The organism is Streptomyces sp. NPDC002092, from assembly GCF_053593775.1.
In genome coordinates this window covers 78,760-194,102 of the sequence record NZ_JBSFDG010000010.1, presented here as the reverse complement: position 1 = coordinate 194,102, position 115,343 = coordinate 78,760, and the positions used below count along the sequence as shown (strand labels likewise).

93 protein-coding genes, 1 tRNA gene and 1 pseudogene (1 of these 95 running past the window's edge) are annotated in these 115,343 nt (G+C 70.6%); 59 read left to right on the top strand and 36 right to left on the bottom strand.

Annotation, left to right across the window (positions count from 1 at the left end):
- The 5 genes in view from ACWCRD_RS24060 to ACWCRD_RS24040 are tightly spaced (at most 54 nt apart) and all read left to right on the top strand, a layout consistent with a single transcriptional unit that may run on beyond the window.
- On the top strand, window positions 1-1,603 hold the 3' portion of the coding sequence (locus tag ACWCRD_RS24060) for a putative baseplate assembly protein (RefSeq protein ID WP_450967829.1). It extends 1,514 nt beyond the left edge of the window; 1,603 of the gene's 3,117 nt are visible here — the last part of the coding sequence; its start codon lies beyond the left edge, outside the window; it ends in the stop codon at window positions 1,601-1,603.
- On the top strand, window positions 1,600-5,358 hold the full coding sequence (locus ACWCRD_RS24055) for a putative baseplate assembly protein (RefSeq protein ID WP_450967828.1): 3,759 nt from the start codon (window positions 1,600-1,602) through the stop codon (window positions 5,356-5,358). The genes ACWCRD_RS24060 and ACWCRD_RS24055 overlap by 4 nt, the downstream gene beginning before the upstream one ends.
- Window positions 5,358-7,505 (top strand): hypothetical protein, encoded by a 2,148-nt coding sequence (locus ACWCRD_RS24050; RefSeq protein ID WP_450967827.1) that lies wholly within the window; start codon window positions 5,358-5,360, stop codon window positions 7,503-7,505. The genes ACWCRD_RS24055 and ACWCRD_RS24050 overlap by 1 nt, the downstream gene beginning before the upstream one ends.
- A 54-nt stretch (window positions 7,506-7,559) precedes the next feature.
- A complete protein-coding gene (locus tag ACWCRD_RS24045) occupies window positions 7,560-9,122 on the top strand; it encodes a DUF6519 domain-containing protein (RefSeq protein ID WP_450967826.1) in 1,563 nt (520 codons plus the stop codon).
- A complete protein-coding gene (locus ACWCRD_RS24040; RefSeq protein ID WP_450967825.1) occupies window positions 9,122-10,003 on the top strand; it encodes a peptidoglycan-binding protein in 882 nt (293 codons plus the stop codon). The genes ACWCRD_RS24045 and ACWCRD_RS24040 overlap by 1 nt, the downstream gene beginning before the upstream one ends.
- A gap of 21 nt (window positions 10,004-10,024) precedes the next feature.
- Here the strand turns inward: ACWCRD_RS24040 and ACWCRD_RS24035 are convergent, their stop codons facing one another.
- The 3 genes from ACWCRD_RS24035 to ACWCRD_RS24025 form a co-directional block, all read right to left on the bottom strand.
- Window positions 10,025-11,395, bottom strand: coding sequence for a M1 family metallopeptidase (locus ACWCRD_RS24035; RefSeq protein ID WP_450967824.1), 1,371 nt, complete (start codon window positions 11,393-11,395; stop codon window positions 10,025-10,027).
- A 77-nt stretch (window positions 11,396-11,472) separates the two neighbouring features.
- Window positions 11,473-15,339 (bottom strand): Pls/PosA family non-ribosomal peptide synthetase, encoded by a 3,867-nt coding sequence (locus ACWCRD_RS24030; protein ID WP_450967823.1) that lies wholly within the window; start codon window positions 15,337-15,339, stop codon window positions 11,473-11,475.
- Between the two features lie 299 nt (window positions 15,340-15,638).
- Window positions 15,639-15,726, bottom strand: a tRNA-Leu gene (locus ACWCRD_RS24025).
- A 186-nt stretch (window positions 15,727-15,912) separates the two neighbouring features.
- On the opposite strand from ACWCRD_RS24025, the gene ACWCRD_RS24020 reads away from it, so the two are divergent.
- The 3 genes from ACWCRD_RS24020 to ACWCRD_RS24010 all read left to right on the top strand — a co-directional run bounded on the left by ACWCRD_RS24020 (window position 15,913) and on the right by ACWCRD_RS24010 (window position 18,729).
- A complete protein-coding gene (locus ACWCRD_RS24020; protein ID WP_450967822.1) occupies window positions 15,913-17,238 on the top strand; it encodes a M20/M25/M40 family metallo-hydrolase in 1,326 nt (441 codons plus the stop codon).
- Between the two features lie 138 nt (window positions 17,239-17,376).
- On the top strand, window positions 17,377-17,610 hold the full coding sequence (gene chpH, locus ACWCRD_RS24015; protein WP_030947654.1) for a chaplin ChpH: 234 nt from the start codon (window positions 17,377-17,379) through the stop codon (window positions 17,608-17,610).
- Between the two features lie 141 nt (window positions 17,611-17,751).
- A complete protein-coding gene (locus ACWCRD_RS24010; protein WP_450967821.1) occupies window positions 17,752-18,729 on the top strand; it encodes a chaplin in 978 nt (325 codons plus the stop codon).
- A 114-nt stretch (window positions 18,730-18,843) separates the two neighbouring features.
- Here ACWCRD_RS24010 and ACWCRD_RS24005 read toward each other — a convergent pair whose 3' ends face one another.
- Window positions 18,844-19,032 carry a DUF5703 family protein gene (locus ACWCRD_RS24005; protein WP_005485166.1) on the bottom strand — a complete coding sequence of 63 codons (189 nt, stop codon included), beginning with the start codon at window positions 19,030-19,032 and terminating at the stop codon, window positions 18,844-18,846.
- Between the two features lie 47 nt (window positions 19,033-19,079).
- Between ACWCRD_RS24005 and ACWCRD_RS24000 the strand changes: the two genes are divergently transcribed.
- Window positions 19,080-19,790, top strand: a complete 711-nt coding sequence (locus ACWCRD_RS24000; protein ID WP_365840994.1) for a hypothetical protein — start codon at window positions 19,080-19,082, stop codon at window positions 19,788-19,790.
- A 196-nt stretch (window positions 19,791-19,986) separates the two neighbouring features.
- On the opposite strand, the gene ACWCRD_RS23995 is transcribed toward ACWCRD_RS24000, so the two are convergent.
- Window positions 19,987-22,395, bottom strand: a complete 2,409-nt coding sequence (locus tag ACWCRD_RS23995) for a helix-hairpin-helix domain-containing protein (RefSeq protein ID WP_450967820.1) — start codon at window positions 22,393-22,395, stop codon at window positions 19,987-19,989.
- The gene (locus tag ACWCRD_RS23990; RefSeq protein WP_450967819.1) at window positions 22,392-23,378 is read right to left on the bottom strand and encodes an aldo/keto reductase; all 987 of its coding nucleotides are present in this window, start codon (window positions 23,376-23,378) and stop codon (window positions 22,392-22,394) included. The genes ACWCRD_RS23995 and ACWCRD_RS23990 overlap by 4 nt, the downstream gene beginning before the upstream one ends.
- Window positions 23,379-23,490: 112 nt before the next feature.
- Here ACWCRD_RS23990 and ACWCRD_RS23985 point away from each other — a divergent pair, with 112 nt between their 5' ends.
- Entirely contained in the window at window positions 23,491-24,546 is a 1,056-nt protein-coding gene (locus tag ACWCRD_RS23985) for an LLM class F420-dependent oxidoreductase (protein ID WP_398959986.1), read from the top strand.
- Between the two features lie 223 nt (window positions 24,547-24,769).
- On the top strand, window positions 24,770-25,558 hold the full coding sequence (locus ACWCRD_RS23980) for a ferritin-like domain-containing protein (protein ID WP_450967818.1): 789 nt from the start codon (window positions 24,770-24,772) through the stop codon (window positions 25,556-25,558).
- A 1-nt stretch (window position 25,559) separates the two neighbouring features.
- Here the strand turns inward: ACWCRD_RS23980 and corA are convergent, their stop codons facing one another.
- Window positions 25,560-26,558: a magnesium/cobalt transporter CorA gene (corA, locus tag ACWCRD_RS23975; RefSeq protein ID WP_450967817.1), complete on the bottom strand. Its 999-nt coding sequence runs from the start codon at window positions 26,556-26,558 to the stop codon at window positions 25,560-25,562.
- 62 nt (window positions 26,559-26,620) lie between these two features.
- Here corA and ACWCRD_RS23970 point away from each other — a divergent pair, with 62 nt between their 5' ends.
- From ACWCRD_RS23970 to mshC, 4 genes are all read left to right on the top strand, one after another.
- Window positions 26,621-27,307: a histidine phosphatase family protein gene (locus ACWCRD_RS23970; RefSeq protein WP_450967816.1), complete on the top strand. Its 687-nt coding sequence runs from the start codon at window positions 26,621-26,623 to the stop codon at window positions 27,305-27,307.
- A 111-nt stretch (window positions 27,308-27,418) separates the two neighbouring features.
- Window positions 27,419-28,009, top strand: coding sequence for a DUF3090 domain-containing protein (locus ACWCRD_RS23965; RefSeq protein ID WP_123964039.1), 591 nt, complete (start codon window positions 27,419-27,421; stop codon window positions 28,007-28,009).
- A complete protein-coding gene (locus ACWCRD_RS23960) occupies window positions 27,973-28,803 on the top strand; it encodes an SCO1664 family protein (RefSeq protein ID WP_450967815.1) in 831 nt (276 codons plus the stop codon). Before ACWCRD_RS23965 ends, ACWCRD_RS23960 begins: the two co-directional genes overlap by 37 nt.
- Before the next feature lie 94 nt (window positions 28,804-28,897).
- The gene (gene mshC, locus ACWCRD_RS23955; RefSeq protein ID WP_450967814.1) at window positions 28,898-30,127 is read left to right on the top strand and encodes a cysteine--1-D-myo-inosityl 2-amino-2-deoxy-alpha-D-glucopyranoside ligase; all 1,230 of its coding nucleotides are present in this window, start codon (window positions 28,898-28,900) and stop codon (window positions 30,125-30,127) included.
- Window positions 30,128-30,231: 104 nt separating this feature from the next.
- Here the strand turns inward: mshC and ACWCRD_RS23950 are convergent, their stop codons facing one another.
- The 10 genes and pseudogenes from ACWCRD_RS23950 to ACWCRD_RS23905 all read right to left on the bottom strand — a co-directional run bounded on the left by ACWCRD_RS23950 (window position 30,232) and on the right by ACWCRD_RS23905 (window position 40,921).
- A complete protein-coding gene (locus tag ACWCRD_RS23950; protein WP_450967813.1) occupies window positions 30,232-30,780 on the bottom strand; it encodes a hypothetical protein in 549 nt (182 codons plus the stop codon).
- A gap of 34 nt (window positions 30,781-30,814) precedes the next feature.
- Complete coding sequence (locus ACWCRD_RS23945; RefSeq protein WP_450967812.1) at window positions 30,815-32,536, bottom strand: S8 family peptidase; 1,722 nt, start codon at window positions 32,534-32,536, stop codon at window positions 30,815-30,817.
- Between the two features lie 274 nt (window positions 32,537-32,810).
- The gene (locus tag ACWCRD_RS23940; RefSeq protein WP_450967811.1) at window positions 32,811-33,791 is read right to left on the bottom strand and encodes a PAC2 family protein; all 981 of its coding nucleotides are present in this window, start codon (window positions 33,789-33,791) and stop codon (window positions 32,811-32,813) included.
- A 162-nt stretch (window positions 33,792-33,953) separates the two neighbouring features.
- Entirely contained in the window at window positions 33,954-34,625 is a 672-nt protein-coding gene (locus ACWCRD_RS23935) for a FadR/GntR family transcriptional regulator (protein WP_344404324.1), read from the bottom strand.
- A gap of 93 nt (window positions 34,626-34,718) precedes the next feature.
- Window positions 34,719-34,924 (bottom strand): annotated as a pseudogene (locus ACWCRD_RS23930) (amidohydrolase); the annotation flags it as partial.
- Window positions 34,925-34,941: 17 nt separating this feature from the next.
- Window positions 34,942-35,511 (bottom strand): SMI1/KNR4 family protein, encoded by a 570-nt coding sequence (locus ACWCRD_RS23925; protein ID WP_450967810.1) that lies wholly within the window; start codon window positions 35,509-35,511, stop codon window positions 34,942-34,944.
- 158 nt (window positions 35,512-35,669) lie between these two features.
- Window positions 35,670-37,286, bottom strand: coding sequence for a glycerol-3-phosphate dehydrogenase/oxidase (locus tag ACWCRD_RS23920; protein WP_344404327.1), 1,617 nt, complete (start codon window positions 37,284-37,286; stop codon window positions 35,670-35,672).
- 52 nt (window positions 37,287-37,338) lie between these two features.
- The gene (gene glpK / locus ACWCRD_RS23915; RefSeq protein WP_450967809.1) at window positions 37,339-38,880 is read right to left on the bottom strand and encodes a glycerol kinase GlpK; all 1,542 of its coding nucleotides are present in this window, start codon (window positions 38,878-38,880) and stop codon (window positions 37,339-37,341) included.
- A gap of 78 nt (window positions 38,881-38,958) precedes the next feature.
- Window positions 38,959-39,759, bottom strand: a complete 801-nt coding sequence (locus ACWCRD_RS23910; protein WP_344404329.1) for an MIP/aquaporin family protein — start codon at window positions 39,757-39,759, stop codon at window positions 38,959-38,961.
- A gap of 388 nt (window positions 39,760-40,147) precedes the next feature.
- Window positions 40,148-40,921, bottom strand: coding sequence for an IclR family transcriptional regulator (locus ACWCRD_RS23905; RefSeq protein WP_450967808.1), 774 nt, complete (start codon window positions 40,919-40,921; stop codon window positions 40,148-40,150).
- Window positions 40,922-41,216: 295 nt separating this feature from the next.
- Here ACWCRD_RS23905 and metH point away from each other — a divergent pair, with 295 nt between their 5' ends.
- From metH to ACWCRD_RS23885, 4 genes are all read left to right on the top strand, one after another.
- The gene (metH, locus tag ACWCRD_RS23900) at window positions 41,217-44,738 is read left to right on the top strand and encodes a methionine synthase (protein WP_450967807.1); all 3,522 of its coding nucleotides are present in this window, start codon (window positions 41,217-41,219) and stop codon (window positions 44,736-44,738) included.
- Between the two features lie 209 nt (window positions 44,739-44,947).
- Window positions 44,948-45,643 carry an HAD family hydrolase gene (locus tag ACWCRD_RS23895; protein ID WP_450967806.1) on the top strand — a complete coding sequence of 232 codons (696 nt, stop codon included), beginning with the start codon at window positions 44,948-44,950 and terminating at the stop codon, window positions 45,641-45,643.
- Between the two features lie 463 nt (window positions 45,644-46,106).
- Window positions 46,107-47,711: an ABC transporter substrate-binding protein gene (locus ACWCRD_RS23890; RefSeq protein ID WP_450967805.1), complete on the top strand. Its 1,605-nt coding sequence runs from the start codon at window positions 46,107-46,109 to the stop codon at window positions 47,709-47,711.
- Window positions 47,712-47,779: 68 nt separating this feature from the next.
- Window positions 47,780-49,360, top strand: a complete 1,581-nt coding sequence (locus ACWCRD_RS23885; RefSeq protein ID WP_450967804.1) for an ABC transporter substrate-binding protein — start codon at window positions 47,780-47,782, stop codon at window positions 49,358-49,360.
- 94 nt (window positions 49,361-49,454) lie between these two features.
- Here the strand turns inward: ACWCRD_RS23885 and ACWCRD_RS23880 are convergent, their stop codons facing one another.
- Both ACWCRD_RS23880 and ACWCRD_RS23875 read right to left on the bottom strand, forming a co-directional pair.
- Window positions 49,455-50,126, bottom strand: a complete 672-nt coding sequence (locus ACWCRD_RS23880) for a response regulator (RefSeq protein ID WP_099927643.1) — start codon at window positions 50,124-50,126, stop codon at window positions 49,455-49,457.
- A gap of 140 nt (window positions 50,127-50,266) precedes the next feature.
- The gene (locus ACWCRD_RS23875) at window positions 50,267-51,202 is read right to left on the bottom strand and encodes a RecB family exonuclease (protein ID WP_450967803.1); all 936 of its coding nucleotides are present in this window, start codon (window positions 51,200-51,202) and stop codon (window positions 50,267-50,269) included.
- Window positions 51,203-51,377: 175 nt separating this feature from the next.
- Between ACWCRD_RS23875 and ACWCRD_RS23870 the strand changes: the two genes are divergently transcribed.
- The 3 genes from ACWCRD_RS23870 to ACWCRD_RS23860 all read left to right on the top strand — a co-directional run bounded on the left by ACWCRD_RS23870 (window position 51,378) and on the right by ACWCRD_RS23860 (window position 54,743).
- On the top strand, window positions 51,378-52,973 hold the full coding sequence (locus ACWCRD_RS23870; protein ID WP_450967802.1) for a site-2 protease family protein: 1,596 nt from the start codon (window positions 51,378-51,380) through the stop codon (window positions 52,971-52,973).
- A gap of 76 nt (window positions 52,974-53,049) precedes the next feature.
- Window positions 53,050-53,949, top strand: coding sequence for a tRNA (adenine-N1)-methyltransferase (locus ACWCRD_RS23865; protein WP_020939007.1), 900 nt, complete (start codon window positions 53,050-53,052; stop codon window positions 53,947-53,949).
- Between the two features lie 221 nt (window positions 53,950-54,170).
- Window positions 54,171-54,743 carry a hypothetical protein gene (locus tag ACWCRD_RS23860; protein WP_450967801.1) on the top strand — a complete coding sequence of 191 codons (573 nt, stop codon included), beginning with the start codon at window positions 54,171-54,173 and terminating at the stop codon, window positions 54,741-54,743.
- Between the two features lie 58 nt (window positions 54,744-54,801).
- Here ACWCRD_RS23860 and ACWCRD_RS23855 read toward each other — a convergent pair whose 3' ends face one another.
- A complete protein-coding gene (locus tag ACWCRD_RS23855) occupies window positions 54,802-55,107 on the bottom strand; it encodes a ferredoxin (protein WP_266953670.1) in 306 nt (101 codons plus the stop codon).
- A gap of 575 nt (window positions 55,108-55,682) precedes the next feature.
- Here ACWCRD_RS23855 and arc point away from each other — a divergent pair.
- From arc to prcA, 6 genes are all read left to right on the top strand, one after another.
- Entirely contained in the window at window positions 55,683-57,449 is a 1,767-nt protein-coding gene (arc, locus tag ACWCRD_RS23850; RefSeq protein WP_099927637.1) for a proteasome ATPase, read from the top strand.
- Window positions 57,450-57,694: 245 nt separating this feature from the next.
- Entirely contained in the window at window positions 57,695-59,206 is a 1,512-nt protein-coding gene (dop, locus tag ACWCRD_RS23845) for a depupylase/deamidase Dop (RefSeq protein ID WP_450967800.1), read from the top strand.
- Between the two features lie 157 nt (window positions 59,207-59,363).
- Window positions 59,364-59,582, top strand: coding sequence for a ubiquitin-like protein Pup (locus ACWCRD_RS23840; protein ID WP_011027899.1), 219 nt, complete (start codon window positions 59,364-59,366; stop codon window positions 59,580-59,582).
- A 14-nt stretch (window positions 59,583-59,596) separates the two neighbouring features.
- A complete protein-coding gene (locus ACWCRD_RS23835) occupies window positions 59,597-60,193 on the top strand; it encodes an endonuclease VII domain-containing protein (RefSeq protein ID WP_450967799.1) in 597 nt (198 codons plus the stop codon).
- Window positions 60,145-60,990, top strand: coding sequence for a proteasome subunit beta (prcB, locus tag ACWCRD_RS23830; RefSeq protein WP_450967798.1), 846 nt, complete (start codon window positions 60,145-60,147; stop codon window positions 60,988-60,990). Before ACWCRD_RS23835 ends, prcB begins: the two co-directional genes overlap by 49 nt.
- A 61-nt stretch (window positions 60,991-61,051) precedes the next feature.
- Window positions 61,052-61,804: a proteasome subunit alpha gene (gene prcA / locus ACWCRD_RS23825; protein ID WP_450967797.1), complete on the top strand. Its 753-nt coding sequence runs from the start codon at window positions 61,052-61,054 to the stop codon at window positions 61,802-61,804.
- Window positions 61,805-61,870: 66 nt separating this feature from the next.
- Here prcA and ACWCRD_RS23820 read toward each other — a convergent pair whose 3' ends face one another.
- Complete coding sequence (locus tag ACWCRD_RS23820; protein WP_450967796.1) at window positions 61,871-62,887, bottom strand: LacI family DNA-binding transcriptional regulator; 1,017 nt, start codon at window positions 62,885-62,887, stop codon at window positions 61,871-61,873.
- 159 nt (window positions 62,888-63,046) lie between these two features.
- Here ACWCRD_RS23820 and ACWCRD_RS23815 point away from each other — a divergent pair, with 159 nt between their 5' ends.
- The 7 genes from ACWCRD_RS23815 to ACWCRD_RS23785 all read left to right on the top strand — a co-directional run bounded on the left by ACWCRD_RS23815 (window position 63,047) and on the right by ACWCRD_RS23785 (window position 69,754).
- The gene (locus tag ACWCRD_RS23815; protein WP_450967795.1) at window positions 63,047-64,306 is read left to right on the top strand and encodes an MFS transporter; all 1,260 of its coding nucleotides are present in this window, start codon (window positions 63,047-63,049) and stop codon (window positions 64,304-64,306) included.
- A 9-nt stretch (window positions 64,307-64,315) separates the two neighbouring features.
- Entirely contained in the window at window positions 64,316-65,677 is a 1,362-nt protein-coding gene (gene pafA / locus ACWCRD_RS23810; protein ID WP_059196529.1) for a Pup--protein ligase, read from the top strand.
- Window positions 65,678-65,812: 135 nt separating this feature from the next.
- Window positions 65,813-66,814, top strand: a complete 1,002-nt coding sequence (locus ACWCRD_RS23805) for an FKBP-type peptidyl-prolyl cis-trans isomerase (RefSeq protein ID WP_450967794.1) — start codon at window positions 65,813-65,815, stop codon at window positions 66,812-66,814.
- 60 nt (window positions 66,815-66,874) lie between these two features.
- Window positions 66,875-67,246: an FKBP-type peptidyl-prolyl cis-trans isomerase gene (locus tag ACWCRD_RS23800; RefSeq protein WP_030945962.1), complete on the top strand. Its 372-nt coding sequence runs from the start codon at window positions 66,875-66,877 to the stop codon at window positions 67,244-67,246.
- A 130-nt stretch (window positions 67,247-67,376) separates the two neighbouring features.
- Window positions 67,377-68,330: a helix-turn-helix transcriptional regulator gene (locus ACWCRD_RS23795; RefSeq protein WP_123964014.1), complete on the top strand. Its 954-nt coding sequence runs from the start codon at window positions 67,377-67,379 to the stop codon at window positions 68,328-68,330.
- 19 nt (window positions 68,331-68,349) lie between these two features.
- Entirely contained in the window at window positions 68,350-69,375 is a 1,026-nt protein-coding gene (locus ACWCRD_RS23790; protein ID WP_450967793.1) for a helix-turn-helix transcriptional regulator, read from the top strand.
- 82 nt (window positions 69,376-69,457) lie between these two features.
- Window positions 69,458-69,754 carry a hypothetical protein gene (locus ACWCRD_RS23785; RefSeq protein ID WP_450967792.1) on the top strand — a complete coding sequence of 99 codons (297 nt, stop codon included), beginning with the start codon at window positions 69,458-69,460 and terminating at the stop codon, window positions 69,752-69,754.
- Between the two features lie 159 nt (window positions 69,755-69,913).
- On the opposite strand, the gene ACWCRD_RS23780 is transcribed toward ACWCRD_RS23785, so the two are convergent.
- Window positions 69,914-70,156 carry a hypothetical protein gene (locus ACWCRD_RS23780; RefSeq protein WP_450967791.1) on the bottom strand — a complete coding sequence of 81 codons (243 nt, stop codon included), beginning with the start codon at window positions 70,154-70,156 and terminating at the stop codon, window positions 69,914-69,916.
- Window positions 70,157-70,438: 282 nt separating this feature from the next.
- Here ACWCRD_RS23780 and ACWCRD_RS23775 point away from each other — a divergent pair, with 282 nt between their 5' ends.
- The 4 genes from ACWCRD_RS23775 (at window position 70,439) to ACWCRD_RS23760 (ending at window position 75,110) form a co-directional block, all read left to right on the top strand.
- Entirely contained in the window at window positions 70,439-70,633 is a 195-nt protein-coding gene (locus ACWCRD_RS23775; protein WP_115909189.1) for a hypothetical protein, read from the top strand.
- Window positions 70,634-70,894: 261 nt separating this feature from the next.
- Complete coding sequence (tatA, locus tag ACWCRD_RS23770) at window positions 70,895-71,182, top strand: Sec-independent protein translocase subunit TatA (protein ID WP_030945949.1); 288 nt, start codon at window positions 70,895-70,897, stop codon at window positions 71,180-71,182.
- A 93-nt stretch (window positions 71,183-71,275) separates the two neighbouring features.
- Window positions 71,276-72,157 carry a twin-arginine translocase subunit TatC gene (tatC, locus tag ACWCRD_RS23765; protein ID WP_450967980.1) on the top strand — a complete coding sequence of 294 codons (882 nt, stop codon included), beginning with the start codon at window positions 71,276-71,278 and terminating at the stop codon, window positions 72,155-72,157.
- A gap of 91 nt (window positions 72,158-72,248) precedes the next feature.
- Window positions 72,249-75,110, top strand: a complete 2,862-nt coding sequence (locus tag ACWCRD_RS23760) for a DEAD/DEAH box helicase (protein ID WP_450967790.1) — start codon at window positions 72,249-72,251, stop codon at window positions 75,108-75,110.
- A gap of 30 nt (window positions 75,111-75,140) precedes the next feature.
- Here ACWCRD_RS23760 and atzF read toward each other — a convergent pair whose 3' ends face one another.
- Genes atzF through ACWCRD_RS23740 form a run of 4 tightly spaced genes read right to left on the bottom strand, consistent with a single transcriptional unit; the run spans window position 75,141 to window position 81,761 of the window.
- Window positions 75,141-76,793, bottom strand: a complete 1,653-nt coding sequence (gene atzF, locus ACWCRD_RS23755) for an allophanate hydrolase (RefSeq protein ID WP_450967789.1) — start codon at window positions 76,791-76,793, stop codon at window positions 75,141-75,143.
- A gap of 20 nt (window positions 76,794-76,813) precedes the next feature.
- Window positions 76,814-80,326 (bottom strand): 5-oxoprolinase/urea amidolyase family protein, encoded by a 3,513-nt coding sequence (locus ACWCRD_RS23750; protein ID WP_450967788.1) that lies wholly within the window; start codon window positions 80,324-80,326, stop codon window positions 76,814-76,816.
- Complete coding sequence (locus ACWCRD_RS23745; protein WP_450967787.1) at window positions 80,323-80,940, bottom strand: urea amidolyase associated protein UAAP2; 618 nt, start codon at window positions 80,938-80,940, stop codon at window positions 80,323-80,325. Before ACWCRD_RS23745 ends, ACWCRD_RS23750 begins: the two co-directional genes overlap by 4 nt.
- Window positions 80,937-81,761, bottom strand: a complete 825-nt coding sequence (locus tag ACWCRD_RS23740) for an urea amidolyase associated protein UAAP1 (RefSeq protein WP_450967786.1) — start codon at window positions 81,759-81,761, stop codon at window positions 80,937-80,939. Before ACWCRD_RS23740 ends, ACWCRD_RS23745 begins: the two co-directional genes overlap by 4 nt.
- Before the next feature lie 918 nt (window positions 81,762-82,679).
- On the opposite strand from ACWCRD_RS23740, the gene ACWCRD_RS23735 reads away from it, so the two are divergent.
- The 6 genes from ACWCRD_RS23735 to ACWCRD_RS23710 all read left to right on the top strand — a co-directional run bounded on the left by ACWCRD_RS23735 (window position 82,680) and on the right by ACWCRD_RS23710 (window position 88,214).
- On the top strand, window positions 82,680-83,315 hold the full coding sequence (locus ACWCRD_RS23735) for a TetR/AcrR family transcriptional regulator (protein ID WP_450967785.1): 636 nt from the start codon (window positions 82,680-82,682) through the stop codon (window positions 83,313-83,315).
- Between the two features lie 316 nt (window positions 83,316-83,631).
- Window positions 83,632-85,224 (top strand): sensor histidine kinase, encoded by a 1,593-nt coding sequence (locus ACWCRD_RS23730; protein ID WP_450967784.1) that lies wholly within the window; start codon window positions 83,632-83,634, stop codon window positions 85,222-85,224.
- Complete coding sequence (locus ACWCRD_RS23725) at window positions 85,221-85,628, top strand: roadblock/LC7 domain-containing protein (protein ID WP_450967783.1); 408 nt, start codon at window positions 85,221-85,223, stop codon at window positions 85,626-85,628. The genes ACWCRD_RS23730 and ACWCRD_RS23725 overlap by 4 nt, the downstream gene beginning before the upstream one ends.
- The gene (locus ACWCRD_RS23720) at window positions 85,625-86,038 is read left to right on the top strand and encodes a DUF742 domain-containing protein (protein ID WP_450967782.1); all 414 of its coding nucleotides are present in this window, start codon (window positions 85,625-85,627) and stop codon (window positions 86,036-86,038) included. The genes ACWCRD_RS23725 and ACWCRD_RS23720 overlap by 4 nt, the downstream gene beginning before the upstream one ends.
- On the top strand, window positions 86,019-86,639 hold the full coding sequence (locus ACWCRD_RS23715) for a GTP-binding protein (protein WP_450967781.1): 621 nt from the start codon (window positions 86,019-86,021) through the stop codon (window positions 86,637-86,639). The genes ACWCRD_RS23720 and ACWCRD_RS23715 overlap by 20 nt, the downstream gene beginning before the upstream one ends.
- 90 nt (window positions 86,640-86,729) lie before the next feature.
- Window positions 86,730-88,214 carry a cytochrome P450 gene (locus ACWCRD_RS23710; protein ID WP_450967780.1) on the top strand — a complete coding sequence of 495 codons (1,485 nt, stop codon included), beginning with the start codon at window positions 86,730-86,732 and terminating at the stop codon, window positions 88,212-88,214.
- 49 nt (window positions 88,215-88,263) lie between these two features.
- On the opposite strand, the gene ACWCRD_RS23705 is transcribed toward ACWCRD_RS23710, so the two are convergent.
- Complete coding sequence (locus ACWCRD_RS23705; protein WP_450967779.1) at window positions 88,264-89,277, bottom strand: terpene synthase family protein; 1,014 nt, start codon at window positions 89,275-89,277, stop codon at window positions 88,264-88,266.
- A gap of 475 nt (window positions 89,278-89,752) precedes the next feature.
- On the bottom strand, window positions 89,753-90,703 hold the full coding sequence (locus ACWCRD_RS23700) for an RluA family pseudouridine synthase (protein WP_450967778.1): 951 nt from the start codon (window positions 90,701-90,703) through the stop codon (window positions 89,753-89,755).
- A gap of 67 nt (window positions 90,704-90,770) precedes the next feature.
- Between ACWCRD_RS23700 and ACWCRD_RS23695 the strand changes: the two genes are divergently transcribed.
- Window positions 90,771-91,352, top strand: a complete 582-nt coding sequence (locus ACWCRD_RS23695) for a GNAT family N-acetyltransferase (protein WP_450967777.1) — start codon at window positions 90,771-90,773, stop codon at window positions 91,350-91,352.
- Between the two features lies 1 nt (window position 91,353).
- On the opposite strand, the gene ACWCRD_RS23690 is transcribed toward ACWCRD_RS23695, so the two are convergent.
- The gene (locus tag ACWCRD_RS23690) at window positions 91,354-92,913 is read right to left on the bottom strand and encodes an amino acid permease (protein ID WP_450967776.1); all 1,560 of its coding nucleotides are present in this window, start codon (window positions 92,911-92,913) and stop codon (window positions 91,354-91,356) included.
- Window positions 92,914-93,143: 230 nt separating this feature from the next.
- Here ACWCRD_RS23690 and ACWCRD_RS23685 point away from each other — a divergent pair, with 230 nt between their 5' ends.
- The 3 genes from ACWCRD_RS23685 to ACWCRD_RS23675 all read left to right on the top strand — a co-directional run bounded on the left by ACWCRD_RS23685 (window position 93,144) and on the right by ACWCRD_RS23675 (window position 95,733).
- A complete protein-coding gene (locus ACWCRD_RS23685; protein WP_450967775.1) occupies window positions 93,144-93,764 on the top strand; it encodes a helix-turn-helix transcriptional regulator in 621 nt (206 codons plus the stop codon).
- A 179-nt stretch (window positions 93,765-93,943) separates the two neighbouring features.
- Complete coding sequence (locus ACWCRD_RS23680) at window positions 93,944-94,960, top strand: ATP-binding cassette domain-containing protein (protein ID WP_450967774.1); 1,017 nt, start codon at window positions 93,944-93,946, stop codon at window positions 94,958-94,960.
- On the top strand, window positions 94,957-95,733 hold the full coding sequence (locus ACWCRD_RS23675; RefSeq protein WP_450967773.1) for an ABC transporter permease: 777 nt from the start codon (window positions 94,957-94,959) through the stop codon (window positions 95,731-95,733). Before ACWCRD_RS23680 ends, ACWCRD_RS23675 begins: the two co-directional genes overlap by 4 nt.
- Window positions 95,734-95,803: 70 nt before the next feature.
- On the opposite strand, the gene ACWCRD_RS23670 is transcribed toward ACWCRD_RS23675, so the two are convergent.
- The 3 genes from ACWCRD_RS23670 to ACWCRD_RS23660 form a co-directional block, all read right to left on the bottom strand.
- Window positions 95,804-96,652, bottom strand: coding sequence for a siderophore-interacting protein (locus ACWCRD_RS23670; protein ID WP_450967772.1), 849 nt, complete (start codon window positions 96,650-96,652; stop codon window positions 95,804-95,806).
- Between the two features lie 102 nt (window positions 96,653-96,754).
- Complete coding sequence (locus ACWCRD_RS23665) at window positions 96,755-97,684, bottom strand: 5'-3' exonuclease (protein ID WP_450967979.1); 930 nt, start codon at window positions 97,682-97,684, stop codon at window positions 96,755-96,757.
- Window positions 97,685-97,705: 21 nt separating this feature from the next.
- Window positions 97,706-98,059 carry a hypothetical protein gene (locus ACWCRD_RS23660; protein WP_450967771.1) on the bottom strand — a complete coding sequence of 118 codons (354 nt, stop codon included), beginning with the start codon at window positions 98,057-98,059 and terminating at the stop codon, window positions 97,706-97,708.
- A 138-nt stretch (window positions 98,060-98,197) separates the two neighbouring features.
- Between ACWCRD_RS23660 and ACWCRD_RS23655 the strand changes: the two genes are divergently transcribed.
- The 4 genes from ACWCRD_RS23655 to ACWCRD_RS23640 all read left to right on the top strand — a co-directional run bounded on the left by ACWCRD_RS23655 (window position 98,198) and on the right by ACWCRD_RS23640 (window position 103,834).
- The gene (locus ACWCRD_RS23655; RefSeq protein WP_450967770.1) at window positions 98,198-99,247 is read left to right on the top strand and encodes a quaternary amine ABC transporter ATP-binding protein; all 1,050 of its coding nucleotides are present in this window, start codon (window positions 98,198-98,200) and stop codon (window positions 99,245-99,247) included.
- Complete coding sequence (locus tag ACWCRD_RS23650) at window positions 99,240-101,849, top strand: ABC transporter permease/substrate binding protein (protein ID WP_450967769.1); 2,610 nt, start codon at window positions 99,240-99,242, stop codon at window positions 101,847-101,849. The genes ACWCRD_RS23655 and ACWCRD_RS23650 overlap by 8 nt, the downstream gene beginning before the upstream one ends.
- 684 nt (window positions 101,850-102,533) lie before the next feature.
- Complete coding sequence (locus tag ACWCRD_RS23645; RefSeq protein ID WP_450967768.1) at window positions 102,534-103,109, top strand: helix-turn-helix domain-containing protein; 576 nt, start codon at window positions 102,534-102,536, stop codon at window positions 103,107-103,109.
- Window positions 103,110-103,114: 5 nt separating this feature from the next.
- Entirely contained in the window at window positions 103,115-103,834 is a 720-nt protein-coding gene (locus tag ACWCRD_RS23640) for a helical backbone metal receptor (RefSeq protein ID WP_450967767.1), read from the top strand.
- Here ACWCRD_RS23640 and ACWCRD_RS23635 read toward each other — a convergent pair.
- Window positions 103,746-104,918: a TDT family transporter gene (locus ACWCRD_RS23635; protein ID WP_450967766.1), complete on the bottom strand. Its 1,173-nt coding sequence runs from the start codon at window positions 104,916-104,918 to the stop codon at window positions 103,746-103,748. The two genes, ACWCRD_RS23640 and ACWCRD_RS23635, sit on opposite strands and share 89 nt — an antisense overlap.
- 69 nt (window positions 104,919-104,987) lie before the next feature.
- On the opposite strand from ACWCRD_RS23635, the gene ACWCRD_RS23630 reads away from it, so the two are divergent.
- Both ACWCRD_RS23630 and ACWCRD_RS23625 read left to right on the top strand, forming a co-directional pair.
- The gene (locus ACWCRD_RS23630; protein WP_450967765.1) at window positions 104,988-105,911 is read left to right on the top strand and encodes a LysR family transcriptional regulator; all 924 of its coding nucleotides are present in this window, start codon (window positions 104,988-104,990) and stop codon (window positions 105,909-105,911) included.
- Between the two features lie 68 nt (window positions 105,912-105,979).
- Window positions 105,980-106,945, top strand: a complete 966-nt coding sequence (locus tag ACWCRD_RS23625; protein ID WP_450967764.1) for an aminoglycoside phosphotransferase family protein — start codon at window positions 105,980-105,982, stop codon at window positions 106,943-106,945.
- On the opposite strand, the gene ACWCRD_RS23620 is transcribed toward ACWCRD_RS23625, so the two are convergent.
- Both ACWCRD_RS23620 and ACWCRD_RS23615 read right to left on the bottom strand, forming a co-directional pair.
- The gene (locus ACWCRD_RS23620) at window positions 106,920-107,633 is read right to left on the bottom strand and encodes a gamma-glutamyl-gamma-aminobutyrate hydrolase family protein (RefSeq protein ID WP_450967763.1); all 714 of its coding nucleotides are present in this window, start codon (window positions 107,631-107,633) and stop codon (window positions 106,920-106,922) included. The genes ACWCRD_RS23625 and ACWCRD_RS23620 overlap by 26 nt on opposite strands.
- A gap of 85 nt (window positions 107,634-107,718) precedes the next feature.
- The gene (locus ACWCRD_RS23615) at window positions 107,719-108,453 is read right to left on the bottom strand and encodes a FadR/GntR family transcriptional regulator (protein ID WP_450967762.1); all 735 of its coding nucleotides are present in this window, start codon (window positions 108,451-108,453) and stop codon (window positions 107,719-107,721) included.
- Between the two features lie 95 nt (window positions 108,454-108,548).
- On the opposite strand from ACWCRD_RS23615, the gene ACWCRD_RS23610 reads away from it, so the two are divergent.
- From ACWCRD_RS23610 to ACWCRD_RS23595, 4 genes are read left to right on the top strand one after another with little or no spacing between them, the layout of a single operon-like run.
- The gene (locus tag ACWCRD_RS23610; RefSeq protein WP_450967761.1) at window positions 108,549-109,907 is read left to right on the top strand and encodes a glutamine synthetase family protein; all 1,359 of its coding nucleotides are present in this window, start codon (window positions 108,549-108,551) and stop codon (window positions 109,905-109,907) included.
- Between the two features lie 8 nt (window positions 109,908-109,915).
- The gene (locus ACWCRD_RS23605; RefSeq protein WP_450967760.1) at window positions 109,916-111,280 is read left to right on the top strand and encodes an aldehyde dehydrogenase family protein; all 1,365 of its coding nucleotides are present in this window, start codon (window positions 109,916-109,918) and stop codon (window positions 111,278-111,280) included.
- A 6-nt stretch (window positions 111,281-111,286) separates the two neighbouring features.
- Window positions 111,287-112,069: a 3-oxoacyl-ACP reductase gene (locus ACWCRD_RS23600; protein ID WP_450967759.1), complete on the top strand. Its 783-nt coding sequence runs from the start codon at window positions 111,287-111,289 to the stop codon at window positions 112,067-112,069.
- A gap of 25 nt (window positions 112,070-112,094) precedes the next feature.
- Entirely contained in the window at window positions 112,095-113,333 is a 1,239-nt protein-coding gene (locus ACWCRD_RS23595) for a haloacid dehalogenase-like hydrolase (RefSeq protein ID WP_450967758.1), read from the top strand.
- A gap of 25 nt (window positions 113,334-113,358) precedes the next feature.
- Here ACWCRD_RS23595 and ACWCRD_RS23590 read toward each other — a convergent pair whose 3' ends face one another.
- The gene (locus ACWCRD_RS23590) at window positions 113,359-114,561 is read right to left on the bottom strand and encodes an amino acid deaminase/aldolase (RefSeq protein WP_450967757.1); all 1,203 of its coding nucleotides are present in this window, start codon (window positions 114,559-114,561) and stop codon (window positions 113,359-113,361) included.
- Window positions 114,562-115,343: the final 782 nt, after the last annotated feature.

The following is a 115,343-nucleotide window of genomic DNA, read 5'->3' as shown; positions in this document are numbered from 1 at the left end:
ACTCTTCGCGGTGGTCGGCGAGGCGGCGACCGTCCGTGCCGGCATCGGCCTTGAGCGCGCCGGTCAGCGGCACGAGCGAGTGGTGCCCGGCACGGCGTACGCCCAGGCGGCAGCCCTGCGCACCCTGCTCGCACAGTCCGTCTACCCGGGCATCCGGCCGCGGTTGCGGCCCGTCCTGACGCGTACACCCGTCGTGCAGGCGGTGGCCTTCCCCGACGCGCAGGCCGTGGCCGCCGGGCAGGCCGCGCGGATCGCCGCGATCCCGGGAGCGGTCCGGCAGCGGCTCGTCGAACTGTGGCGCAGCGCCCGCGACCGCGACGGACTCGGGGACGAGGAGATCGACGAACTCACCGTCATCTACGGCCTGAAGGTCATCGAGCGGTTCGAGCTGCGGGCGCATCCCGTGCGTGCCCTGCGGGAACTCCTGCACCGCAACGACGAGTTGCTCGACACGAAGCTGCGGCGCCTGGCCGTCCTCGCCTCCCGGGCCCGCGCGGGCACCGTCCTCGACGGGCACATCGCCTGGGAGATCGCCCACAGCTGGGGCCCGGCGTACGCGGCCGGACTGCACCCCGACGAGCCGGTGCTGCGCGGCTCCGCGGCCGCCGCGCTCGCCCAGGACCCGCGCCGCGCCCTGCCCGCCGTACGCGTCGAGGACGGCGACCTGACCTGGCTGCCCCGCCGCGACCTGCTGCACAGCGGACCCCGCGACCGGCACTTCGTCGGCGAGCTGGAGGACGACGGCCGTATCGCCCTGCGTTTCGGCGACGGGCGGCACGGCGCGAAGCCGAAGCCGGGCGCCCGCCTCGCCCTGCACTACCGGCTCGGCGGCGGCATCGCCGGCAACGTCGGCGCCGAGGCCATCAACCACCTGGTCATCCAGAGCGACTGCGCACAGCCGCCGGCCGCCGTGGTCCGCAACCCGCTGCCCGCCACCGGCGGCGTCGAGCCCGAACCGGTCGAGCAGGCACGCCAGTTGGCGCCGCTCGACCTGCGCCGCACCCGCCTGCGCGCGGTCACCGCCGAGGACTACGCGGCCCTCGCCGCCCAGCTCCCCGGAGTGCAGCGCGCCGCCGCCGAGATCCGCTGGACCGGCAGCGTCCAGGAGGCCCACATCGCGATCGACGCATACGGCAGCGCCGACCCGTCGGCCGTGCTGCTCGCGCAGGTCGAGCAGTCCCTGGAGGGGTACCGGCGTATCGGCCACGACCTCGTGGTCGGCCCCGCCCGCCTGGTACCGCTCGACATCGCGCTCACCGTGTGCGCCAAGCCGGGCCACCAGCACGGGCAGATCCTCGCCGAGCTGTACCGCGTGCTCGGCAGCGGCCGACTGGCCGACGGGTGGCTCGGGTTCTTCCACCCGGACGCGCTGACCTTCGGCGAACCCGTGCGGCTCAGCCGACTGGTCGCCGTCGCCGCGGCCGTACCGGGCGTGGAGAGCGTCCAGGTCACCCGGCTGCGGCGGCTGTTCGAACAGGACCGAGGAGAGAGGGAGGACGGCGTGCTGCGGCTCGGCCCGCTGGAGATCGCCACCTGCGACAACGACCCGGACCGGCCGGAGAACGGCCTGCTGGCGATATCCCTGGGAGGTGCGGCCCGATGACCGCCACCGATGAGTGCACCTGCGGCTGCGGCGGCCACGACGAGCGCCTCGCGCCCGCCCCGCCGCACAACCCGCCCGGGCGCACCGCCCTCGACTACCGCGTCGGCGAGTACGGCTCCTTCCTGGCCGCCCTGCTCGACCGGCTAGCCTCGCCCGCGTACCCGGCGCTGGAGGGGCTCACGGTCCGCACCCCGGACGACCCGGCGATCGGGCTGCTCGACGCCACCGCCGTCCTCGGTGACCTGCTCACCTTCCACTCGGAGCGGATCGCCGACGAGGCGTATCTCCGTACGGCCAACGAGCACCGGTCACTGGTGCTGCTGGGGCGGCTGGTGGGACACCGGCCGCGGCCCGGTGTCGCCGCCGCGACCCATCTCGCGTACACCCTCGAACGTGATCCGCGGGCGGAGACACTGCCCGTCGTGATCCCGCGCGGCGCGCGCGCCCACAGCGTGCCCGCCTCGGCCGACGAGGAGTCGCTGACCTTCGAGACCAGCCGGGACCTCAGCGCCCGCTGGGATTTCAACGAGCTGAAGGTGCGCAGGCGTCGGCCGTCCTTGGTGACGCCCGACGATCTCGAACGGCGGTCCGAGCTGTTCGTCGAGGGCACCGCGAACTCCCTGCAGACCGGCGATCAGTTGCTCTTCGTGTTCGGGGAGCAGGCCGGTGGGGAGCGGAAGTTGCTGCCGGTCGCTGGTGTGCGGGTTGATCGGGACGAGGACGTCACGGCCATCTCGCTGCCGGAGTCCGTGCCGCCGTCGTTGAGGGAGCTTGTCGACGAGGTGCGGCGGTGGGTTGCCGAGCCTGTGGCTCCGGGGGAGCCGGGGGATGAGCCGCCTACGCCGGAGGTGCCGAATCCGCGGCCTGTCAGCCGCTTGATCGAGGACTTCGAGGACCAGGTTCTGGCGCCCCTGCGGGTGGCTTTGGACGGGGTGAAGACGCCGGAGGGGCTTGCGGCTGTGCTGGTGGAGCCCGTTGCGCGGCTCGGCGAGGCGCAGGTGTTGGCGGGGCCGTGGGGGGATGTCTCTGCCTGGTTTGAGCAACTGCAGGCTGTTCTGCATGAACTTGGCCATCGGGCAATGGAGTCGGCCCCGGTCCAGACCGGTGAGAGTGCCACGAAGGGGGGTCTGGTGTCTGCGGGTGCGTCTGGGCTGGTCGCGCAGTTCCCCGCGCCCCTTAAAAGCGACACCCGCGCCGCTGCTTTTCATGCCCTGGCGGCTGTCCTTCCCGCTCTGCGAGCCCAGCCTCCTGCCTCGCCGACCGGTAACGGCGCCCAGCTCCCCGGAACCGACACCGCCCGTCTCCTCCGCGCCCTCAACCCCTCCCTCGGCAGCCTCTACCCCGCCTGGCGCAAGGCTGCCGCCCCCGGCTCGCCCCAGCTCCTGCGCGCCCTGCTCGCGATGCGCATCACCGCCGCCCCCTTCGGTTCCACCGCGCCCCTCAAGCCCGTCCAGGACGACAAGGGCCGGGTCATCCGGTCCGCCGACTGGCCGCTCACGGGGGCCGTGCTGACCGGGATGCGGGTCGTGTACGACACCGCGGGCAAGGAGCCGGTTCGGGCGGAGTTCCAGTATGTGGAGGGGAACAGCTCCGACCAGCGGGCCGTGACGCTGCCGCTCGCTCAGCAGGTCAACTTCGGGCTCGGTCCCGGGCATGTCGACCTCTCCAGCGGCTCCGGCCAGGAGCCCGCCGTCAGCATCCACCTCCGCGACGGCCTGCCCGAGCGCACCCTGACGGTGTCCCGTCCGGGCGACGACGGGCTGGTCCACGTCGGTGTCAACAACGGGACCGCGCAGGACGTGCCCCTGCGGCCCGGTGTCCCCGTGCAGTTCACCCACGGCGAGTACGAGGTGAGCCTGCGCTACACGGTGGGCAGCACCGAGCCGAACGTCGAGATCGTCATCGCCGGCAAGCCGGCGCCGGTCAACCGCCGGGTGCTGCAGCTCGACAGCGTGCACACGAGCATCACCGTCGGGAGCTGGGTTGCCATCCGGCGTCCGGCCAAGGGCGCCCAGGACGGCATACCCGGCGACCCGAAGCTCGCGTTCGTCACCACCCAGGTCGTGGCGGCGCGTACGGCGGCGTACTCCAACTACGGCATCACCGGCCGCGGCACCGAACTCACCCTCGCCGACCCTTGGCTGGACGAGTTCGACGTGCTGCTCTCGCACATCCGCGACACCACCGTGTATGCCGGAAGCGAGCCGCTGCGGCCGGCGGACGAGCCGCTCGGCGAGGACGTGCACGGCAACGAGATCGAACTCGACGAGCTGTACGACGGACTGCGTCCCGGGCGGCTGCTCGTCGTCGCGGGTGAGCGCAGCGACATCCCCGGGACGACCGGGGTGACCGCCGACGAGGTCGTCACGATCGCCGCCGCCGATGCCGCCGTGGACCCGCAGCTGCCCGATGACCGTGTCCACACCCGTCTGACCCTGACCGCGGATCTCGCCCACCGCTACCGCCGCGAGACGGTCCGCATCCTGGGCAATGTCGTCGAGGCCACCCATGGTGAGAGCCGGGAGGAGGCCATCGGCAGCGGTGACTTGGACCGCGCGGGCCAGACGTTCGCCCTCTGGCAGTCCCCGCTGACCTGGCTCGCCGACGACAATCCCCTCGGCGCCACTCCGGTGCTGGAGATCCGGGTCGACGGGGTGCTCTGGCACGAGGTGGACAGCCTCGCCGGATGCGGACCGCGCGAGCGCGTGTACATCGCCGGCACCGCCTCCGACGGCCGTACGACGGTCACCTTCGGCGACGGCATCCACGGCGCCCGACTGCCCAGCGGCCACGAGAACGTCCACGCCCGCTACCGCTTCGGCACCGGCAAGGCGGCCAACATCCCGGCCAACCGGATCACCCAGCCCCTCACCCGCCCGCTCGGCGTCACCGCGGTCACCAACCCGCGCCCGGCCACGGGCGGCGCGGACGCCGACGGTCCCGGCCTGACCCGCCGTACGATCCCCCTCGCCGTCTCCGCCCTGGACCGGCTCGTCTCGCCGGCCGACTACGAGGACTTCGCCCGTTCCCGCGCCGGCATCGGCCGGGCCGCCGCGCGCGAACTCTTCGACGGGCGGCGGCGCGTACTGCACGTGACCGTCGCGGGCACGGACGACGTGCCGCTCGACGGGGACAGTCAGGGATCAGACACCCTGCGCGCCCTGCGCGGGGCGCTCACCGAGTACGGCGACGGCGACCTGACCGTCCGCGTGGACGTGCGCGAGCTGGTCCTGCTGCTCGTCGCGGCCAAGGTGAAGGTGGCCCGGGACCACGCGTGGGAGTACGTCGAACCCCGGCTGCGGGCAGCACTGTTGCGGCGCCTCGGCTACGAGGGACGGGAGCTGGGGCAGCCCGCCCGGCTCTCCGACCTCCTCGCCACCGCCCACACCGTGCCCGGCGTCGACTACGTGGACGTGGACGTCTTCACCGGCGTCCCCGCCTCCGCCACCCCCGCGGAGCTGGCCGAGCTGCTCACCGACCCCGGCGAGCCCCGCTCCAGCGTGCCCGCGCACCCGGCTGCGTACGACGAGAAGATCCACATCGTCCGCGACGAGCACGGCGAGACCCTGTCGTCCGTCTGCGCCCGCTACGGCATCCCGCTCGCCGAACTCCTGCGCCTCAACCCCGACATCACCGACACCAGGCGCCTGGCGAAGGGCCGGTCGGTGTACGTCTTCCGCGGCATCCGCCCCGCCCAGCTGGCCCTGCTGTCCCCGCGGGCCGCGGACACCCTCATCCTCACGGAGGTCAAGTGATGGCCGCGCATTCGACGGATGTCCGGTTCGATACGGAAGCACCGGTGACTTCCCGGGAGCCCGACGGTCTCGCCGCCCTGCTGCCCCGCTGGCACCTCCTGCGCGACGCCGAGGAGGGCGAGCCGCTGCGCGCGCTCCTCGCGGTGATCGCCGAGCAGCTCGACCGGGTCCGCGACGGCGTGGAGCAGGGCTACGAGGACCTGTTCGTGGAGACGGCGGCACCCTGGGTGCTGCCCTACCTCGGCGACCTCGTCGGTTACCGCACCCTGCCCGGCTACGAGCGCGTTCTCACCACCGGTCTGCACGAGGGCGGGCGTGCCGCGCTCGCCGAGGCCGTCGCGCCGCGCGCGGACGTGGCGGCCACCGTCGCGAACCGCCGCCGCAAGGGCACGCTGCACCTGCTGGAGGAGCTGTCCGAGCAGGTCGCCGGGTATCCCGCCCGCGCCGTCGAGCTGTCGCGGCTCGTCGCCCACAACCAGTCGGTGAAGCTGTACCGGGGCACCGGCAGGGGCCGTCTCCTCGACCTCCGGGACGGCTCGGCGCTCGCCCTCCAGGGCGGCCCCTTCGACACCACGGCCCGCACGGTCGACGTCCGCCGCGCCAACTCGGCGCGCAGTCAAGGCGGTTGGAGTCCGGCCGGAGTCGCCCTCTTCGTCTGGCGGCTGAAGGCGTACTCGCTGACGTCCTCCCCGGCGTACTGCATCGACCGCGCCCGCAACCTGTACACCTTCTCGATCCTGGGCAACGACAGCCCCCTGGTCACCAAGCCCGTCCCGGAGCCCTCGCCCACACACATCGCCACCGTCGACAACGTCCCCGCGTTCATCACCCGCCGTCTGCTCCACGACCGGCTCCTTGACTACTACGGCCCCGGCAAGAGCTTCGTCATCCGGCGCGACGGCGAGGACAAGCCCGTACCGCCGTCCGACATCGTGGTCGCGGACCTGACCGACTGGCGCTACCGGCCCAAGCGCGGGCAGATCGCCGTCGACCCGGAACTCGGGCGGATCGCGTTCGGGTCGCGGTCCGCACCCCGGCAGGGCGTGTGGGTGGACCACCACTACGCGTACGGCGACGACATGGGCGGCGGCGAGTACCAGCGACCCGACCGAGTGGACCGGCCGGACGCGACCTTCTACCGCGTCGGCCCGGGACAGCCGTACCGCCAGATCATGGACGCCTACCGGGCCTGGCAGCACGACCGGCGGGCAGGCAGCATCGGCCCCGACGGCATCATCGAGATCACCCACAGCGGCGCCTACCAGGAGCAGCTGGACTTCGACCTCGACCCCGGCGACCGGCTGGAGCTGCGCGCGGCCGAGGGCACCCGGCCGGTGATCCGGCTGCTCGACTGGTACAGCAACCGGCCCGACGCCCTCAACGTCCGTGCCGTGCAGGACGATTGCGCGCCGCACGAGCGGCCGCGGATCGTCCTCGACGGGCTGCTGGTCGCCGGGCGCGGCATCAACGTCACCGGGCCGATGGGAGCCGTCGTCGTACGGCACAGCACCCTCGTACCCGGCTGGTCCCTGGAGCCCGAGTGTGAACCGCACTCGCCCGAGGAACCCAGCATCGTCCTGGACCGCACCACCGCCTGTCTGCAGATCGAGCACAGCATCCTCGGCACCATCGAGGTCATCGGCGACGAGGTGAGCGAGGACCCCCTCGACATCCACCTCCGCGACAGCATCCTGGACGCCACCGGACACGACCGCGAGGCCCTGTCCGCCCCGGACTGCCGCCACGCCCACGCCGTGCTCCACATGCACCGCACCACCGTCATCGGCGAAGTCCACACCCATGCGGTGGAGATCGCCGAGAACTCCGTCCTCACCGGCAGGCTGAACGTGGCCCGGCGCGGAATCGGCTGCCTGCGCTACTCGTACGTCCCGGCCGGCTCGCGCACGCCCCGACGGCATCGCTGCACCGCCGTACGGCCGTTGTTCGCGTCGGTGCGCTACGGGACGCCCTGGTACGGGCAGCTTGCCGACCGCGGTCCCGAGGAGATCAGGCGCGGCGCGGACGACGGTGCCGAGATGGGTGCCTTCCACGATCTGTACCGGCCGCAGCGCGAGGACGGTCTGCGGGCGCGGCTCGCGGAGTACACGCCCGCGGGCGCGGACGCCGGGATCTTCTTCGTGACCTGAGCAGTGCCGCCGTACGACCCACCCGCAGAATCCTGAACCAGGGGGACCCCCTTCATGCACGCTGATCTCTCCCGTCTCACCTTCCGGCCGGAGCGGCACTACTCCGCGGTCGTCGCCCAGCAGGGCCGTGTCCAGCTCGACGCCGACACCAACGAGCAGACCGCGATCCAGCTCCACCAGGCCCGCACCCTCGCCGCCGACCTGATCGGCCGCCACGGCGGGCCGCGCGACGCGGCGGGCCGCGACATCGCGGGCTTCCACATCGATTACGTGGGCGGCAAGCACGACATCGACACCCTCCACATCTCCCCCGGCCGCTACTACGTCGAGGGCGTCCTGCTCGACGCGACCAGGCCCGCGCCCGGAGTGCCCGTACCCGATGAGGACGCGCACGACGAGGACACGCCGACACCGCCTGACCGTTGGACGTACTGGGACCAGCCCGACGCCTACCGCGACCCGGAGAGGCCCGGCGACCGGCTGCCCTCGCCCGCCCAGACGCCGTTCGTGGTCTACCTGAACGTGTGGGAGCGGTCCGTGACCGCCGCCGAGGACCCCGCGCTGCGCGAGGTCGCCCTGGGGGCCGCGATGCCGGACACCGCGGCCCGGGTGAAGGTGGTCTGGCAGGTACTGCCGCTCTCCCTCGCCGAGCTGGCGATCGAGGACAGCGACCTGTCGAAGGACGTCGTCCGCGCGGCCTTCGACAACTGGGCGAAGAAGCAGTCCCTGTCCTCCGCTCGCCTGGCCGCCCGCAGCCGGCGGCCCGACCATGCCGACGAGGACCCGTGCCTGGTCAGGCCCGACGCCCGCTACCGCGGAACGGAGAACCAGCTCTACCGCGTCGAGGTGCACACGGGCGGCGAGGCGAAGGACGCCACCTTCAAGTGGTCCCGCGAGAACGGCTCGGTCGTCTTCCCGGTCGACGAACTCGACGGTACGTGGGTGCAGTTGGCGTCGCTCGGCCACGACGACAAGCTGAACCTGGACGTCGGCGACTTCGTCGAGTTCACGGACACGGCGTATTCCTCGCGTCTGGAGGCCCTGCCCCTGCTGCGGGTCGAGGAACTGGACCTGCCCGGCCGCCGGGTCCGGCTGTCCGCCGAGCCCGAGCCGGGCGTCGGACGCCGGCCCGACCTGAACCCGTTCCTGCGCCGCTGGGACCACCAGGAGGGGCCCCGCCGCCAGGGGCGTTCCACCTCCCTGAAGGGCGGCGCGGTGCCGGTGACCGAGGGGGAGTGGCTGCCCCTGGAGGACGGCGTCGAGGTGTACTTCGCCAAGGGCGGCGGCTACCGCACCGGCGACCACTGGCTGATCCCCGCGCGCACCGCCACCGGCAACGTCGAATGGCCGACCGACCCGGCGCGCCGCCCGCTGCTCCAGGGGCCCGCCGGCATCACCCGCCACCTCGCCCCGCTCGCCCTGGTCAAGGGCGAGGAGGGCGCCGTCGACCTGCGCTTCGGCTTCCGCCCGCTGGCCGGCAGCATGCCCGCCACGGACGAGGCGACCCTTGCGGCGGAGGCCCAGGCACGCCGTGAGGAGCTGGCGGCCGAGGACCCCTCGCACGGGAGGTCGCAGACCACCGCGGAAGCGGAGGCAGCAGTGGGAGAGGGCGTGTGATGGCCACCCCCATGAGCGCATCCCAGTTCCTGCAGATCCTGCGCGCGGAGGGCCTGACGGTCCACGAGGTGGGCAACTGGCGCACCCACAACCGCAATACGAAGGGCCCCTGGGGCCCGGTGAACGGAGTGGTCATCCACCACACCGCCACCTCCGGTACCGACAGCTCCGTGAATCTCTGCTACAACGGCTACACCGCCCTGCCCGGCCCCCTCTGCCACGGCGTCATCGACAAGCGGGGCGAGATCCACCTCGTCGGCTACGGCCGCGCCAACCACGCGGGCCTCGGCGACCACGACGTACTGCGTGCCGTCATCGACGAGACGACGCTGCCGCACGACAACGAGGCCGACACCGACGGCAACCGGCACTTCTACGGCTTCGAGTGCATCAACCTCGGCGACGGCCGGGACCCCTGGCCCGAGGCGCAGCTGGAGGCCGTCGAGAAGGTGTCCGCCGCCGTCTGCCGCCATCACGGCTGGAGCGAGCGGTCGGTCATCGGCCACAAGGAGTGGCAGCCCGGCAAGGTGGATCCGCGCGGGTTCACCATGGACGGCATGCGCAGGCGGATCGCCGAGCGGCTGGCCGGCAGGTCCCCGGCGCCCGAACCGGGCCCGACCCCGTCGAAGCCGTCGTACGCACCCTTCCCGGGCGCCGGTTTCTTCCACGACGGGCAGAAGTCCGCGGTCATCACGGCCATGGGCAGACGCCTGGTCGCCGAGGGCTGCGGTCACTACGAGGAGGGGCCGAGCCCGGAGTGGAGCGACGCCGACCGCGAGTCCTACAAGGCCTGGCAGCGCAAGCTGGGGTTCAAGGGCAGGGACGCGGACGGCATTCCGGGCAAGGTCAGCTGGGACAAGCTGAAGGTGCCCGCGATCTGAGAGCCCGCGTCACCCGCCCTCCTACGCCGACTCGGCGTTGGTGGGCGGGTGCGCCGGACGGGCCGGGATCTGCGCGGGCAGGGGCGGCAGCGCAGCGCCGTACACCCAGGCCTCGAACAGGTCGTCCAGCGGCTCGTCGGCGTACCGGTTGACGTGCGCGATGAGCGTCGCGGTCGTCACGGCTCCGTTCCGGTGCAGCCCCGTCCAGCCGCGCAGCATCCGGAAGAAGGCGTCGTCGCCCACGGCACAGCGCACCGCATGCACGGTCAGGCCGCCGCGCTCGTAGAGCCGGTCGTCGAACATCGACTTGCGGCCCGGGTCGGCCAGTCGGAGATCCTGCGGCTGCGAGGACAGCAACCGGTGGGCGGCGGCGGCGAGTTGCTGGGCGCTGCGGCCGCCCGAGCGCTCCGACCACAGCCACTCGGCGTACTTGGCGAAGCCCTCGTTCAGCCATATGTGCCGCCAGTCGGCTATGGACACGCTGTTGCCGAACCACTGGTGCGCCAGCTCGTGCGCCACCAGCCGCTCCGAACCCCGCGCCCCGTCCACGTGGTTGGCGCCGAACAGCGACAACCCCTGTGCCTCGACGGGGACATCGAGTTCCTCGTCGGTCACGACGACCGCGTACTCGTCGAAGGGGTAGGGCCCGAACAGCTCCTGGAACAGGTCCATCATCTGCGGCTGCCGCGCGAAGTCCCGTGAGAACTCCGGCAGCAGATGCGCCGGGATGTGCCCGTGCTGCGGTACTCCGCCCGGCCCCGGGTCGCCCAGCAGCACCGTCTGGTACTTGCCGATCGCGAGGCCCACCAGATAGCTCGACGTGGGCGCGGACTGCTCGTACACCCAGGTCGTCGTGGACGCCTTCGTGGTACGGGTCAGCAGCCGGCCGCCCGCCACCACCGCGTACGCGGACGGCGTGGTGATCGAGATCTGGTACGCGGCCTTGTCGGCGGGCCGGTCGTTGCACGGATACCAGGACGGCGCCCCGATCGGCTGGCTCGCCACCAGCGCCCCGTCCTCCAGCTCTTCCCAGCCGAGCCCGCCCCAGGGGCTGGGGACCGGCTTCGGGTTGCCCGACCAGTGCACCTCGACGGTGAAGGCGGCACCGGCACGGACCGGCTTGGCGGGGCGGATGCGCAGGCGGCCGCCGCGGTGCGTGTAGTGCGGCTGACGGCCGTCGACCCGGACCCGGCCGATCTTGAACTCGGAGAGGTTGAGGGTGAATTCGGTCAGCGGCGAGCGGCCCGCGATGGCGTTGATCCGGGCCGCGCCCGCCAGCCGGTTCGGGCCCGGGCGGTAGTCCAGCGTGAGCTCGTACCGGTGCACCCGGTAACGGGGGTCACCGTGTTCCGGGAAGTACGGGTCCGAGCCCGCCGTCTGCTGAACTGCCACTGCCGCTTCTGCTCCCTGCGCCGTCGTGCCACTCCGGTCCGCCGGTACACCGCTCACCGACTCCGTGTGGCCCGCGCTCAGGGACGCCATGCCTCGATCGGGTTGCCGAGCCAGCGGGTGTCGTCCGGGACGGACTCCGCGGCCATGACGAGCGACGCGGGACCCAGGGTGGTGCGGGCCCCGATCGTGCTGCCGGGCAGCACGATCCCGCCAGGGCCCAGCGTGGCGCCCTCACGGAGTACAACAGTATCCGTCCGCAAGATCCGGTCGTGGAAGAGGTGCGTCTGCAGCACGCACCCGCGGTTCACGGTGGCCGCGTCCTGAAGGGTCACCAGGTCGGTCTCGGGCAGCCAGTAGCTCTCCACCCACACGCCCTTGCCGATCTTGGCGCCGAGGCCGCGCAGCCACGCGGTCATCAGCGGCGTACCGGGCACCGAACCGGCCAGCCAGGGCACGGCCACGACCTCGACGAACGTGTCCGCCAGCTCGTTGCGCCACACGAAGCCGCTCCACAGCGGGTGCTCCCCGGTGCGGTGCCGCCCCACGAGCAGCCACTTGGCGACGAACGACACCACGGCGGCCGCGGCGCCCGTGGTGAGCAGCACCAGACCCGACAGCACAGGAGCCCAGGGCCCCAGCAGGCACAGAGCCGCCACCGTCAGCACGGCAAGGCCGGCCGAGCAGAACACCGGCACGATCCGGCACAGCTCCACCAGGCCGCGCGCCCACAGCAGCCGCGCCGGCGGGTCGTAGGTCCGGCTCTGGTCGCCCGTCTCGGCGTTCCGCGGCAGCTTCACCGGCGGCAGCCCCAGGTAGGAGCTGCCCTTCTTCGCCTTCTTCGGGGTGGCGGACAGTACGCCGACCAGCCCGCCGTCCGGCACGCTCCGCCCCGGCGCGGTCATCCCGGAGTTCCCGAGGAAGGCCCGCCGCCCGATCTCCGCGCGCCCGATCCGCATCCAGCCGCCACCGAGCTCGTACGGCGCGGTCAGTGTGTCGTCGGCCAGGAACGCGCCCTCACCGACGGTTGTGAGGCTGGGCAGCGCCAGCACCGTCGACACCTCCGCACCCCGCCCGATCTTCATCCCCAGCAGCCGCAGCCACACCGGGGTGGCGAGCCCCGCGTACAGCGGGAACAGCGTCTCCCGTGAGCGGTCCATCAGCTGCGTGACCGTCCAGGCCTGCCAGCCGATCCTGCTGTGCGTGGGGTGTGTGCCCTCGCGCAGGCCCAGGCTCAGCAGCCGCACGGCGACGAGGATCAGCAGGGCGTACGCCAGCCCGAAGGCCAGCGTGGCGGGGACGAGGGCGAGCGCGGCACCGCGCAGCGGCGCGTGGGCGTCGATGAAGACGTACGCCACGAGGAACGCGGCACCGCCCGCCAGCAGCGGCAGCGCGGACAGGGCGAGGCCGGTCAGGCCGTACATCACGCGCCAGTACGTGCCGCGCTGCGGGCGCTCCTTGGGCCAGTTCCGCTTGGCCTTGCCGAGCTTGACCGCGGGCGCACCTGCCCAGCGCTGGCCGGTGGGGATCTGGCCGGTGACGGCCGAGCCGGGGGCCACCTCGGCCCGCTTGCCGACGCGGGCGCCGGGGAAGAGGATGCTGCGGGTGCCGACGGTGGCGTGCGCCCCCACCTTGACCTGGCCGATCTCCAGGCGGTCGCCGTCCAGCCACCAGCCGGACAGGTCCACCTCGGACTCCACGGCCGCGCCCCGGCCCAGCTTCAGCAGGCCGGTGACCGGCGGCAGCGAGTGCAGGTCGACGTCCTGGCCGATCTTGGCGCCCAGCGCCCGCGCGTACCGTTCCAGCCAGGAGCCGGTCAGCGAGGTCGCCCCGCTGAACTCGGCCAGCCGCTCGGCGGTCCACAGGCGCAGATGGACACTGCCACCGCGCGGATAGCGGCCGGGCTGGACGCCCCGCAGCAGCAGTCGCGCGCCACCCGCGGCGATCGCGAGCCTGCCGGGCGGGCTGAACAGCAGCACCGCGCCGGTGGCGACCAGCCACCAGGGGGCGGTCGGCAGCCAGGAGTAGCCGGGCAGCAGGTTGCCGGCCGCGGCCAGGGCCACCGTCCAGCGCAGGCCGAGCAGCGTGAACAGCGGCACGAGGAGCAGCAGCTGGAGCACCTTGGCGCGGGTCGGCACCGGGGTGATGGTGCGCCGGCCGCCGTCGTCCTGCGCCGACTTCTCCAGGTGGCGGGCCAGCTTGCGCAGGGTGGGCTGCTGGTAGATGTCGAGGACGGCGGCGCTCGGGTAGCGGGTACGCAGCCGTGTGGTCAGCTGGGCGGCGGCCAGACTGCTGCCGCCGATCGCGAAGAAGTCGTCGCGGGCGCTGGTGACCGGGATGCCGAGGACCTCCGTCCACTGCTCGGCCAGCCACGCCTCGGTGCCGTAGAGCTGCTCGGCCGGACCGCCGGTCTCCAGGCCCTCCAGGGGCCAGGGCAGCGCGTTGCGGTCGACCTTGCCGGACGTACGGGTCGGCAGGTCCTCGACGGGGGCGATCAGCGGCACGAGCGCGGCAGGCAGTTCCGCGCGCAGCTTCTCCACGGCGGCCGCGTGGTCCCAGCCGTCCTGGGTGACGACATAGCCGACGAGGAGCTGGTTGCCGCTGCGCGCGGTGCGCACCGCGGCCGCGGCACCCGCGACACCCGGCAGCGCCTGCAGGGCCGCGTCCACCTCGCCCAGCTCGATGCGGCGCCCGCCGAGCTTGATCTGCTCGTCGGCCCGCCCGAGGAAGACCAGCCCCTCAGGCTCGGCCTTGACCAGGTCACCGCTGCGGTAGGCACGCTCCCAGCCCAGGGACTGAAGCGGCGCGTACTTCTCCGCGTCCTTCTCGGCGTCGAGATAGCGGGCGAGTCCGACCCCGCCGATCACCAGCTGCCCGCTGCCGCCCATCGGCACGGGCTCACCGGCCTCGTCCACGACGGCCAGCTCCCAGCCGTCCAGCGGCAGCCCGATACGGATCGGCTCCTCGCCGGACATGAGCGAGGCGCAGGCGACGACGGTGGCCTCGGTCGGCCCGTAGGTGTTCCAGACCTCACGGCCCTCCGTCACCAGCCGCTGCACCAGCTCGGGCGGGCAGGCCTCGCCGCCGAAGATCAGCAGACGGACGTCGTTCAGGGTCTCGGGCTCCCAGAGCGCGGCGAGCGTCGGGACCGTGGAGACGACGGTGATCTCCTGCTCGACCAGCCAGGGGCCCAGGTCGGCGCCGCTGCGGACCTGCGAGCGCGGCACCGGCACCAGACAGGCGCCGTAACGCCACGCCAGCCACATCTCCTCGCAGGACGCGTCGAAGGCCACCGACAGACCCGCCATGACCCTGTCACCAGGACCGATCGGGTCGTCGGTGAGGAACAGCGCGGCCTCGGCGTCCACGAACGCGGCGGCACTGCGGTGACTGACCGCGACGCCCTTGGGCTTCCCCGTGGAACCGGACGTGAAGATGATCCACGCGTCGTGCTCGACACCGGGCCGGGCGGCGGGGACCTCGCTGCGCCCGGTGACGGTCAGGTCGTGCCCGGCGCCGACGACCGCCCGGACGTCCGCCTCCCCGAACACCAGCTCGGCCCGCTCGTCGGGGTCCTCGGCGTCCACAGGGACATAGGCGGCACCGGCGGCGAGGACGGCCAGGATCGCGACGTACAGGCCATTGGTGCCGGAGGGAACCCGCACACCCACGCGGTCCCCGAGCCCGACCCCGGCCGCGGCGAGGCGCCGGCGCAGTTGCTCCACCTCGGCGGCCAGCGCCCGATAAGTGAGACGGTTAGTGCCGTCGTCCAGGGCGAGCTCGTCCGGGTAGGACCGCACGGATGCGTCGAAGATGTCGACGAGTGTGCGCGGTGAGGCCGCCTGACCTCCGGAGAAACGTGCGGTGTCGCCGAACTGCTGGTGGATCTCTGCGCTGAGCTCATCGTCGAGCAGGCCGAGAGCGCTGCTCTCGTCTATGGCTGCCATCCGGTCCTCGCGTCTCGATCCCGGAAGCCTCCGGGGCGCTGGCGGGCCCGCAGGTCTGCCTGGGGTTGTCCGGGTCCAGCTCCGTAACAAGCCGGAAATTTTAGTACGACGCTAGGTTCGGGACGGCTGATCGGCCATCCGGGAGGGCTGTTCGGGCGCTGACGGAAACCATTCGACCCTCGGTGACCTGGGGGTTTCACTCCCGAGAGACATGCCCCACACCGTAGGTGAGGAGTGGGTCCGCACAGCTGGCTTCTCATACGCGAAAGCCCCGGCCGCTGAGCGGCCGGGGCTTCGACTGGTGTCCGAGGGGGGACTTGAACCCCCACGCCCGATAAAGGGCACTAGCACCTCAAGCTAGCGCGTCTGCCATTCCGCCACCCGGACAAGGTGTCTGTCGTGCGGGGTTTCCCCCGCGGCGACGAAGGAAACATTACCAGGCTTTCGAGACGTCCCCGGTCACCCCCGTCCGGCGTGAACGGCGTGTGACGGGCAGGGTCCGGTCTTGGGGAGCGGCCGGGCGGAGAGGGAGGATGAGGGGAACCACCAGCAGTGACAGCGGGAGGAAGCAGCGTGAGCGAGACGGACACGGCCAGGGGCGTCACCGGCGAGGACGAGGTCGTGGACCTCTGCCGCGAGCTGATCCAGATCGACACCAGCAACTACGGCGACCATTCCGGGCCTGGTGAGCGGGAGGCGGCCGAGTACGTCGCGGAGAAGCTCGCCGAGGTGGGTCTCGAATCGAAGATCTTCGAGTCGTACCCGGGCCGGGCCTCCACGGTCGCCCGGATCGAGGGCGAGGACCCGTCACGGCCCGCGCTCCTCATCCACGGCCACCTCGACGTCGTACCGGCCAACGCCGACGACTGGACCCACCACCCCTTCTCCGGCGAGGTCACCGACGGCTGCGTGTGGGGCCGCGGGGCCGTCGACATGAAGGACATGGACGCGATGACCCTGGCGGTCGTGCGCGACCGGCTGCGCAGCGGGCGACGGCCCCCGCGCGACATCGTCCTCGCCTTCCTCGCCGACGAGGAGGCGGGCGGCACGTTCGGCGCCCGGCACCTCGTCGACAAGCACCCCGACCTGTTCGAGGGCGTCACCGAGGCGATCAGCGAGGTCGGCGGCTTCTCCTTCACGGTCAACGAGCAGCGCCGGCTCTATCTGATCCAGACGGCCGAGAAGGGCATGCACTGGATGAAGCTGACCGTGGCCGGCACCGCCGGGCACGGGTCGATGATCCACCGGGACAACGCCATCACCGAGCTGTCGGAGGCCGTCGCGCGGCTCGGACGGCACAAGTTCCCGGTACGGGTGACGAAGACCACCCGGGCCTTCCTCGACGAACTCGGCGACGCGCTCGGCACCGAGCTGGACCCGGAGGACATGGAGGGGACCCTGGCCAGGCTCGGCGGCATCGCCAAGCTCATCGGCGCGACCCTCAGCAACACCGCCAACCCCACGCAGCTGGGCGCCGGTTACAAGGTCAACGTCATCCCGGGCGAGGCCACGGCGCATGTCGACGGGCGCTTCCTGCCCGGGTTCGAGGAGGAGTTCCTCGCCGACCTGGACAAGATCCTCGGGCCCACGGTGCGCCGCGAGGACGTGCACGCCGACAAGGCTGTCGAGACCACCTTCGACGGGGCGCTGGTGGACGCCATGCAGTCCGCGCTGGTGGCCGAGGACCCGGCCGCCAAGGCGATCCCGTACATGCTCTCCGGCGGCACGGACGCCAAGTCCTTCGACGAGCTGGGCATCCGCGGCTTCGGCTTCGCGCCGCTCAAGCTGCCCCCGGAGCTGGACTTCGCCGGCATGTTCCACGGTGTCGACGAGCGGGTGCCGGTCGACGGCCTGAAGTTCGGCGTGCGCGTGCTGGACCGCTTCATCGACGCCTCGTGACCTTCGTAATCGGCCGTGCGTACGGAACGGGCCCGAGAAGGGTGAATGCGACCATCAGCTCGTAGCTCCATTACTTCCTCCTCGTTACAGGTAATGCGATCAGCAACACGAGATCGCTTTTGCCAACAAGGAGGAATAATGCTCAAGAAGGTCGTCGCTGCTGCGGCTGCCACTGGTGGTCTGGTTCTCGCGGGTGCGGGCCTGGCCGTCGCCGACGCCGGTGCTCAGGGTGCCGCGGTGCACTCCCCGGGTATCGCTTCCGGCAACGTCGTTCAGGTGCCCGTGCACGTCCCCGTGAACGTCTGCGGCAACACGATCTCCGTGATCGGGCTGCTGAACCCCGCCTTCGGCAACACCTGCATCAACAAGTGATGTCGACCCGCTGAGGGTCGTTCACGCCCGTCGGCTCCGGAGCGCGGCCATGCGCTCCGGAGCCGACAGGCCGTTTCGCGAATTTCCAGGCGGAATTTCGCGGGATTCCAGGTCAGGAATGAAGGCAGGGAGAATTCAGCAATGCGACAGGTCACCCGCAAGGGCCTGATGACCGTGATGGCGGCGACCGGCGTGCTCGCCGCGGCGGGCGGCTACGCCCACGCAGACTCGGGCGCGAACGGCTCCGCTTCGGACTCGCCCGGCGTACTGTCCGGCAACACGGTGCAGGCGCCGGTGCATGTGCCGGTGAACGTCTGCGGCAACACGGTCAACGTCGTCGGACTGCTCAACCCGGCGAGCGGCAACGAGTGCAGCAACGGGGGCGGCGGCAGCTCGTCCGGCGGGCACGGCGGTTCCGGCGGCGGAGCCCAGGCCAACGGACATTCCAGTCACTCGCCCGGCATCGGCTCGGGCAACACCGTCCAGGCGCCCGTCGACGCGCCGGTGAACGTCTGCGGCAACACCGTCGACATCGTCGGACTGCTCAACCCGGCGCGCGGCAACGAGTGCAGCAACGAGGGCGGCGGGCACGGCGGTTCCGGCGGCGGAGCCCACGCCGGCGGACATTCCAGCGACTCGCCCGGCATCGGCTCGGGCAACACCGTCCAGGCGCCGGTCGACGTACCGGTGAACGTCTGCGGCAACACCGTCGACCTCGTCGGCATCGGCAACTCCGCCGAGGAGAACGAGTGCACCAACGGCGGTTCGGGCGGCGGGCACACGACGCCTCCCGGTGGCGGCCACCAGACGCCGCCGCCCGGGAACCCGGGGCACCCCGGCAACCCCGGTAACCCGGGTCATCCCGGTCACCCGGGCAACCCCGGCCACCCGGGCACCCCTGGGCACCCGGGCAACCCGAACCACCCCGGCAACCCGAGCACGCCGGGCGGCTCCTCGCACACCAACCACCCGGGCACCCAGACGGTGACCCAGCCGCAGGGCGACGCACAGCTCGCGCACACCGGCAGTGACCTGCCGATCGGCCTCGTGCTCCCGGTGGGCGCCGGGGCGCTGCTTGCGGGCGCGGTCATGTACCGCAAGGCGCGCGCTTCGGTCTGAACCGGCGCATCTCCACGCCAAGCACCGCAAACTTCCCCTACGGTGCGCAGAACGGAGCGAGCCCTGTGCTGGCGGGGCCCGCTCCGTTTCCGTCGTCCTCGTCCTCGCCTCAGCTCACCACGTGGCCCGCACCTGGCGGATGATCCGCCGGCGCAACCGCACCCTGCGGCTGCCGTCGCGCAGCAGGCTCAGACGGTCCAACTCCCAGTGTCCGTACTCGGCATGGTCCGTCAGCAGGCGTGTGGCGTCCTTGCGGGACACCCCGCGCGGTACGTACACGTCGACAAATTCGTATTCCGGCATCGCATCTATTGTGCGGGCTGGGGCCCGGTACGGATAGCGTCTGCACTATGTCTGATGCTGCGCAGCCCACCGCTGCCGAGGTACGAGCCGCCGCCGAGGCGGTCAAGACCGCGCTCGACCGTCACCTGGCCGCGGTCGAACGCAGGTCCGGGGAGGACGACCAGGCCGTCTACGAGGCGTTCAACGAGCTCGCCGCGGCCGCCGAGACGTACGACGAGTTGCTCTACGACCGCTACGACGAGGTCACGCCCTTCGAGATCCCGGGGGCGGAGGACACGCTGCCGCCGTACACGGGCCCCGAGGAGCCGAACGCGCTGAGTGTGCTGATCCGCCGCGACTACGCCGTGGCGGACCAGCACCGGCTGCTGGCGCAGGCGCAGCGGGTGGAGGCGGCGGACGACGACGGACGGGGGGCGGAGACCTCCGCGACCGTGCACGGGGCGCTGGGCGTGCTGTTCGGGGAGTTCGAACCGGACGAGATCGCCTCGCGGCACAAGGAGTTCGGCCTCGAGGAGGGCGACTCCACGCTCTGGGTGACCGCCGCGGACGAACCGGCCGAGCCGGGCGACTGGCTGGAGGCGCCGTTCGAGCAGATCGATCCCCAGCGGGTGGTCTGCCGCTTCGACGTCAGCGCGGTCTTCGACGACGAGATCGACGACGGCCGCCTCGCCGGCGTGAACGACGACGACCTCGAGGACGAACTCGACACCGACCTGGACGGCGACGAGGACCTGGAGCCACTGGACGCGGACCGCTAGCGCGGGCCGCCGGCGCGGGGCCAGACCGTTCTACGGCGGCGTTCACGGATGATCTCCGTGAACGCCGCCGCCGTTTTGGTGCGTGATTGGTGCGGTTGGTGTCCGTCCGCGGGCCGACTGCGGCTGGTCACGCCCACGCGGCGGAGCCGCAAATCGACACAGCCCCGCGCCCCTAGGGGGCCGCCGTGCCCCTTGGTCAGTCCGTGGCCGGGATCTGTGTGCTGAGTAGTAGCGGCAGACGCGTCGTGCGAGGCTTTGCCGGAACCTCTGCCACCGCTCGGGGAAGGGCCTGGTCCACCCCGTGGACAACGGAGAGATGGCGGTCCGCCCTGCCGAACGCCGTGTAGACCCACGGCCGGCTGAGGGCCTGTGCCGCGTCCCCGGGCAGCACCACGACCACCGCGGGCCACCTGCTGCCCACCGCCTGGTGCGCGGTCAGCGCCCACCCGTGCCGCATGGACTGCTCCACCCGCTCCTTCGGTACGACGACGGAGGCGCCCGCACACGACAGATGCAGCCCGGCGGCGTCGGCCGTCACGACCTTGCCCGTTGTCGTACGGCCCGGTGCGGGGGAGTAGGCGATCCGGTCGCCGGGGTCGAAGCCGCCGAAGCGGCCGGGGCCGGGGTTGAGGCGCTCCTTCAGCGCCGCGTTGAGTGCTCGGGTGCCGGCCGCGCCGCCGTGGCCCGGAGTGATCACCACGGTCTGCTCGGGCGGCACGCCGAACGCTCGGGGCACCGAGTCGGCGACGAGCTGCACGGTCCGGTGGACCGCCTCGCCCGCGTCCCGCACCGGGACGATCACGACCTCCTTGCCGGGGGCCTCGACCTGGTTGAGCTCACCGACGCCGATGCCGGAGACCAGCTCGCCCAGCGGGCCGAGGTCCGGCCGCCGCGAGGCGATCCGGGGGCAGACCCGCGCCGCCAGCAGATCGGCGAACACCCGCCCGGGTCCGGCCGACCAGAGCACCCCCGGATCCCCGGCCAGCACCAGCCGGGCACCGTCGGGCAACGACTCGACGAGCAGGGCCCCCGTCTCGACGTCCAGTTGGGGCGCGTCGAGCACGACGAGAAGATCCAGATCCAACGCCCCGTCCACATCCCGCCCGGGCCCCTCGTCACCGGAGAGCAGCCCGGCGACGGTGGCGACACCGGGGGCGCCCCCGGGGCCGCCCGGCGCAGTCTCGTTCCCTGCGGGGCCTTTCGGTGTGCCGCTGCTGGTCAGGGCGGGGTCCGCTGCGGTGCGAGTCGCCGCGTTGCCGCCCGGCGCAGCCCCGATCCCCGCAGAGCCTCCGGGCACGGACCCGCTCGCCGTGCTGCCGCCGGCCGCAGGCTCGTTCCCCGCCGGGCCACTGGATGTGCCGCTGCTCGTCACGGTGGGCTCCGCGGGAGCGCCGCTCGCCGGGTTGCCGCCCGGCACCGAGCCGCTCCCTCCGTCGCCGCCCTGCACGGCCCCGACGGGGCGCCCCGCGCACAGCGCTGCGAAGCGGTCGCGGCCGGTCGGGCTGTGTGTGGCCGCCCAGGCGCGCAGGCCGAGGGCGGTGGCCGCCTGCAGCAGTGCTGCAGGTTCGGTCAGGGATGCTTCGCCGCCGGTGTGCAGGACCAGGCCGTGGTCCGCCACCGCGCGGACGAGTTCGGCGGCGGTGTCCGGTGCGGAGGCGGCGGCGTCTTCCCAGGCCGCGGCCGAACCGTCCTCCTTCGGGACCGAGTTGATCAGGCGGGCCAGTCCGTCGGCGAGGCTCTCCTCCGCGAGCGCGTACCGCTCCAGGCCGACCAGGATGCGTACCGGACGCTCCTCGGCCTCCTCGGTCGTCTCCGGTGCCGGAGCGGTCGGGTCGAGGGCGTCCTGGAAGACCAGGGCCTCGCCCTCCGCGACAGCGCTCTGCACGGCCGCGTCGGCGTCGGGCACGCCCCGCTGGGTCAGCGCCGCGGTGAGCGCAGGCATCTCCAGTGCCGTGTGCCCCGCGAGGGCCGCCTGCTCCAGCAGCCACCCCGTCAGCGCCCGGCCCCGCCGCTCGTCGTCCGGACCGCACTCCGCGCCGAGCAGCGCCCGCGCGAAGCCGTCGGCCTGCTCGGGCCGCACACCACCGACGCGCAACAGCAGCCAGGGGTCCTCCCGCAGAACGTCCTGTGCACCCTCGCCGAGAGCGGCGGAGACCTGCGGTGCGAGCGCGTCCGGTGCGCCGCCCTCGCTCAGCACGCGCCGTACCGCGTCGACGGTCTCCGCAGCGGGAGCAGCGGGAGCAGCGGTCGCGGGCGTCGGCTGCGGACGCCGTACCGGCTCGGGGGCGGGACGGCGCGGAGCGGCCTCGCTGAACACGGTGGCCACGGGCTTCGCTCCGCTCTCCACGGCACGGACGGCGGCCAGCAGATCGGCGGCCTTCCCGCTGAGCTTCGCGCCGCTCTCGACCGGCCCCGCCTTCTCGGCCCTGCGCCGCTCGATACGCTCCCGCTCCAGCCGCTGGGCCGCCAGCTCGGCCTCGGCCTCGGAGAGTTGGGCGGCGGACTCGCCGTCCCCGTCCGCCGCGGTCGTGCCCTCGCCGCCGTGCCCCGCGGTGCCCGGCTCGGCGTTCTCTGCGTCCTCGGTGGGCTCGGGCTCCGTGCTCACAGCGTGCTCCAGTCGTGATCGGGATAGCGGTGCACGGGCGCCGACACGTCGTCGAGCGCCCGGCAGATCTCGTCAGGAAGACTAAGGGCCTCCACTGACAATGCCGCCGTGAGCTGCTGGGAGTTGCGCGCACCGACGATGGGCGCGGCCACGCCGGGCCGGTCGCGGATCCACGCGAGAGCGACCTGGAGGGGAGTCACCGCGAGCCCGTCCGCCGCGGTCTGCACGGCGTCCACGATGCGGCTCGCGGTGTCGTCCAGGTACGGCGCGACGAAGGGCGCCAGGTGCTCGGAGGCGCCGCGCGAGTCGGACGGCACGGCCTCGCCCCGGTACTTGCCCGTCAGGACCCCGCGGCCCAGCGGCGAGGACGGCAGCAGGCCGATGCCCAGGTCCAGCGCGGCCGGCAGCACCTCGCGCTCGACGCCGCGCTGCAGCAGCGAGTACTCCATCTGCGTACCCGCCAGCCGGGTCCGCAGCCCGGGAGCCGCCAGCTGCCACGTCGCCGCCTTGGCGAGCTGCCAGCCGCAGAAGTTGGAGACGCCGGCATACCGCGCCCGGCCGCTGCTGACCGCAAGGTCGAGTGCCTGGAGAGTCTCCTCCAGCGGGGTGTGCGGGTCGAAGGCGTGGATGTGCCAGACGTCGACATAGTCGGTGCCGAGCCGGGTCAGCGAGGCGTCCAGCGCGGAGAGCAGATGCCCGCGCGAGCCGTCGACCCGGCGGTCCGGGTCCGGCACGCTGCCCGCCTTGGTCGAGATCACCAGGTCCCGGCGCGGAACCAGGCCTTCTATGAGGCGTCCGAGCAGGTATTCGGCCTCTCCGTCGCCGTACACGTCCGCCGTGTCGACCAGGCTCCCGCCGGCCTCCCAGAACGTCTTCAAGAGGTCCGCGGCGTCGTGCTCGTCGGTGTCCCTGCCCCAGGTGAGCGTGCCGAGTCCGATGCGGGACACGCGAAGGCCGGTCCGGCCGAGATACCTCTGCTCCATGAACGCCGAGATTACTGGCCCGGCCCTTCGGCGTGGGGGCCTGTGGACAACCAGTTTCCGCACGCTAGGGTCTGGCCGACAGGGACGTTACTGATCGGTAAGGGGTATCGGCATGCAGCTCGGGATCAACCTCGGCTACTGGGGTGCCGGAATGGACGCGGACAACCTGGAGGTCGCGAAGGAGGCCGACCGCCTCGGGTACGCGGTGTGCTGGGCCGCCGAGGCCTACGGGTCGGACGCGGCCACCGTGCTCAGCTGGGTCGCCGCCCAGACCGAGCGCATCGACGTCGGGTCGGCCATCTTCCAGATCCCGGCCCGCCAGCCCGCGATGACCGCGATGACCGCCGCCACCCTCGACTCGCTCTCCGGCGGCCGCTTCCGCCTCGGCCTCGGCGTCTCAGGACCGCAGGTCTCCGAGGGCTGGTACGGCGTCAAGTTCGACAAGCCGCTGGCACGCACGCGTGAGTACGTCGAGATCGTGCGCAAGGCGATGACGCGCGAGCGGCTGTCGTTCGAGGGCGAGCACTGGACGCTGCCGCTGCCCGGCGGCCCGGGCAAGCCGCTCAAGCTGACCGTGCACCCCGAGCGCGAGCACATCCCGCTGTACATCGCCGCGATCGGCCCGAAGAACCTCGAGCAGACCGGTGAGATCGCCGACGGCGCGCTGCTGATCTTCCCCTCGGCGGAGCACCTCGAGGAGACCACGATCAAATACCTGCGCGCCGGGCGGGAGAAGGCCGGCAAGACCCTCGACGGCTTCGACGTCTGCCCGACGCTCCCGCTCTCCGTGGGCGAGGACAAGGACGTGGCCACCCTCGCGGACGCGTTCCGGCCCTACACCGCCCTGTACGTCGGCGGCATGGGCAGCGCCAAGCAGAACTTCTACAACCAGCTGGCCCAGCGCATGGGGTTCGAGGCGGCAGCCGCCGAGGTGCAGGAGAAGTACCTGTCCGGCGACAAGCAGGGCGCCGCGGCCGCGATCCCGCACGACCTGATCGACAAGACGGCGCTGCTCGGTTCCGTGGACCGCATCGCGGACCGGATGAAGGAGTACGCGGCGGCCGGGGTCACCACCCTGAGCCTCAACCCGGCCGGCTTCACGCTTCAGGAGCGGGTCGCCTCGCTCCGCGCCGGCACCGAGGCCCTGGAGCGCGCCGGACTGGCGTAACGCACGCCCCGGGGCGCCGGGGAAAAGTTTCTGCGGCCGTGGTGGGGGCTCGGGGGTCTTCCCCGCCACGGCCGTCACGGGGAACAACGCGCCCGGCCGCGCGCGGTTACGCCTGCGATGTGACCCCTTGGGTCCTCCTTTTGGCCGAGTCGTCCGACACAGCTGTTGCAGCACCTCCAGCGCCGCACTTGACTCGTTCGAGACCGGCAGAGAGGTGCCCGCGATGCTTTCGGCCAGGAGTCTTTTCCAGGAGATCCTCGACGACGACGAGTCGTTCGCCCTGTTCTGCTCCATCGCGGCCAGCGGCGAGTCCCAGGGCGGCTGGGAGAACGGGCGGATCGCCGCGCTGGTCCCCGACAGCCAACGCGCCCTCGCCCCCAAGATCACCCGGCACGGCGCCGACGAGGACAAGCACGGGCGGATCTTCAACGCCCTGATGAAGAAGCGCGGTCTCGAACCCGTCCCCGTACCGCCCGAGACCGACTACACGATGCTCCTGGAGAAGAACGGCATCGGACTCCCCCACGACAAGCTCAAGAACGACGAACCGCTCACCGTGCAGGACATCGTCACCTACCTCTCCCACAGCCGGGTCACGGAGCAGCGCGCCTCCGAGCAGATGGAACTGCTGCGCAGGCACTTCGCGGACCACCCCGACATCGGCCGCGCGGTGCGGATGATCTCCGACGACGAGGACAACCACCTGGCCTACTGCCACGAGGAGTTGCTGCGCCTCGCATACGCCGGACACGGCCGCGCCATCCAGCGCACGCTGCGGGAGTGCGCGCTCGCGGAGATCCGGACCTACCGGGACGTCAGCCTCGCCGTCATGGACCACATGGGGCGCATCCTCGGCTGGCCGCGGGCCAAGTCGGCGCTGCTCGCCGTCGGCATCCACGCCGTCTACGCCTACGAGCGGTTCGCCGGCTGGCGGCGGATGGTGAGCCTGAGGATGCCCGAGCGGCGCGACGCACTGGGCGGAACCGCCAGGACCGCACCCGAGTTCGCCTGAGCTACAGCCAGCCCCGGTGCTTGAAGAGGCGGTACAGCAGCACCTCCAGGCCGGCCATCGCCAGGATCACCGCCGGGTACGACACCCGCCAGTGCAGCTCCGGCATGTGGTCGAAGTTCATGCCGTAGATCCCCGCGATCATCGTGGGGACCGCCGCCATGGCCGCCCACGCTGAGATCTTCCGCATGTCGTCGTTCTGCCGCACGCTCATCTGCGCGAGATGCGCCGACAGCACGTCCGAGACCAGCCGGTCCAGGCCCTCCACCGACTCGTTCACGCGCGTGAGGTGGTCGCTCACATCCCGGAAGAAGGGCTGCGCCTTCTCGTGCACGAAGGGCACCCGGGTGCTGAAGACGCCCCCGCCCGCCAGCCGGGCCAACGGCTGCGCCAGCGGGCCCGTGGCCCTGCGGAACTCCAGGACCTGCCGCTTGAAGGCGTAGATGCGGGACGCCGTGCGCCGCGAGCCCCCGCCGGTCGGCGAGAACACCTCCGTCTCCAGTTCCTCCAGGTCGGTGCCCAGCTCGCCGGCCACCTCCACGTAGTGGTCCACCACGGCGTCGGCGATGGAGTACAGCACCGCGGTGGGGCCGTGCCGGAGCATTTCGGGCTCCTCCTCCAGCCGGTGCCGCACAGCCGCGAGCGGCGCCTCCTCGCCGTGCCGCACCGTCACCACGAACGAGTCGCCGATGAAGACCATGACCTCCCCGGCGGTGACGATGTCGCTCTTCGCCTCGTACCCGACCGGCTTGAGGACCATGAACAGCGAGTCGTCGTACACCTCCAGCTTGGGCCGCTGATGCGCGTTCAGGGCGTCCTCGACGGCCAGCGGATGCAGCCCGAACTCCTCCGAGACCCGGTCGAACTCCTTCTCCGTCGGCTCGTACAGGCCGATCCAGACGAAGGCGTCCCGCCCGCGACGGCACTGCGCCAGGGCGTGCGAGAAGTCCGCGGGCCCCTCCGTCCGGCGCCCGTCCCGGTAGATGGCGCAGTCGACGATCACGGAGCGTATTCTCCCGCCGTCCGCCCCCGGCCGCACCCGGGCGTGCGCCTACTCTTGGCCGCATGCCCACGCTGATCCTGGTCCGGCACGGACGTTCCACCGCCAACACCGAGGGAGTGCTCGCCGGCTGGACGCCCGGCATCGCCCTCGACGAGCGCGGCGCCGCGCAGGCCGCCGCCCTGCCCGGCAGGCTCGCCGGGCTGCCGATCTCCGAGGTCGTCAGCAGCCCGCTGCAGCGCTGCCAGGAGACGATCCGGCCGCTCCTCGACGCCCGCCCGGAGCTCACCGCGCACACCGACGAACGGATCGGGGAGGCCCACTACGGCGACTGGTCCGGCCGCAAGCTCGCCGAACTCAAGGACGAGCCGCTGATGGAGGTCGTGCAGACGCACCCGTCGGCCGCCGCGTTCCCCGGCGGCGAATCGATGCGCGCGATGCAGACCCGCGCCGCCGAAGCCGTACGAGAATGGAACGCGCGCGTGGAGCGCGACCACGGCGCCGACGCCGTCTACCTGATGTGTTCGCACGGCGACATCATCAAGTCGCTCGTCGCGGAGGCACTCGGACTTCATCTCGACCTTTTCCAGAGGATTTCCGTTGAACCGTGTTCCATCACCGCGATCCGTTACACACGTCTGAGGCCGTTTCTCGTACGGCTCGGTGACACCGGCGATTTCGCGTCGCTGGCGCCGCGCGAGGAACCCCCGGCCGGCGACGCCACGGTCGGGGGCGGTGCGGGCGCACCGTGATCGTCGGGCGCAGTAGGGTGAAGCGGTCGCAGTAGCGCCGCACCCGTCCGCACCAGCAGGCCGTGCGGTCATCCGGTCCGATGTCGATCCACGAATTCCAGGAGACAGGACGTGTCCCGTCAGGTGTTCCTCTACGACCCCCCGGACCGCTTCGTGGCCGGTACGGTCGGTATGCCCGGACGCCGTACGTTCTTCCTCCAGGCCACCGCGGGCCCCCGCGTGACCAGCGTGGCCCTGGAGAAGACCCAGGTCGCCGCCCTTGCCGAACGCATGGACGAACTGCTCGACGAGGTCGTACGGCGCAGTGGCGGCAGCGCCGCCGTCCCGGCCGTGGCCTCCACCGAGATCTCCGACACCGATCCGCTGGACACCCCCGTCGAGGAGGAGTTCCGCGTCGGCACCATGGCCCTTGCCTGGGACGGCGAGGAACAGCGCATGATCGTCGAGGCGCAGGCCCTCGTGGAGCTCGACGCCGACTCCGAGGAGGACCTCGCCGAGGCGGAGGAACGCCTGCTCCAGGACGAGGAGAACGGGCCCCCGATGCTGCGGGTCCGCCTGACCGGCGCGCAGGCACGGGCCTTCGCCAAGCGCGCCCTCGACGTCGTCAACGCCGGGCGGCCGCCGTGCCCGCTGTGCAGCCTCCCGCTCGACCCGGAAGGACACGTATGTCCGCGCCAGAACGGATACCGCCGCGGAGCGTGACGACCGACGAGCCGCTCGCCGACCTGCTCACCCACGGCGAGCTCACCGTGCGCGGCCGGATCCGCGAGGCGTCCAACGCGGCCCTGTACTGCACGATCTCCCACGAGGGCCGGCAAGCGGCCTGCATCTACAAGCCCGTGGCCGGCGAGCGGCCCCTGTGGGACTTCCCCGACGGCAACCTCACCCGGCGCGAGGTGGCCGCCTACGAGGTCTCCGAGGCGACAGGCTGGGGCCTCGTGCCGCCCACCGTGCTGCGGGAGGGGCCGTACGGCGAGGGGATGGTCCAGCTGTGGATCGAGGTGAGCCCCGAGGCCGAGCTGCTCGCCCTGGTCGACGGTGAGGAGCCGGAGCGGGGCTGGAAGGCGATCGGCTTCGCCGAGGTCGGCGACGGGAAGACGGCACTGCTGGTGCACGCCGACGACGAGCGGCTGCGCCGGCTCGCCGTGCTCGACGCCGTGATCAACAACGCGGACCGCAAGGGCGGCCATCTGCTGCCCACACCCGACGGCCGGTTGTACGCGATCGACCACGGCGTGACCTTCAACACCGAGAACAAGCTCAGGACGCTGCTGTGGGGGTGGGCGGGGGAGCCGCTGGCCCCGGAGGCGGTCGACGTCCTCAAGTCCCTCCAGGAGGCCCTGGCCGCGCAAGGAGCCCTGGCCACACGGCTGACGGGCCTGATCACGGACGCCGAACTCGACGCCACACGCGCGCGTGTCGCCGAACTCCTGGAGACGGGGAAGCACCCCGAGCCGAGCGGCGAGTGGCCTGCGATTCCCTGGCCGCCCGTGTAGAAGCAGACCGGCGGGTATCACGCAAGAGGGCCTTACCGGCCATCCGGCCCGGTCCGGTTCGTATCCGGAACTTCCGTCCGGTTAGGCTCATGACATGCATGCCTGGCCCGCTTCCGAGGTCCCCGCCCTGCCTGGTCAGGGCCGCGACCTGAGGATCCACGACACCGCGACCGGCGGTCTGGTCTCCCTCGACCCCGGTCCCGTCGCCCGTATCTACGTCTGCGGCATCACGCCGTACGACGCGACCCACATGGGTCACGCGGCGACCTACAACGCGTTCGACCTCGTTCAGCGCGTGTGGCTCGACACCAAGCGGCAGGTTCAGTACGTCCAGAACGTCACCGACGTGGACGACCCGCTGCTGGAGCGGGCGCACCGCGACGACATCGACTGGGTCGCCCTCGCCGAGCAGGAGACGGCCCTGTTCCGCGAGGACATGACCGCGCTGCGGATGCTGCCGCCGCAGCACTACATAGGCGCGGTCGAGGCGATACCCGGCATCGTGCCGCTCGTCGAGCGGCTGCGGGACGCGGGCGCCGCCTACGAACTCGACGGCGACATCTACTTCTCCGTGGAGGCCGACCCCAACTTCGGCAAGGTCTCGGGCCTGGACGCGGCGGCCATGCGGCTGCTGTCCGCCGAGCGCGGCGGCGATCCGGACCGTCCCGGCAAGAAGAACCCCCTCGACCCGATGCTGTGGATGGCCGCCCGCGAGGGCGAGCCCAGCTGGGACGGCGCCTCGCTCGGGCGCGGTCGCCCCGGCTGGCACATCGAGTGCGTCGCCATCGCCCTGGACCACCTCGGCATGGGTTTCGACGTGCAGGGCGGCGGTTCCGACCTCGCCTTCCCGCACCACGAGATGGGCGCCTCGCACGCCCAGGTGCTGACCGGCGAGTTCCCCATGGCCAAGGCGTACGTCCACGCCGGCATGGTCGCCCTGGACGGCGAGAAGATGTCCAAGTCCAAGGGCAACCTGGTCTTCGTGTCCAAGCTGCGGCGCGACGGGGTGGACCCGGCCGCGATCCGGCTGGCGCTGCTCGCCCACCACTACCGCTCCGACTGGGAGTGGACGGACCAGGTCCTCGAGGACGCCGTGGCGCGGCTCGGGCGCTGGCGTGCCGCCGTCTCCCGGCCCGACGGGCCGCCCGCCGAGGCCCTGGTCGAGGAGATCCGCGAGGCTCTCGCGAACGACCTGGACGCCCCGGCCGCCCTCGCCGCGGTCGACCGCTGGGCCGCGCTGCAGGACGCCGAGGGCGGTACGGACATCGGCGCACCCGGTGTCGTGTCGCGGGCCGTGGACGCTCTGCTGGGCGTGGCCCTGTAACCACCACAGCCCTGTAGTCACCAAGGCAGGGAAAGGGGCGCTTCCTCCGTGGAGGAAGCGCCCCTCATGTCACTCGGGTCTGCCGCGCGATGTCCGAGCGGCGGTCAGATCCTGCGCACCTGGATGCTGCGCAGGACGTTCGGAGAGCCCGAGTCCCAGATGCCGACCACCTGGTGGCCGAAGGCGAATGCCTCCTGGACCTGGTCATGGGTCTGCGGGTTCGGGTTGGCGAAGATCCTGAACTGGCCCTGGATGCGCAGGGCGATCAGGCTGGGCTGGCCCGGCAGCGGCTGCACGACGTCGACGTAGCCGTCCGCGATGCCGGCCTGCAGCACCTGCTGCTGGACCTGCTGCTGAACGTGCTGCACGGCGACCTGGGCGAGCTGGTGGAGCTGCTGCTGCACCTGCTGCTCGTGCTGCTGTTGCTGCTGCTGACCGTAGCCCTGGTGCTGGCCGAGCTGCTGCAGCAGCTGCTGGAAGGGCTGCTGCTGGCCGAGCTGCTGGAGCTGCTCCAGCGAGCCCATGCCCATCCCCATTCCCATGGGCTGCTGCTGCCCGAACGGCTGCTGCTGGTACTGCTGGTAGGGCGACGTGCTCGGGAACTGCTGGCCTTGCTGTTGTCCCAGTTGGCTCATCTGCGGGGTGGTGCTCATACGGGTGTCACCTTCCCTTGATGGTTGGGATTCGTCAGCCCGTGACGACCAGGCCGACGATCTCGTCGTCCGAGAACCACACTCGGACGTCGGGCCGTCCCCCCGCGAAGGCGGAGTGCACCGCCTGGCGGATCTCCGGGGACGGGTGGTTCAGGTTCCGCCAGGCACCGGCCACGAACAGCCTCAGCCTGGGCGGGAGTTCACGGGGGTAGGGCAGCAGCTCGTCCCAGTACCGTTCGGCCTGGCCCGAGCCGACCGCCTCCGGCAGCAGATGGGTGACCGCTGCCTTGATGTCGGGCCGGTTGCCGATCCGCTGGGAGGCGGGCCGGCCCGGTGCGTCCTGCTGCGGGGAACCCGTGGCCCGCAGCACTGCGCGTGCCCGCTCCGGGGACATCGGCTGCTGCGCGGCCGCCTTCAGCATGCCCTGCAGTGCGGCCAGGGCGCCGACCACCACCGGGCAGGCGGCGGAGGTCCCGGAGAACGTGTCCGTGTACCAGGCGATCTCCTCGGGCCCGCCCTGCAGATCGCCGGGCTTGTCCCAGAAGCCGCCGGTGGTCGTCACCTCGCGGCCCCAGCCCTGGGCGTCAAGCCGGGCGCCGTAGTTGGAGAACGCGAGCCGGGAGCGGTCCGGGCCGTGGTCGCGGCCGTGCGTGCCGGGGGGCGGTGCGCCCGCGCCCACCAGGACGGCACCGGAGGACTGGTTGGACGGATTGAACGGGTTGCGCCACCACTCGGGGAAGTCGTCCGGGCGGCGCTCGTAGACCGCGTCGTCCAGCGACTCGCCGCCGTTGCCGGCCGCTTCGACGACGAGGACGCCCTTGGCGGTGGCGTACCGGATGGCCGCGTAGTCGTCCGGCCACCACTCCAGAGCGACATAGCCGCGCTGGTCGTCGCGCTCGGCGTACTCGAACCGCGGTCCGGGGCGGTGCAGTTCGACCAGTACGACATCGCCGGGGCCGAGCCGGTCGGCCGCCGCGTGGATCGCTGCCGCCGTGCCGATGCCCTGGAAGGACGCGGCCGCGGTCACCGCCTCGGGCACGATTCCGTTGACGCCGTACTCATCGCGGTCGCCGCCGATCACGCCGATCACGGCGGTGCCGTGGTTGCGCCAGGCGAGGTCGGTCAGCGGGGTGCCGACCACGACGCCGGCCAGCTTGGCGGCCAGGTCCTCATGGCCCAACTGCCAGGCGCCCTCGACGTCGATGACCGTCACCCCCTGACCCGACCCACCGGGGCGCTGCCATGCCCAGTGGGCGTCTATCCCCTCCGGCGCGGGGCGCAGATAGCCCTGCCGGCTGCTGAAGTCGGGGGTGACGGGCGCCCCCTCCTTCAGCCGGCCGCTCTCCTGAGCCAGGGACGCCGGTACGGCACCGGGCTTGATGTACGCCGTCTCGACCCCCGGCAGCGCGGCGATCCGCGAGCGCAGCTCCTCCGCCCGGCTCTCGCCGCCGCGCACCCGGTAGAACATCGCGAGGTCGGGCACATGGCCCTCGCTCGGGGCGGCGGACTGCTGCAGCCGCTCCTCACTGCCGAACAGCGGCTCCAGGGCCAGCTGTTCATCGCCGAGGAACATGTTCAGAGCGGAGACGTCGGCTCCCGCGGCCGAGCGGACGCCCTCGGCCTGGGCGCGCAGCCGGGCCTCGGGACGGGCCACGACGATCAGTTCCCGCTCGGCTCCTCGATAGGTGAATCCCGCTCCGTCGGGCCCCGGCCCGGACGTTCCCGGCCCTTGCGCCGGCTGTACCTGGTCGCTCATCGGTACCGCTCCCTTCGGTCCGTGCGGGTGCGCCATCGGTGCACAACCAAGCACGGTCTCGGCGAGGCGTCCAGACCGTATTCACCAACTCGGTTTGAAACAAGTTGAATTGGGTAGCGTGTGCAATCCGTCCTGAAACAGAGGTCACGTAGCAAACCGGCCAAAGACTGCAGAGTTGTCAGTCAAGGGACGGGGCGGCAGCCATGGCACGGGGCGGCAGAACGCAAAGAGGGCGATGCGCAAGCTGCGCACCGCCCTCACCCGGTCGACCCGGCTAGTCCTCCGACGACTCCTCCTCGTCCGGACCCGGCTTCGGTGGCTTCGGCGGCTTCGTACGACCGCTGGGGTTGTCCCGCAGATACGACGTGCTGTCACTGCCGTCCGCGGTCGCGTGTCCGCCGCTCGACGGACCTGAGCCGTCCCGGCGCCGCAGATAGCGCTCGAACTCGCGGGCGATCGCCTCGCCCGACGCCTCCGGCAGCTCCGCGGTGTCCCGGGCCTCCTCCAGCGTCTGGACGTACTCCGCGACCTCACTGTCCTCGGCGGCCAGCTGGTCCACGCCGACCTGCCAGGCGCGCGCGTCCTCGGGCAGTTCGCCCAGCGGGATGCGCACGTCGATCAGATCCTCCAGGCGGTTGAGCAGGGCCAGCGTCGCCTTCGGGTTCGGCGGCTGCGACACGTAGTGCGGCACGGCCGCCCACAGCGACACCGCCGGCACGCCCGCGTGCGTACAGGCCTCCTGCAGGACGCCGACGATGCCCGTCGGCCCCTCGTACTTGGTCTCCTCCAGGTCCATGCGCTGCGCCAGGTCCGCGTCGGACGTGGTGCCGCTGATCGGGACCGGCCGGGTGTGCGGGGTGTCGCCCAGCAGGGCCCCCAGCACCACCACCAGCTCCACACCCAGTTCGTGCGCGAAGCCCAGCAGCTCGTTGCAGAACGAGCGCCACCGCATCGACGGTTCGATACCTCGGACGAGTACGAGATCGCGCGGCTTCTCGCCGCCGACGCGGACCACCGACAACCTTGTCGTGGGCCACGTGATCTTGCGCACGCCCGCATCCATCCACACCGTGGGGCGGTTCACCTGGAAGTCGTAGTAGTCCTCGGCGTCCAGCGCCGCGAACACCTCGCCCTTCCACTCCCTGTCCAGATGCGCGACCGCGGTGGAGGCGGCGTCGCCGGCATCGTTCCAGCCCTCGAACGCGGCCACCATGACCGGGTCGATCAGCTCGGGAACCCCCTCGAGCTCGATCACCCAGGCCTCCTTCCGACGTGCCCTCGCTTGACCACACAACCTTACGGCGTTCCGCGGGGGCGCCCGCAGCCCCCTTGCACGGGGGAGTGAACGGATCACTGCCCCGTCCGGGGCCCTCGAACACCCATGATCGCCGTCGTGGGCCCCCGTGCGGGAAGCCGCTCAGAGCGTCGAGCGAAGCCACTGCTCCACGCTCGCGATGTGCACCGTCGCCCAGGACCGCGCCGCCTCCGCGTCCCGGTCGCGCAGGGCGGCCAGGATCGCCCGGTGCTCGTGCAGGGTGCGGCTGACCGCGTCCTCCTGGGTCAGGCCGCGCCAGATGCGGGCCCTGGTGGTCGGCCCCGACAGACCGTCCAGCAGTGAGCAGAGCACCGAGTTGCCGGAACTCTGCACGATTCCCCGGTGGAAGTCGAGGTCACAGGCGACCAGCTCCTCCACCGACGGGGTGTCCCCGAGCTTCTCCAACTGGGCCGACAGTGCGTCCAGTTGCTGCTCGCTGATCCTGGACGCGGCCATCGCCGTGGCGGCCGGCTCCAGGATGCGGCGCACCGCCAGGAACTCCAGCACCGTGTCGTCGCGGTGGAAGTCGACGACGAAGCTCAGCGCCTCCAGCAGCAACTGCGGATCGAGGCTGGTCACATAGGTGCCGTCGCCCTGCCGCACGTCCAGGATCCGGATCAGCGACAGGGCCCGCACGGCCTCCCGCAGGGAGTTGCGGGACAGTCCCAGCTCGGCGGCCAGTTCGCTCTCCTTGGGCAGCCGGTCGCCGGGGCGCAGCGCGCCGGAGACGATCATTCCCTTGATCTTCTCGATCGCCTCGTCGGTGACTGCCATGGGCGGCCTCCCTGTAGTTCAGACCTGTCGTTCAGACATCCGATGTATCAGCTCATTATGGGGGTTCAGTGGGCTGAACGGGGGGCCGAATGCTCAGCTCAGGGCGAGAATCTCCAGGTCGGCGAGGACGGCGCCCTCGTCGAGGGCGTCCAGGCCACCGTCCCGCATCAGCACCCGCCCGTCCACGACGGTGTCCCGTACGTCCGCCGAGCGTCGCGCCATGCGTACGGCCTGCTCGGCGCCGACCGCCGTGGCGTCGCCGCCCGCCTGCGGATCAGGGCCGCCTGCCGCACGGTCCCCGGACGAACTGGTCACCTCACTGGGCCGGCGGGGCGTCGAACCACTCCTTGCCGGCCGCCCAGTGCTTCACCCAGCCGGCAAAGCCGGGCTCGGAGGTCGTGAAGCCGAACTCCGAGCCGAACGGCATCGCGCCCACATCGGTGATGTGCCATATGTGCCCGCGCTGAGGGCCGCTGACGACGAGGTGCCAGTTCATCGCGCACCCGTCGGTACCCAGCACGACCGACCCGTGGTCGAGGACACGCTCGATGGCGGCCTCGGGGTCCTCATGCGGCCCGTCGTCCTCCTCCCAGAGCCACGCCGCGGTGAGCGGGAACGGCTCACCCGGCCTCCGGCCGGACCCGTCGTTCGCCCAGTCGTCGGGCAGGTCGGCCAGCCCCAGAAGCCCGTACTCCGGCGGCCCCTGGAACGACCCGTCGGACACCTCCGCCACGAATGTCCGGTACGGCTCCGGCAGCACCACCCCGTGCTCCGCCTCGAAGGCGCGCACCGCGTCCCAGCCGAGCGCCGACTCCCCGCCGTCGTCCACGCCGAACGCCGCACGGAGCGCGGCGAGATCCTCGGCACCGGCCTCATCGATGTTCATGCGCCCATGAAAACACCCGCCACTGACAACGACGGGCGCACGCGAAAAGGGCGGCTCCGTCGGCGCGGAGTCGCCCTTCTCGCGGATCCGGTCCCCTAGGGGAGAGGGACCGGGCCCCGATCGTGCCGGCCCTGGTCAGGGAAGGGGCCGACGCGAGGTCACTTCTTGTCGAGCAGGTCCTGGACCTTGGCGCGGACCTCGTCCGTGGCCAGGCCCCGGATCGTCAGCGTCGTACGGCGGCGCAGCACGTCGTCCGCCGTCTCGGCCCACTCGTTGTCCCGGGCGTACACCACCTGCGCCCAGATCTCCGGAGCGTCGGGGTGGACACGCTCGCCCAGCTCCGGGTTCTCGTTGGCCAGGCGGGCGATGTCGAAGGACAGCGAACCGTAGTGCGTGGCCAGGTGCTTGGCGGTGTCGGCGGCCATCCGCGGACCGGGCGCCGGGTTGTCCACCAGCAGCCGGTGCGCGACCGCACGCGGGTTGGCGACACCCGGCAGCGGCAGCTTCTTCGGCAGCGAGGAGATGGGCTCGAAGTCGTCACCCAGGGGCGCGCCGGGCAGCGCCTCCAGCTTCTGCATCACCGTACGGCCGATGTGCCGGAAGGTGGTCCACTTGCCGCCCGCGACGGACAGCATGCCGCCCCGGCCTTCCGTCACGACGGTCTCACGCTTGGCCTTCGCCGTGTCGCCGGGGCCGCCCGGCAGCACCCGCAGACCCGCGAAGGAGTACGTGATCAGGTCACGGCTGAGCTGCTGGTCACGGACCGAGAACGCGGCCTCGTCCAGGATCTGGGATATGTCCTTCTCGGTGACCGAGACATCCGCCGGGTCGCCCTCGAACTCCTCGTCGGTGGTGCCGAGAAGCAGCATGTCCTCCCAGGGGAGGGCGAAGGTGATGCGGTACTTGTCGATGGGGGTGGCGAGCGCGGCCTTCCACGGGGAGGTCCGCTTCAGGACCAGATGCGCGCCCTTCGACAGCCGGATCGACGGCGCGGCATTCGGGTCCTCCATACGGCGCAGGTGGTCGACCCAGGGGCCGGTCGCGTTCAGCACCAGACGGGCGTTGACGCCGAACTCGTCACCCGTCGTACGGTCCTTGAGGTCCGCGCCCGTCACCCGGCCCTTGGTGAACCGGAGTCCGGTCACCTCGGCGTGGTTGAGGACGACCGCGCCCGCCTCGACGGCCGCGCGGACCGTCATCAGCGCCATGCGCGCGTCGTTCATCTGGTCGTCGCCGTAGACGGCGACGGCCTTGAGGTTCTCGGTGCGCAGCTCGGGCACGTCCTGCGCCGCCTTCGCGGGGGACAGGAGGTGGCCGACGCCGTCACCGAACGCGGAGAGCGCGGAGTAGGCGAAGACGCCCGCCCCGAGCTTCGCAGCGCCGTGCGGCCCGCCCTTGTACACGGGGAGGTAGAACGTGAGCGGGTTCGCCAGGTGGGGGGCCACCTGGCGAGACACCGCACGGCGCTCGAAGTGGTTCTCCGCCACCAGCTTCACCGCGCCGGTCTGCAGATAGCGCAGACCGCCGTGGAGCAGCTTGGAGGAGGCGGAAGAGGTGGCGCCGGCGAAGTCGCCGGCGTCGACCAGCGCCACCCTGAGGCCGGACTGCGCGGCGTGCCAGGCGGTGGAGATGCCCAGGATGCCGCCGCCGATCACGAGGAGGTCGTACGACGCCTTGGCGAGCTGCTCCCGGGTCTCGGCGCGGCTCGGGTTGGAGCCGGAGGCCGGGCGCGTACCCAGGGCAGGCACGGACTGCAGGGTGGACTGACTGGTCATTTCGGGTTCTTACTCCTCATCAGAGCGTGCGAGGGCCTTTGCGGAGCCCTCGTCAGCTCTCTTCGTCCTCGATCCAGCCCATGGTCCGCTCGACGGCCTTGAGCCAGGTCTTGTACTCACGGTCGCGGGTGTCCGCGTCCATGCGGGGGGTCCACTCGGCGGCCCGGCGCCAGTTGGCACGCAGGTCGTCGGTGCTGGTCCAGAAGCCGACGGCGAGACCGGCGGCGTAGGCGGCACCGAGGCAGGTCGTCTCGGCGACCATCGGGCGCACCACCGGTGCGTCCAGGAAGTCCGAGAGGGTCTGCATCAGCAGGTTGTTGGAGGTCATACCGCCGTCGACCTTGAGGGCCGCGAGCTCGACGCCGGAGTCCTTGGTCATGGCGTCCGTGATCTCACGGGTCTGCCAGGCCGTGGCCTCCAGGACGGCGCGCGCGAGGTGCGCCTTGGTGACGTACCGGGTCAGGCCGGCGATCACACCGCGGGCGTCGGAGCGCCAGTGCGGGGCGAACAGGCCGGAGAAGGCCGGCACGAAGTAGGCGCCGCCGTTGTCCTCCACCGAGAGCGCGAGCGTCTCGATCTCGGCGGCGGTGGAGATCAGGCCCATCTGGTCGCGCATCCACTGCACCAGCGAACCGGTGACGGCGATGGAGCCCTCGAGGGCGTAGACCGGCTTCTCGTCACCGATGCGGTAGCCGACGGTGGTGAGCAGGCCGCTGTACGAGTTGATGATCTTCTCGCCGGTGTTCAGCAGCATGAAGGTGCCGGTGCCGTACGTCGACTTGGCCTCGCCCTCCGCGAAACAGGTCTGGCCGAACAGGGCCGCCTGCTGGTCGCCGAGCGCGGAGGCGACCGGGATGCCGCCGAGCAGGTCGCCGAGCTTGCCGCCCTTGATCTCGCCGTAGACCTCGGCGGAGGAGCGGATCTCCGGCAGCATCGCCAGCGGGACGCCGATGGACTCGGCGATCTTCTCGTCCCACTCCAGCGTGTGCAGGTTCATCAGCATGGTGCGGGAGGCGTTGGTGACGTCGGTGTAGTGCTTGCCGCCGTCGACACCACCGGTCAGGTTCCAGATGACCCAGGTGTCCATGGTGCCGAAGAGGATGTCGCCCGCCTCGGCGCGCTCACGCAGGCCCTCGACGTTGTCGAGCAGCCAGCGGGCCTTCGGGCCGGCGAAGTACGAGGCCAGCGGGAGGCCGGTCTCGCGGCGGAAGCGGTCCTGGCCGACGTTGCGCCCGAGTTCCTTGCACAGGGCGTCGGTGCGGGTGTCCTGCCAGACGATGGCGTTGTGGACGGGCTCACCGGTGTTCTTGTCCCAGAGCAGCGTGGTCTCGCGCTGGTTGGTGATGCCGATGGCCTTGATGTCGTCGCGGGTGATGCCGGCCTTCTGAATGGCTCCGGCGACGACTTCCTGGACGTTGGTCCAGATCTCGTTGGCGTTGTGCTCGACCCAGCCCGGCTTCGGGAAGATCTGCTCGTGCTCCTTCTGGTCGACGGAGACGATACGTCCGTCGCGGTCGAAGACGATGCAGCGGGAAGAGGTGGTGCCCTGGTCGATCGCGGCGATGAAGGGGCCGGCGGTGTGCGCGTCGGTCACGGTGTGCTCCTGAAGTTCCTTGGATAGGGGCTGTCTGTACGGCGCGGTGCTGTTTAAGTGCGGTGAAGGCTGGTGCTCTTAAGCAAAGGCGACGTTGTAGATGCCTGCAGCGATCGCGGCGCCGATCAGGGGACCGACGACGGGGACCCAGGCGTAGCCCCAGTCGGAGCCGCCCTTGTTGGGCAGGGGCAGGAGGGCGTGCACGATGCGCGGACCGAGGTCACGGGCCGGGTTGATCGCGTAGCCGGTCGGACCGCCGAGGGACAGACCGATGGAGACGACGACGAGCGAGGTGATCAGGGCACCCAGGACACCGAGGCCCTTGCCGCTGTCGTTGAGGCCCTGAGTGAGGACGGCGAGCACCAGCACGATGGTGCCGATGACCTCCGTGGCGACGTTCTGCCAGGCGACCCGGACCTCGGGGCCGGTGGAGAAGATGCCCAGGACCGGGCCGGCGCCCTTCTCCTGGGCCTCGACGGCCTTGGCCGCCGTGGCCTGCGCACCCGGACCGCCGACGATCTCCTTGTCGGTGAGGTGCGCGTGGAACTGACCGTAGTAGGCGACCCAGACCAGGGCCGCACCGATCGCGGCGCCGAGCAGCTGCCCGCCCCAGTACACCGGGACGTCGCTCCAGGCGATGCCGTTCTTCTTGAGCGCGAGTGCGAGCGTCACGGCCGGGTTGAGATGGGCACCGGAGAGCGGCGCCGAGGTGTAGACCGCCGTGAGTACCGCGAAGCCCCACCCGAAGGTGATGGCCAGCCAGCCGGCGTTACGGGCCTTGGAGGCCTTCAGCGTCACGGCGGCGCAGACGCCGCCGCCGAGCAGGATGAGTATGGCGGTACCGATGGTCTCGCCGATGAAGATGTCGGAGCTGGACACCCGCGACTCCTTTGTCCTTCGTCCAGGGGACCGAACCCCGGGTCCCTCCGGGAGTTCGAGCTGCCCTCGGGGGTGAGAGCGAATACCGGCCCTTGGCGTTGTCACACTCTAGCGCGTATTGCCGGTAGGTGTTCGACAATGCCGACCGATGGACGGGAGTCTTGCTCCGGCGTCAGGTGTGCGTCAAGGGCTCTGTGGCCGAAAATCCGATCGTTATCGATCGCCCGTGAACAGTCGATCTTGCAGGTCAGATTGCCTGCGACTGCGTACGGACGGGTAACAAGCACGGCGCGTACCGACCGGGCGGTTCGCCTGGCCGCGCCCAGGCATGACGGAGGCCGGGACGCCACCCGGGCTCCCGGCCTTCTCCCGCGTCCCGCTGTGCCTCTCAGAACCGCCCGGCGCCCAGGTCCCGCGACACCGCACGGGCGCAGTCCCGCACCGCGGCGATCAGCTCCGGGCGCAGCGCGTCCCTCTCGTCGGCTCGGCACATCCGCTCCACGGCGCCGGTGATGCCCACCGCGCCCACCGGCATCCGCCGCCGGTCGTGGATGGGCGCGGCCACCGACGCGACGCCCTCCCAGGTCTCCTCGACGTCGGCCGCGTAGCCACGCGCCCGCGAGATGTCGAGGATGTGCTCGAAATCCTCCTGCTCGCACACGGTCCGGTCGGTGAAGGGCTTGCGGTCGGCCTCCAAGGCCTCGCTGTGCGCGACCGGGTCGTACGCCGAAAGGACCTTGCCGAGGGCCGTGGAGTGCAGGGGCTGCATGGCCCCTATCTCCAGCACTTGACGGCTGTCGTCGGGCCGGAAGACGTGGTGCACGATCAGTACGCCCTGCTGGTGCAGGACACCGAGATACACGCTCTCCCCGCTGGACCGGGCCAGGTCGTCCGTCCACACCAGGGCGCGCGCCCGCAGCTCGTGCACGTCGAGATAGGTGGTGCCCAGGCGCAGCAGTTCGGCGCCCAGCTGATAACGCCCGGAGGCGTCGTCCTGCTCGACGAAACCCTCCTGCTGGAGGGTGCGCAGAATCCCGTGGGCGGTGCCCTTGGCGAGGCCCAGTGACGAGGCGATGTCCGAGAGGCCGAGCCGTCGCTCGCCGCCCGCGAGCAGCCGCAGCATCGCGGCCGCCCGTTCGAGCGACTGGATGTTCCGTGCCATCGCCGTACTGCCTCCGTCCCCTTCGACCGTCGACGTAGCGACGTCGCTGCCGCTGTTCGGCAATGTCGAACACTACCGGTCGATGTCGACCTCCCGCTAATGGTCGGTCCGTATCCGTCGGGTTCTGTTGTGTCACTGGTGTCCCGGGAGTGACCTGCCCGTCATCCTCGTCCGTCCCGTGGACGCCCCTGACCATCCCCGGCCGACCCGGTTACTCTGGCGGGGTGCGCCCACCGCGGAGAGTTCCACGGACCGCGCAAAGCCGACAGCCGTCGCACCCTAAGGGAGCCCCTTCATGGCCTCGTCGCCACTGACCCCTTCCGCCGACAGCCGGACCCGTGTGTCCGCGCTCCGTGAGGCGCTCGCCACCCGTGTGGTGGTCGCCGACGGAGCGATGGGCACCATGCTGCAGGCGCAGGACCCCACGCTGGACGACTTCCAGCAGCTGGAGGGCTGCAACGAGGTCCTCAACGTGACCCGGCCCGACATCGTCCGCTCGGTGCACTCCGCGTACTTCGACGCGGGTGTCGACTGCGTGGAGACCAACACCTTCGGCGCGAACCTCACCGCTCTCGGCGAGTACGACATCCCCGAGCGCGTCGCCGAGCTGTCCGAGGCCGGCGCCCGCATCGCCCGCGAGACGGCGGACGAGTTCGCCGCCCGCGACGGCCGGCAGCGCTGGGTGCTGGGCTCGATGGGGCCCGGCACGAAGCTGCCCACCCTCGGCCACACCACCTTCAAGGCCATCCGCGACGTCTACCAGCAGAACGCCGAGGGCCTGCTCGCCGGCGGTGCGGACGCGCTGCTCGTCGAGACCACCCAGGACCTGCTGCAGACCAAGGCCTCCGTCCTGGCCGCCCGCCGGGCCATGGAGACCGCCGGGTACCAGGTCCCGCTGATCGTGTCGGTGACGGTGGAGACGACCGGCACCATGCTGCTCGGCTCGGAGATCGGCGCCGCGCTCACCGCGCTGGAGCCCCTCGGGATCGACATGATCGGCCTGAACTGCGCGACCGGCCCCGCCGAGATGAGCGAGCATCTGCGCTACCTGGCCCGCCACTCGCGCATCCAGCTGTCCTGCATGCCGAACGCGGGCCTCCCGGTCCTCGGCAAGGACGGCGCCCACTACCCGCTCACGGCGCCGGAACTCGCCGACGCGCAGGAGACCTTCGTCCGCGAGTACGGCCTGTCCCTCATCGGCGGCTGCTGCGGCACCACCCCCGAGCACCTGCGCCAGGTCGTCGAGCGGGTCCGTGACCTCGCCCCGGGTGAGCGCAACCCGCAGCCCGAGCCGGGTGCCGCCTCCCTCTACCAGAGCGTGCCGTTCCGCCAGGACACCTCGTACCTGGCGATCGGCGAGCGCACCAACGCCAACGGCTCGAAGAAGTTCCGCGAGGCCATGCTGGCCGGCCGCTGGGACGACTGTGTGGAGATGGCCCGCGACCAGATCCGCGAGGGCGCCCACATGCTGGACCTGTGCGTGGACTACGTCGGCCGCGACGGCGTGGCGGACATGGAGGAGCTGGCCGGCCGCTTCGCCACCGCCTCCACCCTGCCGATCGTGCTGGACTCCACCGAAGTCCCGGTCATCCGGGCCGGGCTGGAGAAGCTCGGCGGGCGCGCGGTCATCAACTCCGTCAACTACGAGGACGGCGACGGCCCCGAGTCCCGTTTCGCGAAGGTCACCAAGCTCGCGCAGGAGCACGGCGCCGCGCTGATCGCGCTGACCATCGACGAGGAGGGCCAGGCCCGTACCCCCGAGAAGAAGGTCGAGATCGCCGAACGGCTCATCGACGACCTGACCGGCAACTGGGGCATCCACGAGTCGGACATCCTCATCGACACCCTGACCTTCACCATCTGTACGGGTCAGGAGGAGTCCCGCAAGGACGGCATCGCCACCATCGAGGCGATCCGCGAGCTCAAGCGCCGCCACCCGGACGTGCAGACCACGCTGGGCCTGTCGAACATCTCCTTCGGCCTCAACCCGGCCGCCCGCATCCTGCTCAACTCCGTCTTCCTGGACGAGTGCGTCAAGGCAGGCCTGGACTCGGCGATCGTGCACGCCTCGAAGATCCTGCCGATCGCCCGGTTCAGCGAGGAAGAGGTCCAGACGGCCCTCGACCTGATCCACGACCGCCGCAGCGAGGGCTACGACCCGCTGCAGAAGCTGATGGCGCTGTTCGAGGGCGCCACGGCGAAGTCCCTGAAGGCGGGCAAGGCCGAGGAGCTGGCCGCCCTGCCGCTGGAGGAGCGGCTCAAGCGGCGCATCATCGACGGCGAGAAGAACGGCCTGGAGGCCGACCTCGACGAGGCCCTGCAGACCCGCAAGGCCCTCGACATCGTCAACGAGACGCTCCTGGACGGCATGAAGGTCGTCGGCGAGCTGTTCGGCTCCGGCCAGATGCAGCTGCCGTTCGTGCTGCAGTCCGCCGAGGTCATGAAGACGGCCGTCGCCCACCTCGAACCGCACATGGAGAAGGTCGAGGGCGACGAGGCAGGCAAGGGCACCATCGTGCTGGCCACCGTGCGCGGGGACGTACACGACATCGGCAAGAACCTCGTCGACATCATCCTGTCCAACAACGGCTACAACGTGGTCAACCTCGGCATCAAGCAGCCGGTCTCCGCGATCCTGGAGGCCGCCGCCGAGCACAAGGCCGACGTCATCGGGATGTCCGGGCTCCTGGTCAAGTCCACGGTGATCATGAAGGAGAACCTGGAGGAGCTCAACCAGCGCGGCCTCGCGGCGGAATTCCCCGTCATCCTCGGCGGCGCCGCCCTGACCAGGGCGTATGTCGAGCAGGACCTGCACGAGATCTACGAGGGCGAGGTCCGCTACGCCCGCGACGCGTTCGAGGGCCTGCGCCTGATGGACGCCCTGATCGGCGTCAAGCGCGGTGTGCCCGGCGCCAAGCTGCCGGAGCTGAAGCAGCGCCGGGTGCGGGCGACTTCGACGGTCGAGGTGGAGGAGCGCCCGGAGGAGGGGCACGTCCGCTCCGACGTCGCCACCGACAACCCCGTCCCCACCCCGCCGTTCTGGGGCACCCGCGTCATCAAGGGCATCCAGCTCAAGGAGTACGCGTCCTGGCTGGACGAGGGCGCCCTGTTCAAGGGCCAGTGGGGCCTCAAGCAGGCCCGTACCGGTGAGGGACCGACGTACGAGGAGCTCGTCGAGACCGACGGCCGGCCGCGGCTGCGTGGTCTGCTGGACCGGCTGCAGACCGACAACCTGCTGGAGGCGGCCGTGGTCTACGGCTACTTCCCGTGCGTCTCCAAGGACGACGACCTGATCATCCTGGACGAGCAGGGCAACGAGCGCACCCGCTTCACCTTCCCGCGCCAGCGCCGCGGCCGCCGGCTGTGCCTGGCCGACTTCTTCCGCCCGGAAGAGGCGGGGGAGACCGACGTCGTCGGCCTGCAGGTCGTCACCGTCGGCTCGCGGATCGGTGAGGAGACGGCCCGCATGTTCGAGGCCAACGCCTACCGCGACTACCTCGAACTGCACGGCCTGTCCGTCCAGTTGGCGGAGGCGCTCGCCGAGTACTGGCACGCGCGGGTGCGTTCGGAGCTGGGCTTCGCGGGCGAGGACCCGAGCCAGATGGAGGACATGTTCGCCCTGAAGTACCGGGGCGCCCGCTTCTCCCTCGGCTACGGCGCCTGCCCCGACCTGGAGGACCGCGCCAAGATCGCCGACCTGCTCCAGCCGGAGCGCATCGGCGTCCGCCTCTCCGAGGAGTTCCAGCTCCACCCGGAGCAGTCCACCGACGCGATCGTGATCCACCACCCCGAGGCGAAGTACTTCAACGCCCGCTGACGAGCCCGACGCAAAGGCCGCCGAAAAGGCCCGCTCGAGGGCACGTCTGCGCACGTCACGGCGGCCCCCGGCGGTATACAGGGTGTGCCCCGGACCACGCCGGATAAACGAGGCGCTTCGGCCGCAACAGTCGTACACTGGTCGGTCCACTGCAGGCCGGTTCCCCGCGCGGGAACCGGCCTGCTCGCCCCTCAAGGAGGTGCGCCCGGATGACCAGTACGGTCCCCGCGCTCGGAACCCGTACGGCCGAAGGCTCAGCCCTGCAGGCCGTACTCCTCGACATGGACGGAACCCTCGTGGACACCGAGGGCTTCTGGTGGGACGTCGAGGTCGAGGTCTTCGCCGGCCTCGGCCACACCCTGGACGACACCTGGCGCCATGTCGTGGTCGGCGGTCCCATGACCCGCAGTGCGGGGTTCCTGATCGAGGCCACCGGCGCCGACATCACCCTCGCCGAGCTCACGGTGCTGCTCAACGAGGGCTTCGAGGACCGCATCGACCGCGCCCTGCCACTGATGCCGGGCGCCGCCAGACTGCTCGCCGAACTCTCCGAGTACGAGATCCCCACCGCCCTGGTCTCCGCCTCACACCGGCGCATCATCGACCGCGTGCTCACCTCGCTGGGCCCCCAGCACTTCGCCCTGTCGGTGGCCGGTGACGAGGTGCCGCGCACCAAGCCGCACCCCGACCCGTATCTGACCGCGGCCGCCGGACTCGGCGTGGACCCGGCCAGATGCGCGGTCGTCGAGGACACCGCGACCGGTGTCGCCTCCGCCGAGGCCGCCGGCTGCCATGTGGTCGTGGTGCCCTCCGTCGCTCCCATCACCCCCGCCGCCCGGCGCACGGTCGTCACCTCCCTCGAAGACGTCGACCTGGCATTTCTGCGCGGACTGATCACGTTCTGATCACCCGCTGATCGCCACTTGATGACGGAAATGCGCTGAGCGTTCACCCAGCGTGCAGAGCTGATAGGACATGAATTCCCAGGGCTGGTGAACGAAAGAATTCGAAGTGCGATGGATGATCCAATTCCGTTGCCGATCCCTGCCATTGGGAATGTGAGGTTCCCCACTCATCCGGGCCTCGACAGGTCGTGCGGGCTGTGCTCTTCGCCCCGTTTCGGGGTGCGAGGACGTGCCCTTGTGTCCTGATTGATGGAACGCTGCACGAATCCTTCCCCGGTCGGGTTTTCGGTCTGTCCGCAACCGGTTTCGCTGCGTGATGGGGCCTCAACTCCGGTGACTGCGAACCGCCGTGCTGGTGCGGACTAATCTCGTCGCGAGAACCATCGCCTCTACCCCCGTGATCCGCCGCGACACCCCTGCATGCCGGATACACGGACCTGAACAGCTCTGGAGAAACACGAGCATGAACCGCAAGATTTTGGTGCTGCCGGCCGTGGTCGGCCTGCTCGCGCCCGTGCTCGCCGCCTGTGGCAGTTCCGACAGCAGCGGCAGCGGCGGGGACGCGATCGCCGTCGGCACCACGGACCGGTTCACCGCCACGAAGGACGCACCCGCGCCGCTCGATCCGGCGTACGCGTACGACGTCGGCACCTGGAACATCCTGCGCCAGACCGTGCAGACCCTGATGATCCAGCCGAAGGGCGAGGGCGACCCCGTCCCCGAGGCCGCGCAGAGCTGCGGCTTCACCGACTCGGGCAACGAGCGCTACGCCTGCACGCTGCGCGACGGCCTGAAGTTCTCCAACGGCGACAAGATCACCGCGGCCGATGTGAAGTACTCCATCGACCGCGCCCGCGCCCTCAAGGCCGACTCCGGGGTCTCCGCCCTGCTGAACACCATCGACACCGTCGAGACGCAGGGCGACAACCAGGTCATCTTCCACCTGAAGACCGCGGACGCCACCTTCCCGTACAAGCTGTCGACCCCGGTCGCGGGCATCATCAACCCCGCCGACTACCAGAAGAACAAGCTGCGCGACGGCTTCGGCGTCGACGGATCCGGCCCGTACACCCTGTCCGCCGACGTCAAGAACAACGAGATCGTCAAGGCCACGTTCACCAAGAACCCCAACTACAAGGGGACGCTGAAGGTGAACAACTCCAAGGTCGACATGATCTCCTACGCGGACGCCGATGCGATGGGCAAGGCCCTCGACAAGGGCGACATCGACGTCATGACCCGCACCATGGCGCCGGAGCAGATCCAGAAGCTGTCCGCCGGCACGGACACCAACGAGGACCTGGTCGAGATGTCGGGTCTGGAGATCCGCTACCTCGCCTTCAACACCGACGCGCCCACCGTGAAGAACAAGGCCGTCCGCCAGGCGATGGCCCAGCTGATCAACCGCGGTGAGATCGTCGCCAAGGTCTACGGCACCCAGGCCGAGCCGCTGTACTCGCTGGTCCCGGCAAGCATCACCGGCCACTCCAACTCGTTCTTCAACAAGTACGGCGACCCCAGCACCGCCAAGGCCAAGGCGCTGCTGACCGCCGCCAACATCACCACCCCGGTCAAGCTGACGCTGCACTACACGACCGACCACTACGGCTCGGGCACCAAGAAGGAGTTCGAGGTCCTTCAGAAGCAGCTCAACGACAGCGGGCTGTTCAACGTCGACATCCAGGGCTCCCCCTGGACCACCTTCGTCCCGGCCGAGCGCAAGGGCAAGTACGACGTCTGGGGCATGGGCTGGTTCCCGGACTTCCCGGACGCCGACAACTACCTCGCGCCCTTCCTCGACACGGACAACTTCCTCAAGTTGCCCTACCGCAACAGCAAGATCATCAACACGCTGATCCCGGCCTCCCGCCGGGTGGCCGACCGCCTCGCGGCCTCCTCCAACCTGACCGAGATCCAGGACATCGTCGCCGACGACGTCCCGATCCTGCCCCTGTGGCAGGGCAAGCAGTACGTCGCCGCCCGCGGCGACGTCACGGGGACCGCGTACGCGCTCAACTCCTCCTCGACCCTTCAGCTGTGGGAGCTCGGCCGTGGCGTGAGCGGCTGATCTCTCTCGTCCCCGGGGCCCGGGGAGTGTGGCCCCGGGGTTCCGAACCCGACGAGAAGGCACAAGCAGTGAACATGCGTAACCAGTGGCCAGTCCTGCCCGTAGTGGCGGGGCTGGCCTCCGGCCTGTTGACCGGCTGCGGAACGGGTGGCTCGGACTCCGGGGGGACCGGCTCGTCCGTCGTCATGGGAATGTCGGACGACGTCCTGGCGACCGACCCCGCCTCCGGTTACGACCCGGGTTCCTGGCTGTTGTTCAACAACGTCTTCCAGTCGCTGCTCAGCTTTCCCGACGGGGGCACGGAGCCCGAGCCGGAGGCGGCCAAGTCGTGCGGCTTCACCGACACGTCCACCAAGGTCTACCGGTGCACGCTCAAGGACGGCCTCAAGTTCAGCAACGGTGACCCGCTCACCTCCGAGGACGTCAAGTTCTCCTTCGACCGCATGCTCAAGATCAACGACGCCGCCGGCCCGGCCATCATGTTCCCCATGCTGGACAAGGTCGAGGCGCCGGACGCCAAGACCGTCGTCTTCCGGCTGAAGGTGCCCGACGCCACCTTCCCGAGCAAGATCGCCTCCGGTGCGGGTTCCCTCGTCGACCACACCCAGTACGACGGGAACAAGCTGCGCAAGGACGGCAAGGCGGTCGGCTCCGGCCCGTACAAGCTGGACTCGTTCGGCGACGACAAGGCCGTCTTCTCGGTCAACGGCAACTACAAGGGCAACGCGAAGACGAAGAACTCCGGCGTGACCTTGCGGTTCTTCCACGGCAAACCGTCCGCCCTGAAGAAGGCGCTGCTCGACGGCAGTATCGACATCGCCTACCGGGGGCTCAGCGCGGGCGACATCGCCGACATCGAGAACGCCGACAACAACTCCAAGGCCGAGGTCGTCGAGGGCAGCAGCGCCGAGGTCCAGCACCTGGTCTTCAACATGAAGGACCCGGTCGCCGGAAAGCTCGGCGTGCGCAAGGCCATCGCCTATCTGCTCGACCGCGACGCCCTCATCAAGGACGTCTACCAGGGCACGGCCACGGCCCTGTACTCGATCATCCCGGCGGGCATCGCCGGCCACAACACGGCCTTCTTCGACACCTACGGCGCCAGCCCCTCACCGGCCAAGGCCGCCGCCGCCCTGCGGAACGAGGGCATCACCGGCAAGGTGAAGCTGACCCTGTGGTCCACCCCGTCGCGCTACGGCCCGGCCACCGACCAGGAGCTGAAGGCGATCGCGGGGCAGCTCAACGCCAGCGGCCTCTTCGACGCAGACGTCAAGTCCGTCCCCTTCGACCAGTACGAGAAGGACATCGCCAAGGGCAAGTACGGCGTGTACGTGAAGGGCTGGGTGCCCGACTACCCGGACGCCGACAACTTCACGGCGCCCTTCTTCGGCCGGGGCAACGTACTGAGCAACAACTACAGCAACAGCACGATCACCGGCACCCTCATCCCGCGCACCGCCGCCGAGAGCGACCGCGCCGCAACCGACAACGACTACGGCAGGCTGCAGGACATCGTCGCCGACCAGCTGCCCGTCCTGCCGGTCTGGCAGGCCAAGCAGTACGCGGTCACCCGCCAGAACGTCTACGGCCTCGAGTACTGCCTCGACGCGTCGACGGTCTTCCGCTTCTGGGAACTCAGCAAGGGCTGAGCGACGGCTGTACGCAGACGAAGGGCGCCCTCTGCGCGAGAGGGCGTCCTTCGTGTCGTACAGCTGCCGCTACTGCCGTGTCGTACAGCTGCCGCTACTGCGCGCCCGGCCGCACCAGCCCGCTCTCGTACGCGTACACCGCGGCCTGCACCCGGTCACGCAGCCCCAGCTTCGTCAACACGTGCCCGACGTGCGTCTTGACGGTGGTCTCGCTGACGAACAGATCGGCGGCGATCTCCGCGTTGGACAGCCCGCGGGCCACCAGCTTCAGCACCTCCACCTCACGCTCGGTCAGCGTGTGCAGTGTGTCCGGCACGGGCTCGTCCCCGGAGGGCAGATGCGTGGCGTACTTGTCCAGCAGCCGCCGGGTGATGCTCGGCGCCAGCATGGCCTCGCCGCCGGCCACCACCCGGATCGCCTGCACCAACTCGTTGGCCGGCGCGTCCTTCAGCAGAAAGCCGCTGGCCCCCGCCCGCAGCGCCTCCACCACGTACTCGTCGAGGTCGAAGGTGGTCAGCACCAGCACCTTCGCCGGGCCGTCCCGCCCGGGCCCGGTGATCTGCCGGGTCGCCTCCACCCCGTCCATGCGAGGCATGCGGATGTCCATCAGGACCACGTCGGGCTGCAGCGCCCGCACCTGGTCGAGGGCCTGGAGGCCGTCTCCGGCCTCGCCGACGACCGCGATGTCCTGCTCGGCCTCCAGGATCATCCGGAAGCCGGTACGCAGCAGCGGCTGGTCGTCGACCAGTAGGACGCGGATGGCCACGTAAGTCTCCTTCGCTAGTCCGGCCCCATTCTGCCCTGCGAGACGTCCACGGACTCGGCCGCCCTCGGAGCCGGTGGACAAACCCCGCCGCTGACGGAGGTGCCGCCCTGCCGCCCCACCCCTCGGGCGGCCGGCGGGGTCTACTCGCCGGCTCTGACCGGCAGCGGATACGGCGGGGGAGTACCGCCGAATTCCGGGCAGTGCGCCTGGTGGTCGCACCAGCCGCACAGCTTGGTGGGGCGCGGGCGCCAGTCGCCCGACTCCGTGGCCTGCCGGATCGCCTCCCACAGCGCGAGCAGCTTGCGCTCGACACGCTCCAGGTCGGCGAGGACGGGGTCGTAGGTCACGACGTCCCCGCTGCCGAGATACACGAGCTGCAGCCGCCTCGGCACCACGTTCTTCAGACGCCACACCACCAGGGCGTAGAACTTCATCTGGAACAGCGCCCCTTCGGCGTACTCCGGCCGGGGCGCCTTGCCCGTCTTGTAGTCGACGATCCGCACCTCACCCGTGGGCGCGACATCCACCCGGTCGATGATCCCGCGCAGCATCAGCCCCGAATCCAGCTCCGCCTGCACGAACAGCTCCCGCTCGGCAGGCTCCAGCCGCGTCGGATCCTCCAGCGTGAACCAGCGCTCGACGAGCTGCTCCGCCTCGCCGAGCCAGCGCGCCAGCCGCTCGCCCTGCGGATCGTCCTCGAACAGCTCCACCACTTCCGGCCGGCTCTCCCGCAGTCGGTCCCACTGCCCGGGGATCAGGGACTTGGCGCGCGGCGCTGTCCGCTCCGCGGCCGGGGCGTCGAAGAGCCGCTCCAGCACCGCATGCACCAGCGTGCCCCGGGTCGCCGCCTCGCTGGGCTTCTCGGGCAGCCGGTCGATGACCCGGAATCGGTAGAGCAGGGGGCACTGCATGAAGTCACTGGCCCGCGAGGGCGACAGACTGGCGGGCGCTACGGCCACGCGCGGGACCGTACCCGCCGTGTCGACCGGTGGCGCCGCTTCCACCGCCACCGGCGCATCCGCCTGCGCCACCTCGCTGCTGGGGGCCTCCGCCGCGCCCTCCGTACTCGTCTCCATGCCCCAGACCATACGGCCCGCCACTGACAGTGACCCGCCCGTGGGCCGTGACAGCTGCGACGCCTGGGGAAAGAGAGGGGGTGCCGGGGCGGAACGCCTGGCGACGGCCGCATACCATCGACCCGAGACCCTTCCGCCCGGCAGGCGCGGAAGACGCTTCGAACGAGGGGACATCGTGGACGAGAGCGGCGGGAGCGGGCAGCCGCGGTCCGGCACCGACGAGCCGGCCGAGCACCACGAAGGGTCAGCGGCCCCGGCCGCCCCCGAGCCCACCCCGGCCGACGACCAGCCCTCGAAGGCCGCCGGGGGGCAGGACGACCACGGGCCCACGGCGAGCGACAGAGGGGACACCACGCACGGCGCCGCCCCGGACGCGAGCCCCACGCACAGCACGGCCGCAGAAGCCCGCCCCGCAGCCGAGCCCCCGACGGGCGACCGCCCCCGGGACAAAAGCGCCACGGGCGACGGCACCTCCCACGCCGACGACCACGCGGCCGCCCATACCGGCGACCGCCCCGCGTACTCCGGCGACGATCCGACCGCCCACACCTCAGCCCCCGGCGATCGCACCCTCGCCCACTCCGGCGCCCCGCGGAACCGCCCGCCCAAGCGCCAGGAGACCCCCCGAGGCGGCCTCCTCATGGGCCGCCCCTTCGGCGTGCCCGTGTACGTCGCGCCGAGCTGGTTCCTCGTCGCCGCCCTGATCACCTGGGTCTTCGGCGGCCAGCTCGACCGCGTCCTGCCCGAACTCGGCGCCGCCCGCTACCTCGTCTCCCTCTTCTTCGCCGTCGCCTTCTACGCCTCCGTCCTCGTCCACGAACTGGCCCACACGGTCGCGGCACTCCGCTTCAAACTCCCCGTCCGCCGCATCCAGCTCCAGTTCTTCGGCGGCGTCTCCGAGATCGAGAAAGAGGCCGAGACCCCCGGCCGCGAATTCGTCCTGGCCTTCGTCGGCCCCCTGCTCTCCCTCGTCCTCGCGGGCCTCTTCTACATCGCCCTGCAGCCCGTCGAGCCCGGCACCGTCCCCGGCGTCCTGCTCGCCGGCCTGATGATCTCCAACCTCATCGTGGCCGCCTTCAACCTCCTGCCCGGCCTGCCCCTGGACGGCGGCCGCATGCTCCGCGCCGTCGTCTGGAAGATCACCGGCAAGCCCATGAGCGGCACCATCGCCGCCGCCTGGGTCGGCCGCGCCCTCGCCGTCTCCGTCCTCATCGGCCTGCCGCTGCTCACCCAGTCCGGCGCCCTCGGCACCACCGCCGAGGACAGCGTCGGCATGGACACCGTCACCGACGCCCTGCTCGCCGCCATCCTCGCCGCGATCATCTGGACCGGCGCCGGCAACAGCCTGCGCATGGCCCGCCTCCGGGAACACCTGCCGGAACTGCGCGCCCGCAACCTCACCCGCCGCGCCGTCCCCGTCGAGACCGACACCCCCCTGTCCGAGGCACTGCGCCGCGCCAACGCCGCCGGCGCCCGCGCCCTCGTCGTCGTCGACCCCGAAGGCAACCCCCTCTCCCTCGTCCGCGAGGCGGCCATCGTCGGCGTACCCGAACACCGCCGCCCCTGGGTCGCCGTCAGCGGCCTCGCCCAGGACCTCACCGAAGGCATGCGCGTCTCCGCCGAACTCGCCGGCGAAGACCTCCTCGACGTCCTGCGTGCCACCCCCGCCACCGAATACCTGGTGGTCGAGGAGACCGGCGAGATCTACGGCGTCCTGTCCGCCGCCGACGTCGAGCGCGCCTTCGTGAAGGCCATGGCCAGACCCAGCTAGAGCACCGCTCTCCCAAAGCGGAGTTCGGCCCTCACCCGTGGTCGGCGACCCCCACAAACCCCGGTAGTCTGTTCACATGTCCGAACCGACCGGTGCCGCCCGCAGGCGCGGGCCCTTCAAGGTCGGGGACCAGGTTCAGCTGACCGACCCCAAGGGCCGCCACTACACGTTCACGCTCGAGGCCGGGAAGAACTTCCACACCCACAAGGGTTCCTTCCCGCACGACGAACTGATCGGCGCTCCCGAGGGCAGCGTTGTCCGCACCACCGGGAACGTCGCCTACCTCGCGCTGCGCCCCCTGCTCCCCGACTACGTCCTGTCCATGCCCCGCGGGGCCGCCGTCGTCTACCCCAAGGACGCCGGGCAGATCCTCGCCTTCGCCGACATCTTCCCCGGCGCGCGCGTTGTCGAGGCCGGCGTCGGCTCCGGCTCGCTCAGCAGCTTCCTGCTGCGCGCCATCGGCGACCAGGGCATGCTGCACAGCTACGAGCGCCGCGAGGACTTCGCCGAGATCGCCCAGCAGAACGTCGAGCGCTACTTCGGCGGCCCGCACCCCGCCTGGCAGCTCACCGTCGGCGACCTTCAGGACAACCTGTCCGACACCGACGTCGACCGCGTCATCCTCGACATGCTCGCCCCCTGGGAGTGCCTGGAGGCCGTCTCCAAGGCGCTCGTCCCCGGCGGCATCCTGTGCTGCTACGTCGCCACCACCACCCAGCTCGCCCGGACCGTCGAGTCCATCCGCGAGATCGGCTCCTTCAACGAGCCGACCGCCTGGGAGACGATGATCCGCAACTGGCACATCGAGGGCCTGGCCGTCCGCCCGGACCACCGGATGATCGGCCACACCGGCTTCCTGCTCACCGCCCGTCGCCTCGCCGACGGCGTCGAGCCGCCCATGCGCCGCCGCCGCCCCGCCAAGGGCGCCTACGGCGAGGACTACGCCGGTCCCAACGCCGACGGAGGCGGCCGCTGACGCGGACGCACACGCACCCAACGAAAGGGCGCTGCCGCCGAGTTCCCGGACATCATCCGCAACTCGGCCGCAGCGCCCTTCTGTTGACACCACGCCACAAACCGAACAAACCAGGCATCACTCATTCGAGGAACCGAACACCCCGCCGTTCCCCGGCACTGTGACGTGTGGCACGATGCAGGCCACCCCCACCGGCACAGCCCTCACAGGAGACACTCCTAGTGCAGCAATCCGCCGTTCCGGAACTGGCACACACGCACACCCGCCCCATCCACTGGGTCGCCACCGCCGCGGCCGTCTCGGGCGTCATGGCCCTCTCCTCGCTCCTGCAGCCCAACTCCGCGACGGCAGCCCAGCCGGCCGACCCCCGGGCCGGGACCGCCCACACGGCGACCGCACCCAGCACCGCAGGAGTGGACTTCCCCCTCGCCTGCGGCCCGGTCAAAGCGGTCGTGCAGAAGAAGGCCACCGGAGACCTCGACGGCGACAAAAACCCCGAAACCGTGGCCGTCGTGCACTGCGACGCCCCCATGGGCACCCCGCCCGACGGCGTGTACGTCCTCACCCGCGGCACGGACGGCAAGCCGCGCGTGGTGGCGACCCTGCTCGACCCCAGGACCGGCGACACCGTCAGCGACTTCGCCGTACGCGACGGAGCCGTCGCCGCGACCCTGCTGGGCTACTCGTCCGACGACGTGCCCCGCTGCTGCCCCGACGTGACGCAGAGTGCCAAATGGCAGTGGAAGAACGGCGCGTTCACGCGCTCCACTCCCGCCGGGGCCCACAACGTCTGAGCCGGGTCACCGGGGTGTGTGAGAAAAGAGACAGATGTGACGGTCGGTGTCCGACGAGTCACTCCGCGTCAGGGCCGTAGACCTCGACCTTGTCCGAAACCCGACGCACATGGATGCAGTCGCCCGGGCACTCCTTGGCGGAGTCCACCACATCCGTGAGAAGCGGCAGCGGCACGGGCGTTGTGGCGCCCTGGGCCTGCAGAAGCTCGTCGTCCGCGCCCTTCACATAGGCCAGGCCGTCGATGTCCAACTCGAACACCTCCGGCGCGTACTGGGCGCAGATGCCGTCGCCGGTACACAGGTCCTGATCGATCCAGACCTCCAGCTCCTCGCCACCGGTCGCGACCTCCTGCTGCACGCTCATCTCTCCTGCCGTTCGGCTGTCGAGTCGCCGAAAACGGGTCGGCTCCGACGGGTGTGGACCGCTTCGACCCTACCTCCGGCGGCTTCCCCGCCATGTCCGGTGGGTATTCCGGCTTCCAAACGACATCCAGGCAGGCAACGGCGGAAACACGCCGGACGCACGCCTCGAACACCTATTCGCCTGGTGGGCGCCCCTCTGGAGCCTCTCCGGTCGGCGCGCAAGCCCATGCAGTGGCCGAAAACCGTCGTACGAGTCTGCCCCGTCGACGGCATCACGTCGGCGGCACGGGAGGAAGCCCCAGGGCCCGCCGAGCGCCCCGCGCCGAGCCGCCGCGCTCCTGTTCGCAGGTGCGCGGCGTCAACAACTAGGCTCGACACCGATGGGTGTTGAACACTTCATCGCCGGTTACTGCCTGCTTTCGAAGGTTGATGAATGGGTATTCCCCTGGCGTGAGGAACGGCGCAAGGGGCAAGATCGGACACGCCCCTACCGTCTTTGTGATCTAGGGGTTTCAATCGACACCCACCCAGGTAGGGTCTGGAAGCGTCCAGCTCCCCTTGGAGGAGGTGAGGACCGTGGCAGCCCACGACGACGACATGAACCGCGGCATCCGCCCGGGACGAGGGTCCGACGACCCGGCCGGGCAGATTGCCTACCTTGAGCAGGAGATCGCCGTCCTGCGACGCAAGCTCGCCGACTCTCCGCGACACACGAGGATTCTCGAAGAGCGGATCGTCGAGCTGCAGACCAACCTGGCCGGCGTGTCCGCCCAGAACGAGCGACTCGCCAACACGCTCCGTGAGGCCCGCGACCAGATCGTGGCCCTCAAGGAAGAAGTCGACCGGCTCGCACAGCCACCGGCCGGCTTCGGAGTCTTCCTCACGGCGAACGAGGACGGCACGGCCGACATCTTCACCGGGGGCCGCAAGCTCCGGGTGAACGTCAGCCCCAGCGTCGACCTCGAAGAGCTGAGGCGCGGCCAGGAAGTAATGCTCAACGAAGCGCTCAACGTGGTCGAGGCCATGGAGTTCGAGCGCGTCGGGGACATCGTCACCCTCAAGGAGATCCTCGAGGACGGCGAACGCGCCCTGGTGCTCGGGCACACCGATGAGGAGCGGGTGGTACGGCTCGCCGAGCCACTGCTGGACGTGAACATCCGCCCCGGTGACGCCCTGCTGCTCGAACCCCGTTCCGGCTATGTCTACGAGATCGTTCCGAAGAGCGAGGTCGAGGAACTCGTCCTCGAAGAGGTCCCCGACATCGGTTACGAGCAGATCGGCGGTCTCGGCGGCCAGATCGAGGCCATCCGCGACGCGGTCGAGCTGCCGTACCTCTACCCGGACCTGTTCAAGGAGCACGAACTGCGGCCGCCCAAGGGCGTCCTGCTGTACGGGCCCCCCGGATGCGGAAAGACGCTCATCGCCAAGGCCGTCGCCAACTCGCTGGCCAAGAAGGTCGCCGAGGTGACCGGCCAGGCCGCTGGCAAGAGCTTCTTCCTCAACATCAAGGGCCCCGAGCTCCTCAACAAGTACGTCGGTGAGACCGAGCGGCAGATCCGCCTCGTCTTCCAGCGCGCTCGGGAGAAGGCCAGCGAGGGCACACCCGTCATCGTCTTCTTCGACGAGATGGAGTCCCTCTTCCGCACCCGTGGCTCCGGCGTCAGCTCGGACGTGGAGAACACCATCGTCCCCCAGCTGCTCGCCGAGATCGACGGCGTGGAGGGCCTGCAGAACGTGGTCGTGATCGGCGCCTCGAACCGCGAGGACATGATCGACCCCGCCATCCTGCGACCCGGCCGCCTCGATGTGAAAATCAAGATCGAGCGCCCCGACGCCGAAGCCGCCAAGGACATCTTCGGCAAGTACCTCACCGAACGCCTCCCCCTGCACGCCGACGACCTCGGCGAACACGGCGGCAGCAAGACGACCACCGTCGAAAGCATGATCCAGACGGCCGTCGAGCACATGTACGCGGAATCCGAGGAGAACCGCTTCCTGGAGGTCACCTACGCCAACGGCGACAAGGAAGTCCTCTACTTCAAGGACTTCAACTCCGGCGCCATGATCGAAAACATCGTCGGCCGCGCCAAGAAGATGGCGATCAAGGACTTCCTCGACCACAACCAGAAGGGCCTCCGCGTCTCCCACCTCCTCCAGGCATGCGTGGACGAGTTCAAGGAGAACGAGGACCTCCCCAACACCACCAACCCGGACGACTGGGCCCGAATCTCCGGAAAGAAGGGCGAACGGATCGTCTACATCCGCACCCTCATCACCGGAAAGCAGGGCGCCGACACCGGACGCTCCATCGACACGGTGGCGAACACCGGTCAGTACCTGTAAAAAACAGGGCGGCTGCGGGTGCCCTCACCGGGTACCCGCAGTCGACTGTTTTTCAGGCCAAGACCGCAACAAGAGGCGCGCAAGGCAATGACGCAAATGATCTCCCCACCAGCGCAAAGCCGTTCTAGGCTCTTCGGTACCGCCGAGTCGCGCAGTGCGGGGACGGGCACCGCACACGCACCGGAGCGCCAGCGGTACTTGAGCAGCGTCCCCGACCGAGGGCGCCGCCGGGCAAGGAGGGCCGCATGACCGTACGGCGAGTAATGGGCATCGAGACGGAGTACGGCATCTCCGTCCCCGGCCACCCCAACGCCAATGCCATGCTCACCTCGTCCCAGATCGTCAACGCCTACGCGGCGGCGATGCACCGGGCCCGCCGGGCCCGCTGGGACTTCGAGGAGGAGAACCCGCTGCGCGACGCGCGAGGCTTCGACCTCGCCCGCGAGGCCGCTGACGCCAGCCAGCTCACCGACGAGGACATCGGCCTCGCCAACGTCATCCTCACCAACGGCGCACGCCTCTACGTCGACCACGCACACCCCGAGTACAGCGCCCCGGAGGTCACCAACCCCCGCGACGCCGTCCTCTGGGACAAGGCCGGCGAACGCATCATGGCCGAAGCCGCCGAGCGCGCGGCCGCCCTCCCCGGCGCCCAGCCGATCCACCTCTACAAGAACAACACCGACAACAAGGGTGCCTCCTACGGCACGCACGAGAACTACCTGATGAAGCGGGAAACCCCCTTCTCGGACATCGTGCGCCACCTCACGCCGTTCTTCGTCTCCCGCCAGGTCGTCACCGGCGCCGGCCGCGTCGGCATCGGCCAGGACGGCCACGAACACGGCTTCCAGCTCAGCCAGCGCGCCGACTACTTCGAGGTCGAGGTCGGCCTCGAAACCACCCTCAAGCGCCCCATCATCAACACCCGCGACGAGCCCCACGCCGACGCCGAGAAATACCGCCGCCTGCACGTGATCATCGGTGACGCGAACCTCTCCGAGATCTCGACCTACCTGAAGCTGGGCACCACAGCCCTGGTGCTGTCGATGATCGAAGACGGCTTCATCGCCGTGGACCTGGCCGTGGACCAGCCCGTCCGCACCCTCCACCAGGTCTCCCACGACCCCACACTCAAGCGCCAGATCACCCTCCGGAGCGGCCGCACACTCACCGCGGTCCAGCTCCAGATGGAGTACTTCGAGCTCTCCCGAAAGTATGTGGAGGAGCGCTTCGGAGCGGATGCCGACGACCAGACCAAGGACGTCCTGGCCCGCTGGGAAGACACCCTCAACCGCCTGGAGAACGACCCCATGAGCCTCGCCGGCGAACTGGACTGGGTCGCCAAGCGGGAACTCATGGAGGGCTACCGGCGCCGCGACGGCCTCGACTGGGACGCCGCCAAGCTCCACCTCCTCGACCTCCAGTACGCCGACGTACGCCCCGAAAAGGGCCTCTACAACCGTCTCGCGGCCCGCGGCCGCATGAAGCGCCTCCTGGACGAGAACGAGGTCGAGAGGGCCCGTACGAAGCCGCCGGAGGACACCCGCGCGTACTTCCGCGGACGCTGCCTGGAGCAGTACGCGGACGACGTCGCCGCCGCCTCCTGGGACTCCGTGATCTTCGACCTCCCGGGCCGGGACTCGCTCCAGCGCGTCCCAACCCTCGAACCGCTTCGCGGAACGCGAAATCACGTCAAGGAGCTCCTGGACCGCTGCCGCACGGCGGAAGACCTGGTCAGGGTGCTGTCCGGCGGCTGAGGGAACACACGGGACCGACTCGTCCCGGCAGGGTGGAAAACCCGACGTCCGGGAATCATCGAGGTGGCCCCCGTACGTTGTAGCAACTGCGGGGCCGATGTCAGACCCTGCTTGTAGGGTCTGATCAAGAACGTCGAACCGAGCGGGGTGAGGGGTTATGGCGACCAAGGACACCGGCGGCGGCCAGCAGAAGGCGACGCGCTCCACGGAGGAGGTCGAAGAGCAGGCGCAGGATGCGCAAGCTTCTGAGGACCTCAAGGAGCGCCAGGAGAAGCTGAGCGACGACGTCGACTCTGTTCTGGACGAAATCGATGATGTGCTCGAGGAGAACGCAGAGGACTTCGTGAGGTCATTCGTTCAGAAGGGTGGCGAATAACCTTCGAATCGAAGGTGACGGGGGTGCTCGGCTTGGCAAGCGAAGAGTCGGTGAAGCGCTGCGTGCGGTGCGGCGAGCACAAACCGCGCGCAGCCTTCGCTCGCAAGCGGTCGAATCTTGACGGCTTGCAGCGCCATTGCCGGGACTGCGCGACCCGCTATCACTGCCACGCGCCGGAGCCTCAACGGCTGGGCCCGAAGGATGATGTGCCCGCAGGGCACAAGCGCTGCCGACGGTGCGATGAAGTCAGGCCGCATAGCGAGTGGCATCGGAAAGGCGCTGGCTGGGCCAGCCGCTGCAAGGCATGCAGGGCGGCCGCAGCGCCGGCACAGCACCTGTTGCGCAAGTACGGCCTGACCGAGGTCGAACGAGACGAACTGATCACATCCCAAGGCGGGGTCTGCTGTATCTGTCTATCCGCTCCTGCGACGCATGTGGATCACTGCCACAAGACGGGTAGGGTCCGAGGCGTACTGTGCTTCAACTGCAATTCCGGCCTCGGCCTGTTGAGGGACGATCCCGAAGCGATGAACCGAGCTGCCGATTACCTGGAAGGAAACGCGTGGAAGCCAACACTCGTAGCACCGGGCGTCTACCAGCTGCCTTCCTGACGCCTGGGTCCTCGTCCTTCATGGACTTCCTGTCCGAGCACCAGCCGGAGATGCTTCCGGGGAACCGGCAGCTGCCGCCCACCCAGGGCGTCATCGAGGCGCCGCACGGCACGACGATCGTGGCCGTGACCTTCCCGGGCGGTGTCGTGCTCGCCGGTGACCGGCGGGCCACGATGGGCAACGTCATCGCGCAGCGGGACATCGAGAAGGTGTTCCCGGCGGATGAGTACTCGGCCGTCGGTATCGCCGGTACGGCGGGCCTCGCCGTCGAGATGGTCAAGTTGTTCCAGCTGGAGCTGGAGCACTTCGAGAAGGTCGAGGGGGCGCAGCTCTCGTTGGAGGGCAAGGCGAACCGGCTGTCGACCATGATTCGTTCCAACCTGGGCATGGCCATGCAGGGCCTGGCTGTGGTTCCCCTCTTCGCCGGTTATGACGTGGACCGCGAGAAGGGGCGCATCTTCTCCTACGACGTCACTGGTGGCCGCTCCGAGGAGCACAACTTCGCCGCCACGGGCTCCGGCTCGATCTTTGCGCGCGGTGCCATGAAGAAGCTCTTCCGCGACGGCCTGACCGAGGACGAGGCCACGACCCTCGTGGTCCAGGCCCTCTATGACGCGGCAGACGACGACTCGGCGACCGGTGGTCCCGATGTCGCCCGCCGGATCTATCCGATCGTGACCGTGATCACCGAGGACGGTTTCCGCAGGCTGACGGAGGAGGAGTCCTCCGAGATCGCCCGCTCGATTCTGGCGCGGCGTCTTGAGCAGCCCGACGGTCCGCGGGCCGCGTTGCTGTAGTCGGGTGGCCGGCTCTTATCAAGGTGATCGCGTGACTTCGACAGAAAGGGACGGATAACCGGTGTCGACGCCGTTCTATGTCTCACCCCAGCAGGCCATGGCCGACCGGGCGGAGTACGCCCGTAAGGGCATCGCCCGTGGTCGCAGCCTGGTCGTGTTGCAGTATGCCGACGGCATCGTGTTCGTCGGCGAGAACCCGTCCCGTGCGCTGCACAAGTTCAGCGAGATCTACGACCGGATCGGTTTTGCGGCCGCCGGCAAGTACAACGAGTACGAGAATCTGCGGATCGGTGGTGTGCGGTATGCCGATCTTCGTGGTTACACCTATGACCGTGACGACGTGACCGCCCGCGGTCTTGCGAACGTGTATGCCCAGACGCTGGGCACGATCTTCTCCAGTGCGGCCGAGAAGCCGTACGAGGTGGAGTTGGTCGTTGCCGAGGTCGGTGAGACGCCCGAGGGTGATCAGATCTATCGGTTGCCGCATGACGGGTCGATCGTGGACGAGCACGGTTCGGTCGCGGTCGGTGGTAATTCGGAGCAGATCAGCACTTATCTCGATCAGCAGCACCGTGAGGGCATGTCGCTCGCCGAGGGGCTGAAGCTGGCCGTGCAGGCGCTGTCCCGCGATACGAACGGCACGCAGCGGGAGATCCCTGCTGAGCGTCTGGAGGTCGCGGTGCTGGACCGTACGCGTCCGCAGGCGCGGAAGTTCAAGCGCATTGTGGGCCGCCAGCTCGCTCGGCTCCTGGAGGCCGGTGGTGCGACCACTGAGGCCGAGAGCAGCTCCGAGGAGGGCTCGGACGAGGAGTAGTCCGTCTCCTCTGCCTTCCCGCTCCTTGTGTGCCCCGGTCGTCGATGCGGCCGGGGCACAGGGCGTTCAGGGGGCGCCAGGCGGTGCTGTCGAGCCTCGTACGACCAGGTGGACGGGAATGTCGCCCGCGTCGGGCACACGCCCCTCCAGGACGGCCAGCAGGGCTTGCATTCCGCGTTCGCCGAAGAGCTCGGCCTCCAGTCGTACGGTCGTCAGTTCGGGGTCGAGGGCGGTGGCGAGGGCGAGGTCGTCGAGGCCGGTGACGGAGATGTCGTCGGGGACGCGCAGGCCGAGTCGGCGGGCGGCTTTGTAGGCGCCGGCGGCGAGTTTGTCGTCGTCGCAGACCAGGGCGGTGGGCCGTGGGCCGGGGGCGGACAGTGCGGCTTCGGCGGCGGTCAGGGCGCCTTCGATGGAGATCGGTGCGCGGGTGGTCCGTACGGATGTGTCCGGGACGGCGCCGATCCGGGCGGCCAGTTCGTGCGCGCGTACCTCGAAGGTCCAGGACGGCACGTCCGCCGCGAGGTGGAGGAAGCGGCGGTGGCCCAGGCCCAGCAGGTGTTCGGCGACCTGTCTGACGCCGTCCGTGATGTCGAGGTTCACGGTGGCCGCGCCCAGGCTGCCCTTGGGGTCGCTGTCGAGCATGACAAGGGGGAGTTGGTCGCCGCGGATGGCGGTGAGGGCGTCGGCGGCCATGGAGGAGGCGATGACGCCGTCGAGGGCGGCCTGGGAGGAGGCGAAGGGGTCGCGGGCGGGGCCGATGCCTTCGGGGGAGGGGTAGAGGACGACGCCGAAGCCGTGGTCGGCGGCGACGCGGGCCGCGCCGGTGTACACGCCGGCGAAGAACTCCGTGGTGAGGGCCGGGACCACGAGGAGGACGGTGCGGGTGCGGCCCAGGCGGAGGTTGCGGGCGGCGAGGTTGGGCCGGTAGCCGAGGTCGCGGGCGGCTTCGCGTACGCGTTCGGCGGTGGCCTGTGAGACACGGCCGCGCCATTTGTCGCCGAGTACCAGGGAGACGGCGGCCTGGGAGACGCCGGCGGCCTGGGCGACGTCGCGGCTGGTGGGGCGGGTGCTGCCGGGTGCCACCGTGGGCCTGCTCCTTGTCTTCTGGTCGCTCGCCTGCGGGGCTTCGGCCCTTCGGCTCACTCCCGGTCGTCTGGACGCGTGAACAGCGCACATGGTACGTATGAGAGCGGACGTTATACGTAAAACTTCCGGCGTCGGTCCGGGTGAGGGGAAGCGGACATGGCTGCGGGATACGTGGAGATCCTCAGGACCCGGCACGCCGCGCGTCTGCTCGCCGGCACGCTGGTGGGCCGGCTGCCGTGTGCGGTCGCCGCGATCGCGGTCGTGCTGTTCGTGCGGGCGGAGGGCGGAACCTACAGTCTGGCCGGCGGGCTCGCGGCGGTGTACGGGGTCGCCAACGCTGCCGGGCAGCCGCTGCTGGGGCGGCTGGTGGATCTGTACGGACAGCCGCGTGTCCAGCTGCCCGCCGCGCTCGGTTCCGCGCTGGCCATGTCCGGGTTCGCCTTCGTCGGCATCCATCCGCCGACGCTCGCGTACACGTGCGTGGCGCTCGCCGGGCTGTTCACCCCGCCGTTGGAGGGTGGTCTGCGGGCGCTGTGGTCGTCGGTGCTGCGCGGCGAGGGTCAGGTGCAGACGGCGTATGCGTTGGATGCCGTCGCTCAGGAAGTCATGTTCACCGTCGGCCCGTTGCTGGTGACGCTGTGCGTGTCGTTGTGGTCGGCTCAGGCGGCGCTGGTGCTCATCAACGTCGTCGGAGTGCTGGGCGCCCTCTCCGTGGTCGTCTCACCGCCCTCGCGGGAGTGGCGTTCGGCGCCGCGTGAGGCGCACTGGCTGGGGGCGCTGCGCTCGCCGGGGCTGCTTGTCCTGCTGGGCGCGTTTCTGGCGGTGGGGATGGCGCTGGGGTCGATTGCGGTCGCGGCCGTGGCGTATGCGGACGGCCATGGCGGGGATGCGGTGTACGGCTGGCTGATGGCGGCGATCGGCCTCGGGGCTCTCGTGGGTGGTACGGCGTACGGGGCGCGGCAGTGGAGTGGTGCGCCGGAGCGGCGACTGCGGGTGCTGGTGGCGCTTTTGGCGGTGTGTTATCTGCCGCTCACTCTGATGCCGGGTCCGGTGGCGATGACGGTGCTCGCGGCGGTCGCGGGGCTCTTCCTCGCGCCGTGTCTCGCGTGTGCGTTCGTCCTCGTCGACCGGCACGCGCCGCGCGGCACGGTCACCGAGGCGTTCTCGTGGATTGTGACGACGTTCACAGTGGGTTCCTCGGTGGGAACGGGCCTGGCGGGCCCGGTCGTCGAGTGGGGCGGGGCGGTGTGGGGGTTCGCCGTGCCGGGTGTCGCGGGGGCCGTGGCGCTGCTGGTTCTGCTGGCCACCGGACGGGTCCTTGCAGCTCCCGCGGGGCGAGCGGTGGTTGCGGCTTCATCGGAAAATGATCCAAACCGTGCCGTCGAACCCCGTTTCAGCTCAGGGGATCGGGCGTAATGTTCAGTCATGGACCGCCGCATTTTCGGGCTGGAGAACGAGTACGGCGTCACGTGTACGTTCAGGGGACAGCGCCGCCTGTCTCCCGACGAGGTGGCGCGGTACCTCTTCCGCCGTGTCGTGTCATGGGGCCGCAGCAGCAATGTCTTTCTGCGAAACGGCGCCCGCCTCTATCTCGACGTGGGCTCACATCCGGAATACGCGACACCGGAATGTGACAACGTGACCGAGCTGGTCACCCACGACAAAGCGGGCGAGCGCATTCTCGAAGGACTCCTGGTGGACGCCGAACGACGCCTGCACGAGGAGGGAATCGCGGGCGACGTCTACCTCTTCAAGAACAACACCGACTCGGCGGGCAACTCCTACGGCTGCCACGAGAACTATCTCGTCGCACGTCATGGGGAGTTCTCCCGGCTCGCGGACATTCTCATCCCGTTCCTCGTCACCAGGCAGCTTCTGTGCGGTGCCGGCAAGGTGCTGCAGACCCCGCGGGGCGCGGTGTACTGCGTCAGTCAGCGGGCCGAGCACATCTGGGAGGGTGTCTCCTCGGCGACGACCCGTTCGAGGCCGATCATCAACACGCGCGACGAGCCGCACGCGGACGCCGAGCGGTACCGCCGCCTGCATGTCATCGTGGGCGACTCGAACATGTCCGAGACGACCATGCTGCTCAAGGTCGGGGCGACCGACCTGGTGCTGCGCATGATCGAGGCGGGCACGGTGATGCGGGACCTGACCCTGGAGAACCCGATCCGGGCGATCCGTGAGGTCAGCCATGACATCACGGGCCGGCGCAAGGTGCGCCTGGCGAGCGGCCGCGAGGCGTCCGCGCTCGAGGTGCAGCGCGAGTACTACGAGAAGGCCGTGGACTTCTGCGAGCGCCGCGGTATCCGCACCGGCACCGTCGAGCAGGTCCTGGAGCTGTGGGGCCGCACGCTGGACGCGATCGAGGCCGAGGACCTCGACCGGATCGGCACCGAGATCGACTGGGTGATGAAGTACAAGCTCATCGAGCGGTACCGGGCCAAGCACAACATGACCATGTCGCATCCGAGGGTCGCGCAGATAGACCTCGCCTACCACGACATTCACCGTCGGCGTGGCCTGTACTACCTGCTCGAGAGGAAGGGTCAAGCGGCGCGGATCTGCAACGACTTGAAGATCTTCGAGGGCAAGTCCGTTCCGCCGCAGACCACTCGGGCGCGGCTGCGCGGTGACTTCATCCGCAGGGCCCAGGAACAGCGCCGGGACTTCACGGTCGACTGGGTCCATCTGAAGCTCAACGACCAGGCGCAGCGCACAGTGTTGTGCAAGGACCCGTTCCGTTCCGTGGACGACCGGGTGGAGAAGCTGATCGCAGGAATGTGAGCTATGTGAACAACGCGTTCCGGTGAAAGGCCGGAACGCAACACGGGCGCCGTACGTTTCCCGTACGGCGCCCTTCTCACGCCGTAGAGTTGCGCGCACGCCATCCACAAGATCGACCGATACGAGGCCTTTACCGTGCGCCGACGCTCCCTTCTCATCGCCGTACCCGCAGGACTGGTCACACTCGCCGGATGCGGTGACAACAAGTCCGCCTCGAGCAAGGCCGAAGCGAGTCCGTCGCCCTCCGCACCGGCCACATCCGCCGCGCCGCCGCCGAAGATCGTCGACGGGCCGCTGCCGGCGATCACGGCAGGCACGAAGTTCGGTGAGAAGCCGACCGTCGCCAAGGGCACCGGCCAGCCGTCGAAGAACCTCGCGGTCAGGACGCTCATCGCGGGCGGCGGGCAGACGGTCGCGGAGAACGACTATGTGCAGGCCCACTACCTCGGCCAGATCTGGAACACGGCGAAGGTCTTCGACAACTCCTACGACCGCAAGACGCCCCTGATCATCCAGCTCGCCCAGGGCAGCATCATCGACGGCTGGCGGTACGGCCTGACGGGCAAGAAGACCGGCAGCCGCGTCCAGATGGCCGTCCCGCCCACCTGGGGCTACGGCACCTCGGGCAACTCGCAGGCAGGCATCAAGGGCACCGACACGCTGGTGTTCGTGGTGGACGTGCAGGCCACGTTCAACGCCAAGAGCTCCGCCAAGGGGAAGGACGTGCCGCAGAAGGACGCGGCGCTGCCCAAGGTCGGCACCAACACCGACGGTGCGGCGCCCTCCATCGACGTGCCGAAGAAGACCGCGCCCACCAAGCTGGTGGCGGAGTACATCATCGAGGGCGACGGCCCCGTGGTCGGTGCGCAGGACAGTGTGCTCGTGCAGTACAAGGGCGTGTTCTGGGACTCGGGCAAGGAGTTCGACTCGACGTACAGCCGGGGGGCGCTGACGTCGTTCGGGCTGCAGCAGGTCGTCAAGGGCTGGGGGCAGGGCCTGACCGGCAAGAAGGTCGGCAGCCGGGTGCTCATCGTGATCCCGCCGAAGCTGGGCTACGGGGACAAGCCGCCGGCCGGCAGCGGCATCAAGAAGGACTCCGTGCTGGTCTTCACGGTCGACATCCTGGCCAAGATGTAACGGCCCGGTGATGTAAGACTGTGCGTGTTGCCTTTCCGCAGACAAGCAGGAGCTAGAGACGTGAGCATCGAGAAGCCCGAGATCGACTTCCCGGGCGGCGAGCCCCCGGCGGACCTCGAGATCAAGGACATCTGGGAGGGCGACGGCGCGGTGGCGCAGGCGGGCCAGACCGTCACCGTCCACTACGTGGGCGTCGCCTTCAGCACCGGTGAGGAGTTCGACGCGAGCTGGAACCGCGGAACGCCGTTCCGCTTCCCGCTCGGTGGCGGCCGCGTCATCAAGGGCTGGGACCTCGGCGTGCAGGGCATGAAGGTCGGCGGCCGTCGTCAGCTGACGATCCCCGCCCACCTCGCCTACGGCAACCAGAGCCCGACCCCGGCGATCAAGCCGGGCGAGACGCTGATCTTCGTGGTCGACCTCGTCGCGGTCTGATCGCCGCCGCGACCGGACCCGATCACCTGGGGCCCATGCCTGTCCGGGCATGGGCCCTCGGCTTTTGCCACGCCACCCGGGGGCGGTACGGTCATCGTCGTAAAGCACCATAGGGAGGCGAAGGGCGTCGATGGCCATTGCCAAGGCCGAGCGGCTGATGAACCTGGCGCTGTGTCTGCTCGGGACGCGGCGGCCGCTCAGCAAGCGCGAGCTTCGTGAGTCCATCGAGGCCTATCTCGAAGCGGGCAGTGACGACTCCTTCAGCCGGATGTTCGAGCGGGACAAGGACGATCTGCGCGAACTCGGCCTGGTCATCGAGACGGTGGAGAACCTCGACGGCGAGGTGGGTTATCTGGCCCGCCGTGACAGCAACCGCCTGCCGCCCATCACGCTCGACGCCGAGGAGGCCGCCGCTCTCGGTCTCGCCGCCAAGGTGTGGCAGCAGGCCCGGCTGGCGGGTGCGGCCAGCGGGGCCCTGCAGAAGCTGCGCGCGGCCGGCATGCCCGAGGACGTCGACCCCTATGAGGCGCACGGCGCGCTGGAGCCCCGCATCCCGGTGCACGAGGTCGCGTTCGAGCCGCTGATGCTGGCCTGCCGCGATCGCCGCCCGGTCGTCTTCGACTACCGCAAGGCCACCGCCGCCCACCCCGAGCCCCGGCATGTGGAGCCGTGGGCGCTGGAGTGCTGGCGCGGCCACTGGTACCTGGCCGGCTGGGACCGCGACCGGGGCGCCGAGCGGGTGTTCCGGCTGTCGCGGATCACCGGCAAGGTGCGCAGCCGGAGCGGACAGTTCACGGCGGAGATCCCCGATGTCGTCACCGTCCGGGAGACCGTGGCGAGCTGGGCGGGGGAGACCGCCGACCGCTCCGCCCTGATCCGGCTGCGCTCGGGCGCGGGCTACCCCCTTCGGGCGAAGGCCACCGCGGTGCGGGAACTCGGCGACGGCTGGGACGAGTTGGAGATTCCGTACGGGCACGGGCTGGACGCCTGGCTGGTGGAGTTCGGGCCGGACGTGGTGGTCCTCGAGCCGGCCGAGCTGCGCGCGGACGTGGTGGACCGGCTGCGTGCCGTGGCCAAGGGCTGAGGGGGAGCGGAGCAAGACAGTGGCAGGCAAACCGGTCAGGCCCGTGAACGCCATCGACCAGACCCGGCGGATGCTCTCCCTGGTGACGTATCTGAAGGAGCGCCCCGGGGCCCGGGTGGAGGACGTCGCGCGCGCCTTCGGCATCAGTGAGGACGAGCTGGTCTCCGACCTGGATGTGCTGCCCATGTGCGGCACCAGCTTCCGCGGCGGCGACCTGCTCGACATCGACACCGACGGCGAGCGCATCTGGTGGCACAACCCTGCCGCGCTCGGCGAAGAAACAGCGGAGCCGCTGCGGCTGGCCGCCGACGAGGCGACGGCGCTGCTGGTGGCCGCCCGCGCCGTGTCCACCCTGCCCGGGCTGCGGGAGAGCGACCGGCAGGCGCTGCTGCGGGCCAACGCCAAGCTGGAGGCCGCGGCCGGTGAGGCGGCGGGTGCCAGCTCCCGGCTGTCGGTGACCTTCGAATCCGAGGGTGGTGTCTTCGCCGACGTCGACCGGGCGATCTCGGAGCGCCGCCGTCTGTGGATCCGCTACTACTCGCCCGCGCGCGACGAGCTCACCGAGCGGGAGATCGACCCCATCCGCCTGGTCAGCGTCGGGCACACGTACGTGGAGGCCTGGTGCCGGCGCTCCGAGGCGCGCCGCACCTTCCGGCTCGACCGGGTCGCCGAGATCAGGATCCTGGACGAGCCGTCCGCGCCCCCCGAGATCGAGCTCAGGGACCTGTCTCAGGCGCTGGTGCAGCCGGCCGCCGAGGACCCGGAGGTCGTCGTCGAGGTCGGCCCGGGCGGCCGCTGGGTCGCCGAGTACTACCCGCACGACAGCGCGGATGAGCTTGCGGACGGCGGGCTGCGTATCACCCTGCGGACCCCGGATCCGGCGTCGTTGCGGCGGCTGGCGCTGCGGCTCGGGCGGGACGGCCGGATCGTCTCGCCGCCCGAGCTCGCCGAGAGCGCCCGCCGGGCGGCCCGTGAGGCGCTGGCGGCGTACGACGGCGTCGAGGCGCAGGACCCGCACGCAGGGCCTGCGGTTCACGACGGGTAGTCCGGCAGGCGGGAGTGAGCTGGACGGGGCGTCGGCCGCGGGGCCCCGGAGGCGATCGGCCTAGGGAAGAGGAGCAGGGGCTTTGAGCGAGTCGTCGGTGTCTGGTGCGGGGGGCATGTCGGTGGCGGCCGCCTTCGCCGGGATGAGAAGCGTGACCCCGGTGACGTTCAGGGCGGGCTGCCCGGACTGCCGCAGCAGCTTCGAGCTCGCCGCCGCGGCCCTGCGCCTGGCGATCGGCGCCAGCAGCCGCACGACGTTCTACTCGTTCACCTGCCCCGACTGCGGAGCCTCGGTCCGCAAGCCGGCCGGGGAGCGCATCGTCGAGCTGCTGACCGGCGGCGGGGTCCGCACGCTGAGGCTGCACTCGCCCGTCCGGTAGCGCTGTCGCGGTGGGCTTGCCGTCGACACGGCTGAGGGTCGAAACAAGGACAGCCGGGTCACTCGCTGTGACCCGGCTGTCGGCGGTGGCGTAGCACCGGTATCCGCTACGGGAGGACCGTCACCAGTTGCCTGGCCGGACTCCGCGTCGCGGGAACGCTCAGCAGCGGCCTCCCCTGGCGGACGCGAACGTCAAGGGCTTGTTCCATACCACCGTGTGGCCCTTGCCGTCCGCGGCGACATTCGCGCACCACTTGTTGTTGAAGAGTGCGTTGGTGGTGCCGGCGATCGCCGACGTCACGGTGCAGGTGTTGTGGTAGTAGATCGTGTAGGTGGCGTCGCCGTCCGCCCACGAGTAGTTGAAGCAGCCCACGCTGCCGCGGTGCACGGAATCGGCCGACATGGTCGCCGCACCCGCAGGCGCGCCGGCCGCTATGCCGAGAATTGCCGCAGAGCAGGCGGCGATAACGCTCAAGCGCTGCTTGAGGTTCACATTTCCCCCATATAGGTTGTAAAGGTTAAGGCAAAGGAACGCGCAACAGCTCGCCCGGTAATTCAGGTCATGGGCGACCGGGATCCGTGCTTTCCCCGCCTCAGGTCGAGCAGACATTAACCGGAGGCTGGCCTCAGTTGTCAAGATCTCTTGTGGGGGCTGACGGGGCGGGGACCGTCTAGGCTCGACGTCATGTTCTGGCCGATGTTCGCGGTAGCTGTGGGGTTCCTGGGTCTCGCCGTGCTCGGGGTGTTCGCCGTGCGGGTGTTCGTCGAGGCACAGCGCCTCGGCAGGCAGGTCACGGACTCCGCGCGCCGTATCAACCAGGCCGCCGAGGACCTCGAGCGGGCGGCCGTGAGTACCGCCCGCGCCGTGGACTCCCTCTGAGTACTGCTGTGCGAGGCGTGTGAGTCGTGCGCCCCAGGCGGTTTGGGTCACTTCGACCTGTCACCGGGGCCACCCTGGCGGGTACGCTGCTGGTCGCGGACCGGAGAACGAGGCCCGGACCGCGGACCGGGAGTACGCACGGGGATTGCCTCACGTTCACCCCTGAGCGTTACGATCGCTGCCAGCACGGCCGATCGGACACTTGTCCGACTGGTCGGACAGCACCCCACCCCAGCCGCCTCGGTGAGAAGGTAAAGACTTATGTTCGGAAGGCTCGGCGCCCCCGAGATCATTCTCATCCTTATCGTCGTCGTTCTCCTTTTCGGCGCCAAGAAGCTTCCCGACATGGCGCGCTCGCTGGGCAAGTCCGCTCGCATTCTCAAGAGCGAGGCCAAGGCGATGAAGGAAGAGGGCAGCAGCACGGCCACCCCGGCCGGCCCGCCCAACAACGACGAGCAGCCCCCGGCTCAGCGCACCATCCAGGCCGCCCCCGGCGACGTGACGAGCTCGCGCCCGGTCAGCGAGCCGACGGACACCACCAAGCGCTGAAGCAGGGCCGGGGCACCCCCGGCCCGCCGCACGAGATGAGGACGTGGGTTGCTCAAGTCTGCCCGCAAGAAGGAGAAGGATCCCGAGGGGCGGATGCCGCTCGTGGATCACCTTCGTGAGCTCCGCAACCGGCTCGCGAAGGGCATGCTTGCCATCACGGTCGTATCCGTGGTGGCCGCCTTTTACAGCTCAGAACTGATGACCTTCCTCATGAACCCGGTGCCGAAGTGCACGAAGGGTCTGGGGGAGTCCACCGGCGGCCACTGTGCGGTCATCGCGTACACCGACCTGTTGTCCCCCTTCACCACCACGGTGAAGGTGGTCTTCATGGCGGGCGTCGTGCTCTCCAGCCCGGTCTGGCTCTACCAGCTCTGGGCGTTCGTGGCACCGGGCCTGCACAAGCACGAGCGGAAGTACACGTACTGGTTCGTGTCGGCCGCCGTACCGCTCTTCCTGGCCGGTGCCTGGCTCGCCTACACGATCCTGCCCATCAGCATGCGCGTGCTCCTGGGGATCACGCCCGACGGCTCGGCGAACATCCTGCCGATGGACAAGATCCTGGACTTCATCGTCCGGATGATCCTCATCTTCGGAGGCGCCTTCGAGCTGCCTCTGATCCTGGTCATGCTCAACTTCGCGGGCATCGTGAGCGGCCGCAGGATGGTCAGCTGGTGGCGCGGCGTCGTCATGGGTGTCTTCGTCTTCGGAGCGGTGGCCACCCCCACCACCGACCCCTTCGGCATGATCGCGCTGGCCGGTCCCATCGTGATCCTGTACTTCATCGCGGTCGGCGTGGCCATGCTGAACGACCGGCGCCGCCGGCGGGCCAATCCCGACGCGGAGCTGGACGACGACGAGGCCTCCGACCTCGACCTGACACCGCAGCCCATCGGCGAGGTCGAGCGCGTCTCGGCCACGCCGGGCGTGCCCGAGCAGGCCAACGGGAGCGTCAACGGCTACGACGACGTCACCTGAGCGCCACCGCGGGACAACGGCATGAGCAAAGGGCCGGACGGAAGACCGTCCGGCCCTTGTGCTGTGCGCGGAGAGAAGCCCGGAACGGATAATGATCGTCCTGTTGTCAGTGCGGCCCGGTACGCTCGAAAGCACGATGACAGAGGACCTCTCCCCGGCTGAGCGGTACGCGGCTGCCCGCAGGCGCGCTGCCGAGCAGGCCACCGCGCTCGCCTCCTTCCGCGAGATGTACGACTTCGGCCTCGACCCCTTCCAGATAGAGGCCTGCCAGGCGCTCGAAGCGGGCAAGGGCGTGCTGGTCGCAGCGCCCACCGGCTCCGGCAAGACGATCGTGGGCGAGTTCGCCGTCCACCTCGCCCTGATGCAGGGCAAGAAGTGCTTCTACACGACACCCATCAAGGCGCTGTCCAACCAGAAGTACGCCGACCTGTGCCGCCGTTACGGGGACGGCATGGTCGGACTGCTCACCGGCGACAACAGCATCAACCCCGACGCCCCGGTGGTCGTGATGACCACCGAGGTGCTGCGGAACATGCTGTACGCGGGCTCGCAGACCCTCCTCGGCCTCGGCTACGTGGTCATGGACGAGGTGCACTACCTCTCCGACCGCTTCCGCGGCGCCGTATGGGAAGAGGTGATCATCCACCTGCCCGAGTCGGTGACTCTGGTGTCCCTGTCGGCGACGGTGTCCAACGCCGAGGAGTTCGGTGACTGGCTCGACACCGTCCGTGGCGACACCGAGGTGATCGTCTCCGAGCACCGGCCCGTGCCGCTGTTCCAGCACGTGCTCGCCGGGCGCCGGATGTACGACCTGTTCGAGGAGGGCGAGGGCCACAAGAAGGCCGTCAACCCCGACCTCACCCGCCTGGCCCGGATGGAGGCCCAGCGGCCCTCGTACCAGGACCGCAGACGGGGCCGGGCGATGCGCGAGGCCGACCGCGAGCGGGAGCGCAGACAGCGCTCGCGGGTGTGGACCCCGGGGCGCCCCGAGGTCATCGAGCGGCTCGACGCCGAGGGCCTGCTGCCCGCCATCACCTTCATCTTCAGCCGCGCCGCCTGCGAAGCCGCCGTACAGCAGTGTCTGTACGCCGGGCTGCGGCTCAACGACGACGAGGCGCGCGCGAAGGTCCGCGACCTCGTCGAGGAGCGCACCGCCGCCATCCCCACCGAGGACCTGCACGTCCTCGGGTACTACGAGTGGCTGGAGGGACTGGAGCGCGGTATCGCCGCCCACCACGCGGGCATGCTGCCGACGTTCAAGGAGGTCGTCGAGGAGCTGTTCGTACGCGGGCTGGTCAAGGCCGTGTTCGCCACCGAGACCCTTGCGCTCGGCATCAACATGCCCGCGCGCTCGGTGGTGTTGGAGAAGCTCGTCAAGTGGAACGGAGAGCAGCACGCCGACATCACACCCGGCGAGTACACGCAGCTGACCGGCCGTGCGGGCCGGCGCGGCATCGACGTCGAGGGGCACGCCGTCGTCCTGTGGCAGCGCGGGATGAGCCCCGAGCACCTCGCCGGCCTCGCCGGCACGCGCACGTACCCGCTGCGCTCCAGCTTCAAGCCGTCGTACAACATGGCGGTCAACCTGGTCGAGCAGTTCGGCCGGCACCGCTCGCGTGAGCTCCTCGAGACGTCCTTCGCGCAGTTCCAGGCCGACAAGTCGGTCGTCGGGATCTCCCGGCAGGTGCAGCGCAACGAGGAGGGCCTGGAGGGCTACAAGGCCTCCATGACCTGCCACCTGGGCGACTTCGAGGAGTACGCGCGGCTGCGCCGCGAGCTCAAGGACCGGGAGAACGAGCTGGCCCGGCAGGGTGCGGCCGAGCGGCGTGCCGAGGCCGCCGTCGCGCTGGAGAAGCTCAAGCCGGGTGACGTCATCCATGTGCCGACGGGCAAGTACGCCGGTCTGGCGCTGGTGCTGGACCCGGGGCTGCCGGCCGGGCGTTCCAACGGCCACCGGGGCTTCGAGCACCACGACGGGCCGCGTCCGCTGGTCCTGACCGCCGAGCGGCAGGTCAAGCGGCTCGCCTCGATGGACTTCCCGGTGCCGGTCGAGGCGCTGGAGCGGATGCGCATCCCGAAGTCCTTCAACCCGCGCTCCCCGCAGTCCCGCAGGGACCTCGCCTCCGCGCTGCGCACCAAGGCCGGGCACATTCCGCCGGAGCGGGCCCGCAAGAGGCGCTCCCAGGCGGCCGACGACCGGGAGATCGCAAGGCTGCGGACGGCCCTTCGCGCGCACCCCTGCCATGGGTGCGACGAGCGTGAGGACCATGCACGTTGGGCCGAGCGCTATCACCGGCTGCTGCGGGACACCTCGCAGCTGGAGCGCCGTATCGAGGGCCGCACGAACACGATCGCGCGGACCTTCGACCGGATCGTGGCGCTGCTGACCGAGCTGGACTACCTGCGCGGTGACGAGGTCACCGAGCACGGCAAGCGGCTGGCACGGCTGTACGGCGAACTCGACCTGCTGGCCAGTGAGTGCCTGCGGGAAGGTGTGTGGAACGGGCTCGCCCCCGCCGAACTGGCCGCCTGCGTCTCGGCGTTGGTGTACGAGGCACGGGTGGGCGACGACGCCATGGCGCCGAAGCTGCCCTCCGGCAAGGCGAAGGCCGCGCTGGGGGAGATGGTGCGGATCTGGGGGCGGCTGGACGCCCTTGAGGAGGACTTCCGGATCACCCAGACCGAGGGTGTGGGACAGCGGGAACCGGACCTCGGGTTCGCCTGGGCCGCCTATATGTGGGCCAGCGGCAAGGGGCTCGACGAGGTGCTGCGGGAGGCCGAGATGCCGGCCGGGGACTTCGTGCGGTGGTGCAAGCAGGTCATCGACGTGCTCGGGCAGATCTCGGCGGCGGCCCCCGTCTCCGGCGGGGAGAGCTCGACGGTCGCGAAGAACGCCCGCAAGGCGGTCGATCTGCTGCTGCGGGGTGTTGTGGCCTACTCGTCGGTGGGGTGAGGTTCCTCTGGCGCGCCCCTGGAGGGCGTTCTACCCGGCGTTCAAGTAGTTCCGCCAGCTTCCGTACGACGTGATGTCCTCGGCGTCCGTCAGGGCGGACGGTTCGCACAGGAAGCCGGGGACTTGGGTGCCGTCCGCCAGTTCTACGCTGCCCAGGGTCATCGGGCGGGGGAGGCCTGCCAGCAGGCGGCCCAGGCCCTCCGCGGGGAGGGCCCAGACCTCCGCCTCGATCGCCGTGCCGCCCTCGCCGACGTGCACGAGGCCCGGCTTCGGGGGCGTCGTGTGCAGGGCGTGCAGGCGGTAGGCGGGGGCGGTGGTGGTCGTACGGTCCAGACGGGCGCCCAGGGCGAGGAGTTGGGGGTTGAGGGGCTGGCCCGTCAGATGCGCGCCGACCACCGCCACCTTGGTGTCCGGCCGGAGCAGGGCGGCGATCCGCGCCAGGCGGTCGTCCGTGAATGCCGGGCCGATCAGCATCACGCCGAACGGCAGGCTGTTCACCTCGCCCGCCGGGACGGCGACAGCGGCCAGGTCGAAGAGGTTGGTGGAGTTGGTGAAGCGGCCCAGGCGGGCATTGGCGCCCAGCGGATCGGCGGCCACCTCGGCGAGGGTCGGATGGCCCGGGGTGGTGGGCAGCAGCAGGGCGTCCGCGTCGGCCAGTTCCGCGAGGGCGCGGGCGCGCAGGGCGGCGAGGCGGTCGGCGTCGGCGTAGAGCCGGTGGGCCGGGATGTCGCGGGCTCGGGTGATGATGCCGGCGACGGTGGGGTCCAGACCCTCGATGCCGTCCGCGAGCGCCTTGTCGACAAAGCTGCCGACCGCCGTGTAGCGCTCGGCGACGAACGCGCCCTCGTAGAGCATCGCCGCGGCCTCGGTGAACGGGGTCAGATCGAGGGTGCGGAGGTCGGCTCCGGCGGCTTCGAGCTGCCGTACCGCCGCCTCGTACGCCTCCGCCCAGCCCTCGTCCAGCTCGCCGAGCTGGTCCCGGGGCGGGACCGCGACGCGCCAGGGGCCGGGGGCGCGCTGGGGGAGCGGGGGGAGTTCGCGGTCCGGCGGGGAGGTCATGAAGGACAGCGCCTGCTCGGCCTCCGGGAGGGTGCGGGCGAACACCGTCACGCAGTCGATGGAGGCACAGGCCGGGACCACTCCCGCCGTCGGGACCAGACCGCGGGTCGGTTTCAGGCCGACGATGCCGTTGAACGCGGCCGGGACCCGGCCCGAGCCCGCGGTGTCCGTGCCCAGCGCGAGGTCGACGATGCCCAGCGCCACGGCGACGGCCGAGCCGGAGCTGGAGCCGCCGCTGATCCTGGCCGGATCGTGCGCGTTGCGGACCGGGCCGTGGGGTGAGCGCGTGCCCACCAGGCCCGTCGCGAACTGGTCCAGGTTCGTCGTGCCCAGCACGAGCGCGCCCGCCGCGCGCAGTCGGGCGACGACCGGCGCGTCCGCCTCGGGCTGGTAGGCGTACGCCGGGCAGCCCGCGGTGGTGGGCAGCCCGGCCACGTCGATGTTGCCCTTCGCCGCGAACAGGCGTCCGGCAAGGGGCAGTCGCTCACCCGCCGCCACGCGGGCGTCAACGGCGCCCGCGTCCGCCTCCACCTCGGCCTGCGGACGCAGGTCGATCCAGATCTCGGGACGGTCCACCGCCTCGATGCGGGCGTAGGCGGCACGGACACGGTTCACAGCGGACATCTCTTGCTCCTCGGTGTGGTTCAGTGGGCCGCCGGGGCCAGGACGAGAAGTGCCGTCCCCGCCTCCACCTGGTCGCCCGGCCGGGCCAGGATCTCCGCCACCACGCCGTCCACCGGCGCGTGCACCCTGGACTCCATCTTCATCGCCTCCAGCGCTAGCAGCGGCTGCCCGGCGCTCACCTCGTCGCCGGCAGCCACATTCAACTGCCACACGGACGCGGCGAACTCGGCCTCCACCAGGCGGCCGCCCGCCGGGACGGTCACCTCGGCCGGGGGAGCGGCCGGTGCGGCCGCCGCCTCGGCCCGGGTGAACTCGCCGGCGGCCTCCCACGCGTCCCGCTCCGCGGCGAAGGCCCTCTGCTGCCGGGCCCGGAACTCACCGATCGACGCGGCGTTCTCGTCCAGGAAGGCCTGGTACTCGGCGAGCGAGAAGGTGCCGTCCTCGATGCGCGGCACGAAGCGCCCGGAGGTGATGTCGGCGCGCAGGCCGAGGAGTTCGTCCGCGTCCACCGGATACCACCGGATGCGGTCGAAGAAGCGCAGCAGCCAGGGCGAGCCCGGCTCGAACGCGCCGCGCTGCTGCCACCCCGACCACACCTGCGTCGTACGGCCCACGAACTGGTAGCCGCCCGGGCCCTCCATGCCGTAGACGCACAGGTAGGCCCCGCCGATGCCGACCGAGTTCTCGGCGGTCCAGGTGCGTGCCGGGTTGTACTTCGTGGTCACCAGCCGGTGGCGGGGGTCGAGCGGGGTCGCCACGGGGGCGCCCAGGTACACGTCTCCCAGGCCCAGGACGAGGTACTCCGCGTCGAAGACCGTGTCGTACACGTCGTTCACCGACTCCAGGCCGTTGACCCGGCGGATGAACTCGATGTTCCACGGGCACCAGGGGGCGTCGTCACGGACGCCCGCCATGTAGCGGGCGATCGCCTCGCGGGTCGCCGGGTCGTCCCAGGAGAGGGGGAGATGGACGGTGCGGGAGGGGACGACGAGTTCGTCCGTGGGCGGCAGCGTCGCCGTGATCTCCCGTACGGTGGCGAGGAGTTCGTGCTGCGGCAGGCGGCTCGGGTCCGTCCGGATCTGCAGGGAGCGGATGCCCGGTGTGAGGTCCGTGATGCCTTCGGGGCCCTCCTCGGCCACCGCCTCCATCAGCGCGTGGACGCGCATGCGCAGCGCCAGGTCGAGCTGCATGGGCCCGAATTCGACCAGCAGGTTGTCGTCGCCGCTGCGGCGGTAGGTGATGTCGCCGTCGCGGGCCAGTACGCCGCCGTCGACGATGTCCGCGCGGGGCGAGCCGTCCACGGTCACCGGAGCGAAGCGCACCGTGTCGCCCGGGCGCAGCTGGCCCAGCTTCCACCGCTCGCCGCTCAGGACCGTCGCCGGGCAGACGAACCCGCCGAGCGAGGGGCCGTCCGGGCCGAGCAGCACGGGCATGTCGCCGGTGTAGTCGACGGCGCCGACGGAGTACGGGGTGTCGTGGATGTTGGACGGGTGCAGGCCCGCCTCGCCGCCGTCGGTGCGCGCCCAGCGCGGCTTGGGGCCGACCAGTCGTACGCCTGTGCGGGCCGAGTTGAAGTGCACCTTCCAGTCGGCGGCGTAGAAGTCGCGGATGTCGTCCTCGGTGAAGAACTCCGGTGCCGCATGGGGGCCTTCGACCGCCTCCAGGTGCCACAGGGCGGTGAAGGACGGTCGGTCCGCCACAGGCACCGGAGCGCCGTCGGTGACCGTACCGCCGTGCAGTACGTCGCCCGTGCGCAGCGCCCGGCCGCCGTGCCCGCCGAACCGGCCCAGCGTGAAGGTGCTCGCGCTGCCGAGGAAGGCGGGTACGTCCAGGCCGCCGGCGAAGAGCACATAGGTGCGCAGGCCGTGCTGTGTGGGCGCGCCGATCCCCAGTACGGCCCCCGCGGGCACCGTCACCGGCTCCCACTGCGCGATGGGCGTGCCGTCGACCGTGACCTCGGCCGGGGCTCCCGTCACGCACACCGTGGTCGGGTGCGTGAACCTCAACGACGGCCCCTGGAGCGTGCATTCGAGGCCCGGGGCCCCCTCCTGGTTGCCGAGCGCCCGATTGCCGAGCCGGAAGGACAGGTCGTCCATCGGACCGCACGGCGGCACACCGACCTGCCAGTATCCGGTGCGGCCCGGCCAGTCCTGCACGGTGGTGAGGGTGCCGCCGGAGACGACCTCGATGCGTGGTGTCGGGTCGGTCACGCGGGCCAGCGTCGCCGTGGAGTGAGCGGCGGCCCTGAAGTCGGGGTGGTCCAGCGCCGCGCGCACCAGGCCCAGGTTGGTCTCGATGCCGTCGACGCGGGTGCGGGCCAGTGCCTCGTCCAGTCGCTGGAGCGCGTGGGCGCGGTCGGGGCCGTAGGCGATGACCTTGGCGAGCATCGGGTCGTACGACGTCGTCACCTCGGTGCCGGTCTCCACCCAGCCGTCGACGCGGACGCCCGGCGGGAACTCGACCCGCGTCAACAGGCCCGCACTGGGGCGGTGTTCGCGCGAGGGGTCCTCGGCGTAGAGGCGGGCCTCTACGGCGTGGCCGCGGGGTGCGCCCGGTTCGCGTACGACATCGGATTCGCCGCGGGCCAGGCGCAGCATCCAGGCGACGAGGTCGACGCCGTAGATCTCCTCCGTGACCGGATGCTCCACCTGGAGGCGGGTGTTGACCTCGAGGAAGTACGCCTCCTCGCGGGCGGCGTCGTAGACGAACTCGACGGTGCCGGCGGAGCGGTAGCCGACCGAGGCGCACAGGTCGCGGGCGCTCGCGGCGAGTTGGGCGCGTACATGGTCCGGGAGGCCGGGGGCGGGGGCCTCTTCCAGCACTTTCTGGTTGCGGCGCTGGAGGGAGCAGTCGCGGTCGCCGAAGGTGACGACCCGGCCCTCGCCGTCGCCGAAGACCTGCACCTCGACATGGCGGGCGTGCTCGACGAGCCGCTCCAGGAAGACACCTGCCGAGGAGAAGGAGGCGGCGGCGACGCGCTGCACCCGCTCCCAGGCGTCGGTCAGTTCATCGGCGGAGCGACATGCCGACATACCGATACCGCCGCCACCGCCGGTCGCCTTGAGCATGACCGGGTAGCCGATCACGGCGGCCCGCGCGAGCGCCTCGTCCACGGAGGCCAGCAAGCCCGTCCCGGGCGCCAGCGGCACCCCCGCCGCTTCGGCCGCCGCCCGTGCCGTGTGCTTGGCGCCGAACAGCTCCAGTTGCTGGGGCGTCGGGCCGACGAACACGATCCCGGCGTCCTCGCAGCGGCGCGCGAAGGCCGCATCCTCGGACAGGAAGCCGTAGCCGGGGTGGATCGCGCCCGCGCCGGTGTCCTTGGCAGCCTTCAGCACCAGGTCGGCGTCGAGATACGACTCCTTCGCGGGCGCAGGGCCGAGCCGTACCGCCTCGTCGGCGAGGCGCACGTGGGGCGCGGAGCGGTCCGCATCGGAGTACACCGCGACCGTGCGCAGGCCGAGTTCGCGGGCCGTGCGGATGATCCGGACCGCGATCTCGCCGCGGTTGGCGACCAGCAGCGTGTCGAAGCTCATGCGCCGGCTCCCGAAGCCGCGGCCCCGATCGTCATCTCCACCGCCGTCGGCTCGAAGCCGTTGCACGGGTTGTTGATCTGGGGGCAGTTGGAGACCAGGACGAGGACGTCGCACTCGGCGCGCAGGGTCAGCTTCAGGCCCGGCGCCGAGAGGCCGTCGACGATGCCGAGCGTGCCGTCCTTCTCGACGGGCACGTTCATGTACCAGTTGATGTTGGAGACGAGGTCGCGCTTGCCCAGGCCGTGCTTCGCGCCCTCCGCGAGGAAGTTGTCCACGCAGGCGTGCTGCGACCAGGTGTGGTGGCCGTAGCGGAGGGTGTTCGACTCCTTGGAGCAGGCGCCGCCGACCGTGTCGTGGCGGCCCACGTCGTCGGCGGTCAGCGTCATCAGCGGGGTGTGCTCGTTGGACATCAGCACGCTGCCCGTGGTCAGGAAGATGCCGCCCTGCGCGTGAATGGTGTCGGGGGCGCTGTAGCGGACCGAGGTGTCGTGGGCGTCGTAGACGAGGAAGTCGACGGCCTGGTTGCCGTGCAGATCGGTGATGGTCAGCGTCTGGCCCGTGCGGATCACGGATGACCAGGCGGCGCGGGCGGGAACCACGGTCGTCGTGCTCATGCGAGCCCCCTCGCGGCAAGGAATTCGGCGGTGTTGAGGAAAGCGCGGCGGCCCTCGGGCGTGGCCTCCCACAGCGGGTCGCCCGGCGGGGTGGGAGCGGCGCGCCAGGCGAGGACCTCCAGCGGGGTGCTGACGTAGTCGGGGCGAGGGTCGACCGGGTGCGGCACATTGGCGATCAGTACGGTGAGGTCCTGTTCGGCGCGGAGCGTCACGCCGGCGCCGGGACCGGCCGACCCGGTGAAGTCCAGGGACCCGTCCTCACGCACCTCCACGCCCTGGAAGAACGACAGCGACGGCGGCAGGTCGCGCGGCTGCAGGCCGTTCTTCGCGGCCGCCAGCTTGAACAGCTCGCGGCCCGCGGGGGAGGCGGATTGCGGGGTGCCGTCCCCGTACCGCTCCGTGTTGCGTACGAGGGTGGAAGTGCCGCACAGCGCGTCGTGCCGCCCGGAGGTGTCGGCGACGACACTCGCGAGCACGCGCCCCTGGTCGGACAGCAGGAGCCGGCCCTCCCCGAGGTAGGCGTTCCACTGGACCTTCACCGTGTCGGCGACGTTCAGCCGCTCCCAGGGCCGGTCGGCCACGAACAGGAGCAGATGGGCGCAGGCCTCGCCGTTGAGGTCGGTCAGGCGCAGCTCGGTGCCGCGGGCGAGCACCCGGTGGGTGTAGTTGCCGCCCGCCACCGTCTCCGCCCACACCAGATGGCCCGCCGCGCACGGCGGATCGGGCCAGTCGGCCGCCGGGACGACGGGCATGGCCTCGGCGTGTGTGCCCTCCTGGGCGCGTGCGTGGTCGCGGGCTCCGTAAGTGGTCGCTGTCGCCATCGCGGGACCTCCGGCTCCGGTGTCGTCTCTTCCGGGGTTGTTTCTGTCGCCCGACAGAAATTAGGAGCCGGTCGGGTCACGGGCATTGCCCACGCGTTGCCGGCGGGTTACCGAGCCCTCACGAGGACCATCGGGAGATCACCCAAGGCCGCGGGGCTGCGCTGTGCCGCCTGGCGGTGGCCGGGGGCCCGAGGACGCCTGGCGGATGCCGGGGTCGCCCGGGGACGCCTGAGCCGCGGAGGCGAACAGCCGGCAGCCTAGGCTGCGCCGGGCCCTGCCGAGCGCCCGTCCAGGCTGCCGTGCGGGTGTCGAGGCCCGCGCGGAGAGTTCCTGTGCCGCTTGGGGGCCTGGGGGCGGGTCGGTGTTGGACGGGGGTTCCGGATGGGTGGAGGTGGCCGGGGTTCTGGAGGTGGGTTGAGGCGCCCGGGGGCTTCGCGAGCGGGCGGTGTTGCTCGGGGGGCCCGGTGGTGGGTCGGGGTGCCCGGGGGTTCTGGAGGTGGGTTGAGGCGCCCGGGGGCTTCGCGAGCGGGCGGTGTTGCTCGGGGGGCCCGGTGGTGGGTCGAGGCGTCCGGGGGTTCTGGAGGTGGGGCGAGGTGCGTGGGGCTCCGCGAGCGGGCGGTGTGACTCGGGGTCCCGCAGGTGGACCGAGGTGTCCGAAGGCCCGCAGGTGGACCGAGGTGTCCGGGGCTCCGGAGCTGGGCCGAGGCGCCCGCGGGCCCCGGAGGTGGGCCCGGTATGGCCCGAGACCGGAGGGGGCCGGTGCCCGGGGCCCTCCAGGTGGCTGCCGGAGCCCCGAGAGATGCCTGAATGCCGCCCGGAGCTTGACCGGAGACCGCCCAAGGCCCCTGTGACCGCCCGTGGATCTCCGGCGGGCCCACCGGAGATCGCCCCGCCCCGCCGTGTGCGAGGATCGAACGCATGGGAACGCCGGGTGGAGGAGGCGGCCGTCGGGTCGGCAGGCCGCGGGCCGCGCAACGGCCCGACAGTGGTCTGCAGCCGCGCGACGAACTGCTCGCCGCCGCCGCCGAGTTGTTCACCACCCGTGGCTACGCGGCCACCACCACCCGCGCGGTCGCCGAGCGCGCGGGGATGCGGCAGGCCTCCATGTACCACTACGTCTCCGGCAAGGAGGAACTCCTCGCCGAGCTGCTGGAGTCCACGGTCACGCCCTCGCTGGCCTACGCCCGACAGCTCCTCGCCGACGACACGACCCCGTCCGAGGGCCGGCTGTGGGAGCTGTGCCGGACGGACGTGGAGCTGCTGTGCGGCGGCCCGCACAACCTCGGCGGGCTGTATCTGCTGCCCGAGGTGCGGGCCGAGCGGTTCGCCGGCTTCCATGCCGTGCGCGCCGAACTCAAGGACGCCTACCGGCAGTTGCTCGCCGGAACGGCCGCCGGGAGCGCGCTCGCCAAGAACGAGCTCGACCTGCGTACGGACCTGTTGTTCGGTCTGATCGAGGGCGTGATCCTTGTGCACCGCTCCGACCCCGAACGCCCGGTGTCGGTGTTCGCCGAGGCCACGGCGGACGCGGCGCTGCGGATCGCCGGCATCTGACCGACCACCACGGAAGCTGATCTTCATTCGTCACGGTGAGTGATTTTAGTACGCCTGTACGCGGTGACGTAGCGTGTTCGAATGGCCGCCGAGTGTGCAAATGGAGCCGAGAGTACCCCTTGGTCCGGTCCCATTTCAGGTGCTTGCTGAATATGACACGGCGATGATCCGGTCGGACTAAGCTCGCCCGCAGCGCACCGAGTTGAGGTGTATTCGTGCGCTTGTTCCCAAAAATACCGAAGATCCAGCGCAGTCCCATGCGTACCCCACTTGCAAGCTCCCCAGACACCCAGCCGATCCTTTTCAGAGGGCCTACATGGTGAGTGTTCAATCCCCTCCCGGGCGCCGTGAACTTCCTTACGCGCGCGTGCTGTTGCTGCCCGCCATAGTGATGGCCGCAGCGACCGGAGCAGCGGTCGCCCTGGTGGCCGTGCCGGCCCGCGCGGCCGTCGTGTGGTGTGGCGCCGTCGCCACGCTCCTGGTGATCGCGACGGCGGCCGAAGCGGTACGCCGCGGCCGCGCCCTGCAGGCGGAGCGCGAGGAAAGCGCCCGTCACCGTGCGTACATGGAAGGGCGGATCGCCGGACACGAACAGGAGGTCCACCGCCTCTCGCACGAGATCGTCCCGATCGCCATCGAGTACCTGCGCGGCGGGCACACGCCCAGAGACGTGGTCAATCTCCTCGGCGACATCGACCCCGCCTACCGCGACCTGCCCAAGGCCCAGGTGGCGCTGGTCAGGCGGATGCTCGACATCATCGACACCGAGGAAGCCCTGCGGGACTCCTCGGCGCGCTCGTTCGTCAACATCGCCCGCCGCGTCCAGGCGATCGTGCACCAACAGGCCAAGGAACTCCGGGAGATGGAGGAGGACCACGGCCGCAACCCCGAGGTCTTCGACGACCTCCTGCGCATCGACCACGGCACCGCCCTGATCGGCCGCCTCGCCGACTCCATCGCGGTGCTCGGCGGCGGCCGCCCCGGACGCCAGTGGCCGCAGCCCGTACCGCTGTACAGCGTGCTGCGCGGCGCCATGTCCCGGATCCTGGAGTACCGGCGCATCTCGCTCGACAACATCGCCAAGGTCAACATCCGCGGCATCTCCGTCGAGCCGGTCATCCACGCCTGCGCCGAACTCCTCGACAACGCCACGCGCTACTCGCCGCCGCAGACCAAGGTGCACGTCATCGCGACCGAGGTGCAGACCGGCATCGCCATCGAGATCGAGGACGCCGGCGTCAGCCTCAGCGAGGAGGCCCGCGCCAAGGCCGAGACCATGCTGGAGCGCGCCAAGGCCGGCGTCGACCTCCAGGAACTCGGTGACTCCCCCCGACTGGGCCTGGCCGTCGTGGGCCGCCTGTGCAAGGCGTTCGACATGCAGATCTCGCTGCGTGCCTCCGCGTACGGCGGTGTCCGCGCCGTCCTCGTCATCCCGCGGGTGATGGTGACCGGCGACGAGGCGCCCGGCCTCGCCCACGGCATCGGCGCCACCGCGGCGCCCAAGCTCGAACTCGGTGCGCTCGAAGGTCCCCAGCGCGCACCGAAGAGGCGGCGTCCCACCAGCCCGCGCATCCCGGCCGGCGTGTCCATGGAGGACGAGATCCCCGAGGTCACGGAGTGGACCGCGGGCGGCCTGCCGCAGCGCCGCAGCCGGGTCAAGATCCCGCTCAGCCAGCGGCTCGCCGAACAGGCCGCCGCCGAAGCGGCCGAGCGGGAGGCCCGGGCGAGCAGGCCCGCCTGGGCGACGCCCGTGCCCGAGCCGGAGCCGGAGACCAAGGAAACCGAACCCGGGCTGTGGGTCGAGGCGTTCTGGGAGGGCCTCAAGGGCGACCCGGACCCGACCTCATTCACCCAGCCGACCAACGAGCCGGCCCGTATCGAGGCCGACGACGAGAGGGACCAAAAGTGATCCAGCAGCGAGCCAACTTCGACTGGATGCTCAAGGATCTCGCCGACGGAGTACCGGGCATCGAGATGATCGTGGTGCTCTCCGCCGACGGCCTGCGCATCGCTCGCTACGGGGGCGATCCGGACGCCGCCGACCGCGTCGCCGCGGCCTGCGCGGGACTGCAGAGCCTGGCGGGCGCCGTCGCCCATGAGATCCCGGGCAGCGACGGCCGGATGAAGCTGGTCATCATCGAGATCAACGACGGCTACTTCTATCTGATGGCCGCCGGAGCCAACGCCTACCTCGCGGTGCTCTCCGACGTGGTCGCCGAACCCGGTCTGATGAGCAACCGCATGCGCGATCTCGTCGTACGGATCGGGGCCCACCTCACCAGCCCGCCCCGGCGCAACGGGCAGACCGTATGACTCCTCCGCAACGCCGGCGGCGATACCCCAGTCAGGAAATCCCGGAACCTCCCCCGACATCCTCCAAGGAAAGCCAGGAGGGTGACACGAAGGCCCCCGAGCGGCTCTACGTCGTCGCCGGGCCGGACGGGGAACGCGCCGACATCGACCTGGTCACGTTAATCGTGGCGCGCGCCGACCCGCCGCCTTCCGCCACCCCGGAGCAGACGGCGATGCTCCGGCTGTGCACGGCCCCGCTCTCGGTGGCCGAGCTCTCGGCGTATCTGAGTCTGCCGTTCAGCGTGGTGACCGTGCTGCTTACCGAGATGCTGACAGCAGAACTGGTGCAGGCGCGCGCCCCGATCGTCCGGCAGGCGCTCCCCGACCGTTCCCTTCTCGAAGCGGTGATGCATGGACTTCAAAGGCTCTGACACCATCCCCGGACCACGAACAGCGGATCATCTGCCGCACACGGCCCAGGCCGCGGTGAAGATCGTGATCGTGGGCGGCTTCGGAGTCGGCAAGACGACGATGGTCGGCTCGGTCAGCGAGATCAGGCCGCTGACCACCGAGGAGACCATGACGCAGGCCGGCGTCGGGGTCGACGACAACTACGGTTCCGAGTCCAAGACGGCCACCACCGTGGCCATGGACTTCGGCCGCATCAGCATCACCGACCAACTGGTGCTCTACCTCTTCGGCACCCCCGGCCAGGAACGCTTCTGGTTCCTGTGGAACGGGCTGTTCGAGGGCGCGCTGGGCGCGGTCGTGCTGATCGACACCCGGCGGCTCGAGGTCAGCTTCGACGTCATAGGACGGCTGGAGGAACGTGGCGTGCCCTTCGTGGTGGCCGTCAACTCCTTCCCCGACGCGCCCCGTTATCCCATCGCCGAACTACGCACCGCGCTCGACCTGGCCGAGGAGATCCCGATCATCGACTGCGACGCACGCCGCCGGGCCTCCAGCCGGGACGTCCTGATGACGCTGCTGCGCTTCCTGCATTCGCTGGCGATGGCGAAGGCGTCCACGTGAGTCGCCTGCACAGTGCCTGAGTCGTACGGCCGTACGAGTTCCCCTCTCCTTCCTGTACCCCGGATCCACTTCAGCTTCGGAGCGATCATCGTGACGCCTGAATCCCTCTTTCCGACCGGCACGGACGAGCCCCTCGCCGGTCCACCCCCTGGCTGCCCCGCGCACGGTATGGGTCCCGGCGGGCTGCGCCGCCTGTACGGCCCCGAGGCGGAGGACCTCGGAGACGTGTACGAGAAGCTCCGGGCCGAACACGGCCCCGTGGCTCCCGCGCTGCTCCACGAGGACGTGCCGATCTGGGTGGTGCTCGGCCACAGCGAGAACCTGCACATGGTGAGCAGTCCCTCGCAGTACTGCCGGGACACCCGTTTGTGGACAGCCCTGCAGGACGGCACCATCAAGCCGGACCACCCGCTCATGCCGCTCGTCGCCTGGCAGCCCATCTGCTGCCACGCCGAGGGCGACGAGCACCTGCGGCTGCGCGGCGCGGTCACCGGTGCCATGTCGACCATCGACCACCGGGGCATCCGCCGCCATATCAACCGTGCGACCCAGCACCTCGTGAACAAGTTCTGCGAGAAAGGCCGGGCAGACCTCGTCAGTCAGTTCGCCGAGCACCTGCCGATGGCGGTGATGTGTCAGATCCTCGGCATGCCCGAGGAGTACAACGACCGGATCGTGCATGCCGCCCGCGACATGCTCAAGGGCACCGAGACCTCCATCGCCAGCAACGCGTACATCATGGAGGTCCTGATGCGGCTCACCGCCCGCCGCCGGGCCGAACCCGAGGACGACTTCACCAGCCACCTGATCAACCACCCGGCGCGGCTCACCGACGAGGAGGTCGGCCAGCACCTGCGTGTCGTCCTGATGGCCGCCTACGAGGCCACAGCCAACCTCCTCGCCAACGTGCTGCGGCTGGTGCTCACCGACCCGGGGTTCCGCGCCCAGCTCAACGGCGGCCAGATGACGGTGCCCCAGGCGGTCGAGCAGTCCCTGTGGGACGAGCCGCCGTTCAGCGCCCAGCTCGCCTACATCGCCAAGCAGGACACCGAGCTGGGCGGACGGCGCATCCGCAAGGGCGACGGTCTGCTCCTGGGCATCGCGCCGGGCAATGTCGACCCGCGCGTCCGCCCCGACCTGTCGGCCAACATGATGGGCAACCGTTCCCACCTCGCCTTCAGCGGTGGCCCGCACGAGTGCCCGGGCCAGGACATCGGCCGCGCCATCGCCGACGTCGGCGTCGACGCGCTGCTCAGCCGTCTGCCGGACGTACAACTCGACTGCGACGAAGAAGAGTTGCGCTGGCGAACGTCGATCCTGAACCGGCATCTGGTGGAACTGCCGGTGTACTTCGAGCCGAGGCCGCAGCAGGACGTGAAGGCGAAGCCCAGCCACGCCCCCGTCCCGCCGCAGCGCACCGACTGGGAGATCGGCACCGCGCGGCCCGAGCGGGCCGCTGCCGCCGCGGAGCCCGAGCCGGCGGCACCGCCCCAGCAGGCCGCGCCGGCACCCCAGGAACCGGTCCGTCCCACGGGCGCCTGGCGCCGTTTCCTGCGCTGGTGGCGCGGCTACTGACCGGCCCTGGGCAGGCGCGGAGCACCGAGCGGCTGCCGGACCGCCCGAGTCAAGCGGCGGACCGGTACCGCTCGGTGCCCCTGTGCCAGTGGTAGGAGCCCGCAGCCCAGCCCTGGATGGCCCGGGCGTGCCTGAGCACGGCGTGCTGGGTGGTCGGATCCGCGTGCAGATCGCGCAGTGCTTGCGGGAGGTCGGTCCTGACGGTTTCGTCCAGCGTCCTGACACGCCCCGTCAGGATGCGATCGACGAGGGACACCGCCGAGTGGAGGGGTATGTCGTAGAGTTCCTGCGCCACTTGCACGATGTTGTTCCTCGCGGCGCCTTCGCGGACTTCCTTGGGGTAGGACACGATGTCGTTGTGCAGATCGACCGTGTCCCGGAATGCATTGATCAGTACGGTGAAGGGGCGGGTGCCCCGTATTTCCTCGGTGATTTCCCAGCCCAGTGAGTGCTCCATCAAAAGTGCACTGCACCCGGCCGCCCCGTAATCCCGGCGCATTTCCGTCTGCTCGATGAGGTCGGGGAATCGGCCGCGTGTGAGGTTGTCCGCTTCCCACAGCGATGCTTCCAGGAACCGTCGTACGGACCTGGCGTACAGGATCCGCCAGGAGCGCGTCGCCGAGGGGGCTGTGCGGTGCCACAGGTCTGCGAGTGCGCGTTCCAGCGGCTGCTCCGGGACTGGGCCCGAGTCATATGCCGTTATCGGCAGGAAGGCCATCAGCCGCTCGATGCGCTGCAGGATCCGCCGGCGATTGCCGAGAGCTTCGCACCAGGGCAGGAAAACGTCGTCAAGACACCAGATGACACTGTGCCAGCCGGACAGCAACTCCAATTCCTGGGCCGAGGCATGAGGGTAGGTCAGGGCGGTGAACAGAGTGAAGTCCGCCCGGTCGAAGACCTCGGCACTCCACCCGCCGTGGTGTGAATCGGTGTGCTGTGGTTCGAGCAGGCCTAATGACCATGCCCAGGCGCGGACGCGTGGACGGACGTCCTCCAAGTGCGGGTTCACCCTGGTCTTGAACGGCATGTAGAAAGTGGGTAGTTGGAAGGTGTCCAACAACACGGCTGCCTCCTGTGTGGTGACGGCGTCCTTCTGCACCGCACGAACTCGGCCTGCTTGCGCAACCGATCGAAGACGGGCATTTTCGCAATTCGGTTCGCACCGAAGGCGGTGCGAACCGATTCAGCGGTTCCTGAATACCGCGTGCACCTGACAGCTGTTCCAGTGCCTCCTGCGCAGAGCCCTCCCAAGCCGGCATGTCGGGGGTTGCTGTCGCGAACTCGACGCGACTTGATGCCATGACCCGAGCCTCCGCAAGAACGTCCCACTTCTGGCTGTAATCCCCAGCGTGCGTGCAGCGCCCGTCTCCGTGAAGGAGCGTAGGAGGAGCGTACGTCGGCACGCGAGGGGCGCACTTAGTTGAAATGTTGTCATGTGTGGCATCAATCCGAAAGAGTTGGTTCTCGTTCGTTCATAGCTGTGCGGGTGAACTGGTGGGGTACACGCGACACTTGTTGCCGGCGCTGCAGGAACGGGGTTACTGACCGGCCCAGTCGCCGTACGAGCTCCAGGCTCCGAGGGTTCGCCCACTGCGGAACCGGTGTTCCACCCCGGTGACCGGATCGGTGAAATCCAGGGCCCGGGCCAGCAGCTGGAGCGGGCGCCGGAAGTCGTCGCCCGGCACGGGGTCGCTCACCACGGGGTAAAGGGGGTCGCCGAGGATGGGCACCCCGAGCGCGTTCATGTGGACGCGCAGCTGGTGGGTCTGCCCGGTGCTCGGGGTCAGCCGGTACCGGCCGACGCCGTGCGCATTGCGCTCGATCAGCTCGACACGGCTGACGGCGTTCGGCTCGCCCGCCACCTCGTAGGCGGCGAGCACGCCCCGCTCCTTCACGATCCGGCTCCGCACGGTTCGCGGCAGGGCCAGCCCGGGATCGTACGGGGCCACCGCCTCGTACTCCTTCCGCACCCGCCGGTCACGGAACAGCGACTGGTACCTCCCCCGCTCCTCGGGCCGCACCGTGAACAGCACCAGCCCGGCGGTGAGCCGGTCCAGCCGGTGAGCGGCGCCGAGGGTCTCGATCCCCAGCTCCCGGCGCAGCCGGGCGAGCGCGGTCTCGGCGATGTGGCTGCCGCGCGGGGTCGTGGCCAGGAAGTGCGGCTTGTCGACGACGACGATGTGCTCGTCGCGGTGCACGACCTCCAGCGGGAACGGCACCGGCACCTCGTCGGACAGCTCCCGGTGGAACCACACGAACATGCCGGGTACGTAAGCGGCGTCGGGGGCGACGGCGCGCCCGTCGGCGCCGACGATCTTCCCGGCGTCCAGCATTCCGTCGACGACACCCGCACCCGCCCCGCTGAGCCGCTCGACCAGATGCTCGCGCACCGTGGCCCATGTGCCCTCGACCGGCAGCCGCACCCGCACCGGATCGACCCCGTGGCGCTGCGGCAGGGGGGAGGGGGGAATGCGGGGCCTGCGTCTCATCACGATCAAGGGTACGGCGCCGGAAAATCCGTTGGCCGGGTCGCGTCCCGGCGGCAGGATGCGGACCATGCCGTACACCGCTGACTCCGTGCTGTCCGACAAGACCCTCTCCCGAGTCCCGCAGCCCTTGCTCTTCGGCGGTGACGGACTGGTCCTGCGCCCATGGCGGGCCGACGACGTGTCCGCGGTCCATGCGGCGTTCCAGGACCCGCTGATGCACCAGTGGCATCTCATGCGCAGCGATTCGGAGGCGGAGGCCGCCGGGTGGATCGAGACGTGGTGCAAGGAATGGGAGGGGGAGCGGGGCGCCCAGTGGGCCGTCGTCGAGGCGGACACCGACCGGCTGCTCGGGCGGGTGGCGCTGCGCGACATCAGGCTCGCCGAGGGCGTGGCCAAGGTCGCGTACTGGACCACGGCGGCGGCCCGCGGTCAGGGCGTGGCCGCACGAGCGACGAACACCCTGACCCGGTGGGCCTTCGAGGAGATCGGCTTCCACCGCCTCGAACTCCTGCACGCCCCCGCCAACCAGGCCTCCTGCCGGGTCGCCGCCAAGACGGGATTCGCCCTGGAGGGCACCAAGCGCAGCGCCTTCCTGCATCCTGACGGCTGGCACGACATGCATCTGCACGCGCGCGTGCGAGGCGACTGAACTAGACCGCGCCCTCCGGAACCGCCTCTTCCGGTACGGCACCTCGAGTGCCGGTCTGCTTCCGGTACGCCCGGTACGCGCCCCCGGCCACGACCGTCACCGCGAGGAACAGCACCGTGAACCACTGGAAGTACCAGTGCCCGCCCGCCGGGTCGTACACCGCCGCCCTCGGCCAGGCCAGGTTGACTGTCATGAGGAGGCCGTAGAGGAGGGCGAGGGCGTTGACCGGGATGCCCCAGCGGCCGAGGGAGAAGAGCCGGCCGCCCGTCTCGTCGGTGCCTTCGGAGGTGAACTCGCCGCGCAGGCGGCGGATCAGGAGCGGGCCCGTGACCATCGCGTACGCCAGGTACAGCATCACGATGCAGGTGGTGCCGATGGCCAGGAAGGCGTCCGGGGAGACGAAGTTGAGCAGCAGGAGGACCGCGGCGAGGACACCGACGACGAGAGCGGGGGCGTTCGGCATGCCGGTGCTCGGATTGACGCGGGCGAGGCGGCGGGAGAAGGGGAGCTGGCCGTCGCGGGCCATGGAGAACAGCATCCGGCAGGCCGCGGTCTGGATGGCGAGGGTGGCCACCGCGATCGCCACCACCACGTCGGCCAGCAGCACCTTGCCGACGCCGTCGCCGAGGCGGCTGGTGAGGACGTAGCTCAGACCGTCGACGCCCAGCCGGCCGTCGGTCAGGCTGGGCGCGGCGAGCAGGCCGCCGAGGATGACCAGGCCGCCGAGCAGGCCGGCGGCGCCCAGTGCCGTGAGGATCGTGCGGGGCGCCGTGCGCCGGGGGTGGTGTGTCTCCTCGCTCATCTCGCCCGCGCTGTCGAAGCCGATCATCACGTACGCCGCCGTGAAGGAACCCACGGCAAGTGCGCCGAACAGGCCGGAGCTTGCGGCTCCGGTGGTGTGGAAGGTGATGCCGGGGGAGCGCTTCGAGTGGGTGAGCAGCAGCACGACGATGAGCGCCGCACCGATGATCTCGGCCGTCACGCCGACCCGGTTGATCAGGGACATCACCCGGTTGTCCACGATGTTCACGAGCGTGGTCAGCACCAGCAGGATCACCCCGAGGACCGCCGCGTTCGCCGCGCCGTCCTCGGACGTCACCGCCGGGTCGGTGCCCACGAGCTGGAAGCCCGACCAGATCGCCGGCAGCACCATCTGCAGGGCCAGTGCCGCCGCCGCGACCACCACGATCTGTCCGATCACCATGATCCAGCCGGCGAACCAGCCGAAGGTGACGTTCGAGAGCCGTGAGGACCACTGGTAGATGGCGCCCGAGATCGGATACCGGGCGGCCAGCTCCGCGAAGCACGCGGCCACCAGCAGCTGCCCGACCAGCACCACCGGCCAGGCCCAGAAGAAGACGGGGCCGCCGAACGCGTACCCGAAGGCGAAGAACTGGAAGACGGTCGTCAGTACGGAGATGAAGGAGAACCCGGCCGCGAAGGAGGCGTACCTGCCCAGGCTGCGGTGCAGTTCCTGGCGGTAGCCGAACTCCGCGAGCGAGCCGTCGTCGGGCGGGTGCGGTGGATCGGGGCGTACGTCGGAGGGGGTGGTTGTGGTCACGGCGGCACCTGCCTTCGGCGCGGGGAGCGGGGAGTGGCGCGGGTTCCTGTCAGGCGACAGAAATTAGGGACGGCCTGTTTCGTGCGCGTCACGCCGCCGTGTCCGGGGCGGGCCCAAGTCCTCACGCCCTTGCTATGACCATCGAAACGCGATACATCGTGTGTATTGACGCCGACGCGAGGGTCGCGATATGTTCGGGCGCGGATATTCGTAAGCGAGGTGACCCCCTCATGGCGATGAAGCGCCGCAAGCTCAGCAACCCGCTGGCGCTCGCCGTGCTGGTCACGCTCTGGCAGAAGCCGATGCACCCGTACGAGATCGCCCAGACCCTGCGCCAACAGGGCAAGGACAACAGCACGAAGATCAAGTACGGCTCGCTCTACACGGTCGTGCAGAACCTCCAGAAGCACGGCTTCGTCGAGGTCGCGGACGTCGAGCGGCAGGGCAACCGGCCCGAGCGCACGGTCTACGGGCTCACCGAGGCGGGGCGGGAGGAGATGGTCGACTGGCTGTCCGATCTGCTCGCCGTCCCGGCCAAGGAGTTCCCGATCTTCGAGAGCGCGCTGTCACTGCTCGGGGCGCTGCCTCCCGACGACGTGGTGCGGCTGCTGCAGGAGCGGCTGCAGAACCTGGAGGTGGAGGTCGCGAGCGGGCGCGCGGCGCTGCAGAAGCTCGGCGAGACGCTTCCGCGGCTCTTCCTCGTCGAGGTCGAGTACCAGTTGCACATGGTCGAGGCGCAGGCGGAATGGGTCCGCGGTTTCCTGGAGGAGATCGAGAACGGCTCGCTGCCGGGCGTCGACGGGTGGCGCCACTTCCACGAAACGGGGGAGCTGCCACCGGAGTTCACCTGACGAAACAGACCCCGGCCGGGCTGTTGCAGCAGCTGGGCCGGGGTCTCGAACCCCGAACTGAATCCGCCGTGAAGCGGCTCCAGGCGATCGAGGTGCGGCACACCCAGGATAGCCCGGCGCTCTTCAAGCGGACGGATCAGTTGTCATCCGCTGTCATCCGCTCATTCAGGAGAGCTGTCGTGAGTGCTACCCGTGCGCCCGCAGTGCAGGCGCGCCAGCTGATCAAGACCTACCCCGGTGAGGTCACCGCCCTGTGCGGCATGGACGTCACCGTCGAACCGGGCACCGTCTTCGGGCTCCTCGGCCCCAATGGCGCCGGCAAGTCCACCACCGTCAAGATCCTCACCACCCTCGCGCAGCCCGACTCGGGTACGGCCACCGTCGCCGGGCACGACGTGCTGCGCCACCCGGACCGGGTGCGCCGCGCGATCGGCGTGGTCGCCCAGGCCTCCGGCGCCGATCCGGTCGCCACCGGCCGCGAGAACCTCCAACTCCAGGGCAGGCTCTACGGGTTGAGGGGCGCCACCCTGAGCAGGCGGGTCGACGAGCTGCTCGACCGCTTCAGCCTCGCCGACGCCGCGAAGCGTCCGGTCAAGGGCTACTCCGGCGGTATGCGACGCCGACTCGACGTCGCCCTCGGTCTGGTGCACCGGCCCGAGGTGCTCTTCCTCGACGAACCCACCACCGGCCTGGATCCCGAGGCCCGCACGGCCATGTGGGACGAGATCGACCGGCTGGCGGGGGAGGAGGGGCTGACGATCCTGCTCACCACGCACTACCTCGAGGAGGCCGACCGGCTCGCCGAGCGCATCGCCATCGTCGACCGCGGCCGAGTCGTCGTCGAGGGCACTCCGGACTCCCTCAAGGGCGAACTCCGCGGCGAAGCCGTCCACTTGGAGATCAGGGAGCCGGTCGGTGAGGCCGGCCGTACGCTCCTCAAAGGCGCCCTCGGTGCTCTGCCCGGGATGCACGAGGTGCTGATCGACGGGCGCCGGGTCAGCGTCCGCGCCGACGACGGGGCCGCGGCCGTACCCGCACTGCTCGGGGCGCTGGAGCGGGCCGGGGTGGGGGTCGCCGCCGCGACCGTCGCCCGGCCCTCCCTCGACGACGTCTACCTCCGTTACGCCGGCCGTCGATACTCGGAGGCCGACGCCGAAGCCACCGAGAGCCTCGTCCTCGCCGGAGGTGCGCGATGAGCACGGCGGTTTCCCAGACCTGGTACATGACGCAGCGTCAGCTCATGGTGTTCACCCGGCAGCCGGCGTACGCGGTCATCACGCTGATCCAGCCGGTGATCTGGCTGTTCCTGTTCGGCAACCTCTTCAAGAAGGTGGTCGAGCTGGGTGGCTTCGGGACCACGACATACCTCGACTACCTCGTGCCGGGCGTGGTCGTGATGAGTGCGCTCAGCTCCAACATGTGGGCCGGGATGGGCACCTTGGAGGAGATCCAGCGGGGCACGCTCAACCGCTTCCTGACCACCCCGGTCAGCCGGGCCGCGCTGATGAACGGCAACGTCGTCAACAACGGCCTGGTCACCGCGTTCCAGTCGGTCGTCATCGTGCTGCTCGCGCTTGCGGGCGGCGCCGACTACCCGGGCGGCATCGGCGGCATCGCGATCCTGGTCGTTGCCTCCGTGCTGCTCGGCACGATCTTCGGGGCGCTGTCCAACGCGCTGGGCATGCTGGTGCGGGAGCGGGAGTCGATCATCGGCATCAACACCTTCCTGCTGCTGCCGCTGACGTTCCTGTCGAGTGCCTTCATGGCGCCGTCCCAGATGCCGTCCTGGATGCGGCGCATCGCCGACTTCAACCCGCTCAACTGGGCGATGGTCGCGGGTCGTTCGGCACTGTCCGAGCACCCCGACTGGGGCGACGTGCTCAGCCGCGGCGGGGCGCTGCTGGCGCTCGCGGTGGCGGCGGTGTGGCTGTCGATCCGGACCTTCCGCTCGTACCAGCGGTCGGTGTGAGCACACCTCTCGGTGCGACGGCAATGGCGAAGGGGCGGCACCTCGTCGAGGTGCCGCCCCTTCGGACGTCTCACGCGGCGGACGCCGCGCGCTCCTGCTCCGCTTCGATGCGCGCGTTCCACTCCCGCTTGGAGGCCTGCCAGCCGTCCTCGTTGTGGCCGAGCCGCCAGTAGCCGGAGATCGACAGGTCCTCGCGCGGGATCGCCAGGTCGCAGCGCAGCAGCTGGCGCAGCTCCTTCACGAAGTGCGCCTCGCCGTGCACGAACGCATGCATCCGGCCCTCCGGGAACCGCAGCGACCGCACGGCCTCGACCAGCGCCTCGCCGACGGGGCGGTCCCCGCGGTGCAGCCAGACGACCTCCACATCGGAGTCGATCTTCTGCTCCTCCTCGGGGCCCGAGACCTCCACGAAGGCGTGCGCCGTGACGCCCTCGGGCAGCGACTCCAGGGAGCGGGCGATCGCCGGCAGGGCGCTCTCGTCGCCGACGAGCAGATGCCAGTCGGCGCTGATGTCCGGGGCGTAGGCGCCGCCCGGGCCCATGAAGTGCACGGTCTCGCCCGGCTGGACGCGCGCCGCCCACGGGCCGGCCAGGCCCTCGTCACCGTGGATCACGAAGTCCAGCGTCAGTTCACGGTGGACCGGGTCCCAGGCCCGCACGGTGTACGTCCGGGTCACCGGCCACTGCTCGCGCGGAAGTTCCTCGCGGATGCGCTCCAGATCGAAGGGCTCGGGATAGGCAACGCCCTCGCTCGGCGGGAACAGCAACTTCACATAGTGGTCGGTGCAGGTGTCTGCCGCGAACCCGGCCAGACCCTCGCCACCGAGGACCACGCGCTGCATGTGCGGAGTCAGCCGTTCCGTGCGCACGACCTGCGCCGACTGGGCCTTCCGCGGCTTCCGTGCCGGGCGTTCTGCCATGGCGGCCTCCCTGTTCCCAAGCTTAGGTTTACCTAAGTTAGCATCTTCCCGCAGTTAACACCTCTCCCATGAAGACTTGATGAGTACGCGTCGCCGGAAACGTCACATCCCCAGCGTCGTCAGCAGACGCTGCAGCGAGCCGCCCAGCCCCCACCGCACCGCCAGCTCGTCCAGTGCCGCCGAGTCGCGCGGGGCGTGCGGCAGGGCCGTGTCCACGTCCGGCAGCGGCACGTCGCCGGCGACCCTGACGACCTTCGGGGCCACGGCGACGTACGGCCGCGCCTCGTCCAGCCGCTTGCGCTGCGACGGGGTGAGCTTCGCCTTCGGGTCCTCGACCGCGGCCATGATCCCGGCCAGGTCCCCGAACTCGGCGAGCAGCTTCGCGGCCGTCTTCTCGCCGATGCCCGGAACCCCCGGCAGGCCGTCGCTCGGGTCGCCGCGCAGCAGCGCCAGATCCGCGTACCCCGCGCCGTCCACCCCGTACTTCTCGCGCAGCCAGGCCTCGTCGGTGAGCTGCAGCATGCCGACGCCCTTGAGCGGGTAGAGCACGCGCACCCCTCGCGCGTCGTCCACCAGCTGGTACAGGTCGCGGTCGCCGGTGACGATGTCGACCGGGCCCTCCGCCCGCGCGGTGAACGTGCCGATCACGTCGTCCGCCTCGTACGGCTCGACGCCCACGCGCGCGATGCCGAGCGCGTCGAGGACCGCCTCGATGACCGGCACCTGCGGGGAGAGCGTGTCCGGCACCTCCTCCTCGTCCGGGCCCACCTCGTGCTCCTCGGCGACGCGGTGCGCCTTGTAGGAGGGGATCAGGTCGACCCGCCACTGCGGGCGCCAGTCCGCGTCCATGCACGCCACCAGGTGGTCGGGGCGGTGGTCCTTGACCAGGCGGTCGATGAATTCGAGGAGCCCGCGCACGGCGTTCACCGGGGTGCCGTCCGGGGCCTTCACGGACTCCGGCACGCCGAAGTAGGCGCGGAAATAGAGCGAGGCGGTGTCGAGGAGCATCAGTCGTCCGGTCACGCCTCGCATCATGCCGTACGGCACTGACAGTCACCCGCCGGCGAGCAGCCACCGCCAGCGCGGACGTTCGGTCACCAGGGTGGCGCCGGCCAAGAGCGACACGAGCACGGCCGCCCAGGCGGGAAGCAGCCACCATGCGGAGATCACGGCCGCGACGAGCTGGAGCAGTACGAGCAGGACAGTGCCCCAGCCCGGCACGGCGACGACGACCTTCTCCTTGTCGCCGGGAGTCGAGAAGACGGTCGGCAGACCGATCAGCACCAGCACCGCGAGGACGGCGAGCGGCCAGGAGTGCGGCCACAGCGCCCAGGGCGTGGCGATCCAGGCCACCAGCTCCGTCGCGAAGCGGAGCACCGACGCGCGTGTGTCGTCCGATCGTTCCACGCCCGTCCCCCCACCCCGATGTGAAGCACCGGCGGCGATCCTACGCACTGGTTGTGAACTAAACCACTTCCGCGTTTGTCCTGGTCGGCCGGGGGCAGGCGCGGCCCTTGTCCCCCCACCCCGTGATGAGAGGCAGACGTGTCATCCAGGCTAGAGGCCGAACATCTCTACAAGGTGTTCGGCAGACGACCCGACGACGCAGTCGAGCGGCTCCGACAGGGAGCCGACCGGGAGGAGCTGCGCGCCGACGGCACCACGGCCGCCGTGATCGACGCGTCCTTCACCGTGGAGCCGGGCCAGATCTTCGTCGTCATGGGCCTGTCCGGCTCCGGCAAGTCCACGCTGCTGCGCATGCTCAACGGCCTGCTGGAGCCCACCGCCGGACAGGTCCGCTTCGACGGCCAGGACCTGACCGCGCTCGGCGACCGTGAACTGCGTGCGGTACGCGCCCGGAAGATCAGCATGGTCTTCCAGCACTTCGCGCTGTTCCCGCACCGCAGCGTCCTCGAGAACGCCGGCTACGGCCTGGCCGTGCAGGGCGTGCCCCGCGCCGAGCGCGAGCAGCGCGCCGGCGAGGCGCTGGCCCTGTGCGGACTGGCCGGCTGGGAGAAGTCCTGGCCCGACGAGCTGTCCGGCGGCATGCAGCAGCGCGTCGGCCTCGCCCGCGCCCTCGCCACCGACGCCGATCTGCTGCTGATGGACGAGTCGTTCAGCGCCCTTGACCCGCTGATCCGCCGCGACATGCAGGACCAGCTGCTGGAACTGCAGCGGAGCCTGAAGAAGACCATCGTCTTCATCACCCACGACCTGAACGAGGCCATGCGCCTGGGCGACGGCATCGCCGTCATGCGCGACGGCCGTATCGTCCAGACCGGCACCGCCGAGGACATCCTGCTGCGGCCCGCGAACGACTACGTCGCCTCCTTCATCCAGGACGTCGACCGCTCCCGTGTACTGACCGCGTCCGCCGTCATGGACACGGACGTACAGGGCGACGAGGCCGACTGCGGCTGCACGAGCGACTGCGAGACCGCGACGCCCGACACACCGTTCACCGAACTCTGCGCGATGAGCGCCCGGACGACGCACCCCGTGGCCGTCCTGGACTCCCAGCACAAACTAGTCGGAGTGGTCCCGACCCAGCGCCTGGTCGCCTTCCTCGGCAACGAGGAGGCCGTCCATGCCTAGGATCCCGCTCGGTGACTGGGTCAACAGCACCGTCGACTGGCTGCTGGCCCATGTGTCCTGGCTCTTCGACTTCTTCAAGGCCGTCTTCTCGGGCACCTACGACGGCATCAACGCCGTGCTGCAGGCTCCCGAACCCCCGCTGCTCGCGGGCATCCTCGCCGTGCTCGCGTTCTGGCTGCGCGGCACCCTCGCAGGTGTACTGACCTTCGTGGGATTCGCCTTCATCGACTCCCTCGAACTGTGGGACGACGCGATGGTCACCCTGTCGCTCGTCCTCGTCGCCACCATCATCGCGCTGGTGATCTCGGTGCCCGTCGGCATCTGGGCCGCGCGCTCCAACCGGGTCAGCGGGCTCGTCCGGCCCGTCCTGGACTTCATGCAGACGCTGCCCGCGATGATCTACCTCATCCCGGCGATCCTGTTCTTCGGCACCGGCGCCTCCGCGGGCATCGTCGCCACGCTGATCTTCGCGCTCGCCCCCGGCGTGCGCATGACGGAACTGGGCATCCGCCAGGTCGACAAGGAACTCGTGGAGGCCGCCGAGGCCTTCGGCACCTCGCCCCGGGACACCCTGCTGCGCGTCCAGCTGCCCCTCGCCCTGCCGACCGTCATGGCCGGTGTGAACCAGGTCATCATGCTCGGCCTGTCCATGGCCGCGATCGCCGGCATGGTCGGTACCGGCGGCCTCGGCGGCGACGTCAACGAGGCCATCGGCCAGCTCAACGTGGGCCTCGGCTCCGAGGCCGGTGTCGCGATCGTCATCCTCGCGATCTACCTCGACCGGATGACCAGCGCCCTGGGTACCCATGTCTCCCCGCTGGGACGCCGCGCCGCCGCCAAGGCCCGCGCCGCCCAGGGCCTGAAGATCTGGTCCTACCGGCCCAGTCCGCAGATCGCGGTGATCGGTGTCGTGATCCTCGCGCTCGTCGCGGGCGGCATGGGCGTCTTCGGAGGCAACAGCGGCCCCACCCCGGTGGCCGACGGCAAGAACGTAGGCCAGGGCAAGAAGATCAGCATCGGCTACATCCCCTGGGACGAGGGCGTCGCCTCCACCTACCTCTGGAAGGAGATCCTCGAAGAGCGCGGCTACCAGGTGGACGCCAAGCAGTTCGACGCCGGCCCGCTCTACACCGCTCTCGCCCAGGGCACCGTCGACTTCCAGACCGACGCCTGGCTGCCGACCACGCACGCCCAGTACTGGAAGAAGTACGGCAGCAAGCTCGACGACCTCGGCGCCTGGTACGGCAAGACCTCCCTGGAGCTGAGCGTCCCCTCCTACATGAAGGACATCGACTCCCTGGACGACCTCAAGGGCAAGGCGGGCACCTTCGGCGGGAAGATCACCGGCATCGAGTCCAGCGCCGGCGAGATGGCCCTGCTCAAGAGCAAGGTCCTGAAGGACTACGGCCTCGACAAGGAGTACAAGGTCGTCGACAGCTCCACCCCGGCGATGCTGGCCGAGCTCAAGCGGGCGTACAGCCAGAAGCAGCCCATCGTCGTCACCCTCTGGTCGCCGCACTGGGCGTACAACGACTACAAGCTGAAGAAGCTGAAGGACCCCAGGGGCGCCTGGGGTGAGGGCGACGGTGTGCACACGCTCGCCCGCAAGGGCTTCGCGGGCGACAACCCCGTCGTCGGCAAGTGGCTGAAGAACTTCAAGATGAGCGAGAAGCAGCTCACCAGCCTCGAGGCCGAGATCAACAAGGCGGGCAAGGGCAAGCAGCAGGACGCCGTGCGCGCCTGGCTGAAGGAAAATCCGGGGTTCGTGGACAAGGCCGCCCCCGTCCCGCACAACACCACCTCCGCCGAGGCCAAGCGGCCCGTGAACGTCGCCTGGTTCCCCTGGGACGAGGACATCGCCGTCACCTACCTCTGGAAGAACGTCCTGGAGCGGCGCGGCTACCAGCTCAACCTCAAGCAGATGGACGTCGGCCCGGTCTACACCGGACTCGCCTCCGGCGACCTCGACGTCAACTTCGACGCCTGGCTGCCGTACGCGCAGAAGAACTACTGGGACAAGTCCAAGGACAGACTCAAGGACCTCGGCACCTGGTACCAGCCGACCTCGCTGGAGGTCGCCGTGCCCTCGTACGTCAAGGGGGTGAAGTCCTACGAGGACCTCAAGGGCAAGGCGGGCCTCTTCGGCGGGAAGATCATCGGGATCGAACCGGGCACCGGTGAGATGAACCTGCTCAAGACGAAGGTGCTGCCCGGCTACGGCCTGGACAAGGAGTACAAGGTCGTCGACGGCTCCACCCCGGCGATGCTGGCCGAGCTCAAGCGCTCCTACGCCCAGAAGAAGCCCGTCGCCGTGGTGCTGTGGTCGCCGCACTGGGCGTACAGCCGGTACGGCCTGACCAAGCTGAAGGACGACAAGAAGCTCTTCGGCGAGGGCAACACGATCCGCACCATCTCCAACGAGAAGTTCCCCGAGCAGTACCCGCAGCTCACCAAGTGGATCAAGAACTTCAGGATGAGTGAGGCCGAGCTCGGCAGCCTGGAGGCCGAGATCAACCAGCGCGGCCAGGGGCACGAGGAGGAGGCCGTCGCCGCCTGGCTCAAGGAGCATCCGGACATGGTCGGCCGGATGACACCTCAGTAGGCACGCTTCCGTCGGAAAGCACGCGCGCGTGGGCGGTCCGTTTCGCGACGGGCCGCCCACGCGCGCGTGAAGGGCGTACGAAAAGGATCCGGCCAACCACGGAGCGCCATGTCATCGCCCAAGCCTCGTCGCTCACCGGGCCGGAAGTGCCGGGCGCACATGCACCGCGCCGCGCACCCTGGTCGGCCGGGCCGAAGCGGCCCCCGACGTCACCTCGATGCATGGCGGCACCATCGAACTGACCAGCCATGACCGGCCGGACCGCGGCACGGGGCGCCAACTGGGCGCCGCGCCGCCGACGTAGGCAACCGGCCGACGTATGCCCGCGATCCCTGCACCCGGCGGGCCGACCGGAGCCTCACCCGCACGCCCGCAGGCAGCCGATCCCGCACCGACCGCCGACCGCCCCCGCCGCCGGCCCCGCCCGCCCTCCGGCCCCGCTGGTCAGCGGCTTCGTCCCGAAGGAGGAATCCGCGCCCGGCGAGTGGGCAGAGCCCATCCGCGGGTCAGAGTTGGCGAATTGACCGCACGCGGTGTTTACGGGGATGTGACGGGCGCGTGAAACGGTTTGCCGAACCTGCGTAAGGTGCAGAGAACGCATCAGAAGAGCCGCGCCCGGACACCGGTGCACGGCACACGGAACCGCGCCGATACGGACCACGAGCGAAGGAGGGAGCCGGAGCGATGGGCGACCACAAAGACGACCAGAAGGATCAGCCCCTGCGAGTGGGCGCGGCCGTGCGGCGACGCCGTCGGACGCTGCAGCTCACCCTCGCCGTGGTGGCCGGGCGCAGCGGCCTGTCGGTTCCCTTCCTGAGCCAGATCGAGAACGACCGGGCGCGGCCCAGCAGAACGTCCCTGGAGAAGGTCGCCGACGCCCTGCGCACCACCGCCGTGGAACTCCTCGCCGCCGCCGACCCGGCGTGCAGCGTCGACGTCGTGCGCGCCGAGCCCGAGCCGGTGGCCGAGCCGCGGGTGCGTTCACTGGTGCGGGGGCACCATCAGATGCACGCCTCGGAGTTCACCGGGGACCATGACGCGGGCCGTGAATTCCAGTACCGCAACGACCAGTTGATGTATGTCGCCGACGGCGCGGTGGAGATCGAGGCCGAGGGGCGGGCCTACCGGCTCGGCCGCGGCGACACGCTGTATCTGACGGGCGGCGTGCGCCACCGGTGGCGGGCGACCGTGTCGGACACGCGTGTGGTCGTCGTCGCGGTGGCCGAGCACGTCGAGGCGGTCCAGAACCGGTCGCGGTAGTGCCGGTGCGTGTCGTCTCCCTCGTCCCGTCACTGACGGAGGCGATCGCGGTCTCGGTCCCCGGCGCCCTGGTCGGCGCGACCGACTGGTGCACGCACCCCGCCGACCTGGACGTCTCCCGTATCGGCGGCACCAAGAACCCGAATCTCGACCGCATCCTCGCGCTCGCCCCCGACCTGGTGGTGGCCAACGCGGAGGAGAACCGGGAGTCCGACCTGGCGGCGCTGCGCGCGGCGGGCGTCGAGGTCCTGGTGACGGTGGTGTGTGACATGCCGCAGGCGTTCGCGGAGCTCGCCCGGGTGCTGGAGGCCTGCGGGGCGGCCTCCCGCCCCCGCTGGCTCGACCAGGCCGAGACGACCTGGTCCCGTCTGCCGCGCCCCGAGCACCGTACGACGGCCGTGGTCCCGATCTGGCGCCGGCCCTGGATGGTCCTGGGCCGGAACACCTTCGCGGGCGACGTACTCTCCCGCCTCGGCGTCGACCACCTCTACGCCACCCACCCCGACCGCTACCCCCGCATCCCCCTGGACGACCTGCGGGCGGCCGCCCCGGACGTCGTCGTACTGCCGGACGAGCCCTACCGCTTCACTGCCGACGACGGTCCGGAGGCGTTCCCGGGCCTGAAGTGCGCGTTGGTCAGCGGACGCCATCTGACCTGGTACGGACCGTCGTTGACCGAGGCGCCGCGGGTGCTGGGCGAGGCGCTGCGAGCAGCGCTCCGCTGACCAGGCCGCGGGCGGTGTGCAGGGCGGCGGTGCCCCAGGCGGCGACGAGCAGGACGTACAGCATGACCGCGAACCAGTCGTATGCGACGAGCCCGGTGCGCCGGGCGAGCGCCTCGGCGCCGGTGACGCAGGTCCCCACCGGGAAGGTGAAGCCCCACCACGTCATCGCGAAGCCCATGCCCTGCCGCCGCGCCCGCACCACATGCGCGGTGGCGAACACCAGCCAGAGCAGCGCGAAGCCCATGACCGGCACGCCGTACAGGACGGCGAGGATGCCGAATCCCTCGCTGTACGGCGCCGGTACGACCCCCGGTGCCACGTCCGCGAACCTGGCGACCGCGGTCGTGGACTGTCCGAGCGGTCCGAGCACCAGGAACAGCGTCGGGGTCAGGGCGAGGGGCAGCGGGCCCCCGGTGATCAGCCGGCCGAAGATCACCGGCAGCATCAGCAGGGTCGCGAGGAGACTGAGCCCGAACATCGCGAAGCAGGCGAAAAGGAGCGTCTCCCGGGCCTGCCCGGCCGGCAGGTGCGGCACGAGGAGCGGCCCGAGCGCCGCGGACACCATGGGCGCGACGACGGGCAGCAGCCAGACCGGCGTGACCTGGTCCGGCTCGACCTTGTGTCGTACGGCCATGAGGTACGGCACGGCGACGGCCGCCGCGAGCCCCACCACCGTCCCGGCGGTGAACAGCACGGCGTCGAGAAGGAGCGCGTCGTGCGGTCCGATCCAGTCCCGGCCGACTATGACGGCGCCGCCGCCGACGGCCAGCAGGGCCATGGCGAGACACCCGTAGAACGGTGCCGTCGCCGGGTCGAGGAGGTGGGCGCGGGCCTGGTCGCGGTGATGCCTCCAGTGCAGGGCGCGGGCGGCGAGCAGAGCGAGCAGGAGGCCGAGTGAGAGGGCCCAGACGGCCGCGCAGGCGGTGCGCAGGCCGGGAACGCCGAGGGGAAGCGCCGACCCTGCGGTGGCGACGATGGCGGTGCCCATGACGGTGGCGTACCAGTTGGGCCCGAGGTGGCGGACGGCCGTGGCGCGCGGATGGCGTGCGGTGGCACGCGGAAGGGGCTGGACTGCGATGACCATGCCTCACGGTCTCGCTGCCGATTCGCCGCGACCAGGGAGTGTGTCTCTATGAGGACATAAGCTGAAGTTATGAGTAACAGGGAGGACCCGCCGGCCGTCGCCGTCTCGCTGGCGCATCGGGTGCCCGATCTCGGGGCGCTGGAGCTGCTGCTGGCGGTGGCGCGGCTCGGCAGTCTGGGCGGGGCCGCGCGGGAGGTGGGCATCACCCAGCCGGCGGCGAGCAGCCGGATCCGGTCCATGGAAAGGCAGTTGGGTGTGGCCCTCGTCGACCGTTCACCGCGCGGCTCCCGCCTCACGGACGCCGGTGCGCTGGTCACGGACTGGGCGCGGCGGATCGTCGAGGCGGCGGAGGCCTTCGACGTGGGGGCGCAGGCGCTGCGGGACCGGCGGGACTCCCGGCTGCGGGTGGCGGCGAGCATGACCATCGCCGAGTACCTGCTGCCCGGCTGGCTGTTGGCGCTGCGCGCCCAGCGACCCGACACGGCGGTGTCCCTGCTTGCGGGCAACTCGGCGGCGGTGGGGGAGCGGTTGCTGTCGGGCGAGGCCGATCTGGGTTTTGTGGAGGGGGTCAGTGTGCCGCCCGGGCTGGACTCGACGGTGATCGCCCACGACCGTCTGATCGTGGTGACCGCACCGGGGCATGCGTGGGCCCGGCGCCGGCGTCCGCTGGAAGCCTCGGAACTGGCGGCGACGCCGCTGATCCTCCGCGAGAAGGGGTCGGGGACCCGGCAGGTCCTCGATGCGGCACTGGGCGGGCTGGCGCGGCCGCTGATCGAGCTGTCGTCGACGACTGCGGTGAAGGCTGCGGCGGTCAGTGGCGCGGGGCCCGCGGTGCTGAGTGAGCTGGCGGTGGGGGAGGAGCTTGCGATGCGGCGCCTGGTGTCGGTGCCGGTCGACGGCGTCGCGCTGGCCAGGGATCTGCGGGCGGTGTGGCCGACGGGGCATCGGCCGGTGGGGCCGGCGAGGGAGCTGTTGTCGCTGACCCGCGGGTGACGACCTTTCCTCGGCGGGGGCGAAAAACGCTTGGCGCGGTGGCACCACCGGCCCTCACCATGAACCCCATGATCACCCCCGCCCCGCCCGCCGCAGGCGTCCGCACACCCTGGGAGGCACTCCCGGCCCCCGTGCGCAACGCCGTCGCAGACGTGCTCGGCGGCACCCCCGTCGTGCACGCCGTCACCCAACCCGGCGGCTTCTCCCCAGGCACAGCCGCCCGCATCCGAACCGCCGACGGTCGCCGCGCCTTCGTCAAGGCGGTGAGCGCGGACACCAACCCGCACAGCCCCACCCTGCACCGCACCGAGGCCCGCCACACCGCAGCCCTCCCGCACACCGTCCCCGCACCCCGCCTCCTCGGCACCTACGACGACGGCACCTGGGTCGCCCTGGTCCTGGAGGAGATCCCCGGCCGCCAGCCCCATGTCCCTTGGCGGAAGCGGGAGTTGGAGCGAGTCCTCGACGCCGTGGCGGAGCTCAGCCGCACCCTCTCCCCGTCCCCGGTGGACGCCCCGCCCGTCGCCGAGGCCCTCGCCGACGACTTCTCCGGCTGGCAGCGCCTGCGCGCACAGGAGGCGCACGAACTCCGCGGCCGCCTGGACGAATGGGCCCTCGCCCATCTGTCCCGCCTCGCGGAGCTGACCGCCGACTGGGCGGCCGGCGCCTCCGGCGACACCCTCGCCCACGCCGACCTGCGTGCCGACAACATGCTGATCACCGCTGACGACCGCGTCGTCTTCGTCGACTGGCCGCACGCGGTACGTGCGGCGCCCTGGTTCGACCTGCTGGTGATGCTGCCCTGTGTCAGGGCCCAGGGCGGACCGGACCCGGAGGAGGTGTTCACCGCCCATCCCCTCGGCCGGGAGGCGGACCCGGCAGCCGTCACCGCCGCTCTGGCCGCGCTGGCCGGCTACTTCGTCGCGCACGCCCTGCAGCCGCCGCCACCCGGCCTCCCCACCCTGCGCGCCTTCCAGCGGGCCCAGGGCGACGTCGCCCTCGCCTGGCTCAGGAGACGGCTGAAGGCCTCGTAGCCGAAGAAGCCGCCTCCACCAGCGCCCGCATCACCCGCAGGTCGTTCCCCATCTCCGGATGCCACTGCACGCCCAGCACCCAGCCGTCGGCGGACGGCAGTTCCAGTGCCTCCACCGTCCCGTCCGCCGCGTGGGCCGAGGGGATCAGGCCGGTGCCGAGACGGTCGACGGCCTGGTGGTGATAGGCCGGTACGGAGGTCTCCTCGGGGACGGCGGCGGCGTACCGGGTGCCGGGCACCGGCTTGACCGGGTGGTGGCCGAAGACGCCGACGACCTCGGCGTGGCCGTCGATGTGCTGGACCAGCGTGCCGCCCAGGGCGACGTTCAGGAGTTGCATGCCCCGGCAGATGCCCAGCAGGGGGATCCCGGCGGCCAGGGCTGCATCGATCAGCGCCAGTTCCCAGGCGTCCCGGGCACGGGCCGGCGGGCCGGTCCGGGGATGGGGCTCCGCGCCGTAATGGACCGGCTCGACGTCCGGGCCGCCCGCGATCACCAGACCGTCGAGACGCGCGACGGCCGCGCAGGCGTGCTCCGGCGCGTCCGGCGGCAGCATCGCGGCCAGTCCGCCCGCCCGCTGCACCAGCCGCGGGTAGCCGGCCGGCAGCAGCGCGGCCTCCAGCTCCCACACGCCCCAGCGCGCCCCGGCCTCCAGATACGTACTGATGCCGATCAGTGGCCCGTCCGCCATGCGCCCTCCCGGTCCTGCAAAGGATTGTATTCGTACCTTTGTCGAGAGGTGCCCTGGAAGGCAAGGCCCCCGGGAAAGCCGCTCCTCACGCCAGGAAGCCCCTGAGCAGCGCCGCCGTCCCCGCGCAGTGCTCCCGCATCATCTCCCGCGCCCCCTCCGCGTCCCCGTCCAGGACCGCCTCCACCAGCGCGACGTGCTGCCGCTGCGAGTGCTCCAGGTTGCGGACGAGCAGCGGGATGCAGTCGAGCAGGTCGTTCACCGTCGCCCGGACCGCCGCGTACTGCGCGGTCAGCGTCGGCGATCCGCACAGCTCGGCCAGCGTCAGATGCAGCATCGTGTCCAGCCGCCGGTAGTCGGCGAGCGGGGCGTCGCCCGTGCGGGCCAGCGCCTCGCGCAGGCGGTCCGCCTGCTCCTTGCCCAGACCGTGCGTCGCGCACAGCCCCGCCGCCCCGACCTCCAGGACCTCCCGGAAACGCAGGACGTCCTCGATGTCGACCTCGGCGACCCGGCGCCGCAGCTCGTCCTCGCCGCCCGCGTCCGCGCGCGGCAGGACGAACGTGCCGCCGTAGCGGCCGCGCCGGGACTCCACCAGACCCTGGTCCTGCAGCACCTTCAGCACCTCGCGCAGGGTCACCCGGCTGATCCCGAGCCGCTCCGCCAGTTCCCGCTCGGCCGGCAGCCGCTCGCCCCCCGGCACCAGGCCCAGTCGCACGACCTGCAGGATCTGCTCCAGAGCCTCCTCGAAGCCGTTGCCCGCGCGCACCGGCCGCAGTACCGGTGTGAGCCGGTCCTCCAGGCTGCCGTCCGGATCCAGCGACATCCCGCCGCACCCCCTTCCCAAGCAATGGTTCTCCGCAATACCTTATGGCTTCCGGCCCGGCCGAAAAAGCGCCGAAGCCCGAAGGAGGCTCTCCCGTGGCAGACCGCACACCCCCGCTCAGCGTCGAGGAGCTGCATGCCCTCGTCGCGAGCGGTGAGATCGACACTGTCGTCCTGGCTTTCCCCGACATGCAAGGGCGGCTCCAGGGCAAGCGGTTCGCCGCACGTTTCTTCCTCGACGAGGTCCTCCACCACGGCACCGAGGGCTGCAACTACCTCCTCGCCGTCGACACCGAGATGAACACGGTCGACGGCTACGCGATGTCCTCCTGGGAACGCGGCTACGGCGACTTCGCCATGCACCCGGACCTGCGCACCCTGCGCCGGGTGCCGTGGAACGCCGGTACGGCCATGCTGATCGCCGACCTCGCCTGGAACGACGGCTCGCCCGTGGTCGCCGCCCCGCGGCAGATCCTGCGCCGCCAGCTGGAGCGCCTCGCCGAGCACGGCTTCACCGCCCAGGTCGGCACCGAGCTGGAGTTCATCGTCTTCAAGGACACCTATGAGCAGGCCTGGGACGCCAATTACAGAGGCCTGACTCCGGCCAACCAGTACAACATCGACTATTCGGTGCTGGGCACGGGACGCATCGAGCCCCTGCTGCGCCGTATCCGCAACGAGATGGCGGGCGCGGGACTGACGGTCGAGTCAGCCAAGGGCGAGTGCAACCCCGGCCAGCACGAGATCGCCTTCCGCTACGACGACGCCCTCGTCACCTGCGACCAGCACGCCATCTACAAGACCGGCACCAAGGAGATCGCCGCCCAGGAGGGCGTGTCGATCACCTTCATGGCCAAGTACAACGAGCGGGAGGGCAACTCCTGCCACATCCACCTCTCGCTGGCGGACGCGGCCGGGAACAACGCGATGGCCGGCCCCGACGGCATGTCCGACGTCATGCGGTACTTCCTCGCCGGCCAGCTCGCCGCCCTGCGCGACTTCTCGCTCCTGTACGCCCCCAACATCAACTCCTACAAGCGGTTCCAGCCGGGCTCCTTCGCCCCGACCGCCGTCGCCTGGGGTTACGACAACCGCACCTGTGCGCTGCGGGTCGTCGGCCACGGCCGCTCGCTGCGCTTCGAGAACCGGCTGCCGGGCGGTGACGTCAACCCGCACCTCGCCGTCGCCGGGCTGGTCGCGGCCGGACTGTACGGCATCGAGCAGAAGCTGGAGCTGCCCGAGGCCTGTGCGGGGAACGCGTACACCGCCGAGTACGAGCACGTCCCGACCACCCTGCGCGAGGCCGCCGAGCTCTGGGAGAACAGCCCCATCGCCAAGGCCGCCTTCGGCGACGAGGTCGTCGCGCACTACCGCAACATGGCGCGCGTCGAGCTCGAGGCCTTCGACGCCGCGGTGACCGACTGGGAGCTGCGCCGCTCCTTCGAACGCATGTGAGGCCCCTGTTGTCTGCCGAGCACGAACTCTTCGTACTGAACCCCGCCACCGAGGAGGTCGTCGCCACCGTCCCCGCCGCCGACGCGGCCGAGGTGGACCGCGCCGTCGCCCGCGCGGTGGCCGCCCAGCGGACCTGGGCGGCCGCCGCACCGGCCGACCGGGCCAGGCTGCTGCGCCGCTTCGCCGACGTCGTCGACGCGCACGTCGAGGAGCTGGCCCAGCTGGAGGTCCGCGAGGCGGGCCACGTCCTCGGCAACGCCCGCTGGGAGGCCGGCAACGCCCGTGACCTCCTGCTGTACTCCGCGGGCGGCGCCGAACGCCTCCTCGGCAAGCAGATCCCCGTCACCGGCGGCTGGGACGTCACCTTCCAGGAGCCGCTCGGCGTGGTCGGCGTCATCGCCCCCTGGAACTTTCCGATGCCCATCGCCGCCTGGGGCTCCTTCCCGGCCCTCGCCGCGGGCAACGCGGTCGTCCTCAAGCCCGCCGAGGCCACCCCGCTGACCGCCCTGCGCCTGGCCGAACTCGGCCTGGAGGCGGGCCTGCCGGAGCACGTCTTCCAGGTCGTCCCGGGCTACGGCCACACCGCCGGCCGTGCCCTCGTCGACCACCCCGACGTGGCGAAGGTCGTGTTCACCGGCTCCACCCGCACCGGCCGCGAGGTCATGGAGCGCTGCGCCCGGCTGGTCAAGCCGGTCACCCTCGAACTCGGCGGCAAGAGCCCCAACATCGTCTTCGCCGACGCCGACCTCAGGACCGCCGTCGACCCCTTCTCCTTCCTGGACAACTCCGGCCAGGACTGCTGCGCCCGCACCCGGATCCTGGTCCAGGAAGCGGTGTACGACGAGGTCCGCGAGCTGCTCGCCGACGCGCTGGCGTCCATCGTCGTGGGCGACCCTGCCGACGAGAAGACCCAGATGGGACCGCTGATCAGTCGTCAACAGCTGGACCGGGTGCGGTCGTTCGTGTCCGACGACGCTCCGGCCCTGCGCGGGAACGCCCCGGACGGGCCCGGTTTCTGGTTCCCGCCGACCGTCCTCACCGGCGAGCGGCACGACTCCGCCGCGGCCCGCGAGGAGATCTTCGGACCCGTCGCCGTCCTGCTGCCCTTCACCGACGAGGCCGACGCGATCCGCCTCGCCAACGACACCCCGTACGGACTGGCCGGCTCCCTGTGGACCCGCGACCTGGGGCGGGCCCTGCGCGTCTCGCGGGCCGTCCGCGCCGGCAACCTCTCCGTCAACTCCCACTCCAGCGTCCGCTACTGGACCCCCTTCGGCGGCTTCAAGCAGTCCGGCCTGGGCCGCGAACTCGGCCCGGACGCCCTGACCGCCTTCACCGAAACCAAGAACATCTTCATCAGCACGGAGGCCTGACCACTCATGACCGAAGACAACATCTGCCGCCGCCTGGTGGGCCGTACGGCCGTCATCACCGGAGCCGGCAGCGGCATCGGCCTCGCCACCGCGCGCCGGCTCGCCTCCGAGGGCGCGAACATCGTCTGCGGCGACGTCGACGAGGCCCGCGGCAAGGCGGCCGCCGACGAGGTCGGCGGGACCTTCGTGAAGGTCGACGTCACCGACGCCGAGCAGGTCGAGGCCCTCTTCAAGACGGCCTTCGACACCTACGGCAGCGTCGACATCGCCTTCAACAACGCGGGCATCTCCCCGCCCGACGACGACTCCATCCTGGAGACCGGCCTGGAGGCCTGGAAGCGCGTCCAGGAGGTCAACCTCACCTCCGTCTACCTGTGCTGCAAGGCCGCCATCCCCTACATGCGGCAGCAGGGCAAGGGCTCCATCATCAACACGGCGTCCTTCGTGGCCCGGATGGGTGCCGCCACCTCCCAGATCTCGTACACGGCCTCCAAGGGCGGTGTGCTCGCCATGTCCCGCGAGCTGGGCGTGCAGTTCGCCCGCGAGGGCATCCGCGTGAACGCCCTGTGCCCGGGCCCGGTCAACACCCCGCTCCTCCAGGAACTGTTCGCGAAGGACCCCGAGCGGGCCGCCCGCCGCCTGGTGCACATCCCGGTCGGCCGGTTCGCCGAGGCCGAGGAGATCGCCGCCGCCGTCGCCTTCCTGGCCAGCGACGACTCCTCCTTCGTCAACGCCACCGACTTCCTGGTGGACGGCGGAATCGCGGGCGCGTACGTCACGCCCCTGTAGGGACGAAACGGTACGGTCCACGCGTATGCGACCCCTTCTCGCGTGGACCCTGGCCGCGGCCGCCGCCCTGGCGGCCGCGCCCACCGCACCTTCCGTCTTCCCGCACTCGAACTGCCCCCGCCTGACCGGCATCTGGTACGGCGACAACCGCGCCCGCCTCCAGCAGGTGATCGACGAACGCGGAACCTGCTCGGGAGCCGGCGGCCACCCGGTCGCCGTCTTCGACTGGGACAACACCGTCACCAAGAACGACGTCACCGACGCCACCCTCTCGTGGTCCCTCAGGCACGACCGACTCCTGCGCCCGGCCCGCTGGAAGGACACCAGCCCCTGGCTCACGGACGCAGCCGACCGCGCCCTGACCGAGGCCTGCGGCGCCGGCACCCCGGAACCACTGCGCACCTCGACCAGTGCCCGCTGCACGGACGAGATCCTCGACATCCGCGAGAACGCCACCACCGCGAGCGGTGCCCCCGCCTTCGCCGGCACCTGGAACCACCGCCGCACCGTCCCGCAGTACGCCTGGGTTCCCCAGCTCTTCACCGGCCGCACACCCGCCGAACTGGCCTCCTATGCCCGCCAGGCCCGCACCGAGGCCCTGGCGGCGCCCCTCGGCGCCACCCGCACCCTCGGCACCCACACCGTGCCCGCCTACGTCCGCTACTACGACCAGCAGCGCGACCTCATCCGCACCCTCCAACGGGCCGGGTTCGACGTCTACATCGTCTCCGCGGGCTCCGAGCCGATCACCGAGGTCTGGTCCCGGGCCATCGGCATCGACCCCGCCCACACCATCGCCATCCGCTCGCTCCTCGACCGCCGCGGCCGCATCACCCCCAGCAACCAGGGCTGCGGCAACGTCCCCGCGACCCGCGGCACGGCGATCCCGTACATCGACGGCAAACGCTGCTGGATCAACCAGGAGATCTACGGCGTCCACGGCGCCGCAGCCTGGCAGCGGCAGCCGTGGCCCCGGCGCCCGGTCCTGGCGGCCGGGGACGCCGACACGGACGTCACCTTCGTCGGCGACGCGACCGGCGCGCACCTCGTCCTCAACCGCAACAAGCCGGAACTGATGTGCCGGGCCTACGACAACGCCGACGGCCGCTGGCTGATCAACCCCATGTTCATCGACCCCCTGCCGCGCAGGCCGGACCCGTACCCGTGCTCGACCAAGGCCCACAACGCGTCGGACGGCGCCAAGGACGCCCTCCTGCGGGACGACGGCTTCGTGGTCCCGGACCAGGCGGACACCGTGTACTGACCGGCAGCGACCGCTGGTGTACCGGCTAGAGGAAGGTGTGGCCCTCCCCGCGGTACGTCGGGACGGTCGCCGTCACCGCATCCCCCTCGACCAGATGCAGCACGTCGAAGCGCTCGCACAGCTCACCGGCCTTGGCGTGCCGGAACCACACCTTGTCGCCGATCAGCAGGTCGTCCGCGGGGGAGCCGAGCAGCGGGGTCTGCACCTCGCCGGGCCCCTCCTGCGGGTCGTAGCGCAGCCCCGAGGGCAGGTACGGGACGGGCAGCCGGTCGCTGCCGGCCGCACCGGAGGCGGGATATCCGCCGCCGAGGACCGTCACCACCCCCACCCCTGGCCGGCGTACGACGGGCTGGGCGAACAGGGCCGCCGGACGCCCGCTGAACGAGGTGTAGTTGTCGAACAGCCGGGGCACGTACAGGCCCGAGCCGGCACCGATCTCGGTGACGGCGTCCTCGGCGGCGGTGTGCTGCACACTGCCGGTACCGCCGCCGTTGACGAACTCCAGATCGGGTACGACGGCCCGCACCGCACGCACCACCTCGCCGCGCCGCTCGGCGAGCTCCCGGCGGGCCGTCGCCTGCATGAGCCGTACGGCACGCGACCGCAGCGGCCGCCCGGCGACGGAGTCACCGACGCCCGCGATGTGGCCCTCGTACGCCATGATCCCCACGACCTTGAACCCCGGCCGCCGGGCCACGAGCCGGGCCATGTCGGCGACCTGGGCGGGCGAGTGCAGCGGCGAGCGGCGCGCCCCGACGCGCACGCGCCCCCCGAACAGCTTCAGAGCGGTGTCCAACTCCAGGCAGACCCGGATGACTTCACGCCCGCCGTCGCGGGCCTCGTCGATGAGCCTCAGCTGTGCGGGATCGTCGATCATGACGGTCACGGCGGCGGCGAGCTTGGGGTCGGAGGCCAGTTCGGCGAAGCGGGCGCGGTCCGCGGACGGATAGGCGAGCAGGATGTCGTCGAAGCCGCCGCGCGCCAGCCACAGGGACTCGGCGAGGGTGAACGACATGATGCCCGCGAAGCCGTCCCTCGCGAGGACCCGCTCCAGCAGGGCCCGGCAGCGGACGGACTTGCTGGCGACCCGGATCGGCTTGCCGCCAGCGCGGCGCACGAGGTCGTCCGCGTTGGCGTCGAAGGCATCCAGGTCCACGATGGCGAGAGGGGCGTCGAGATGGGCGGTGGCCCGGTCGTAACGGACCCGGTCGGCGGCGCGCGCAGTCATGAACGAAGCCTGCCAGACAGGATTACCGCAGGGTAGGGGGACGTTCCGGGCAGATGCCTCGTGCTCGTGGACTGGTTCCCGTATCGACAGGGGCAGCCCGTAGAGTGACGCGCACGTACGGCGGAACGGCGGCGGTTGCACATGCATCCGGATGCCGGTCCGTTCGTGCGGGTATGCGTGCCCGGGACGGACTGGCCCGGCGTCGATCGGTTGAGCGCAAGGACGACGGCCCGCGTACAGGTAGACGGCCCGGGCGCGAGGAAACGGGGGGCGCATGAGCACGGAAGCGGAGCACGCCTCCATTCCGCCGCGTCCTGCCCAGCCGCCGACGGTCGGGTCGTCGCCGTCGGAAAGCCGGCCGCAGGACGCCGAGACGGCCTCCGGCGGGGCCTGGTCCCCGTGGCGAGGCTCCGAACGCTTCGAGGCCTTCGGTCGCCGTACCCCCTCCACGGGTTCGAACGCCGAGCCCGAACCGACCCGGGACGGTGTGGTGGGGGGCGAGGCCTGGTCGAGCCCGCAGACCCCGCCCGCGCCGCAGGCCTCGGCCCGCTTCCCGGACGCCCCTCCGGCGGCCGACCACGAGGAGGCCCGCACCCCCGTACCCCCACGCCCGAGCCACCGCCCCACACCGATCCCCCCGACCACTCCTCACGCTTCCGCAGCTTCGGGCACGCGATCGCCTTCCGTACGTGCGGCTTCGGGTTCTGGTTCGGCTGTTCCGCCGAGTCCGGATGCATCGGCTGGTTCGCGTGCGCCGTCGGGATCGTCGTCGCCGTCTGCTG

Bases quoted from the DNA above. Each gene is read 5' to 3' on its own strand.
- ACWCRD_RS23650 (WP_450967769.1), top strand. From the start codon at position 99,240: ATGCCTAGGATCCCGCTCGGTGACTGGGTCAACAGCACCGTCGACTGG.
- atzF (WP_450967789.1), bottom strand. From the start codon at position 76,793: ATGTCCGCTGTGAACCGTGTCCGTGCCGCCTACGCCCGCATCGAGGCG.
- ACWCRD_RS23750 (WP_450967788.1), bottom strand. From the start codon at position 80,326: ATGAGCTTCGACACGCTGCTGGTCGCCAACCGCGGCGAGATCGCGGTC.
- ACWCRD_RS23950 (WP_450967813.1), bottom strand. From the start codon at position 30,780: ATGAGCACCACCCCGCAGATGAGCCAACTGGGACAACAGCAAGGCCAG.
- ACWCRD_RS23730 (WP_450967784.1), top strand. From the start codon at position 83,632: ATGGTGAGTGTTCAATCCCCTCCCGGGCGCCGTGAACTTCCTTACGCG.
- ACWCRD_RS23745 (WP_450967787.1), bottom strand. From the start codon at position 80,940: ATGAGCACGACGACCGTGGTTCCCGCCCGCGCCGCCTGGTCATCCGTG.
- ACWCRD_RS23675 (WP_450967773.1), top strand. From the start codon at position 94,957: ATGAGCACGGCGGTTTCCCAGACCTGGTACATGACGCAGCGTCAGCTC.
- ACWCRD_RS23620 (WP_450967763.1), bottom strand. From the start codon at position 107,633: ATGGCGGACGGGCCACTGATCGGCATCAGTACGTATCTGGAGGCCGGG.
- ACWCRD_RS23920 (WP_344404327.1), bottom strand. From the start codon at position 37,286: ATGACCAGTCAGTCCACCCTGCAGTCCGTGCCTGCCCTGGGTACGCGC.
- ACWCRD_RS23760 (WP_450967790.1), top strand. From the start codon at position 72,249: ATGATCGTCCTGTTGTCAGTGCGGCCCGGTACGCTCGAAAGCACGATG.
- ACWCRD_RS24010 (WP_450967821.1), top strand. From the start codon at position 17,752: ATGCGACAGGTCACCCGCAAGGGCCTGATGACCGTGATGGCGGCGACC.
- ACWCRD_RS23630 (WP_450967765.1), top strand. From the start codon at position 104,988: ATGAGTAACAGGGAGGACCCGCCGGCCGTCGCCGTCTCGCTGGCGCAT.
- ACWCRD_RS23815 (WP_450967795.1), top strand. From the start codon at position 63,047: ATGGCTGCGGGATACGTGGAGATCCTCAGGACCCGGCACGCCGCGCGT.
- ACWCRD_RS24005 (WP_005485166.1), bottom strand. From the start codon at position 19,032: ATGCCGGAATACGAATTTGTCGACGTGTACGTACCGCGCGGGGTGTCC.
- ACWCRD_RS23905 (WP_450967808.1), bottom strand. From the start codon at position 40,921: ATGGCACGGAACATCCAGTCGCTCGAACGGGCGGCCGCGATGCTGCGG.
- ACWCRD_RS23890 (WP_450967805.1), top strand. From the start codon at position 46,107: ATGAACCGCAAGATTTTGGTGCTGCCGGCCGTGGTCGGCCTGCTCGCG.
- ACWCRD_RS23700 (WP_450967778.1), bottom strand. From the start codon at position 90,703: ATGAGACGCAGGCCCCGCATTCCCCCCTCCCCCCTGCCGCAGCGCCAC.
- ACWCRD_RS24000 (WP_365840994.1), top strand. From the start codon at position 19,080: ATGTCTGATGCTGCGCAGCCCACCGCTGCCGAGGTACGAGCCGCCGCC.
- ACWCRD_RS23600 (WP_450967759.1), top strand. From the start codon at position 111,287: ATGACCGAAGACAACATCTGCCGCCGCCTGGTGGGCCGTACGGCCGTC.
- ACWCRD_RS23590 (WP_450967757.1), bottom strand. From the start codon at position 114,561: ATGACTGCGCGCGCCGCCGACCGGGTCCGTTACGACCGGGCCACCGCC.
- chpH (WP_030947654.1), top strand. From the start codon at position 17,377: ATGCTCAAGAAGGTCGTCGCTGCTGCGGCTGCCACTGGTGGTCTGGTT.
- ACWCRD_RS23780 (WP_450967791.1), bottom strand. From the start codon at position 70,156: ATGTCGGCCGATTCCGTGCACCGCGGCAGCGTGGGCTGCTTCAACTAC.
- ACWCRD_RS23970 (WP_450967816.1), top strand. From the start codon at position 26,621: ATGCCCACGCTGATCCTGGTCCGGCACGGACGTTCCACCGCCAACACC.
- tatA (WP_030945949.1), top strand. From the start codon at position 70,895: ATGTTCGGAAGGCTCGGCGCCCCCGAGATCATTCTCATCCTTATCGTC.
- ACWCRD_RS23670 (WP_450967772.1), bottom strand. From the start codon at position 96,652: ATGGCAGAACGCCCGGCACGGAAGCCGCGGAAGGCCCAGTCGGCGCAG.
- ACWCRD_RS24055 (WP_450967828.1), top strand. From the start codon at position 1,600: ATGACCGCCACCGATGAGTGCACCTGCGGCTGCGGCGGCCACGACGAG.
- ACWCRD_RS23980 (WP_450967818.1), top strand. From the start codon at position 24,770: ATGCTTTCGGCCAGGAGTCTTTTCCAGGAGATCCTCGACGACGACGAG.
- ACWCRD_RS23795 (WP_123964014.1), top strand. From the start codon at position 67,377: ATGGCCATTGCCAAGGCCGAGCGGCTGATGAACCTGGCGCTGTGTCTG.
- ACWCRD_RS23960 (WP_450967815.1), top strand. From the start codon at position 27,973: ATGTCCGCGCCAGAACGGATACCGCCGCGGAGCGTGACGACCGACGAG.
- tatC (WP_450967980.1), top strand. From the start codon at position 71,276: ATGCCGCTCGTGGATCACCTTCGTGAGCTCCGCAACCGGCTCGCGAAG.
- ACWCRD_RS24030 (WP_450967823.1), bottom strand. From the start codon at position 15,339: ATGGCAGCCATAGACGAGAGCAGCGCTCTCGGCCTGCTCGACGATGAG.
- ACWCRD_RS23720 (WP_450967782.1), top strand. From the start codon at position 85,625: ATGACTCCTCCGCAACGCCGGCGGCGATACCCCAGTCAGGAAATCCCG.
- ACWCRD_RS23740 (WP_450967786.1), bottom strand. From the start codon at position 81,761: ATGGCGACAGCGACCACTTACGGAGCCCGCGACCACGCACGCGCCCAG.
- ACWCRD_RS23865 (WP_020939007.1), top strand. From the start codon at position 53,050: ATGTCCGAACCGACCGGTGCCGCCCGCAGGCGCGGGCCCTTCAAGGTC.
- ACWCRD_RS24050 (WP_450967827.1), top strand. From the start codon at position 5,358: ATGGCCGCGCATTCGACGGATGTCCGGTTCGATACGGAAGCACCGGTG.
- ACWCRD_RS23840 (WP_011027899.1), top strand. From the start codon at position 59,364: ATGGCGACCAAGGACACCGGCGGCGGCCAGCAGAAGGCGACGCGCTCC.
- pafA (WP_059196529.1), top strand. From the start codon at position 64,316: ATGGACCGCCGCATTTTCGGGCTGGAGAACGAGTACGGCGTCACGTGT.
- mshC (WP_450967814.1), top strand. From the start codon at position 28,898: ATGCATGCCTGGCCCGCTTCCGAGGTCCCCGCCCTGCCTGGTCAGGGC.
- ACWCRD_RS24045 (WP_450967826.1), top strand. From the start codon at position 7,560: ATGCACGCTGATCTCTCCCGTCTCACCTTCCGGCCGGAGCGGCACTAC.
- dop (WP_450967800.1), top strand. From the start codon at position 57,695: ATGACCGTACGGCGAGTAATGGGCATCGAGACGGAGTACGGCATCTCC.
- ACWCRD_RS23775 (WP_115909189.1), top strand. From the start codon at position 70,439: ATGTTCTGGCCGATGTTCGCGGTAGCTGTGGGGTTCCTGGGTCTCGCC.
- ACWCRD_RS23935 (WP_344404324.1), bottom strand. From the start codon at position 34,625: ATGGCAGTCACCGACGAGGCGATCGAGAAGATCAAGGGAATGATCGTC.
- ACWCRD_RS23615 (WP_450967762.1), bottom strand. From the start codon at position 108,453: ATGTCGCTGGATCCGGACGGCAGCCTGGAGGACCGGCTCACACCGGTA.
- ACWCRD_RS23990 (WP_450967819.1), bottom strand. From the start codon at position 23,378: ATGGAGCAGAGGTATCTCGGCCGGACCGGCCTTCGCGTGTCCCGCATC.
- ACWCRD_RS23895 (WP_450967806.1), top strand. From the start codon at position 44,948: ATGACCAGTACGGTCCCCGCGCTCGGAACCCGTACGGCCGAAGGCTCA.
- ACWCRD_RS23945 (WP_450967812.1), bottom strand. From the start codon at position 32,536: ATGAGCGACCAGGTACAGCCGGCGCAAGGGCCGGGAACGTCCGGGCCG.
- ACWCRD_RS23875 (WP_450967803.1), bottom strand. From the start codon at position 51,202: ATGGAGACGAGTACGGAGGGCGCGGCGGAGGCCCCCAGCAGCGAGGTG.
- ACWCRD_RS23985 (WP_398959986.1), top strand. From the start codon at position 23,491: ATGCAGCTCGGGATCAACCTCGGCTACTGGGGTGCCGGAATGGACGCG.
- ACWCRD_RS23635 (WP_450967766.1), bottom strand. From the start codon at position 104,918: ATGGTCATCGCAGTCCAGCCCCTTCCGCGTGCCACCGCACGCCATCCG.
- ACWCRD_RS23695 (WP_450967777.1), top strand. From the start codon at position 90,771: ATGCCGTACACCGCTGACTCCGTGCTGTCCGACAAGACCCTCTCCCGA.
- ACWCRD_RS24040 (WP_450967825.1), top strand. From the start codon at position 9,122: ATGGCCACCCCCATGAGCGCATCCCAGTTCCTGCAGATCCTGCGCGCG.
- ACWCRD_RS23685 (WP_450967775.1), top strand. From the start codon at position 93,144: ATGGCGATGAAGCGCCGCAAGCTCAGCAACCCGCTGGCGCTCGCCGTG.
- ACWCRD_RS23925 (WP_450967810.1), bottom strand. From the start codon at position 35,511: ATGAACATCGATGAGGCCGGTGCCGAGGATCTCGCCGCGCTCCGTGCG.
- ACWCRD_RS23625 (WP_450967764.1), top strand. From the start codon at position 105,980: ATGATCACCCCCGCCCCGCCCGCCGCAGGCGTCCGCACACCCTGGGAG.
- ACWCRD_RS23715 (WP_450967781.1), top strand. From the start codon at position 86,019: ATGGACTTCAAAGGCTCTGACACCATCCCCGGACCACGAACAGCGGAT.
- ACWCRD_RS23595 (WP_450967758.1), top strand. From the start codon at position 112,095: ATGCGACCCCTTCTCGCGTGGACCCTGGCCGCGGCCGCCGCCCTGGCG.
- ACWCRD_RS23735 (WP_450967785.1), top strand. From the start codon at position 82,680: ATGGGAACGCCGGGTGGAGGAGGCGGCCGTCGGGTCGGCAGGCCGCGG.
- ACWCRD_RS23665 (WP_450967979.1), bottom strand. From the start codon at position 97,684: ATGCGAGGCGTGACCGGACGACTGATGCTCCTCGACACCGCCTCGCTC.
- ACWCRD_RS23855 (WP_266953670.1), bottom strand. From the start codon at position 55,107: ATGAGCGTGCAGCAGGAGGTCGCGACCGGTGGCGAGGAGCTGGAGGTC.
- metH (WP_450967807.1), top strand. From the start codon at position 41,217: ATGGCCTCGTCGCCACTGACCCCTTCCGCCGACAGCCGGACCCGTGTG.
- ACWCRD_RS23645 (WP_450967768.1), top strand. From the start codon at position 102,534: ATGGGCGACCACAAAGACGACCAGAAGGATCAGCCCCTGCGAGTGGGC.